Origin of the sequence: Viridibacillus sp. NPDC096237, assembly GCF_050278625.1 — a bacterium.
In the GTDB taxonomy this organism is placed as follows: Bacteria; Bacillota; Bacilli; order Bacillales_A; family Planococcaceae; genus Viridibacillus.
In genome coordinates this window covers 1-97,232 of the sequence record NZ_JBNNTI010000011.1, presented here as the reverse complement: position 1 = coordinate 97,232, position 97,232 = coordinate 1, and the positions used below count along the sequence as shown (strand labels likewise).

Here is a 97,232-nt window from a genome sequence, read left to right as displayed (position 1 = left end):
TTGTTTCGGCTTTCTTTAAAAATACGTTCAATATCTAAAGCGAGTTCAGCCTCTTCAGCTTGAGCTTTCAAATTCTCACGTACCTTGGCGTGATAATAATACGTGCTTTTCGGGAGATTTAGGACGTCACACATTGCTGATACCGAATATTTGTGAACGTTATTTCGAATCACATCTATTTTCGTCCCATGATCAGCGCTGCTTGCTTTAAAATATCATTTTCCATCAATAAACGTTGATTTTCTTTGCGTAAACGAGCTAGCTCATTTTCTTCTTCTGTTCGATTATCTTTCGCAGCGAATGAACCGGTTTCTTGATGATTTTTAATCCAACGATCTAAAGCCGAAGGCGTTATATCATATTCTCGGGCAATATCTGCACGAGATTTTCCATTTTCATAAAGCTTCACTAATTGTAATTTGAATTCAGATGAAAAAGTTCGACGTTGACGTGACATAGTAGCACGCTCCTTTAAGTTGGTAGTCTAAGTGTACAAGCCCTTATTTTTTATGTCCAACTTAGTGTAGCCGATTCAGAGAAATAAGCCGTTGTGAGCGTGAATCTCTGCTGAACACTCGTAAACTTTCCTCGAACGAGCGTAAAACTCTAAAAGTTGAGCGTAAATTGACAATCTATTATAAATACCTAATATTCCCACTGACCATCTCGCATGTCTCGATTTAAAATAAGAACAAATATTCTCTAGTGGAGGATGAGTTTATGTATGAGAACGCGTCACGGCGATCCATCATGTGTATCGATATGCGTTGCTTCTATGCGAGTTGCATTGCGTCGCTTGAGAATTTAGATGTTATGAAGACACCGATTGCGGTAGTCGGTAATTTCAATCAAAAGGGGAGCATCGTACTTGCAGCGTCCTCGATGATGAAAACTCGTTTCCAAGTAAAAATGGGCAAAAGAAATTATGTTCATGATTTTTCGGAAGATTAATTTAACTAGCTTTATTTATCAATGCTTATCTTAATTTTTCTCTAGGAGAGAAAATATTTAGTTCTCATGAGTTTTATGTGGAGAATGATGGACTTTATAAAACGAAGAAACTTAGTTTTAATGTTGAAAATGATGATCCAATAAGTTTCTATTTCAAAGTTCGACAAACTTTCGGTATTAAACTATGGAAAACCGAAACTCCATTATGAGTTCTACCAAAAATGCTTTCCGGATTTTTTAGCTAGAAGGCTATTTATTTGTATACGTATGAGAGGGGGTGTAGATTCTCCTTAAAAACCAACATCTAATTATTTCAATATAATACCAATTTAGTTGAAAGAGTGATGTAAGTAAAAAGAAAACACCTCCACGTTGGTTTTTAAAGGTAGGATACCCATTTTTCAACGAAAGGTGTTTTTATTTGTCTCATATTTCTAGGTCAGTGCATCCTTTTTAAAAGGAATCTAAGGTTTACTTTTTATTTATTGTTGCCTCAAATCAATCCACCATCTGTCGTTACCTTCCACATTTTCCATGATAGTTCTATTATTAAAGATATCTAAAAAGGCAGTTTTCAATTGATCCGCATCTACAAAATAACCAATATGTACAACACGTTTTTCATTTGGTTCCAAATCAGGTAGCTTGTAATATGAATTGCCTTCTCCATTCCCATCTAGATAAGCGACTTCACTACTAGTTTCATCAGAAGTATAGGTCTCTAATTCAAATCTCCAATTCTCACCATTGTCTTTGAGAGAAATAAAGTGTGGTGAAAAATAAAAATCAGATATTTTTTTGTCTTCTTTATTTTCTATAGTTACGGTCAAATATAAGAATTTTTTCTGAATCATAGATGTATCAATTAATTCATCTATAGTATTTTTTCCGTCACCCGATTTATAAGTTTCTCTTTCATAAAAAGGTAATTTTCCAGAATTATTTTGGCTCTCTTCCAACAAATCTGAATGAAAATCATTAAAATCTTTAGAATCAAATTGCGAAATAGAATCCATTACTTTCGCGTTATTTACAACAAAATCTAATTTATGTTTTTCTCCTCTATTACTAATTTCTACTGGAGCTGTAGAACCAATTGAGAAAATTCGTTTACTGTCTTTTGACAATTTTTCCGATTTCAAAGCTTCTACTGCTTCTTCTTTATAAACAGAACTTGGTGTTGCCTGATCTTTGTCAGATTTTACTAAGAAAATCGATGCCAATACTTTTTCCATAACTTGATTGTTAACATCATCACCTACAAATGTTTCTAAAACATAACCTTCTTCTTCAAATAATAAAAATACTTGTCTGTTAAATTCGCCTTCTTTTTTTATTAATACTCCTTTATGATTTCCGATTTCTATTTTGTCAGCTTCAAGCGAATTTAAAATTGAAAAATCTGCATCACCATCTAGCTTCCATAGAATAAATGAAAGGCCTCCTTCATTTATTCTATTTTTATATGAGTATTTCATGCTACCTGAATCCTTATCCTCCACCATATTATCAGGTAAATAACCAATTTCCATTTTTACGTATTCGTATGCGATCTTAGTTTTATCCTCTTTTTTAATCAAATAATTTGTTTCATAATTTTCTTTATTAATGATTGTAGAGTAAATGCTTACTCCTGCATATGTTGTTGTCGGAACAACAATAAATAATACTGCTGCCGCCATTATAAGGCGCATACGCTTTTTATATTGTTTACGTTTCATATTGCCTTGCATTTTAAGTTCATTAAGAAAAATTTTCTTTTTTAGATTATATTCCTTAGAAAATTCATGGTGTTCTTCGACATTTTCAAATTCTTCCATAGCAATTTTTTCACTTATTTTTTTCCATTGCTTTTGCTTACTCTTCCAATGTCTCATATGTTTTTCCTCCTGTATTTTTAATGATTACTTTTTTTGCTCTTTCATATCTCTTCCGGACTGTTCCTTCGCTTATCCCTAATATTTCGGCAGTTTCTTTTGTCGTTAATTCATAAAATAAAAGATACTTTATTATTTCTTTGTGAATCATTGATAATGTTTCTAATAGTTGATATTGTTGTTCCTTCGTAATTAATCGTTGAATTTTTTGCGTCACGTTATCACATGTATCTTCTTGTGGAACTTCTTTAAATTTATTAAACATCTCTATGGATCGTTTATTTGAACGATAATAATCAATGGCTTTATTTTTCGTGCTTTTTAATACAAAGCTCTTAGTTTTATGATCTTCAATATCGTTGATTTTATGGATATTTTCCAATAATAAAATAAAAGTTTCTTGAACAACATCTTCTGCTTGTTGAACATTATGTAAAATAGAATAAGCTACTTGATACATTTTTTGCTCGTATAAATTGTAAAGTTCCTCCATAATTTCATAATCATTTGCGGTTGCTTTCAACTTCTCACATCCTTAATAGTCTTCTCCATTATTCGTTCTAAACTATATAACGAATCTCACATCTATTTTGTGACATTTTTTATCATTTTTTTTCGCTCCTCATTTAGCATTTCAACATCATTCATTTTACTTTAAAAGATAATATTCTTTGATCTTTCTCAATTTTTACATGCACCTCAATACAGTGGATCTTAACTAACACTTGAATGACAAAGATCAATACTCAAATCTTACAAATAATAGTTTAGTAGAGTGTTCTATGAGAAGGGCAGATTTGAGTCGAAAAGAACTTCAATTATTGAAGCGAGGATGCCAGATAGATGAATCAATAGTGGGTATACTTATAAATTTGGAAGTACCACACCCCCCCCGACACCACTAGGTTTGAAACCATATGCATGAATCCATTTCTTTGCATGGTACACGGATAGAAGCTTGAGTGTTGGAGTTTATGGAAGCGGGTTCGACTCCCGCCATCTCCATAAAGAAGAAATGAGAAATCAGCGGTTTTTTGTTTTCGGGAAAATTAGGAGTACAGAGGGGGATTACTTTAGTACAATATCCCATTATGATTCGTAGAAACTTTTTAAGTTAATGTGATTTTTCATAAAGTTTGAGAATTTATAATAAAGTCCAATTGTTTATTTAAAAAATTGGACAAACTTATAAAAAAACTGTTCTTTCTTTAAAAATAAAAAATCCATTTTGAAAAAAACTATTTCAAAATGGATTCCTTTTTATTAGTCTGTAATCAGAGAAAGAGTTAGGTTATTGAAAAAGCATTACTCAATTAAATAGCGGAATTAAGGAGAATTCCACTATTTGATTGAGTTTCTCTTAATAAAATTTCACAACATCTTCAAAAGGTAAGAATGTTCTTTCTCCTGGTTGTTCGTTTGGCTCACCAAATGGCATTTGTGCTACTAGGCTCCATTCTGTTGGGATATCCCACGTTTGTTTTACTTCCTCATCTATAATTGGGTTATAGTGCTGTAGTGATGCGCCGATTCCTTCAGCAGTTAAAGACATCCATGTTGCGTATTGCAACATTGCACTGCCTTGATGAGACCAAAATGGGAATTGTTCTTTATAAGATGGTGCATTTTCTTGCATTGTTTGTATTGTTTTTTGGTTTTCGAAGAATAGTACTGTTCCTACTCCATCGCGGAAACCTTGTAATCTTTCTGCAGTTGCTTCAAAATTCTCTGCTGGTACACGAGAGCGTAGTGTTTCTTTTACGATATCCCAAAACTTGTCGTGTTCATTTTCCATTACTACGACGATACGTCCACTTTGCATATTAAATGATGACGGAGCATATAAAGCTGTTTTTAATAGTTCACTGATTCTTTCTTTTGTAATGTTTTCATTTTTTTTCACCTTACGAATAGAACGACGGTTAATAATTGCTTCTTTTAAGTTTGTTGTTACTGACATTTTTAATTCCTCCAAATAAGTTTAATTTTAAAATAATTTATAAACACATAGATTTTTTTGACAGAGTAATCTGTTATTTAAAGTAAGGAAATACCTACAAAACTCCACTGCAGTTTAAATCTAGTATTAACAATACCCATTTATATCGCATTGCATGCCATCAAAGTCATTTGTTTTCTTTTTTTTTAATTCCTTATCAATGACTTGAGCTAATCTTTCTTTGCTGGCTAATCCTTGAATCACTTCATCACCAATAATGAATGTTGGAACAGCCATAATTTGCGCTTCTTCATAAGCGTGATTTAGAGCTTTTTGATGAACCTCGCGATATTTACGTGATACTAAAGCGTCCTTAAAATCATCCATAGACAAACCAACTTCACCTGCTAAATTTGTTAATACTTCTACGTCCTCTATATTTTGTTCCTCTTGGAAAAACGCAGTAAATACTCTATGGTGAAATTCATTTCCTTTTCCATGTTCTTTTGCGAAATGACACCCTTCAAATGCCAAGTTGGTATATGGGTGTGGAGAAACACGTGGTAAACGCATGTCAACTCCTAGTTTTTTGGCAGTAGGTAGGATAAAGGAATCCCATGAACTTAATTTATCAGGTTCTTTCCATGGATCAATTTTAGAATGTGGACTAGGACGTAATTCAAATGGCATCCATTCTACTTCAACGTCTTTTTCCTTTACAATCTCATCTAAAGGACCTTTACCTAAAAAACAAAATGGACATATAAAATCCGAATAAGCTTTAATTTTTAAAGTCATTTTAAAGTCACCTTCCTTTTTTAGTAGTAGCACAATCTTGTAACTAAATGAGTTACAACAACGTTAAAAAATATGATTAATTCATAAAAATTCTTACACTTTTACAGAGTATAAAGTATTTTATTTTGTAGTGATGTTTCTATTTAAGAGAAATAAAATATGAACTGCGATTGAAAATCGACTACTAATTTAAAATTTAACCTCCCGTTGTAACTATTATAGTTACAGCTCCAGCAAATGTCAATTATTTATTTTTGTGTCTATATAGTTGTTTGTGATAACACCCTTTTGTAGGTTTTAAGAAAAATGATTCGATATGGAGAAAATAAAAAAGTCTCCATTAGCGAGATTAAATAGAGCACAAATAGAGAAAGCTGTAGCCACAATTAAAACCGATGAAAAAGAAAGGTTAGGTGGCTATTGATGGAATTGGAGAAAAAATTGTATTGCTACAATTGCAAGGAAGAGACGGTGTATCAAAAAAGACGAAGTAATAACACGTATATGGAAAGTCATTGCAGGGAATGTGGCTGTTTTGAATGGCAGAATAGAGCGATAGAAAGTGAAGTAAAGAAATGGGCAGAGTATAATTTAGAAAAAGGAATACCGAACATTGAAGAAGTACAGAGAATTATTTAATAGAAGTGTCGACAAAAGGCATCGAGAAGTGAACTCTCGCCTTTTGTCATTTTTACATTCTTTTTTTAGGTTTAAACAATAGGATAATTCATTTAATTAAGCGTACTTTTCAATCAACTTCCCACTATTAAGGTGCTCGCCATGTCTAAGTGATGAGCTTTATTTTTTTCCGTCACCTCAAAAATATCGTTTATAGTATGCTGTAATAGTTACATATTCCAGTTGATTGGAGTGGAGAGCGGCGACTCCAGCGGGAAAAGCGGGATAGTCGAGACCCTGGACTGAGTGTAGCAAAGGAAGCGGCTCGGCCCCGCCCGCGGAAAGCGTCCGCACGTAGCGGAAATCAACGTTCTTATTCTATTGTATAAAGGCTTAAAGTCCTTGAGTAATTGGAAGCGCTCTTATTAAAATACTTATTGTCATTGACAGAAAAAATACATACAATTAGACAGAACGGAGGTATTTCTACATGAAAAAAGCTTATTTAGCCAACGGTCTGTTCAGTTTAGGGAATCTATTTGTCAATGGACTTATTATACAGAATGGTGTAATTTCCACTACCGAGCAAGATGTAATCGAAGCTTTCACAATGCACTACTCTCCATAATTTTAATGGTTATTTTCCTTACTATTCATTCGAAATTACTAGGTTACCATTAAAAAGGAGTTTATTTAGATTATGTGGTTTTTATTTGCAATATTAACATGGCTTGCATGGGGAGCAGCGAACTTATTTTACAAAAAGGGCTCGGACACAAACGACAAAAATAGCCATACGAAAATTACCATTATGGTTGGTCTTGTTATGGGGGTTCACGCAACGATCTATATGTTCGTAAAAGGTTTAGAATTCCATCCGCAAGATATGTTAACGTATTTGCCCGTTTCAACATTGTACATTGTTTCAATGGTTTTCGGTTATGTAGGTTTACGTTATTTAGAGTTATCAATTGCAGCACCAGTGCAAAATGCTTCAGGTGCGGTTACAACGATTTTATTATATATGTTCTTTCCACAAGAAGTTACTTGGATACACTTTGCAGGTATCATTGCTATCACAGCCGGCGTTATTTGGATTGCTGTTATTGAAAAGCAACAAGACGATGCGTTATTACGTTCTCAAAAAGTTAAAATTGAACGTAAATATCAATTTGGATTTTTCGCCTTGTTATTCCCGATTTTATACGCATTAATAGATGGTGTAGGAACGTTTGCTGATGGTATCTACTTAGACGAGTTAACAATTATGACTGAAGATGCAGCGCTACTTGCATATGAATATACATTCTTTATCGTGGCAGTTGTATGTTTTATCTATCTTCGCTTTTATAAAAAAGTGAAATTCAATATATTTAAAGAGCGTGATCGTACTTACGCAGCAGTTTTAGAAACAATTGGTCAGTTCTTCTATGTGTATGCAATTTCAGCATATGCGTTTATTTCCGCACCAATTATTTCGTCATACTGTATTTTCTCAATTATACTATCTCGTATTTTCTTAAAAGAAAAACTAACAAAGAAACAATACTTAGTCATTGCAATTATTATGATTGGTATTATCATCCTCGGTCTTGCCGACGAATTATAAATGTAAAACGTCAATCGAAAAAATCGATTGGCGTTTTTTTGTTATATTTAAAAATACAATGAACTTTTTACTTACTACCAGGTCTAATACATACAAAGTCCGAAACGAGGTGAGAGGATGGAATCACTAGAGCTAGCGAAACAAGCAATTAAAGGTGATGACGCCGCCTTTTTAGCTACCATGCGCTTGTATAAGAATGATTTATATCGTACTGCTTTTGCCTTTCTAAAGAACGAACATGATGCGGTAGAAGCTGTTCAGGAAGTAACAGTCCGTGCCTATCAAAAAATACATACACTAAAGGAACCTGCATATACAAAAACGTGGCTCATCCGTATTATGATGAATTATTGTCAGGATCAAAAAGAAAAGAGCAAGCGCTTTACTACAAATGATAAGCTACGAGAAATTGCGATAATGGATGACACACGTTTTTTAGAATTGAATGAAGCAATGGCATCCTTATCTAAAAAAGACCAACAACTCATTACATTGAAATACTTACAAAACACGAAAATAAAAGAAATTGCAGTACTTGAAAATATACCAGAAGGCACAGTTAAATCGAGATTACATAAAGCATTACAATCATTGCGGACGTTTTGGTCAAAGGGAGGAGAGGACGCAGATGTATGAAAAGGAAGAAGTTAAATTACATGACATGCAAAAGGGCTTAGAAAAATTACCGATTCCTGAAGAAGCACTTGATCAAGCTATCCAACAAGGAATGCAAATTGCACAATCTTCGAAACGTAGAAAGAAGCGTTCCTTCAAACGTATTGCTTGGACCATTTCTATTGCAGCCCTTCTTTTTATCACACTCGTTACATCCATTCGAGTGTCACCGGCCTTTGCGAAAACCGTTGCGAGCATTCCAGGGCTAGAACATTTAGTTGATTTAATCCAGTATGATAAAGGTATTCAAGGAATTGTTGAAAATGAATATTATGAAACTGTAGGAGTATCGCAAACAATAGATAATATTACTGTCACTATAGATGGGGTCATTGTAGATGAATCGGGTATGGTCATATTTTATACAACTGAATCACCTACAAAACTAAGTTCAGGAGATTATGGGGAGATTGAAATTTTCCATAATGGTAAAAGTCTTTTAGGTTCAACAGAGTATGGAAATCCAGATCAACAGGATAAAAAATATCGAAGTGATGAGATTACATTTACATTTGGTGAACAGCAAAAGTATATTTCCAAAGACTTTGAACTGAAATTAAATTTAAAGAACGAGCAAAAGACAAGCTTTAATATTCCGTTTACAGTGAAAAAGGACATTCAAAAAGGTAAAGTATTTACAATAAATAAAGAAATAATAATGGATGGTCAAAAAATGACTATAGAAGATATTACGCTATATCCATTGCGTGTTGCTGTTAATATCGCTTTTGATCGGCGCAATACGATGAGAATATTAAATTTTGAGGATATCCGAATTGAAGATGAGCATGGGGAAGTCTGGAGTAGTATTAGGAATGGAATTACAAGTTTCGGAGGAAATGACGATCATCAAAGAACACTGTTCTTACAAAGTAATTTCTTTGAACAGCCTAAAAACTTGTATTTAAAATTTGATAAAGTGCAGGCATTACCTAAAAAAGAGTCCTTTATAGTCATGGACTTGAACAGAGGAACAGTATTAAAAGAATCCTATCAGGATAAAGTTAAAATTACTGATGTTTCGAAGCTTTCAATTGAGGCGGAAATGAAAGGAGAACATGGAAAATTACCCTATCAATTATTCTCTGGATTAGAAGATGCATCTGGCAGAGAACTAGACACAGATTCATGGTCTAGATGGTCGGATAATGATTCTACCCATTGGCAAGTAGGGCTTGAAACGCAGAAAATAGTTAATCCAGTAAAAGTGTACTTCAATGCATATCTAAATTATTTAAAAGGAAACACATCCATCCAAATCAAATAAACAAAAAGCCTAGCTCACTCTTACAGAGAAAGCTAGGCTTTTTGCTATTAGGGAGCGATGGCAAGGCACGCATCTAATAAAATATCAGCTATTATTCTTTCAATTAAATTCATTACTTATTATTGGAGTAATAAACTGCATAACTAGATAGATAAAAAAGAGTATAGCTAAGATAATTTTATATATTTTATTGGATTTATCATTTATAAATCTAATTCCTATTTTGCATGATAGTGCTAGTAACATTGCATTCAATCCAATATTAATAATCAGGAGAGAAGGATTAACTATTATACATAGGAAGTTTAGAATACAAAGAGTTGTCATAATTTTTTCATTTTTAATTAAATTGTTTTCTTCGAAATATTTACTAGTTCTTAATTTGTACAATAAAAGTATTATCACGAAAAGTGAATAGAAGCTTATACTTATAATAATAATTCTTTGTCCTAAAAGCATAGTTATAAATCCTTTCTATTTTCGCTTACCAAAATCAATAACGATTGCACCAATGCATCGCCATGAATTTAACTTCTTTCAGCAAAAGTCTCCCACCTCTATAGGTGGTGAGATGAATGCGGATTTAAGCTGCTTTTCAGCGGGTGTCCAAACACCCGCTGAAAGAAGTTAAAGCCTCCGGCGGATGTCACTGAATCGGAAAGGAGTTCTTTGTGCAAGCACAAAGCCGATTCCGGACGCAATTATGCCGAGGCATAATTGATCATTACGTTTACATGTTCTGACCTGTCTTTGGGAACAATGATATTAAGGTAACCGTCTTTATACTTATAATCATAATCGATAGTATTCAAGCTCTTTGTCTTTTTCTCGATGGTATTATATTTTCCAGGCTAAACTGCAAAGCCACCATCAAACATCTTTTTCACTAGATAGGCTATTGGTTTAGGCGAAAAGAGTACATAGAGTGTAAATAAGGATCGTTGTGAAAACGAAAATGCTTGTCCGATGTTTCTTCAATAGAGTGACCGGTTTTCCTTCTATCAATCTGCATTCTATTATGGCATAATTTGTCGTGGGCTTCGAATGCTTTTCTATTGAAAATAGGATTTATAAATTTTTTGAGGTGAAACATAAATGTATAAGAGAAAACGACTTTTACAAGGAATACTTGTAATTTCAACATTACAGATGCTGTATTATTATTTTATAGGGAAAAAATATCTATTTATTAATGGTCTAGGAGATATACCAGTTTATATTATTGGCGGTAATGTATTATTGTTCGTCGCTTACTTTTTATTGGTTGAAAAAAGTAATATAAGAAAAAAGAATGTACTTATCATAATTGCATATGTACTTTTAATAATTGCTCCATTTTATTTCCAAAAGCATGTACCGAGTTTTAATGTAGAAGATGCAACGCAAATTATTTCGCGTACCGAGGGCGGAAAAGCTGTGAAAGATCGCAAGTTTAGCGGGACAATTGTCGACTATTCGGGGCTAGAAATGTATATTATTACGCTTGAAAAGAATAAAGTAGTTTCGCGTTATGCATTCGATCCATATACAGAAAAATACTATTCATTTGCGGATTAGAAATGAGGTTTAATCATGGCAGAACACAGTTTTCATTTGACTGCGAATTGGCCAGGAGGTCGTAATGAGGTAGGTACAATCGCATCTGGTCAACTACAATCAAAAGTATCAATTCCATCTGAAATGGATGGGCCTGGTATTGGTACAAATCCAGATGAGATGTTGTTAGGAGCTGCTGCGACTTGTTATATTATTACGTTAGCCGCTATGCTTGAGCGCTCAAGTATCAATGTAGTGAGTTTATCGATGCAATCTGAAGGAATCGTTGATGTAACGAATGGAGTCTTTACGTATAAGAAAATCATCCATAAACCAGAAATCATTTTATCAAACGGTTCAACGGCACGAGATGCTAGTCTAACGCAAAAACTTGCAGAAAAAGCTGAAAAAACATGCATGATCAGTAAGGCAATACAAGGGAATGTTGCACTTGAATTAAAAGTGCATATAAAAATAGAAGAGTAAGATGAGCTGCTAAGTATTCGTTAAAATCGATTACTTAGCAGTTTTTTTATGAATTGAAAATACATTAGCTTAATTTACTTTTATTTAGGCAAATCCCATAAGGTCTTTCACATGATGTGTATTTTCTTTTGTCGTTAGCATTTCAAGTAATAGGAATGCGACATCAAAAGCAGTACCGGGATTTGATGATGTAATAATGTTGCCGTCTTGAACAATTCTCTCATTTTGTACGTTTACGCCAAAATTCTTTAACTGTTCTTTTCTTATACTTGTTGGGTGAGCGTAAGTCGTTGCTTTTCTATTTGTCAGAATGCCACTTTTACCAAGTGCTAATGATGCAACACAAATGCTAGCAATAGGTTTTTGTTTTGCATCAAAATGCCGGATTACTTTCAAAAATGATTCACTAAATGCGTCTTCATAAAAGCCTGCCTCTTCAAATCCTCCGGGAATAGCCAATGCATCAAATTCATCTAATTGGATGTCATCAACTGTTTTTTCAGGTACAACGTTAAAATTCCAAGTGCAAGTTAATTTATCTCGGAGACCAACTGTCACAACCTCAGTCGACCCATCTCCTTCCCATTTGTTCCAACCAAGCACATCTGTAAAAACGCTAGCTTCTACGGCCTCAAAGCCGTCAGCTAATAACAGTAATATTTTTTTCATTTCTTAATCCCTCCTCCGATATCTTTTATTTTAATTGACTAAAAAGGTATATTACATGAGTTAAAAAAGGATATTTCTTCAATTGAATTTAAATTATAAAGATTTTAGGTTATTCTATTTAATAAAAAAAGGTGCGTGGAAATATGGACCAAGTAGATAAGAAAATAGTAAGGGAACTACAGTTAAATGCCAAAATTACTATGAAGGAATTAGCAGAAATCGTTCATTTATCGTCTCCTGCAGTTACAGAGCGTGTTCGAAAGCTTGAAGAACAGCAAATTATTGAAGGTTATCATGCACAAGTTGCATTGAAGAAGATGAATCGTTCTATGCGTGCGATTATTCTGTTTGAATCAAAGGACTGTAAAGCATTAACGAATTTTTGTCATAATCATCCGGATGTACTTGAGTGTTACCGAGTGGCAGGCGAGATTAGTTATATTGTTAAGATAGCAACGCATTCTGTAGAAAGTCTAGAACGATTTATTGATGACTCGATGCAATATGGCACGCCTTCAACAAATATTGTGTTATCGTCCCATGAAAAAAGAGTAATAGAACCTTTTACGATGGAAGAAGAATAATTTGAGTAATAAATCGTGTTTGGAGTTTTCAAAACAATGTCAACAACTTTATCATGCTAAAATACTGCACTGATAGCACGTGAGAAATTTTTACTTTTTTACAAAAAGTACTTAATTTCAATTGGATTTTATGTAGAATGAAAGTAGTGTTTTAGGAGAATTTCTCATTCAAATCGCCTTTTGGATTCGTTCATATTCGGCGAATTGCTATAGAGTATTTTCAAAATGATAATAAGGATGTGACTGTTAAATGATTATATTAGACGGAAAGAACCTATCATTGGCGGATCTAAATATTATTCTAAATGATGACGTCAAAGTTAAATTAGACGAAAATGCGATAGAACTTGTTAAGAAAAGCCGTTTAGCTGTTGAGAAAATTGTCCGTGAAGATCAAACTGTTTATGGTATCAATACGGGTTTTGGGAAATTTAGTGATGTGAAAATTGCAGAAGAAGATACGCGACAATTACAACTTCATTTAATTCGTTCACATGCTTGTGGTATAGGTGCTCCTTTTGCTGAAGTCGTTTCTAGAGCAATGATTGTCCTACGTTTAAATGCTTTATTAAAAGGTTTTTCTGGCATTCGGATAGAAGTGTTAGAACGCCTTGCATATATGGTAAATAATCGAATTCATCCAGTCATTCCTCAGCAAGGATCACTCGGTGCATCAGGTGATTTAGCACCATTATCACATTTAGCTTTAGTATTAATTGGTGAAGGTTTTGTCTGGCAAAAGAATGAACAAGTGCCAGCAGCTGAAGTATGGCAAGCGCATAATTTGAAAGCGATTACATTAGAGGCGAAAGAGGGCTTAGCGCTAATAAATGGAACCCAAGCAATGACAGCTCAAGGTGTTATAAATTATTTAGAAGCTGAAAAACTAGCTTATGACAGCGAATGGATTGCAGCAATGACGATGGAGTCCTTATTCGGAATTGTTGATGCTTTCCATCCAGCAGTTCATGAAGCACGTGGCTATAAAGAGCAAATGGACGTAGCGGAACGTATGCGTAATTGGTTAGCTGGAAGTCAATTAGCAACTAAACAAGGGGAGAAACGAGTGCAAGACGCTTATTCTCTTCGCTGTATTCCCCAAATTCATGGAGCTAGCTGGCAAGTACTCAATTATGTGAAAGAGAAACTTGAAATTGAGATAAATGCTGCTACTGATAATCCACTTATTTTTGATGATGGTGGTGCGGTTATTTCAGGTGGGAATTTCCATGGTCAACCAATCGCTTTTGCTATGGATTTCTTGAAGATTGGTACGGCTGAATTAGCAAACGTTTCGGAGCGTCGAATTGAACGTCTCGTAAATCCTCAATTAAGTGAAGGGTTACCGGCATTTTTAAGCGCACAACCAGGTCTGCAATCTGGAGCCATGATATTACAATATGCAGCAGCTAGTCTTGTATCCGAAAATAAAACGTTGGCTCATCCGGCATCAATCGATTCTATTCCATCTTCAGCCAATCAAGAAGACCATGTTAGTATGGGAACAATAGGTTCGAGACACGCATATCAAATAATTGAAAATGCTAGAAGGGTATTAGCAATAGAAGCCATTTGTGCAACACAAGCAGTTGAATATAGGGGCGTAGAGAAAATGTCTAAAGAACTTTATACTAAATGGCAAGAAGTACGCGCAGTTGTACCTACAATCAATGAAGATCGAATTTTTAGCGAAGATGTAGAAAAGCTGGCTCAGTGGTTGTCACCAACTAGTCATTAAAGAAATATAAAAACGCGTCTATTTAGTAGGGATTACCTGCTAATAATAGACGCGTAGATAGATAAATTAAATAACAGCATCATGTCGATCTAAAGTGACGAGATCGGCATTTTTGTTTTGACGACCTTTATTATATCTTTAAAAATTTTAGAGCAGAGTATGCTATACACCGTGGCGTTTCCTCCTTATCCTAGTAAATAGCAATGATTCGAGGAACAATGGCCAGCTAAGCACCTACCTGAAATTATTATTGCAAACCGTGGAGAGTTTGAAGGATATTCAGTTCCGAAGAGGGAGAAATGGTGTTTTAGCATAATGCCCAAACAAAAAACGAACCACCCAAGAGAAAGAGACCAACCTTTACACAGGCTGGTCAGAATAAGTTTGTTGAACTATATATTTGGATTAAAATTTTTTTGACTAGCGTCGATTTATTTCAAACCATTGTAGGGATCAGAATCATAACTTATCAAGAGCTTCGTTAAATGTTCAACATGGTATTTCTCATCACGGCTAATCACTGTGAAAACATGTTTGACATCGGTGTAAGGAATTTCATATGCATATTGGTCATAAAGTACGGCTGTTTCCAACTCACCTTTAATATCATTTCTGATAAGATTTAGTATCAATTGTTTATCATAATCAGGTTTATAATTTTGCATTGGTTCCTTTACATCAAATTGAGTGTTTTTATAATAGTTATAGGTTTGATATTGTACGGGATCGTATTTACGTAGCAGCGTTAGAAACATTCCGTAATGTTTTTTTTCATCCAACATAATCATTCTCCAAACCTTATTGACCTCTTCCATATTTGAGTTTGCAATATGGTATGAATAATCATTAATTGCGGTTAACTCTGCAATCATCGCTTCCCTTATTTTGCTGGTGACAAAGATCGGTCTTCCTTGCGGTTGACCTCCCGGAACTGTATAGCTCACCATATACCCCCTTGGTTAGGTAGACTGATAATTAATTTTATGTACTTTTTTAGGAAATATGATGGTTGACGAGGAAGTTAGGGAAATATTGAATTGTTTTTATTCTTTGAAAATGGAATCGGGACTTTGTTACTCATCTAAACCAGCTAATAGAAGCTAAATTGTTATTCTATATATCAGAAATCGTGGCACAGAAGAAATATTATTGTTCATTTCAGATGGTTTAAAAGGCACTACGGATAGTATTTTCTCCGTCTTTCCCGAGTCAAAATATCAATCGTGTTGTGTGCATCTTGCACGTAATATTGCACATAAAGTTACGTGTTACAGATCGAGCTGAAATTTGCGAAGATTTTAAGACTGTTTATCGTGCAGACAACCTCGAAATGGGGCATAAAGCACTGCAAGAATTTGTGGAGAAATGGAAATCAATTTACCCGAAAGTAACGAAGGCATTGCTTGAAAATCCGTATATTTTCACGTTCTACAGCTTTCCAAAAGGCATCTGGATTGCGTCATTTAGCCGAAAAGGATGCCCTTATGATAATGCCTGCATTGAATCTTTTCACGCTACATTGAAAAAAGAAGAGGTTTATAGAAACCGATATTTAAATTTTGAAACTGCAAAATTGTCACGCTTTTAATACATTGAAAGCTGGTATAATCGCAAAAGAGTACACGGAGCAATCAACTATTTAACTCCCGTGATGAAGTAGAAAAATAATGTCGAGCAACAGCCTGACTTAACTCTTTTGTGTCCAAGATATTGACTTAGATTCAAGATACATTGAGTTCTTACCTATTCACATACCTTACTAGTATCAATTCATTTTATTAATAAAAAACAACAGATATACGCTTTATTTTATATTAATTGCATTTAAGGGTGTATGTAAGATATCATCTCTTTTAAATAAAATAACTTAAAAATTTAATATAAAAAGCCAAACGAACTTAAAAAAATCATACTTAAAATAGAGGAGAGTACGATATGAATACAATCATGATTGTAGAAGATGATGTAAAAATCGCTGAATTACTGGGAACTCATATTAAAAAATACGGATATAAAAGTGTTATTATAGAGGATTTTGAAAATATCTTAGATATATTTCAAAAGATTAAACCAGATTTAGTGCTATTAGATGTAAATTTGCCTAATTTTGATGGCTATTATTGGTGCCGCCAAATACGAGCTATTTCTACTTGTCCAATTATATTTCTATCTGCAAGGAGTGGAGAGATGGATCAGGTTTTGGCTTTAGAAAATGGTGGTGATGACTACATTACGAAACCTTTTTATTATGAGGTTGTAATGTCTAAAATCCGTAGTCAACTCAGAAGAGCATACGGTGAATATGCTCCAAAAGTAAAAGAACGAATAGTTGAGCAATCAGGGTTATTCCTGTTCCCAGAAAGAATGGAACTTCAACTAGATGATAAGACAGTTTTACTTACCAATAAAGAAACAGCTTTATTAGAAATATTGATAACAAAATCTCCACTTCTTGTAAAACGTGAAGTAATTTTAGAACAATTGTGGGATAGTACGTATATAGATGAGAATACATTAAGTGTGAATATAGGTAGAATTAGAAAGAAATTAAAAGAATTGGGTATCGAGAATACGCTTGAAACAGTTCGTGGCGCTGGATATCGTTTGCATGCTACTTGGGAGAAGGAAGGAAAGTAATAATGAAATTATTTTTACAAGAACATATTCCGCTTATTTGTTATACAATTGGCCAATTGCTTATCATCCTTTTTATTTATTGGTTTGATGGTTATCCACATATTTTGACTGCATTATATTCTGTGTTTTTGGGTATTTTTTTATTAATAGGTTATCTAATATATCGTTATTATAGTCATCGTTCATTCTACAAGCGTTTATCAACACCAATAGAAACGTTAAATGAGTCAATACAAGATAGTGATTTGACTCCATTATCAATGGCCCTAGATAAATTACTACAAACCCAATATCAATATTATCAAAACCAGTTAAAAAAATGGGAACGAAAACAACAAGAACAAATGACTTTTATGAATCAATGGGTTCATCAAATGAAAACACCTCTTTCTGTTATCGAATTAATTATACAAGATGCAGATGACTTTCGATTTGATAGTATTAATGAAGAAACGGAACGAATCCAAAAAGGATTAGAGATGGTGTTATATGCTGCTCGATTAGAAACATTTGAACAGGATTTTCATGTAGACAGAGTGCAATTATTAGAAATGATTGATTCCGTTATTCATGAAAATAAACGTCTGTTTATACGTAATTATGTGTATCCAGAAGTAAAAGTAGATCCTAACCTTACTGTAGAAACAGATAAGAAATGGTTTCGATTTATACTCAATCAAGTGCTGACGAACGCAATTAAATATTCATCAAGTAAGAAAGAGAAAGTAATAATATCAGCGTATTCAAAGGGACGTGCAGTTATTTTAGAAGTAAGAGATTATGGGGTTGGTATCCCTCCTGCTGATTTACCACGTGTTTTTCATCCATTTTATACTGGAGAAAACGGTAGGAAATTTAAAGAGTCTACGGGAATGGGATTATATCTTGTTAAAGAAGTATGTGGAAAATTAAATCATAAGATTGAGCTAGAATCTGAGCTAAGCAAGGGAACAAAAATTAGAATAGTATTCCCGTATGCATCTCGTTAACCGATGAAAGGAAGATTATTCATCGGTTTTTTCTTTTGAATCTTACAAACTTAATGGATAAATGTTAGGGAAATCGATATGAGACAAAATATATATTGTTTATACTTTTTGTATCAAATAGAGAAATGGAAGGTGGAATATTTGTGGAGATACTAAATGTTTCAAATTTAGGGAAAGTTTATAACGGAGAAATTTCGTATACCGCACTATCTCATATTGATTTAAAAATAAACAAAGGTGAATTTGTAGGAATTATGGGACCATCCGGGAGTGGTAAAACAACGTTATTAAATATGGTGTCCACCATTGATGCTCCAACTTCAGGAGAAGTATTAATTCATGGAGAAAACCCATATCTGTTGTCTCCAAATCAGTTGTCTTTATTTCGAAGACGTGAATTAGGGTTTGTTTTTCAATCGTTTAATCTCCTTAATACATTAACAGTGAAAGAAAATATTGTTCTTCCACTTACGCTTGATGGTTTAAGCCCTAGTGAAATGAAAGGGAAAGTAGAAGCTATTGCTGAAAAACTGGGGATAACTGAAATATTAGATAAACGTACGTATGAAATTTCTGGTGGACAAGCACAAAGAACAGCAATCGCACGTGCTACTATTCATAATCCGAAATTATTACTTGCGGATGAGCCCACAGGAAATCTGGATTCAAAATCTGCTTGTGATGTGATGGAACTATTGACAAGGCTTAACAAAGAAAATGACACAACGATGATGTTAGTGACACATGACGCAATGGCTGCGAGTTATTGTGATCGAATCGTGTTTATCAAAGATGGACAGTTATACAATGAGATTTATTACGGAGATAATCGCAAAGTATTCTATCAAAAAATTCTAGAGGTATTAGCATTATTAGGAGGAAATGCATATGACTTTTAGACAGTTCGCGATTAATAACATCATTCGAAGTAAACGAACATATTTGGCCCATTTTTTAAGTAGTACGTTTGCTATTATGATTTTCTTTACTTATGCATTACTTGCATTTCATCCTAATTTACAAGGTGATCTTGCTACCAGTGTAACAATCAATACATTTGCAAAATCAGGATTACAGATATCGCAGGGATTAATATTTTTCTTTTCATTCTTCTTCATCCTATATTCTGTAAGTGCATTTTTAAAGACAAGAAAAAGAGATTTTGGAATTTTAATGCTACATGGGATGTCACGTTCACAATTGAATAAATTAGTATTTATTGAAAATATAATAATTGGCATCGTTTCTATTTTAACAGGAATTACAATTGGGCTGGCGTTCTCTAAGTTTATCTTAATTATGAGTAACAGTCTGTTACTTATTGATAAAGGACTCCCATTTTACGTACCCTTTAAAGCAATTGGAATAACATTTGGAGCTTTCTTCTTTCTATTTTTGTTAATTTCACTTTTCACCTCCCGAATGGTAAAAGTGAATCAACTTGTAGAACTTATAAAATCAGAAGAAAAACCAAAGCCTGAACCAAAAGCATCGCTTTGGTTATCTCTATTCGCACTTAGTTGCATCGGATTAGGATATACAGCCGTGTTCCATAGTGTTAAAGCTATTCATTACAAGGATATTAATTATGTATTAGTCATGATGGCGACAGGGGTGAGCTTTGTTGTACTTGGAACATACTTCTTATTTACGCAGCTCAGTGTGTATGTGCTACGTGCATTAAAGAAAAGAGAAAATATTTTCTTTAAGAAAACAAATATACTCACCATCTCAGATTTAGTGTATCAATTAAAAGATAATGCAAAAATGTTTTTTATGGTAACTATTATTTCTGCCGTTGCCTTCACTGCAGTGGGAACTTGTATGGGGTTAGGCAATTCATCCATGGCTGAATCGGATAGTCCTTTTGCATTTTCTTATAAGTCTTATAATAATAACCGTTTAGAAAAAGAACATCTAAAAAAAATAGAAAGCGAGCTCAATGATGGCGAGTTTCATTTCAAACGGGTTACTTATTCAATAAAACAAATTCAGGATACCCTCTATAACAGTATGTTCTTATCAAACGTTATAAAATTAAGTGATTATAATAAACTAGCTGAGGCATTTGGTTTTGAAGAAGAAAATTTAAAGGGTGAAAATAGTAGTTTTGTCATACCTTCGGGGAAAATTGCTAATACAAAATCAACCCCAACTAAGTTTCAATTTTTGCATGGAAATATAAAAAAAGATATGCATGTAAATAAAATACTAAAACCCGAAGAACTACAAGATACAACCCAAACAATAATTATTGTACCGGACGCTGTATATAATCAAATGATTGTAGATCCAGAGAGTCACTATGGTCAATCCACTATCAATGGTTTTATTGTGAAAGATTGGGAGAAAACAAAAAAAGTTGCTGAAAAAATTGTGGCTACTTTTCAGAAAGATAATGAAGGTATAAATGAGCCTACAGTATACAACGAACAATATACATTTTCGTCTTTAATTTTTAAATGGATAGCGATGAAGCAAGGGTTTGGACTTGCATCTATCATGAGTGTATTAATAGGCATTGTTTTCTTTACGTTTGCTGCAAGCTTTTTATATTTCCGATTATACACAGACTTAGAACGAAATCAGCAGCAATATAAAATGATAGCAAAAGTTGGTTTAAGCAAACCGGAATTAAAGAAAATTGTGTCACGTCAACTTGCATTGTTATTCTTTTTACCAATTGCAATAGCGATTACACATAGTACGGTTGCTTTTATGGCCTTACAAAAGTTAGCTAATTTTTCAGTCTTGGGTAGTTCCGTAATGGTATTGATTTGTTTCTTAGTTATGCAAATTATATACTTTTACTTTGTTCGTGCTCAGTACTTGAAAAAAATGTATAAAACAATATTTTAATTCAAAGATGAGAAATAGAAAGAGAATATAGGTGTGAAAATCTCAATATTAAACAAAAAATACTCAGGTTTATTCTAATAAAAAATGCTATCGATGTCTTTTAAAGCTCATATCAATAAAAAATAAGAGAAGGGAGAAAAATTTTATTGAAAATGGAACGTATTGAAATAGTGGATTACCTGCGTGGATTTGCGTTACTAGGTATTACCTTTGTAAATGTATTTCAAAATGTCACACCGATTAGCACAGATTTATACCATTACATTCATGACTTCATCAGGAATGTAATGGAAACAAAATTTATTTATATGTTTCTGTTTTTATTTGGTTTATCTTCCACACTGTTTATGTCAGGTTTGAAGATAAAAGGCGAAAAAGTAAATTTAATTTATATCCGTCGTTTGGTTGTACTTTTTTTACTCGGAGGTCTATTAACATGTATTGGGGTAACTTCAGGTGGACTATTTATGATGTACGCCGTTTTAGGATTGATAGGATTTTTATTCCAGTACATGCCACCGATTATTAATATCTTAGTTTTTAGTAGCATTTCAATATTGACCTGGTTCACACGTGGAATATATATGATTGCAGAAGATCCAATCACTATTCATATTGTATCTCTAGTGAATTTATTGAGCATGTTTTCAATGGTTATTTTAGGGATGTTTTTAGGACAAATATCCTTTTTTTACAATATTAAACGATTTAAGGGAATGCTTTTTACATGTTTAATGATTTTTGGTTTTTTAACATATCAGTACTATGAATCTAGAAATAATTTAGAAAGCTTAGTAATGAGTCTATTTTTCATAATTTGTTTCATAATTTTAAGTATGAGTAGCACTATAAGAAATACTCTTTCATTTTTAACCGCTTATGGTCGAATGTCCATGTCAAACTTTGTTTTACACACATCGTTTATTTATTTCTATTTGAATGGCTATAAAAACGAACAACTTTCATCCCTAACCTTATTGTTTATTAGTTTTATCATTATTGTTATACAAATTATTTATAGCAATATATGGTTGAAATATTTTAAAATGGGACCTCTAGAGTGGATATGGCGCTTAGGAACATACGGCAAGAAGATGAAGAATATTCAGGAATAAATATTAAATTTGGGATTATGTTGGTGTACAAGAAGCATATTTCAATTCAAAAATAATGAAAAGAAAGAGAATATAGGATGAAAAAAAGACTTGGATTATTAATAGTAGCTGGTATTTCGATTACCATGTTAGGAGCATGTTCATTATTTGGTACAAAAAACTCCCCAGCAAATGGACTTGCAATAGAGGTAGGGGAGATAAACGAACAAACAAGAAATTCTATAATAGACATATACAAAGATATAACAATATCACAAGACCTATTTAAAATGAAAGAAGGGACCATAGATAATAACAAGCTCAACATAAAGCTCCCGACAGAGTTTGGGGATGCTAGGGCGGATACTCCTAGTAATTTACTATTTATAAGCAGAACAACTGCTGAAAAAATGGACAAAAAGGGACTTATACGTGAAAGAGATAATAATGGGGGGCTCACATCTTCAGTCCCTATTGATTCGTTACCAAAAATAAAAAAAGATGAAACTATCTTATTTGCAAATAAAGAATATAAAGATTTGAAAGAAATAACATTTGATGAGAAAAAAATGAATGTTCAATATAAAGGGGATGTATGGCTATCTCCATATCGTGGTGGATCCAATGTAATCTTATTAATTGTAGATGATACATTATTTGAAGAAATAAATGGGAAAGAAAAAACAAGACAATTTCTATCCTTTAATAAATCTTTTGGGAATCTTAATTTAGCCTCTCAGGGGAAAGCACCAGAATTAACAAAGGAAGTAGATAAAGTGCTAGCGATTTTGGACAGTGAGGAAAAGAGATCCGTCGATTTTGTAAATATTACTGAATAGTAAACAAATACTTCTATATAGAGTAGAAAAAGGTAAGGGTATATTAAACGATGAATGGAAGTTCATTTATTGGTTCTTTCAAAGATGATTATTTTTAAGGACACAAATAAGGGGATCTAATTTTTTTTAGTAATATAGAAAATGAGTTGTTGCTACTAGCAAGAGAACTACACAAATGTTTTAGGTGGCATTATTATATACAATTAGAGTCTTTCTCCTCGTTAGTTATCTCTTCCCTTTTACCTATTGAATGCACAACATAATCATTCTCTCAAGATATTTGTTATAATGAATGCTTAATAGATAACAGTTAATAGATTGAGAGGATATATATAATGAATGAACAACCACATATTTTAGTAGTAGATGGAATGGCCCTGTTATTCCGTTCTTTTTTTGCAACAGCTCCAATGAACCAGTTTTTTAGAAAAGAAGACGGTACTCCGACAAATGGAGTACAAGGTTTTGCTCGTCATATTTTGACTGCGCAATCGATGATGAAACCAACACATATAGCCGTATGCTGGGATATGGGGATGCATACATTCCGTAACGATTTGTTTGATGGCTATAAAGCAAATCGTCCGAGTCCACCAGATGAATTGAAACCACAATTTGATATGGCGAAGGACGTTTCGGAAATGATTGGTTGGAAAAACTTTGGTGAAGTAGGAATGGAAGCAGACGATACAATTGGATCAATGGTTGAAAAATGGAAGAACGATGCGAAGATAACAGTTGTAAGTGGAGATAAGGATTTACTACAGTTATTAAATCCTTCAACCACAATTGCCTTAACGAAAAAAGGCTATACAGAATATAATGTCTATGATATACAACGCTTCGAAGAAGAATACGCGATTGCACCTGCATTATTTGCTGATGTCAAAGCATTTATGGGTGATTCAAGTGATGGCTATCCTGGTGTTAAAGGTATAGGTCCGAAAACCGCGTTGAACCTCATTCAAACATATGGTTCAGTTGATGGTGTATTAGCTGCTATTGATGAACTTAAACCAGCTCAACGTACTAAAATCACAGAATATGAAGAGATGTTAAAGCTTTCACATCAACTAGCAAAAATTCATACAGAAGTGCCAATTCATGCGACAATTGATGACTTATCTTTGCCATTACTAACGCAAGAAAAGCTTGATCAATTAACGTTGGATGGTTATTCACTTATTTCACGCCATGCAAAATCATTATTCCCAATCGGCTAAAGGTGTCATTTTTACAAAGCTAAGTACTTTTTGATTGGCTTTGTATGAAATTTCGCGTATTTGACTACTGCGATTTTGTCCACCATTATCATGAACAATAAGAATGACATCATTCTCAACCTCTTCAAAACCGATGAGTGGTACCCAGTGATAGGCATATGTGGGATTTAAGCAAAAATGAAATGAAAAATATTTATCAAACTTCATTGCAACGGGTCTTCCCTCGCGCAATTCAAACAAAGCATCATGTAAGCTACAGCTTTGAATAGACCAATCTGGCCCAACTAATTTTCGCATATTACGAATGAAGCGATATTTAAAAAGGCCCATTGGTGTCGTTCCAAGCTGTTTATATAGCTGATTGATGCTTTTTGTTGTTTCATGAGGTAAGAGGTAGTTCAACATGACCGCAGCGGTTGTTGGTCCACATGCAGAATTCCGAAATTTTTTAAGCACGTTATCTGCATGTTGGGATTGCCCATTTACAGGTAACTGAATGCGCATATAATTCGCCTCCATAAAAAGAATGTATGAATATAAATGAGTCTATTAGAAAAAAATATTGTTTTTTTATATTATTATTGCACGTCGTAAGCATGTGATTGTTAGAACTTTTCATGAATAGAATACATAGTATATTACAATAAGAACAAGAAAAAGCGGATAGACACTAACTTGCTTTCCATTTTTGAACTTGCCAAGTACAATTGACGAGTTTCTTTAAATTCACAGTAGCAAAGGCAAGCATCTCCTGCATGGATACTTTTTAAGACATTTTAAGGTTGGTCACCGCATCCTCAATTTTTCCCCTAAGATGTTCTTGGGTACTAGTTGATACAAAGCAATATTTTCAATTTGATTTCTTTCAAGATTTTTTTATTGTCACTATTTTTTATCGTTTTAAAAGATTTGTTTATATTATATCTGCAGTTGCAGTCCAAGACCCTGCAGGAGCTTAGCGACAAAGCGACTTGGCGCCCGCCCGAGGAAAGCGTCCATTGTAGCGGAAATCAACGGCCTTATCTATTTTTTTTAAAAAGACCGTAGATAAATTCGAATTTCTTCGACTTGATCTCGTCATCATTTTTTCATCGCCTCAAGAGATTTGTTTATATTACATGTGTAGTTGAATGGAGCGAAGGTGGCGACTCCTGCGAGAAAAGCGGGACAGTCCAAGACCCTGCAGGAGCGTAGCGACGAAGCGACTTGGCGCCCGCCCGAGGAAAGCGTCCACCGTAGCGGAAATCAACGGTTTTATCTATTTATTTTTTAAAAGAAAAAGACTGTAGACAAACTCGAAATTCTTCGAGTTGTCTACAGTCTATCCGTTAAACAATGTTACGCTTTTTCCTTTTGAGCTTCTAAAAACTCAGTTACTTGAGCTGGTGATTTAGCATTTGCACTGTGAAGGTGAGCTAATTTTACGCCCTCTTTGAAGATCAGTAAGCTAGGAATTCCCATAACATCATACTTTTCAGCAAGTTCTGGAAGCTCATCGCGATTTAATTCATACCAATCATATTGATTGTATTCTTCGATAATAGGATCGATGAACATATCCATGCGTGTGCAGTCAGGGCACCATCCAGCGTGGAATTTTACGATCACAGGTTTTGTTGTTGCAGTAGTTTCATTAAATTGTTCGATAGTTGTAATTGGTTTCATAAGTAAATCCCTCCTATTGAAATAGTGTACACGTTTTTTGTGAGCCCTGAAAGAAACTTGTTTTAAAAAATGTGAGTATCGCATGCTAAAAGGAATTTATATAAAATTTAATCCATATTTTTGTATTTTTGTGAATTTGATTATTGCGAAAACATAGAAAATAGTCTACACTTATAAGCAGATAAGGAAGTTTTATTTTTTTTACTCATAAAATGAATGAACATTCATTCAAAAATGGGGAAAGGGAGGATTTGCTCATGGCTTATCAAATTAAGAAGGCAGCTGTATTAGGTTCGGGGGTAATGGGTTCGGGAATCGCAGCCCATTTAGCAAATATCGGTATTCCAACAATTTTGCTTGATATCGTGCCAAAGGAATTAACGAAAGATGAAGAAGTGAAGGGGCTTACTTTAGACAGTCCGGTCGTTCGTAATAGATTTGCAGCAACTGCATTACAAAAGCTTTTAAAACAAAAACCTGCACCGTTAACTACTAAGAAAAACTTAGAGTTATTATCAGTAGGGAATTTTGAAGATGATCTTGAGAAGCTAAAAGAAGTGGATTGGATCATAGAAGTTGTCGTTGAAAATTTGGCAATTAAAAAGAATTTATATGAAAAAATTGATACAGTACGGAAGCCGGGTACAATTATTAGTTCAAACACATCTGGTATTAGTATTGATGCAATGGCTGAAGGTCGTTCTGAGGACTTCCAAAAGCATTTCCTAGGCACTCATTTCTTCAATCCACCACGTTATTTGAAACTGCTTGAAGTAATTCCGGCGAAGAATACTTGCCCTAATGTAGTGTCATTTATGAAGGAGTTTGGAGAAGATAAACTAGGAAAGGGTGTCGTTCTAGCTAAAGACACACCAAATTTCATAGCTAATCGAATTGGTACATATGGCTTGCTCGTAACTCTTCGCGAAATGCAAGAGCGTGGTTACTCGGTTGGCGAAGTAGATTCTGTGACAGGTCCTTTAATCGGTCGTCCAAAATCAGCAACACTTCGTACATTAGATGTTGTTGGCTTAGATACTTTCGTCCACGTAGCCAAAAATGTCTATGACCAAACAACAGGTGAAGAACAACAAGTATTTGAAGTACCAGCTTATGTTCAGAAAATGGTTGATAGTGGATGGATTGGAGCAAAGTCGGGTCAAGGATTCTTCCTTAAAAAAGGAAAAGAAATATTAGAGTTAAATACAGATACATTTGAATATGAACCAGTGAAGAAACTCCGCACACCTTCAACTGAAATGGCAAAGCAGCAAAAAGGATTAGCAGCGAAAGTAAAATTGTTAACCTATGCTGATGACCGTACAGGCGAATTATTGTGGAATGTGCTAGCACCAACGTTACTTTACTCAGCGCAACTTCACGGTGAAATTGCCGATGATATTGTTTCAATTGATAATGCCATGAAATGGGGCTTCGGTTGGGCACAAGGACCATTCGAAATTTGGGATGCAATAGGTGTCAAGAAATCAGTTGAGAAGATGACTGCTGAAGGTAAAGAGATTCCTAGTTTTGTAGAAGGATTACTAGCAAAAGGCTATGAAACTTTTTATAAAGAACTAGAAGATGGGTTAGCTTACTTCGACGGGGAAGATTACAAGCTTGTACCAGTCAATGAAAAAGCAATCGATTTAAAGCGTTATAAGAAAAAACACGGTGTTATTAAATCGAATTCAGGTGCGAGTTTAATCGATATGGGTGATGGTATTGCATTACTTGAATTCCATTCGCAAGCAAACGCCATTGGATTAGATGTTATACAAATGATTAACTACGCTATTGATGAGGTAGAAGCAAATTACAAGGGGCTTGTTATTGGTAACCAAGGGAAGAACTTCTGCGTGGGTGCTAATTTAGGGATGATTCTTATGGAAGCCCAAGATGACAATATTTTCGAACTAGATTTCACGATACGTGGTTTCCAAGATGCGATGACTAAAATTAAGTATAGTTCAAAGCCAGTAGTAGCAGCACCATTTGCGATGACGCTTGGTGGCGGTTCGGAAGTATGTTTACCAGTAGCTCATATTCAAGCAACTATGGAAACATATATGGGGCTTGTGGAAGTAGGCGTAGGTCTAATTCCTGGCGGTGGCGGTAATAAAGAGTTGTACATGAAGCATTTAAAAGGGTTACCAAATGGAGTACAAATCGATTATCAAAATATTGCAAACAAAGTATTCGAATCTATCGCAATGGCGAAAGTTTCAACATCTGCTGAGGAAGCAAGAGAAAATAACTTCTTAAACTTTGCAGATGGTATTAGTGTTAACCCTGATCACCAACTGTATGATGCAAAACTAGCAGCATTGGCACTATATGAAGGTGGCTATACTGCACCAATTAGAACGAAGGTGCCAGTTGTAGGTGAAACAGGCTATGCAACATTATTATTGGGTGCCCAAGGGATGTACCAATCAGGTTTCATTAGTGAACATGATTTGAAAATCGCGAAAAAGCTTGCCTATGTTATTGCAGGTGGCAAAGTTCCATACGGCACATTGGTGGATGAACAATACTTACTAGATTTAGAGCGTGAAGCGTTCTTAAGCCTTGTTGCAGAGCCGAAATCTCAAGCTAGAATGCAACATATGTTAGTGAAAGGAAAACCACTTCGCAACTAATTTTAGAGAAGTGATTAAGGGGGAATCTACTATGCGTGAAGCTGTTATTGTAGCAGGTGCAAGAACACCTATTGGAAAAGCGAAAAAAGGATCTTTAGCAACTATACGTCCTGATGATCTTGGAGCATTAGTTGTGAAAGAGACATTGCAAAGAGCTGGATATGAAGGGGACATAGATGATTTAATTCTTGGATGCGCTATGCCTGAAGCAGAACAAGGGATGAATATCGCGCGTAATATCGGAGCACTTGCTGGATTACCAGATACTACTCCAGCTGTAACAGTAAATCGCTTCTGTTCATCTGGTTTACAATCAATTGCTTATGCCGCGGAACGTATTATGCTTGGTCATTCAAAAGCTATTATTGCAGGTGGTATTGAGTCGATGAGTTTAGTGCCTATGATGGGTAACGTGATTAGACCTAATGCGACTTTGGCAGAAACTGCCCCACAATACTATATGGGGATGGGACACACAGCTGAAGAAGTAGCGAAGAAATATGATGTAAGTCGTGAAGATCAAGATGCCTTCGCTGTACGTTCTCATGAACTAGCTGCAAAAGCAATTCAAGAAGGTAAATTCGTCGATGAAATCGTGCCGGTGGAAGTCGTGCAACGATACGTAGACGCAGGGAACAATTTACAAGAGAGAAAATTCACTTTTGATATGGATGAGGGTGTACGTGTTGGTACATCTCAAGAAACACTTGCGAAATTACGCCCAGCGTTTTCAGTAACTGGAAGTGTGACAGCAGGAAATGCTTCGCAAACTTCAGACGGTGCAGCTGCAGTGCTTGTTATGGATCGTGCAGAGGCTGAAGAACAAGGCTTAAAGCCGATGGCGAAATTTTTATCCTTTGCTGTAGGTGGAGTGCCTCCTGAAATTATGGGTATTGGACCAACGGTTGCTGTACCAAAGGCGCTGGAAATTGCAGGACTATCTATTGAAGATATCGATCTTTGGGAAATTAACGAAGCATTTGCTTCACAATCAATTCAAGTGGTGCGCGAACTTGGGATAGACCTTGAAAAAGTAAATGTCAATGGTGGTGCTATTGCATTAGGGCATCCGCTTGGCGCTACAGGTTCCATCTTAACGCTAAAGTTAATCCATGAGTTAAAACGACAAGGTAAAAAGTACGGTGTAGTAACAATGTGTATTGGTGGCGGTATGGGAGCTGCTGGCGTATTTGAAATTTTATAAATAACACACAAAAGGGGATGTATTAGTATGACAGAAAAAACAATGAATATCATTAAAGGTGGTAGCTTTTTAACTGAAGATGTGGAACTAGATCGAGTATTTACACCAGAAGATTTCACTGAAGAGCATAAAATGATTGCTAAAACGGCAGAAGACTATGTGCAAAACGAGGTATTGCCAGTCGTTGAGAATTTAGAAAACCATGAGTTTGAGCATTCAGTTCGATTATTGAAAAAAGCTGGTGAACTTGGTCTTTTAGCTGCAGATGTACCTGAAGAATATGAAGGGCTCGGTTTAGATAAAGTAACATCTGCATTAATCGCTGAGAAAATGTCAGTTGCGGGCGGTTTCTCTATTACACATGGTGCACATGTTGGGATTGGTTCATTACCAATCGTATTATTCGGTAATGAAGAGCAAAAACAACAGTACTTACCTAAGCTTGCATCAGGTGAGTTAATCGCTGCTTATGCATTAACAGAACCGGGTTCAGGTTCAGATGCGTTAGGTGCCAAAACAGTTGCAAAATTAAACGCAGAAGGCACACATTATGTATTAAATGGCGAAAAGCAATGGATTACAAACGCTGGTTTTGCGGATGTATTCGTCGTATATGCGAAAATAGATGGCGATAAATTTTCAGCATTCATAGTAGAACGCGAATACCCAGGTGTATCTGTCGGTGCTGAAGAGAAGAAAATGGGAATTAAATCTTCTTCAACTCGCACGCTAATTTTAGAAGACGCACAAGTGCCAGTCGAAAACTTACTTGGAGAAGTAGGTCGTGGTCACATCATTGCATTCAACATATTGAACATCGGTCGTTACAAGTTAGGTGTTGGTTCAATTGGTGCATCGAAACGTGCACTAGAATTAGCAATTTCGTATACAAACCAACGTCAACAATTTAAAACACCGATTTCATCTTTCAATTTAACAAAAGAGAAATTATCAACAATGGCTTCTAAGCTTTACGCTACTGAAAGTTTAATCTACCGTACAGTAGGATATTTTGAAGATCGTATGGGTCAATTAAGTGAAGAAGAACAAAAAGATGGTAAAGCAATTGCAGCTTCAATTGCAGAATATGCAATTGAATGTTCTATCAATAAGGTTTTTGGTTCAGAAACACTTGACTACATCGCCGATGAAGCGGTGCAATTACATGGTGGATATGGTTTCATGCAGGAGTATGAAGTAGAGCGCATTTATCGTGACTCACGTATTAACCGAATTTTCGAAGGAACAAACGAAATTAACCGCTTCATCATTCCAGGTACATTTTTGAAGAGAGCAATGAAAGGTGAGCTACCATTATTGCAACAAGCAACGAGCCTACAACAAGAATTATTAATGCTAATGCCTGAAGAAATCAGCGATGAACCATTAGCACAAGAAAAATATCTTGTAAAAAATGCGAAGAAAATTGCCTTATTAGCTGCCGGTCTTGCTGCACAAAAATATGGTCCAAAATTAGATGCTGAGCAAGAATTGCTAGTGAACATTGCGAATATCGCTAACCAATTATTTGCAATGGAGTCTACTGTATTACGTACAGAAAAAGCTATTGCTCGTGATGGATTAGATAAAGCAAGCCAAAAACTACTATACACTCAAATCTTCTGTCAGGAAGCATTTGAAGAAATCGAAAAAGAAGCAAAAGAAACAATCATTACAGCTGTAGACGGCGACAACGCTCGAATGATGCTTTCTGCTCTTCGTAAACTAACTCGTAATAACCCGTACAATGTTATTGCGAAAAAACGTGAAGCTTCAGTTAAACTTATTGAAGCAGAAAAATTTGTTGTCTAAAATAAGCTAGATGAAAATCCGAACACAAAATTGTGTTCGGATTTCTTGCTTGTAGGCTATACTCCCACTACAATAGAATTAAATAGTTTGGAAAAAGGAGCATGTATATGTCTATTTTATTGATTCAATATCCAAAATGTACAACTTGTCGTAAAGCAAAAGCATGGTTAGAAGAAAATGGGGTAAACTATACAGCGAAGCATATCGTTGAAGAAACACCTTCTAAAGAGGAATTAAAACAGTATTTAGATGCAAGTGGTTTACCGCTGAAGAAATTTTTTAATACTTCAGGAATAAAATATAGAGAGTTACAATTGAAAGATCGTCTTGCTGATATGTCGGAAGATGAGCAATTAGAATTGCTTGCTTCAGATGGTATGTTAATTAAGCGTCCGATTGTTACAGACGGTAAAAAAGTAACGTTAGGTTTTAAAGAATCAGACTTTGAAGAGACGTGGAAATAACACAGACATATGCTTGTTTTTACACTGGAAATATGTCAAACTTAAAGTGAATGTAATTACATATTTGGAGGGGTATTCATGAGCACACCAAAAGACTTACGCTATTCTGAAGAACATGAATGGGTAAAAACTGAAGACGGAAAAGTACGTATCGGTATTACACATTTCGCACAATCAGAACTAGGCGATATCGTTTTCGTTGAACTTCCACAAGTTGGAGATGAATTAGTAGCAGACGAGCCATTCGGCAGTGTAGAATCTGTAAAAACTGTATCTGAACTTTACGCACCGATTTCCGGTAAAGTAGTTGAAATTAACGAAGACCTAGAAGAGAGCCCAGAGTTCGTTAACGAATCTCCATATGAAAAAGCATGGATGGTTGTTGTTGAACCAGCAGATAACGCTCAAATTGATGCATTATTAACTGCTGAACAATACGAAGCAATTATCGAAGAATAAGATTCAAAAACGCCGTGCATTTGCTCGGCGTTTTTTTAAACTTAGTAAGCGGCAAAAAGTATTTGTTAGGAGGGTATATATGACTTTTAACAAGCTGATTATCGTAGAAGGGCGCCAAGATAAGTTGAAAATTGCGCCAATACTAGCAGAGGATATTCCGATAATATGTACGAATGGAACAGTTAGTGCAAGTCGATTAGAAGAGATCTTGGCACTCTATGATGATTACGAGATGTATGCATTTTTTGATGCTGACTCATCGGGTGATAAACTCCGTGCTCTTTTTAAGAGAGAGTTCCCAAATGCTCGTTATTTATACACCTCCTCTACTTATAAACAAGTAGAAGCTACTCCAAGAAGACATTTAGCTAGAATATTATTAGCTGCAAATTTTAAAGTTCATAAAGAATATCTTATAGTATAGGAATGACAAACATGGAAGAATGGTCACGTGAACAATGGGAAGAGATGATGAAAACCTCCTCTCTTGCGGCTTTTTATTTGTATACACCATTATGTGGTACATGTGCAGTTGCGTCGAAAATGATGGATGTTGTAAAGCATGTCGTAAGTGATATCCCGATTGGTAAAGCGAACTTAAATTATATACAAGATGTAGCATTTGATTATGAAATAGAAAGTGTCCCTTGCTTAATTATTTCAGAAAATGGTAAAATCCGCGATAAAATCTACGCATTTCAATCAGTACCTTATTTATTTGAGAAATTACAATTAAATGATTGACGTTAAAGTAATAGCGTGATAAAGTAGCAATCATAACTAATTAAATATTGTCGTTACTCTTATTTAGAGAGGTGGAGGGAAGTGCCCGATGAAGCCCGGCAACCGTCATATTTATATGGCACGGTGCCAAATCACACAAAGTATTTACTTTGGAAGATGAGAGAACGGTTTTACGTATATAGTATTGCGTTGAACCCTTCTGTTAATCTGCAGAAGGGTTTTTTAAATTTCAAAAAGATGCCATTAGAAAGTGCATACTTTTTAGTTTTAAAATAAAGGTGGTATGACAGTGATTAAGTTAGAAAATGTAATGAAAAAATATAAAACCGCTAACGGAGAGTTAACTGCTGTCAAAGATGTGAATTTATCTGTTGAAAACGGAGAAATATTCGGCATTATTGGATACAGTGGAGCGGGCAAGAGTACGCTCATTCGTTTATTAAATGGTTTGGAGCAACCGACATCCGGTAAAGTTGTTGTAAATGGCCAGGAAGTTTCATCGATTAAAGGAATTGCGTTACGTAATGCACGTCAAAAAATCAGTATGATCTTCCAACATTTCAATTTACTTTGGTCACGCACTGTAGAAGAAAATATAGCATTTCCATTAGAAATTGCAGGTTTATCTAAAGCTGAGAGTCAAAAGAAGGTATTAGAGCTTATTGAATTAGTTGGTTTAAAAGGAAGAGAGAAAGCATATCCTTCTCAACTATCAGGTGGTCAAAAGCAACGTGTTGGTATTGCAAGAGCATTAGCTAATAATCCAGAAGTATTGCTTTGTGATGAAGCGACTTCAGCGCTTGATCCTGAAACAACGGATTCAATTTTAGATTTACTAGTAGATATCAATGAAAAATTGGGTTTAACAATTGTGCTTATCACACATGAGATGCATGTAATTCGTAAAATTTGTCATCGTGTGGCTGTGATGGAAGCAGGACAAGTCGTAGAAAACGGTGATGTTCTAGAAGTATTCCAATCACCACAAGCAGATGTTACAAAACGCTTTGTATCTCAAATTACTGACACAAACGAGCGTAAAGAATCAATTGGACAAATTATTGAAAACTACCCATCAGGAACACTTGTGAAATTAACTTTTGTAGGCTCTTCAACTGGCCAGCCAGTTATTTCACATTTAAGTCGTGAACTTAATCTGGACTTGAATATTGTCCATGGGAATATTTCGCAAACGAAGAGTGGTCCATATGGTACGCTCATCGTACAGCTAGATGGTAATAAGGATAATGTACAAAAAGCAGTGACATATATGAATGAACATGGAGTAAAAACGGAGGTGATCGAAAATGCTTAATGATCTCTTTCCGAATGTAGATTGGGTGAAAATGTGGGAAGCAACAATAGAAACACTATATATGACAAGTGTTGCTACAGTTTTCACATTCGTAATTGGTTTAGCTTTAGGTATTTTGCTGTTTTTGACAAGCCCTCAACAATTATGGGCAAATAAATTAGTCAGTTGGTTAACAGGTTCGCTTGTGAATATTTTCCGCTCGATTCCTTTCATTATTTTAGTAATTTTATTAATTCCATTTACGAAGCTTTTACTAGGCTCAATTCGTGGTCCAAATGCAGCTTTACCGGCATTAATCATTGGAGCAGCTCCATTTTATGCGCGTATGGTTTTAATAGCGTTGAAAGAAATTGATAAAGGTGTCATTGAAGCGGCACGTTCAATGGGTGCAAAGACGTCTACAATTATCGGTAAGGTACTAATACCAGAATCTTTACCAGCTTTAGTTTCGGGTATTACTGTAACTGCTATTGCGCTTGTTGGTTACACAGCAATGGCAGGTGTTATTGGGGCAGGTGGTCTTGGGACCTTAGCGTTCTTGGACGGTTTCCAAAGAAGTCAAAGTGATGTAACGTTTGTTGCAACAATCCTCATACTAGTTGTCGTATTTGTTATTCAATTTATCGGCGACCTTATGACAACGAAAATAGATAAAAGATAATTGGGTTTAACGGTATAACCGATCATATATAACTAATCAGTTAAAAAGGAGAGTTAAGAACATGAAGAAACTTGTAGCAGGAATCCTAACGGGAGTACTGGCACTAAGCCTAGCAGCTTGTGGTAGTAAATCAGATGAGAAATTAAGAATTGGTGCAGCTAATGTACCGCATGCTAAAATTTTAGAAAAAGCAGCACCACTTCTTGAAAAAGAAGGTATTGATTTAGATATTCAAACATATCAAGACTTTGTTTTGCCGAACCAAGATCTAGAAAATGGCGATTTAGATGCGAATTATTTCCAACATATACCTTATTTAGACCTTGAAAATAAGAAGAAAAACTATGATTTCGTTAATGTTGGTGGAGTGCACATCGAACCAATTGGTATCTATTCTAAAAAATATAAAAAACTCGAAGATCTTCCGGAAGGAGCAACAATTCTTCTAAGTAACTCTGTAGCTGACCATGGACGTATGTTATCTTTACTTGAAGCGAAAGGCCTTATCACATTAAAAGAAGGCATAGATAAAACTGCAGCTGAAATTAAAGACGTTGCAAAGAACCCGAAAAACTTAAAATTTGATGCAAACACTGCACCTGAAATGCTTGTACAAATGTACAAAAATAACGAAGGTGACGCAGTATTAATTAACTCTAACTTCGCTATTGATGCAGGTATTAGCCCAGGAAAAGATGCAATTGCATTAGAAGATAAAAAATCTCAATACATTAATATAATTGCTGTTCGTAAAGAAGATGAGAACAACGAAAAGATTAAAAAACTAGTTAAAGTTCTTCATTCAAAAGAAATGCAAGACTATATATTAAAAGAATGGAATGGGGATATCGTTCCTGTTTCTGAATAAGAACTAACTGAAACACCCAAGCTGAATCTGCTTGGGTGTTTTTTATATACTTAAGGGATTCTATAGAATAAATAGTGTAAACCTCGTTATTACTTAATTATTACGTTTTAATTATAATTATCAGAAAATACTAAATCTTTTGGATTATTAATATACTATTCACTTTAATAAGTGGGTGTGATAAAGTGTGCTTATGCTTTTAGAAGAGACATATGTATTTATGAGGAGGACAATTTATGAAGATTAAGTTTGGTTTACTCCCGCAAATTATTGTAGCGATAATATTGGCGGCTTTACTTGGGACTATCATGCCGAAAGATGGCGTTAGAATATTTGCAACATTCAATGGCTTATTCGGGAATTTTTTAAACTTCGTCGTACCGTTATTAATCGTCGCGTTTATTGCACCTGGAATTGCACAATTAGGTAAAGGTTCAGGAAAGTTATTAGGATTAGCAACTTTCTTTGCGTACTTCTCTACTTTAATCGCTGGATTCTTTGCATTCTTCATAGCTTCAAATATTCTACCTAAGTTAATTTCAACTTCGGGTAGTGAGCAATTTGCTAACCCAGAGGAATCTTTGGCGAAAACATTCGTAGTAATTGATATGCCTCCATTGATGGGGGTTATGACGGCTTTATTACTAGCTTTCATCCTTGGTATCGGTATGGCAGCTATTAATAGTGAAGTTATGAAAAAATTCTTTGATGAATTTAATTTAATAATTGATAAAGTGATTTCGAAAATTATTATACCACTATTACCATTCCATATTTTTGGTATTTTCTTAAATATGACTTTTGCTGGTCAAGTAGCAAAAATCCTTTCAGTATTTGCACTAGTATTTTTATTAATCATTTTAATGCATATATGTATTTTAGTTTTACAATATGTAGTGGCAGGTGCCGTTAATAAAAAAAATCCGTTCTATCTATTAAAAACAATGGCACCTGCATACTTCACAGCTCTTGGAACACAGTCATCAGCTGCTACGATTCCGGTAACATTAAAGCAAGCACGTAAAGCAGGTGCTTCAGAACGAGTGACAGGATTTACAGTTCCGTTATTTGCAACAATTCACTTATCGGGTAGTACAATTACGCTAACAACATGTTCAATTGCCGTAATGATGTTAAATAATCATGCCTATACTTTAACTGAAATGATACCTTTCATCTTCATGTTAGGTGTAGTAATGGTTGCAGCACCTGGTGTACCGGGAGGGGCAGTAATGGCAGCTACAGGAATTCTTCAATCAATGTTAGGTTTTGATGAGACTATGGTTGCGTTAATGATTGCTTTATATCTTGCGCAAGATAGTTTTGGTACTGCAACAAACGTAACAGGTGACGGTGCACTTTCAATGATCGTTGACCGCTTTAGTATAAAGAGCAAGCATAGTTAGAAAATAAATAAGTTCTATAAAAAGGCCTTCGGAATAATGAGGGCACTGAAAAACTTATGTTTTTAAAATGTAATGTTCTTCAATAGTAAACACCGGCACTTTTCGTTCGATTTTGAACAGAAAGTGCTGGTGTTTTTTGTATTTCCCTTATTCTTCATTTAATAGCTTCAAGATACGTTTCAAATTCACCGCAAATAATGTTGTAGCTCCTTGGGGAACTCGAACATCTTGAGACCCCGCAGGAGTGTTAGCGACGAGGAGGCTCAAGGTTCGTCCCCAGGAAAGCGTCCGCCGGAACGGAAATTAACGGCATCGAAGAGAAAGCCATGGCTAAAATTTATTTTATGGACTTTTTCAGTGCCCTAGGAATAATTCTGAGGCCTTTTTGTTATTTAAATTGAGTTAACAATGAGAAGAAGTTATTAACAAAGCTTAAGAAAACTTGTTCAGAAGGAGCTAGATCACGATTAGTAGGTGCAATAATACCGACTGTTCTGGTGAATTCTGGTGATACTAGCGGTAACTTTACAGTTCGCCTAGGAGTGGAATCATAAAAGGCACTTTCAGGTAATAAGCTTATACCGATTCCTGCAGCTACTAAACCTTTTAAAGCATCCATATCTTCGCCTTCTGAAGTAATTTTTGGTGTGAAACCAACAGATTTACAAGCTTCAACAGCTACTTTATTAAGAATATAATCTTCGGGGAAAAGAACAAAATCTTCATTCCGTAGATCAGATAAATGAATGGATTCCTTTTGGGCTAAAGAATGAGTAGCGGGTAATAAGGCTGCAATATTCTCTGTAAATAAGATGGTCGTATCGATGGCATCGTCTTTTTGAGGAAGTGGGCCAAGGAACGCTAGGTTTAGTTCTCTGTTTTTCACTGCATTTATTAAATATCGGTAAGAGCCTTGGCGCAGATTGAATGATACATTCGGGTGCTCCTTTTTAAATGCTGAAATGACAGTTGGCAACAAGAAACTTGCTAAACTCGTAGGAAAGCCAATTTTAATCGTCCCTTTTTCAGGATCTAAGTATTCATCGATTTGTTTTTTTGCAAAATCGATTGCTTGTAAGGCAGCAATACTATGTTCAAGAAATGTTTTACCGATTGGTGTCAGTTTTACATTTCGTCCAACTCGTTCAAACAGTTTTGTACCGAGTTCTTCTTCTAAATTGGCTATTTGGCGACTTATAGCAGATTGGGCAATATGTAAATTTTCTGCAGCTTCCGAAATATGTTCGAGCTCCGCAACTGCAACGAAATAGCGTAATTGGCGTAGTTCCATCGTATGTCATCTCCCATTCATCTGTTTTTTAGATTAATAATATATAAATTATATATTGTTTATATCTATTTGAGAATCTAAAATAAATTTAAGTCACTTTTTAAGTGAAGAGGGAGGGATTACATGACTTTTCATCAACTACCAGCAGCACAGGGATTATACTCCCCACAATTCGAGCATGATGCCTGTGGTATTGGTTTATATGCTCATTTAAAAGGAAAAGCCACGCACGACATCGTTATGAAAGGTTTAGAAATGCTATGTCGTCTGGATCATCGCGCAGGGCGAGGCAGTGACGGCAAAACGGGTGATGGCGCTGGGTTAATGGTTCAAATTCCGGATGCATTTTTCAGAGCGATTTGTACAGAGTGGATTTTACCCGAACAGGGACGCTACGGTGTCGGTATGTTATTTTTCACTCAAGACGATACAGAACGACAAGATATAGAGAATAAGATGAATGAATTGATTGCTGAGGAAGGTCAAGAATTATTAGGCTGGAGGACAGTACCAATCAACATAGACCCTTTAAGTGACACTGCTAAGGAAACAGCGCCAGTTGTTCGCCAAGTGTTTATTAAAGCGACTAATGTCAGTGATTCCCTCGCCTTCGAGCGTAAGTTGTATCTAGTTCGTAAGCAAACAGAGCACTGGGCAACAAAAAATGACAAGAAGTTTTATTGTGCTAGTTTTTCGAGTCAAACAATGGTTTTCAAAGGATTGCTGACACCTCAAGAAGTGGATGAATTTTACGTGGATTTGCAAGATGAGCGATTTGCATCAGCATTTTCATTAGTTCACTCACGTTACAGTACGAACACATTCCCGAGCTGGGAGCGTGCACATCCGAATCGCTACATTATTCACAACGGGGAAATTAATACATTACGTGGCAATATTAACTGGATGAAAGCACGTGAACAGCAATTTGTTTCAGAAGCATTTGGGGATGATTTAGAGAAGCTTCTACCAATTGTTGAACAGAGCGGTAGTGATTCGTCAATGCTTGATAACGCTTTTGAGTTTTTCGTTTTAGCAGGGCGCACGCCGGCACATACGGCAATGATGATGATACCGGAACCATGGACTGAGAATCCACATATTTCAGAAGAGAAAAAAGCGTTTTATGCGTACCATAGCTGTTTAATGGAACCTTGGGATGGGCCAACAGCGATTTGCTTTACTGATGGTAAGCAAATAGGTGCGATTTTGGATCGTAACGGTTTACGACCAGCACGCTACTATGTCACAAAGGACGACTACATCATTTTCTCATCAGAAGTTGGTGTAGTTGATATAGAGGAAGAAAATATTGCTTACAAAGAACGTTTAAGCCCGGGGAAAATGTTGCTTGTTGATTTAGAACAAGGACGGATTATTTCAGATGAAGAGTTAAAATCAGATATGGCAGAGGAAAAGCCATACACACAATGGTTAGAAGAAAACCTTGTGACGGTGAAGACGACAGAAGATCAACCTGAGGACATGATGGATTTACTATTCCGTCAAAAGGTCAATGGTTACACTTACGAAGATATTCACAAATATATCGTACCAATGGTAGCTGAGGGGAAAGACCCCCTTGGCTCAATGGGGAACGATACACCGCTCGCGGTATTATCAGATCGCCCACAATCATTATTCAATTATTTTAAACAGCTTTTTGCACAAGTGACAAATCCACCGATAGATTCGATTCGTGAGCATATTGTGACGTCTACAATGACGGTTTTAGGGGCAGAAGGTGACTTGCTACATCCAACAGCAGAAAATAGCCGTCGTATTTTATTAGAAACACCGGTTCTTACGAACAGTCAACTGCAGCAATTAATAGTAAATGATGATGAAAATTTCAAAAGTGCATTATTACACCTTTATTTTTCAGAAGAATTAGAAAATGAATTGGCTAGATTGACAAAAGATGCGGATGCAGCGATTGCTAAAGGTGCTCAACTACTCGTGTTATCAGACCGGCTTTTACATGCTGAGACACCGACTATGCCAGTGCTACTAGCTGCTAGCTGTTTACATCAGTATTTAGTGAAAACGGGAAATCGTACAAAGGTGAGTATTATTGTAGAATCTGCTGAAGTACGTGAAGTGCATCACTTTGCAACTTTAATCGGCTACGGTGTAGATGCGATTAACCCCTATTTAGCATTTGCTTCAATTTATCAAGCAATAAAAGATGGTCATTTGACACAAACATATGATGAGGCTGTGAACAAATATACAAAAGCTATCGCAGATGGTGTTGTTAAAGTTATGTCTAAAATGGGGATTTCAACAGTACAAAGTTATCGTGGTGCACAAGTTTTTGAAGCTGTGGGTATTAGTAAAGATGTGATTGCAAAATATTTTACAGGAACAGCTTCTCAATTAAGCGGCATTGATTTAGAAACAATCGGTAAAGAGGCGCTTCGTAAGCATGCTGAAGCAGTACACTCTACTGAGCAATTGTTGCAATCGGGTAGTGATTTCCAATGGAGAAGCACAGGTGAGCACCACGCCTTTAATCCAAAAACAATTCATACATTGCAATGGGCTGCGCGTAAAGGGGATATCGGTCTGTACAGACAATATGCTGAAATGGCAAATGAAGAGCGAATTGGCTTCTTACGAAATTTATTTGCATTCAAAAAAGCACAGCGTCGTATTCCCCTAGAAGAAGTAGAATCTGTTGCATCAATCGTCAAACGTTTTAAAACAGGTGCCATGTCATTTGGGTCATTAAGTCAGGAAGCGCATGAAACGTTAGCAATCGCTATGAACAGACTAGGCGGTAGAAGTAATAGTGGTGAAGGTGGGGAACACCCGAGCCGTTATGAAATCGATGCAAATGGAGATAATCGTCGAAGCGCAATTAAGCAAATTGCTTCAGGTCGTTTCGGTGTAAAGAGCCATTACTTGGTGAATGCAGATGAGCTGCAAATAAAAATGGCACAAGGGGCAAAGCCTGGTGAGGGTGGTCAGTTACCTGGCAACAAAGTATATCCATGGGTAGCGGATGTTCGTGGTTCAACTACTGGTGTAGGATTAATCTCACCTCCACCGCATCATGATATCTACTCTATTGAAGATATGGCTGAATTGATTCATGATTTGAAAAACGCTAATCGTCATGCACGTATTAGTGTGAAACTTGTTTCAAAAGCAGGGGTTGGTACAATTGCCGCTGGTGTTGCGAAAGGTGCGGCAGACGTAATAGTTGTTAGTGGATATGACGGTGGTACAGGAGCCTCACCAAAAACGAGCATTAAGCATACCGGATTACCATGGGAGCTTGGTCTTGCGGAGGCGCATCAAACACTCATGTTGAATGGTCTACGTAATCGTGTCATTTTAGAAACGGATGGTAAATTGATGACAGGAAGAGACGTCGTGATGGCGGCTCTACTCGGAGCAGAAGAGTATGGTTTTGCAACAGCGCCATTAATCGTCCTTGGTTGTGTAATGATGAGAGCGTGTCATTTAGATACATGTCCAGTTGGGGTAGCTACTCAAAATCCAGAGCTAAGAGCGAAATTTATGGGGAATGCCGATCATGTTGTTAATTTCATGCAATTTGTTGCTGAAGAAGTACGAGAGCATATGTCTATACTTGGATTCCGTTCAATGGATGAAATGATTGGCCGTACAGATGTTTTAGAAATTAGCGACCGGGCTATGAACCATTGGAAAGCTGGTCAATTAGATCTTTCGGCTTTATTGTATCAACCTAAAGGACCTCGTACTCAGCAAGTGATGCAAGATCATAAAATTGAAGAATCTCTTGATATGCGTGAAATTCTTGGCGCGGTTGAGAAAGCAATAATAGATGAAAGTCCTATTAAACTGTACTATCCGATTAAAAACACAGACCGAGTTGTTGGCACTATTATCGGGAGTGAAATATCAAAACGTTATGGTGAAAGAGGTTTAGTTGACGATACAATTTCACTTCAATTCACAGGTTCAGCTGGGCAAAGTTTCGGTGCGTTTATTCCTAGAGGAATGTCTATGTATGTAAATGGCGATGCGAATGATTACTTCGGTAAAGGGTTATCAGGAGGGAAGGTTGTCGTTTCCGCGCCAATAAAAGGCGATGTTGAGAAAAACGTCATTGCCGGAAACGTTTGTTTATACGGTGCTACGAGTGGTAAAGCATTTATCAATGGCCGTGCAGGAGAACGTTTTGCAGTCCGTAATAGTGGTGCGGATATCGTTGTTGAAGGAATAGGAGATCATGGTTGTGAGTACATGACTGGAGGCCATGTTGTTATTTTAGGTGATGTAGGTAAGAACTTTGGTGCTGGTATGTCCGGTGGTATTGCATACGTATTAGTAGAAGATGAAAAATCTTTCAAAGAAAAGTGCAACATGGAAATGATAGGATTTGAAGATTTAGAAAATGAGGAAGAAACTAAATTTGTCCGCGCATTAATTGAAGAACATATTTTGAACACAGATAGTTCAAAAGCTAAAACGCTCTTAACTGATTGGACGCAGTCTGTTGTTAAATTCTTAAAAGTTGTTCCTGCAGACTACAAGAAAATGATTGATAGTATTAGTGATTTCAAGGCTGAAGGTTTATCTGCTGCTGATGCAGCGATGAAAGCATTTTTAACTACTTCTAAAAAAAGGGAAGTAGTGCTTTCCAATAAATAATGGAGGAGGGGTTCTAGATGGGGAAACCAACTGGATTTATGGAATATAGTCGAGAAAAGGCAAAAGAACAACAACCACTAGAGCGCATTAAGAATTGGAAAGAATATGCTTCAAGATTAACCGATGAAGCTCTTCAAATCCAAGGTGCTAGATGTATGGATTGTGGGACACCTTTTTGTCATATGGGAATTGAGATTCGCGGTACAGCTGCAGGTTGTCCGATTAATAATGTTATCCCCGAGTGGAATGACTTAGTGTATAAAGGTAAATGGAAGGAAGCGTTAGAACGTTTATTGCTTACAAATAACTTTCCGGAATTCACAGGACGCGTTTGCCCCGCGCCTTGTGAAGGTTCTTGTACATTAGCAATTACAGACCCTGCAGTTGCAATTAAAAGCATTGAACGAACTATTATAGATAAAGGGTTCGAAAATGGCTGGATTCAACCACGTATGCCTAAATTACGTACAGGTAAAAAAATTGCTGTCATCGGTTCAGGACCAGCAGGACTTGCTGCAGCGGATCAATTAAACCAATCGGGGCACTCTGTTACTATTTACGAGCGAGCTGACCGAGCTGGAGGCTTACTTATGTATGGAATTCCGAATATGAAGCTCGAAAAAGATATTGTGGAACGTCGTATTCAATTATTAATGGAAGAAGGCATAGAGTTTGTCTTAAATACCGAAGTAGGTAAGGATATTACGGCTGAACAGTTAAAAGCTGAGCATGACGCTATCATTTTGTGTACTGGTGCAACAAAGCAACGCACGCTTCATATGAAAGGAAGCGACTCAGAAGGGGTCCATTTAGCAATGGACTATTTAACTTCAACATCTAAGAGTTTGCTAGATTCTAATTTTGAAGATGGTAAGTATATTAATACAAAAGGTAAGGATGTCATTGTTATTGGTGGTGGTGATACCGGGGCTGACTGTGTAGCTACGGCAATTCGTCAAAATTGTAAAAGCATTGTACAATTCGGTAAACATCCTCAGTTACCAGTCAATCGAGCTGACGATAATTTATGGCCAACTGATCCTCATATATATAAATTAGATTATGCCTATGCTGAAGCGGACGAAAAGTATGGTAAAGACCCTCGAGAGTATTGCATCCAAACAAAGAAAATTGTAGCGGATAAAAAAGGTCATGTTAAAGAATTACACACAATTCAAATGAATAAAGTTATCAATGATGAAGGTTACGCCTATTTTGAAGAAGTACCTGGAACTGAGAAAATATGGCCTGTACAACACGTGTTCGTTGCAATCGGCTTTGAAGGTGTAGAACATGATTTGCCTGAACAATTTGGTGTTCAAGTAACGAATAACAAAATTACGTCACTAGAAAAAACATATTTTACTAATGTAGATGGTGTTTTTACAGCAGGTGATGCACGTAAAGGTCAAAGTTTAATCGTATGGGCGATTAAAGAAGGTCGTGATGTAGCGGTGAGTGTTGATACATATTTATCAAAATGCACTGCTATACAATAGTGGGATGTCTAAAAAAAGCCTATTTAAAGGCTTTTTTTTGCGGAAAATAGCGATATATAGTAATTTAGTAGTCTGTAAACGATAATATTTGTCGAAAAAAGTTATATAAAATACATAAATTCACAGAGAAATAAGGTTATCACTACACTGGGAGTGAAATCGATTCTCAATTAGAGTGTCTGGAATGAAAATGAATATAATTTTAATAAATAGCAAAGAATTGCTAGTATACTTGATGTAAAGCTAGTGAATACCTACTGTTTACAGTGGAAGTGAGAATAATTTTCAAAAGATTTGCAAGCCACTTCTTTTTAAGTTAAGATTAGAATGATATTAAATTAGAAATGGGAAACCATTCATTGAACTCAAATGGAGGTAATCGAATGTCAACATTAGTAATCAAAGATCTTCACGTTGAAATTGACGGGAAAGAAATTTTAAAGGGTGTAAATCTATCACTCAATACAAACGAAATCCATGCAATCATGGGACCAAATGGTACGGGTAAATCTACTTTAGCTTCTGCTATTATGGGTCATCCAAAATATGAAGTAACTTCAGGGACAATCACTTTAGATGGTGAAGATGTTCTTGAAATGGAAGTAGACGAACGCGCTAAAGCTGGTCTTTTCCTTGCTATGCAATACCCATCAGAAATTTCTGGTGTAACAAACGCTGACTTCTTACGTTCTGCTATTAACGCTCGTCGTGAAGAAGGTAACGAAATTTCATTGATGAAATTCATCCGTGAATTAGATAGCAAAATGGATTTCCTTGAAATGGACCAAGATATGGCTCAACGCTACTTAAACGAAGGTTTCTCTGGCGGTGAGAAAAAGCGTAACGAAATTCTACAATTGATGATGATTAAACCAAAATTCGCTATTTTAGATGAAATTGACTCGGGTCTTGATATCGATGCATTAAAAGTTGTTTCTAAAGGTATCAACGAAATGCGCGGCGAAGGCTTTGGATGCTTAATGATCACTCACTACCAACGTCTACTTAACTACATTACTCCAGACCAAGTGCATGTTATGATGCAAGGTAAAGTTGTGAAATCTGGTGGCGCTGAATTAGCTCAAAAACTTGAAGCTGAAGGTTATGACTGGATTAAACAAGAGTTAGGTATTGAAGACGAAGAAACTGCTGAACAAGAAGCATAAGAAGGAGGACGAGCAGAATGACGGTTGAAACAAAATTGGCGGTAACCGCTCAAGACGTACGCTCCTTCTCTGAAGCGAACAATGAACCAAGCTGGTTAACTGAGCTTCGTGAAAGTGCACTAGCGAACGTAGAAACGCTACCATTGCCAAAACCAGATAAAACTAATATTACAAAATGGAATTTCACAGAATTTCCAACACATGTTGTGGAGAGTACAACATATGCATCACTAAATGAACTTCCAGAAGAAGTGAAATCAATCGTAGATGTTGAAAACCAACATAACATCTATATCCAACATAATAATACACCTGCATATTTAGAACTTTCTGAAGAGCTAAAAGCACAAGGTGTTATTATGACCGACATTATCACTGCAAGTCGCGAACACAGTGACTTAGTCAAGAAATATTATATGACTGAAGGCGTAAAAGCTGATGCTCACAAACTAGCTGCATTACATGCTGCATTAGTTAACGGTGGCGTCTTCGTTTATGTTCCTAAAAACGTCGTCATTGAAGAACCTCTACAAGTTGTGTTCTTACATGACAACGCAGAAGCATCGTTATTCAACCATGTATTAGTTGTCGCTGAAGCAAACAGTTCAGTTACTTATGTAGAAAACTATCTTTCTACTGTAGAAGAAGCAACTGGACAAGCGAATATTATTGCTGAAGTTATCGTAAATGATAATGCAAAAGTAATTTTCGGTGCTGTAGATGTACTTGCAAAAGGTTTAACAACATATGTTAACCGTCGTGGTATTCTACATCGTGACGCAACGATTGAATGGGCTACTGGTCTAATGAATGACTGCGATACTATTTCTGAAAACATTTCACATTTAATCGGAGACGGTTCAAATGCTGATAGTAAATCAGTTGTTGTTGGTCGCGGAGAGCAAAGTCAAAACTTCACAACTGAAGTTCGCCATTGGGGTAAAGCATCTACTGGTTACATCCTTACACACGGCGTAATGAAAGATTCTTCTCGAGCTATTTTCAATGGCATTGGTAAAATCGAACATGGTGCTACGAAAGCAGACGCTGTACAAGAATCACGCGTGTTAATGTTTAGCGAAAATGCTCGTGGAGATGCTAACCCGATTTTATTAATCGAAGAAGATGATGTAACTGCTGGACACGCAGCTTCTGTTGGACGCGTTGACCCAATTCAATTGTATTACTTAATGAGTCGTGGTATTGCGAAAGAAGAAGCTGAACGTTTAGTTATTCACGGATTCCTTGCGCCAGTTGTAAACAAATTGCCTATCGAGGGCGTTAAAAAGCAACTGACGGAGGTTATCGAAAGGAAAGTTCGCTAATGATCAAAGATGACATTCGAAGCTATTTCCCGATATTAAATCAAGAAATTAACGGGCATCCGCTTGTTTATCTTGATAGTGCTGCAACTTCTCAAAAGCCAATTCAAGTAATTGAAGCAATCAAAAATTATTACGAATTCGAAAATTCAAATGTTCACCGTGGTGTTCATACACTTGGGAACAGAGCAACAGATTCTTATGAAGGTGCTCGTGAAAAAGTTCGTAAATTTATCAATGCAAACTCGACTGAAGAAATTATTTTCACAAGAGGGACTACTACTGGATTAAATATAGTTGCACAAAGTTATGGGCGTACACATGTAGGTGAAGGCGATGAAATCATCATTACTTATATGGAACACCATTCTAACTTAATACCTTGGCAACAACTTGCGAAGGAAAAAGGTGCAATATTAAAATATATCGATTTAGAGTCAGATGGTACTTTATCATTAGATAAAGTGCGTGCAACAATTACTGACAAAACAAAGATCGTCTCAATGGCGTATGCTTCCAATGTTTTAGGGACGATCAATCCGATCAAAGAAATCGCAGCGATAGCTCATGAGCATGGAGCTGTTATGGTTGTTGATGGAGCGCAAGGTGTACCTCATTTTAAAACAGATGTGCAAGATTTAGATTGTGATTTCTTAGCATTCTCTGGACACAAAATGTGCGGACCAACTGGTATTGGTGTATTATATGGTAAAAAAGCGCTTCTCGAAAACATGGAGCCGGTTGAATTTGGTGGCGAAATGATTGATTTTGTAGGACTTCATGAATCTACATGGAAGGAGCTACCTTGGAAATTTGAAGGTGGTACTCCAATCATTGCTGGAGCTATTGGATTAGGTGCAGCTGTTGATTTCCTTCAAGAAATCGGTCTAGACACGATTGAAAAACACGAACATGGTATATCGCGTTATGCTATAGACCAAATGCAAACAATTAATGGTTTATCAATTTATGGACCACTTGACCCTGCAAAACGTTCAGGTCTTGTAACATTTAATTTAGATGATGTTCATCCACATGATGTAGCAACAGTTCTAGATATGAACGGCATTGCTGTACGTGCTGGACATCATTGTGCACAGCCACTGATGAAATGGTTACAATGTACTGCAACTGCACGAGCTAGCTTCTATGTTTATAACAATGAGGAAGATATTGACCGTCTTGTTGCAGGGTTGCGCACTGCGAAGGAGTATTTTGCTGATGTCTTTGAATAATTTAGATCAACTTTATCGCTCAGTTATTATGGATCACTATAAAAAGCCAAGAAACAAAGGGGCTCTTGAAGGTAGTAATGTCACTATCGATATGAACAACCCTACGTGTGGCGACCGTATCCGTTTAACTTTACAAGTAAATAATGGCATCGTTGAAGATGCTAAATTTGATGGAGAAGGTTGTTCCATCTCAATGTCCTCTGCTTCCATGATGACGCAAACAGTCAAAGGGAAAACAGTAGAGGAAGCTCAAAACCTAGCACATATTTTCTCTGATATGATGCTTGGAAAAGACTATGACGATTCGATCGATTTAGGTGATGTAGAAGCACTTTCAGGTGTTTCTAAATTCCCAGCTCGTATTAAATGTGCAACTTTGGCTTGGAAAGCAATGGAAAAAGGTGTGCAAAACGAATCTGAAAATAAATAAATTATTGAACTCTGAACGGAGGAGAAACGATGGCTAAAAAAATGCCTGAAATTGGCGATTACAAGTATGGATTCCATGACAAGGACGTATCTATTTTCCGTTCAAAACGTGGACTAACTGCTGATATCGTTAAAGAAATTTCTAAAATGAAAAACGAGCCTCAATGGATGTTAGATTTTCGTCTAAAATCACTTGAGATTTTCTATGAAAAACCAATGCCTCAATGGGGTGGCGATCTTTCTGAGTTAAACTTTGATGAGATTACGTATTATGTAAAACCTTCAGAAGCAACTCAAAAATCTTGGGATGAAGTACCAGCTGAAATCAAAGAAACATTTGATAAGCTTGGTATCCCTGAAGCAGAACAAAAATACCTAGCTGGTGTTTCTGCACAATATGAATCTGAAGTTGTTTACCATAATATGAAGGAAGAACTTGAAGATATGGGTGTTGTGTTCAAAGACACAGACTCAGCACTTCGTGAAAACGAAGAACTTTTCAAAGAGTACTTCGGTAAAACAATTCCACCACAAGACAACAAATTCTCTGCATTAAACTCTGCAGTATGGTCTGGTGGTTCGTTCATTTACGTACCAAAAGGTGTGAAACTAGAAACACCTCTACAAGCGTACTTCCGTATTAACTCTGAAAATATGGGTCAATTCGAACGTACATTAATTATTGTTGATGAAGGTGCAAGTGTACACTACGTAGAAGGATGTACTGCTCCTGTTTATACAACAAGCTCTCTTCATAGTGCTGTTGTAGAAATTATCATCAAAAAAGATGCATATTGCCGTTATACAACAATTCAAAACTGGGCTAACAACGTTTATAACCTAGTAACGAAACGTGCAGTATGTGATGCTAACGCTACAATGGAATGGATTGATGGTAACATCGGTTCTAAATTAACAATGAAATATCCAGCTTGTGTCCTTAAAGGTGAAGGCGCTCGTGGTATGACATTATCAATTGCTATTGCAGGGCGTGGGCAAAACCAAGATACTGGTGCGAAAATGATCCACTTAGCACCAAACACATCTTCTACAATCGTATCAAAATCGATTTCTAAACATGGTGGTAACGTAACATATCGCGGTATTGTTCGCTTTGGTAAAAAAGCAATCAACGCTCGTGCAAATATCGAATGTGATACATTAATCATGGATAACGAATCGACGTCTGATACAATTCCATACAACGAAGTTATGAATGATCAAATCTCTTTAGAGCATGAAGCAAAAGTTTCAAAAGTATCTGAAGAGCAATTGTTCTACTTAATGAGCCGTGGTGTTTCTGAGCAAGAAGCTACAGAAATGATCGTAATGGGCTTCATCGAGCCATTCACAAAAGAACTTCCAATGGAATATGCAGTAGAGATGAACCGTCTTATCAAATTCGAAATGGAAGGCTCTATTGGTTAATCAGAGCTAACTTTTAAGCTTCGGCAACTCAATTTGGATTCCAAATTGATGCCGAAGCTTTTTTCGTATAACCAGAATGTCTTTCAGTTTGAAAAAGTGCTAGGGTAATTCTGTTCTAACACAGAAGAGGGTTATGCTATCATAAACTATAAGCCTGAAAATGGGGGATATGAGATGATATATATTGGTTTAACTGGATGGGGAGATCATCCTGATCTTTATAGTCCGTTGTCTACAGCACGGGATAAATTATTTGATTATAGTGGGCATTTTCCGGTTGTTGAAGTGGATACTTCATTCTATTCCATTCCCTCTGAATCGAATGTCCGGAAGTGGATTGCAGAAGTACCCGATCATTTTCAGTTTGTAGTGAAAGCATATCAAGGTATGACAGGTCATTTGAGGCAGGATAATCCGTATGAAACAAGAGAAGAAATGTTTGAAGCTTTTAAAAATGCGATGACACTTTTTCAACAAGCGGGAAAGCTTGCAATGATTTTAGTACAGTTCCCACCATGGTTTGACTGCCAAACAAAAAATGTTACGTATATTCGCTATGTGAAGCAACAATTAAAGAATTTCCCTGTAGCGATTGAGTTTCGGAATCGAACTTGGTATAGCGAAAAATTCATGGATGGTACATTGAATTTTTTACGTCAAGAGGGTTTAATACATACAGTTTGTGATGAGCCGCAGGCAGGGGAAGGTTCAGTACCACTTGTACCAAAAGCGACAAGTGAACGTGTCCTTGTACGGATTCATGGTCGTAATGTACATGGTTGGCGAAATCCTGGCAATAATGAAGAATGGCGTAAAATTCGTTTTCTTTACAATTATAATGATGAAGAATTAAAAGGATTACAACAACATATTGTAGCGTTACAACAGCAAGTAAACGATGTGTTTGTGTTATTTAATAATAACTCTGGAAATGATGCAGCAAAAAATGCAAAACAGTTGCAAAAAATGCTGGGAGTACAATATGAAGGATTATCTCCAAAACAATTAGATTTTTTTGAAGGAGAATCATAATGGAATATGTTTTAATTGCTGTAATTGGGTTATGTTCAGGCCTAATTGGCGCTTTAGTAGGTCTAGGTGGGGGCGTAATATTAGTACCAGCTACATTGTTTGTTGGGCTCACACTTGGCTTAATCCCGGATATAACACCACAAAAGGTAGTAGGTATATCTGTAGTTATGATGATATTTACTGGATTAGCATCCACATTGTCTTATATGAAATCGAAGACAGTCGACTATAAGAGTGGCGTGATTTTCTTTGCTGGGAGCGTACCTGGAACAATTTTTGGTGCGTGGGTGAATAAAGGACTAGATTTGCCATCATTTAATTTATATTTCGGTATTTTATTAATTATTTTAGCAACGATCTTAATTGTTCGAGACAAATTAAAGCCAGTTAAATGGTTTGTAGATCATGGAACAAAAAGAACATTTATCGGTGAAGATGGTCAAACATTTGTTTATGGCTATCCGGTATGGTTTGCACTATTACTGACATTTGCAATTGGCTTTGCTTCGGGTTTATTTGGAATTGGTGGGGGGTCAATGATTGTTCCTGCGATGATTTTATTATTCTTGTTTCCACCTCATGTGGCAGTTGCTACATCCATGTTCATGGTATTTCTATCATCTATCGTTAACTCAGCAAGCCATATTTATTTAGGGAATGTACCTTGGATGTATACAATTCCTGTCATTCCAGGGGCTTATATCGGGGCGAAAATTGGAGCAGCGCTAAATAAACGTATTAGATCAGATACATTAGTGCTTGTTTTACGAATTATATTATTACTTCTCGGAATTCGTTCAATCATTGATGCGCTAATTTGAAAGTAAGGAGGGGATATTATGATTGAAACAATCCATTTCTATCATACAAATGATGTCCATAGTCATTTTGAGCATTGGCCACGTACTCACGAATTTCTTGTAACACGAAAGAAGTGGCATATAGAAGTGGGCGATAGTTGCTTTGTTCTTGATATAGGAGACTATATGGATCGTTCAAATGTGTTTACTGAGGCAACGCTTGGAAAAGGAAATGTAGAATTATTAAATGAGGCAAATTACGATGCTGTAACGATTGGAAATAATGAAGGTATTACTTTATCTAATAATGAATTGAATACATTATATAATGACGCAAATTTCGATATTATAGTAGCTAATTTGCAAAATAATGATGGTGACATTCCTCAGTGGGCCAAACCATATAAGGTTTATAATACAGCAACTGGTATAAAGATTGGAGTTATTGCTGCTACGGCTCCTTTTTATCTATTTTATGAGCAACTTGATTGGCAAGTACTAGAACCACTAGAAGTATTGCAAAGACAAGTAATTGAACTACGTAACCAAGTGGATATAATCGTTTGTATGTCACATCTAGGTTTGCCAGATGATACGTTGTTAGCAGAGCAGTGTCCTGAAATTGATGTTATTTTCGGAGCACATACGCATCATATTTTGCATGAAGGTAAAATAGTAAATGATGTGCTGTTAACAGGTGGAGGGAAATTTGGCTTATTTGTAGGGCATACTGAAATATCATTTGATACCGATACAAAAAAAGTTGTGACGAAAAAAACGATGCTTCACAGAGCGATTGACCTTGCATCTGTAGAAAAAGAAAAAGAGCAAGTAGTTGGTCTTGAACAATTAGGACGTGAACTACTCGACGTACCCGTATTTTATACAGATCGCTATTACAATAAGGAATGGTACCATCATTCAAATCTTTCACGACTCTTTGCTAAAGCATTATTGCAATTTTCAGATGCTGATTGTGCTTTATTCAATGCAGGGATTTTTTTAACTGGACTTCCAAAAGGTAGAGTGACAGCTAACGATATTCACTGTATGCTCCCACACCCAATCAATGCTTGTGTAATCGAACTTACAGGCGAGCGTTTGAAAGAAGTTTATATGGAAGCACAAAATGTAGATTGGCCAAGAAGAGAAGTGAAGGGCTTAGGGTTCAGAGGTGTCGTAATGGGTAAGATGCTAAACTATCAATTTGAAGTCAATGATATGGGGCAGTTAGTAGTAGGAGGACGTATAGCGAACCTGAAGAAAAATTACAGACTTGTGACTTTAGATATGTATACTTTTGGTTATTTCTTTCCTGATTTCAAAAATACACCAAAAACATACTTGTTACCTCAATTTTTACGTGATATTCTAATTCAGTATGGACTTGGATTTTTCAAAGGGGAAAGTTCAGAAAGACCTGATTAAAGTTCTGTAGGAGTCAAAATATAGAGAATAGATTATGTTTATGAATGGGGAAATAGTATGAGGCTGATTTCAACTAAAGTGTTGCAACCTGGAATGGTGATCGGCAGGACAATTTGGAATGAGGCTGGAAGACCTTTACTGCATGAAGGGGTTGTAGCATCAAATCAAATAGCCGACCGACTTTTACAATTAAATGTTCAATATGTATATATTAACGATGAAATTTCTCATGATATTAATATAGTTGAAGCTGTGCCAATGCTTGTAAGAAGAAAAGCTGTAGATAAAATTACAGATTCCTTCAGAATGTTAAAAAATCAAAAAAATGCTGATTTAACTTATTGTTTAGATCAAGAGTCAAAGCATTTTGGATGTATTATAGAACAGTTACTTGAAAGTATTGTAAATAGCGAAGAAATGATCACAGTTTTGAGTGATGCATTTATATATGACGAATATATCTATCAACACTCATTACAAGTGGCCATCTATTCTATTGCGATTGCAAGAGAGATGAAATATACATCTGATGAAATACGCCAGATTGGAATTGGTGCCATGTTACATGACGTTGGTAAAATGCTAATTCCACAAGACATATTAAATAAACCGGGGCTCTTAACAAATGAAGAATACGATACAATGAAACTTCATGCAAAGTATGGCTTTGATTTATTAAGAAACTTACATACTATTTCTTTATTATCTGCACATTGTGCGTTCCAACATCACGAAAGACTTAATGGCAGCGGATATCCACGTGGCTTGGTTGATTTTGAAATTCACCCATATGCTAAAATTATTGCTGTTGCTGACGTATTTGATGCAGTGACATCTAATCGAGTGTACCGTAAGAAAATGTTACCTTCTCATGGAATGGAAATTATTAAGCAAGGAATCGGTACGTTATACGAAGAAAAAGTAGTGAAGGCATTTCAAAAATGTATAGCAATATATCCTAATGGGACAGTTGTTTTACTATCTGATGATCGACGAGGAATTGTCTCAAAACAAAATCATAGTGCTACAGATAAACCTTGGATTCGTATTTTTGAGGAGAACGGTGAAATATTGCCAGCAACCTACGAATGTTGTTTGGAAAATGAACCAGCTGTTCATATCCATCAGGTTGAGGTGGAATACCTCGTACATAGTGAATAAATAACACCCCTTAGTCATAGCATATGATTAGGGGGAATTTTTTTGCGTTTACCAAAAAGAAGAGGTAGGTTATTAATACAAAAACGACAAAAACGCTCTCGATTATTGCCAATTATTATCGTATGCTTCTTTGGTTCGATTGCTCTCTTATTTTATATAGTGAATGTAAGACTGATGCCAGTATATTTGGATTATGCGGAAGTTCAAACGAATAGAATAGCGTCTGAAGTTATTAGTAAGGCTATTAACGCAAGAACTTCAAATGTACTCGATGTGAATGATATAATAGAAGAAGTACCAGGCGAAGATACTAAAATGACGAAATTTAATGCTGAAATTATTAATCGTGTCATGACAGAAACGTATACACTTGTACAAAGTCACCTTGAAGAAGCAGAAGCGGGAAATTTAAGCGGTTTGCCAAAATACGACAATATCGAATATGATGCCAATGCAATGCAAGAAGATGGCGGCATTGTGTTTTTTGTTCCATTAGGGCAGGCAACAAATTTACCGTTACTAGGGAATTTAGGACCTAAAATTCCTATACGTTTTCATGTCATAGGTAAAATAAATACAAATGTAGAGACGGAAATTAAAGAATTTGGTATTAATAATGCACTCGTAAAAGTACAAATTCTTTTATCTGTAAATGTTCAAGTTATTGTTCCATTTGCAACCAAATCTACAACTGTGGAACAACGTATTCCTGTTGCCTATGGAATGCTAAAAGGGACAGTACCTAAAATTTATACTAATGGTGGAGGTACGACACCTTCAGTAGAAGTGCCAATTAAATTGGAATAAAAGGAGTGTAATTTCCCTTTTTTATTTCATTTAATTTAATTATTTATAATAATGTGTGGTATAGCAAAGTATTTTAACAATATCAGTAATCGAAGGTTGTTTGAAACTATTTATTATGTTACATTGACAAAAGTAATACAATAAATTAATCAGCCTTATGATGGGAGACGAATCTTCAATGACATCATGTAAACCAACTAAAGAAGAACATATAAGAAAACCAGATTGGCTAAAAATTAAGCTAAATACGAACGACGACTATAAAGGCCTAAAGAAACTGATGCGAGAAAAGAATTTACATACAGTTTGTGAGGAAGCCAGATGCCCGAATATTCATGAATGCTGGGGAGAAAGACGTACAGCTACGTTTATGATATTAGGGGCTGTATGTACACGTGCATGTCGCTTCTGTGCAGTTAAAACAGGCCTTCCAAATGAATTAGATACAGCAGAACCAGAACGTGTAGCAGATTCAGTTGAAATTATGAACTTAAAGCATGTTGTTGTAACTGCAGTAGCACGTGATGATTTAAAAGATGGAGGAGCAGAGGTTTTTGCAGAAACGGTTCGTGCAATTCGTCGCAAAAACCCGTTCACATCAATTGAAGTATTGCCTTCAGATATGGGTGGAATTGAAGAAAATTTACGTTTATTAATGGATTCAAAACCAGATATTTTAAATCATAATATCGAAACTGTAAAACGCTTAACACCAAGAGTTCGCGCTCGTGCAAAATACGATCGCTCATTAGAGTTTTTACGTCGTGCAAAAGAAATGCAACCTGACATTCCAACAAAGTCATCATTAATGGTTGGCCTTGGAGAAACAGAAGAGGAAATAATTGAAGTAATGGACGATTTACGCGCAAATAATGTAGATATAATGACGATAGGTCAATATTTACAACCGTCGAAAAAACATTTACCGGTGAAAAAATACTATTCACCATTAGAATTCGGTAAACTGCGCAAAATCGCTATGAGTAAAGGCTTCTCTCACTGTGAAGCTGGTCCACTTGTGCGTAGTAGTTATCATGCCGATGAACAAGTAAATGCCGCAGCGAAACAAAAACAACTGCTAGGCGAAGAAAAAGGCGCTATCACGAATAACTAACGGATGGTGGTAACATGGTCATTGCAGAAAGAATCGCGTATGATATATTAACAGATTATCGTGAAGGCTTCCAAGAAGAAGCATTTCTTGGACGCTTTAGCGATATTTTAACGAAATATGATTATATTGTTGGTGATTGGGGTTACGGCCAATTACGTTTGAAAGGCTTTTTTGATGACAAAAATCAAAAGGCTTCTTTCGATACGAAAATTAGCACATTACAAGATTATCTATACGAATATTGTAATTTTGGATGTTCTTATTTCGTACTGAAGAAAACAGGAAAGGCACCTATTCCTGTAAAAGAAGAAGTTTCGGAAGAGGTAGTATCTGAGGCTTTAGATGAGCCTGAAATCATTATCAATGAAATACAACAAGAAGAACAAAAAAACATCGATTCAGAGCTGTAGAAGCTTGGATCGATGTTTTTTTGGGGCCAACAGGATGTTGGTCAGATAGCCGTTGCGACAGGACGTCGCGAACTTAGGCTATCTTCCTTTATACGGGCCGCTTTAGCATTAAGGATATCCAGCTTCAGCGGCCAGACTCTCGAGGTCACTTCCACTTTCTCGGTCGAAAACTAAAAGATGTTTTCGATTCGAAAGTTCCAGTGCTTGTTGAGTCTTGACGGGCCGCTTCAGCATTAAGGTTTATCCAGCTTCAGGCGCTAGCTGCTTGGATCGTTTCAGTCGGGCGCTCAAAGTCAAAGAGTGACTTTGGCTTCCGCCTTCCAACGACCTCACAGCTAAACGAGCGCCTTGGGCCAACAGGATGTTGGTCAGATAGCCGTTGCGACAGGACGTCGCGAACTTAGGCTATCATCCTTTTAGTGGGCGTGTTCAGCATTAAGAGAGATATCCGGCTTCAGCGGCCAGCCCCTCGAGGTCACTTCAGTCTCTCGGTCAAAAGCTGAAGTGATGCTTTTGATTCGAGCCTTCCAGTGCTTGTCGGAGGCCCACAGGAAGTGGGTCAGATAGCCGTTGCGACAGGACGTCGCGAACTTAGGCTATCTTCCTTTAAACGGGCGCCTTGGGCCAACAGGATGTTGGTCATGCAACCGTTGCGACACGATGTCGCGAACTTAGGTTGCCTACCTAAAGAGAGATATCCGGCTTCAGCGGCCAGCCCCTCGAGGTCACTTCAGTCTCTCGGTCAAAAGCTGAAGTGATGCTTTTGATTCGAGCCTTCCAGGGCTTGTCGGGGCCCACAGGAAGTGGGTCAGATAGCCGTTGCGACAGGACGTCGCGAACTTAGGCTATCTTCCTTTATACGGGCCGCTTCAGCATTTAGGTTATCCAGCTTCAGCGGCCAGACTCTCGAGGTCACTTCCACTTTCTCGGTCGAAAACTAAAAGATGTTTTCGATTCGAAAGTTCCAGTGCTTGTCGAGTCTTGACGGGCCGCTTCAGCATTCAGGTTTATCCAGCTTCAGGCGCTAGCTGCTCGGATCGTTTCAGTCGGGCGCTCAAAGTCAAAGAGCGACTTTGGCTTCCGCCTTCCAACGACCTCACAGCTAAACGGGCCACTTCAGCACTCAATATTACCCAATTAATTCATGGAGGTATTCTCGTAGTTCTTGTGCTTCGTCTGCGGGACGATTGTATACTTGTTCTAAGTATCCTGGCTCTTCTAGGTCGTCTGAGCCGAGAATAGCGAAGCGACCGAGTTGCATATCTAAAACGAGCACTTTTCCGAAAAAGCGTCCGCTTTGTAAAATAGCTAAATCATAGCGTTGCGATTCGCCTGTGAAGCTAACAAAACGAGTCTTTGTATCTTCGACATCGTCGTATAAAAAAAATCTTTCCATAAAGTGTGCAACTCCTTCCAATCCTAAAGATATGGTACTATAGAAAGGAGTAGGCTATCAACTTTTATAATTTGAATGGAGGAAGTACTGTGTATTTCGTTGACCGTAAAAAAATAATAAGAAATCTTGAATATATGAATTCATTAGTAGTGGTTTTTGAAGGACAAAAAGATTGGTTATCAGATGATATCAGTAAACTGGCTGTGGAACGTATTGCGAATACATTAATCGAAGCGATAATTGATGTGGGTAACTCCATGATTGATGGTTTTATTATGCGTGATCCTGGAAGTTATGAAGATATAATCGATATTTTAGTCGATGAAAAAGTCATTACACCTGAAATGGATCAGCCATTAAAAGAGTTAATTGGCTTACGACGTGCACTTGTGCGTGATATTTTAGAAGTAAATGATGAAGAGCTAGTAGCTGTATTAAATAATAATTTAGGTGCTATTAAAGCATTTGCACCGAAAGTAGAGCATTATTTAGTGAATGAACTAGGTCCAGTATCTGCGTTTATTCCAGAGGTACACTAATGAAAGCTTACAAAGCCTATTGTTTAGATTTAGATGGCACTGTATACAAAGGGACTGAGCCGATTCCGTCTGCTGTTGCTTTTATACATGCATTGCAAAAAAGTGGTATAGAACCTTTCTATATCACGAATAATGCACGTATGACGCAACAACAAGTTCAGCAGAAACTACTGAAAATGGGGATTTGTGCTCCAGAAGCTCACATTTTAACTTCAGCAATAGCAACTGCAAAATATATCGGCAATCACCATCCAAATGCAACAGTACAAATGATAGGTGGAGAAGGCTTGAGAGAAGCTCTACTTGCTGAAAATATAACGTTCACTTCCGACCAACCGGATGTATTAGTGCAAGGTATTGATTTAGAAATTAATTATTCTAAAATAGAAAATGCTTGCTATGTTATACAAAATGGAGCTGAGTTTGTAGCTACAAATGGTGATATTAAATTTCCAAACGAAAAAGGGTTTGCACCAGGAAATGGGGCGATTGCGGAGTTAATTCATAATGTGACAGGTGTGAAACCTACGTATATCGGAAAACCACAGCCTCATATGCTAGCAATTTTACAGCAATTGAATGGGTTTGAAAAAGAAGATATGCTTATGATTGGTGATAATTATGATACGGATATATTAGCAGGTATCCACTTCGGTATCGATACGTTACATGTGAATACTGGAGTAACATCTACGGAATCTGTTTTGAAAAAGGATATCCAACCAACGTATAGTATGAATAGCTTACTCGATTGGCAATTATAAAATAAAAGTCGCAAACTATGTAGTTTATTCACATAGTTTGCGACTTTTTTGGTTAAAATAAAGGATTCTCTTCTATAAATTGATAGATTTTTTTTGTTAAATCTTCCGGCGTTTCAGCTACAACCATTTCGCCATTTACTAATGCATATAAAGAATTAGAGCATTTCGTACAATAGCTCAAACAGCCATATTCTAAAACATCTATATTCGGATCCATTTCTAGCACTTCAAATGTATCTTGGGAGCCATTTGCTAAATTACTAACACAAAACTCAACAAGCGGATTCATGTGCGCCTCACCTCACTACTCGAAATGCTACTATTTTTTTTTTCATTCGTCAATTTTCGAGTCTATATTGTGAAACTTCTCACAATCGTTTATACTCTTAGTGGACAGTTTTGAAATGAAACGGCATGTAATATTGTAAGAAGAAGGAGATTACTATGAGAAAATTAGTCTTATTAGGCGGCGGCTACGGTAATATGCGTATTCTTTTGCGTTTATTACCAAATAATTTACCAGAAGATGTACAAATCACACTAGTAGACCGTGCACCATTCCATAGCTTGAAAACTGATTTTTATGCTTTAGCTGCAGGTACAACACCTGAGAAACATATTCGTGTAAGTTTCCCTGATAATGAGCGGTTATCGATCGTTTATGGCGAAATTGAAAATATTGATCCAGTTAACAAGGCTGTACTATTAGAAGGTGGCAATAGCATAGCGTATGACGATTTAGTCATTGGTCTAGGTTGTGAAGATAAGTATCACGGTGTACCTGGTGCGGATGAATACTCGTACAGCATCCAAACAATGGCTAAATCACGTGAAGCTTATAACGCTCTTTGTGGCCTTCCATCTGGTTCTGTCGTAGGAATCGTGGGTGCAGGTTTAAGTGGCATTGAATTAGCAAGTGAATTACGAGAAAGTCGCTCTGATCTTAAAATTAAATTATTTGATCGTGGCTCTCGTATTTTAAAAGATTTCCCAGAACGTTTAAGTAATTATGTCAAAAAGTGGTTCGATAATAATGATGTTGAAGTTATTGCAAACTCGAATATTACGAAAGTAGAACAACATATGCTGCATAATCATGAAGAGCAAATTCCGGTAGATGCAGTTGTTTGGACAGCAGGTATTCAACCAGTAAAAGTGGTCCGTGATTTAGGCCTAGAGTCTGATCACACTGGGCGAGTAGTTATAACTCAATATATGAATATACCAAATGATGAACATGTCTATGTGGTTGGGGACTGTGCATCCTCACAGTTTGGTCCAAGTGCTCAATTAGCTGAAGAGCAAGCTGAACATATTGTTCGTATATTAAAATTGCGTTGGAAAAAAGAAGCCCTTCCGGAGAAAATGCCTGAAATTAAGCTGAAAGGCTTTATGGGTTCTTTAGGAAAGAAACAAGGATTCGTCTACTTAGCAGATAAGACTGTAACAGGTAGAATTGCTCGCTTGATGAAATCAGGCCTACTATGGATGTACAAACGTCAAAATGGTTGAAAAAAGCTGTCTCATGTACAATGATAAAAATTGTGCGGTGAGACAGCTTTTTATTATATTTATTTATCGATTGGTTCAAATCCTAATTTCTCAAGCTCTTTGAAAACAGGCTTTAACTGAATATAGCCTTCTCCTATAATTTCATTATTAATTAATACTAATGGATAGAAAAATTCATCATCTCTTACTCGTTCTGCCCATTGGTTATGGCGTTCATCTTCAATAGGGTGTTCTATATCGATATATGTGATTTGATAAGGTTGTTCCGGATATTTGCGATCAATAGCAGCTTGTAGCCACTCATAAGTATCCTTTGAAGAAGGCGCATTTACACAGCTTGCACACATAACACTAGCTCCGAATATTTCGATTGCAATTGTCGTTTCTGCCACTTACAATTCATCCTCTCGTTTACAATACTGAAATTTTTCCATATGTACTCACATATAAATATAAAGTTAAACGGTAAGATTGTCACTGACAATTTTAAACTATTAAAAAATATCTGTTAATTAAAGAATGCTAAAAATCGCTCATTAATTTAGTCGAAAAAAGTTAAATAGATTATATAAGTTACAACCTTATTAAACGCGGGGGAGAGTAGTGTTTTTTGAATGGATTTTAATTAAAATATTGTTATACTGTTAATTGAGCGTTTTAAATACTTTCCTTTGCGTTCGTCTGATATTATAATAATTATAAGGAAAGGAGTCGATTGTAAATGCAAGAACAAGTACAAGAACAAGTACAAGAAGTTTTAGATAAATTACGCCCATTCCTTCTTCGTGATGGAGGAGACTGTGAATTAGTTGATATAGAAGATGGTATCGTAAAATTACGTTTACTAGGCGCATGCGGAAGCTGCCCAAGTTCTACAATCACTTTAAAAGCAGGGATTGAACGTGCGTTGTTAGAAGAAGTACCAGGTATTATTGAGGTAGAACAAGTATTCTAAGCAACAACTGTATAGAGCTGAAAAAGAGCCCTCTTTTAAAGGAGGGCACTGAATAACTAACGTTTTTAAAATGTAATGTTCTTCAATAGTAAACACCGGCACTTATTGTTCGATTTTGAACAGAAAGTACCGGTGTTTTTTTGTATTTCCCTTATTCTTCATTTAATAGCTTCAAGATACGTTTCAAATTCACCGCAAAAATTGTTGTAGCTCCTTGGATTTCAGCCAAATAACCCCGCCGATTTTGAGGTATTGTAGCCATACGGTTTTTCAACTCGCTTCAATTTTATAGCGCTTTTATCGCTAAGTCTTTGAATCTTACCATTTTTTGAAAAGCTGCTTGGTCTTCATGTTCGGTTGATTTTGTGGAAACTGAATACGTTTTTCTTTTGGCACCATCTTTATAACGGCCATCTTGAATGGACAAACCTCGCCATATAGGGGCTTAGAGTGAATATTTCTTGTTTGGAAATCATGAACAGCACCACCTTGAATTAGTTCTTTCAATATAAAGGGCTAGGTGTGAATCGGAAAAACTCAGAAAAACGATAAAACTAGTTGATTTTGAGTGCAGGCGGCGACTCCTTGGAGAATTAGCGAACATCTTGAGACCCCGCAGGAGCGTTAGAGACGAGGAGGCTCAAGGTTCGTCCCCAGGAAAGCGTTCACCGGAACGGAAATTACCGGCATCGAAGAAAAAGCCATGGCAAAAACGATTAATCGTTTCCGCCATGGCTCAAATTCATTTTATGGACTTTTTCAGTGCCCTCTTTAAAGAAGGCTCTTTTTTTCTCCTTATAGATAAGTGTAAATCACAAAAGGAATCATTAAACTTCGGTACGTTCAGCGATTTCCTTTTCATGTCGCATTATTTGCCATTGTTCTTTAGCCATTTCAATGATTTTAGTTTCATTTGAAGTACGTTGTTTTTCTATAACACGAGAAAAATAGCGAATGGCTTCTTCACGTTCCCCTAATCTTCTTGATAACTCGGCTATTAAGTAGATTACACGTACTTCTGACATTGCTGTACCGTTATGATCGCCATTAGAGAAAGCATCTATATATTGATCACGAGCAATGTGCATAAATCGGTTTTCTTGTTCTTTGTTCTCAAGTGTACGGTATAACCAAGCGGTTCTTAGTGCGAGTCCAGCTAGTGTAATATGCTTTTCTTTTTTCATTTCTCCACAAACAAGTGCTAATTGATAAACTTGAAGTGCATCATTAATTGTTCGTTCTTTATCAAATGAATGTTTTTTCCAATGAGAGCTGATTTTCTGATCAATCTCTTCTGATATGCCTGGTCCAAAATATTTTGTAAAGTCTTCCGTGAAAGAAAACCCACAGTGCTCACAAACAAATGCATTATATAATAGAGGGTTAACATCATTTTCGTATAGTGGATGAAAATCACTTTCATTATTACTAACCTTGATGAATTTTGAACGCACTTTTGTAGTTTTAAATTTCTTTTTACAATGAATGCAGTCTATTTGCTTCTCGTAATAAGGTGAAATTTCCATAATATAGCCCTCATTTCCTATTCTAATATATGAATCAATTATACCAGATAAAAGGTCTGTAAAAGTGTCTATTTTTCGAGTATGAGATGTTTTACTACAACATAAATTATTGTTATGATAGAAATATGAAAGAAGGTGACACAGATGACGCAAGTAATTGAAATTACTGAAGCTGCTGCTATCCATGTAAAAGAAATGATGCAGCACAATGAAGAAGAAGGCTCTTTTTTACGCATTGCTGTAAAAGGTGGCGGCTGTAGTGGTCTGTCATACGGTATGGGTTTTGAAAAAGAAAAAACAGAAGTTGATTTTATACAAGAAGAACATGGTTTACAAATTCTTGTTTCCCGTGAAGATGCATCAATCTTAAAAGGGACTAAAATCGATTACAAAGAATCACTTATGGGTGGCGGATTTACCATTGATAATCCAAATGCTATTGCATCATGTGGTTGTGGAACTTCGTTTAGAACAGCCAAAACAGAAGGTACTCCTGAAAGCTGTTAAATTAAGAAAACTATATAAAAAAACCTTCTCATTTCGTTAATTTGAGAAGGTTTTTATTTTTTCGTGGATACTTTAATTTTTTAGGGGAATAAATAAACTAAGATTTAGCAACAAAGTAGTTGCTTATGAACACATAATATGCTTATCTAAATCATAATGATTAATTGACATAAATCATTAAATAATACTAATAGAGATAAAAATAAATAAAAAAACCCCTAAAATAGTAACTCAATCCGCTTGTATCCTCAACATTATTCTATTGAAATCAGTTAACAAAAGGGCTAATATAGTATGTAGGTATTTTGTCGAAAAATAGACAAACTGATGGTGGAGACGAAGTATGTTAAATACTTCTTTTTTATTGGTCAGAAGAATAAAATAACTAAAGGTGGTTTCGATTCTAGTGAATAGACCGAAAATATTAATATTGGGTGCTGGATATGGTGGTTTAACAACTGCTGTTAACTTGCAAAAGAAAATTGGTGTTAACGTAGCCGATATTACAATTGTAAACAAAAACTCATACCACTATGAGTCAACTTGGTTACACGAAGCTTCAGCAGGTACTCTATCTCCAGAGAAAGTACGTTATGACATCCAAAGTGTGCTAAATAACAAAGTTAACTTTGTTCAAGCAGCTGTTGAATCTATTGACGCTACTAATAAAAAAGTAATTACTGATGCTGGTGAAATGTCTTACGATTACCTAGTAGTAGGTCTTGGTTTCGAAGGTGAAACTTTCGGTATCGAAGGTTTAGATAAATTTGCATTCGGTATTTCAGATGTAAACGAAGCTCGTAAACTACGTGATCATATTAACTCTCAATTTGCTGAATGGGCTTCACAAGCTCCTGCAGAAAAAGATGATACATTATTAACAATCGTAGTTGGTGGCGCAGGATTTACTGGTATCGAATTCCTTGGTGAATTAGCTAACCGTATTCCAGAACTTTGCAAAGAATACGATGCACCACAAGAAAAAGTACGCGTTATCTGTGTAGAAGCAGCTCCAACTGTATTACCTATGTTCTCTCGTGAATTAGTAGAATATGCTGTTGGTTACTTAACTAAAAAAGGTATCGAATTCTCAATTGGTACTCCAGTAGTTCAAGCTACTCCAGAAGGCGTTAAAATTAAAAAAGGTGAAGACGAATTCGAATTCATCAAAGCTGCTACTGTAGTATGGGCAGCTGGTGTTCGTGGTTCTCGCATTGTTGAAGAATCAGATATCCCATCAAAACGTGCTCGCGTTGCAGTTGAAAAAGACTTACGCGTTCCTGGATTCCCTGAAGTATTCATCGTTGGTGACTGCGCATTCTTAATGAATGAAGAAGCTGGTCGTCCTTACCCAACAACAGCTCAAATCGCAATGCAACAAGCAATTACAGTTGCTGAAAACCTTATTGCTTTAATCGAAGAAAAAGACACTAAAGAATTCGTTCCAGAACTAAAAGGTACTGTATGTTCTCTTGGTGATTCTGATGCAATCGGTGAAGTATTCGGTAAAGAAATCACTGGTAAATCAGCTTCATTCATGAAAAAAGTAATCGATAACCGTGCACTTTACATGGTTGGTGGCGCTGGCTTAGTGCTTAAAAAAGGCAAATTCAACGTACTATAATTGTACCTTTCACACTCCCTTCAGTTATTATAACTGTAGGGAGTTTTTTATTGGGAGGTAATGTCATTGAATAAACAGGACCATATGAAAGTTTGGTTAGGCGTATCAGGTTTAGTAGAGAATAATAATGGTGAATGGCTTGTAGTCATGAAACGCTATGGTGGTCTTGATGGTAAATGGTCATTACCGGCTGGATTTGTTCAGCCTGCAGAAACGGCAGATCAAGCTGTCGTTAGAGAAATAAAAGAAGAAACAGGAATTGACGCTACCATTTTAGGTTTAATAGGTCTGCGGACAGGTGTGTTAAAAAATGATATAAGTGATAACATGGCAGTTTTCCATTTAATCGTGAACGATCCTTTACAGCCTGTAATTGCGCAGTTAGATGAATTATATAAAGCATGTTGGATGACTCCATTAGCGTTAAAAGAGGACGAGCGTACTTCGTTATTGATTTTAGAATTATTAGAAACAGAAATAAATGCACGTAAAAGTGCGTTAGAAAATCTAGAACCAGATAATGTTTTTGGCTACACCTCATATAAATTATTTTTCTAGTAGTTTTTGAATTATGACAAAGCATTGAAATTAGTCACTAGTCGTTGAAAGCATTGGTCCAATCATGTACACTTATGAGAGGAAAAATGGAGGTTTCGAATATATGGCTGGTTCATTTTCAATTGTACAATTGGTATTATCAATGATATTATTCCTCGTTATGTTCTTTGGTATCGGATTCTTACTTAATATGTTACTCCGTGCTACTTGGTTCATGGCGATTGTCTATCCGATAGTTGTCATCTTCATTGTTGATGATGTAGGTTTTTTCGATTATTTCTTTAAGCCAGGAACAGCATTCCCTGCATTAGGAGATAAACTAGTATCATTACAATTAGTTGATATTCTCATTCTAGCAAGTGGACTTGCAGGTGCTATTATTGCAGGTTTAGTAATGAAAGCACTAAGAAGAAATGGCTATCGTATGTTCTAACTCGAAGAATCAATCTATAAAAAAGCAGTGTCACGATTTTAATCGAACACTGCTTTTTTACATTTTAAAAGGTTGAATAGACGATAACAGAAATAAGTATACCAGTTAAGCAACCGAAGAATACCTCGCTCGGTCTATGACCTAATAACGTTTTAAGTTCTTGCATTTTTTCTTCTTCTTTTTTATTGTTCCATCCTTTTGCCTCATTGACGAAAACTTGGAAATCTTTGCGTAGTTGATTAATAATGACGGCTTGTTGTCCGGCTTGATAACGTATACCTGTTGCATCAAACATAACGATAATAGCAAATACTGTAGAGGCGGCAAACAAAGGAGAATCCAAACCATTTTCAAAGCCAATAGCTGTTGTTAGAGCTGATACAGCTGCAGAATGCGAACTCGGCATTCCTCCTGTAGACGTGAAAAGTGACCAATCAATCTTTTTAGTTGCAATGAAATGTATAGGGATTTTAACAAATTGTGCAAAAATGATTGCAAAAAGTGATGAGAGTAGGGGAATATTGTGAAGAAGCTCCATTAAACCAGCACCTTTCTAGACTAGAATAAGTTAGTAATACTATAACATAGGACAGAACATTGAAAAAACTCTAAGGAAATTCGTATTACGAATATTTCGTGTGATGTAATATTTTTGATATAATAGAATTGTTAATATAGAAATGGAGGATTCCAATGAACATAATTAAAGAAGGTCAAACATTTCAATCGGCACAAGCAGATGTATTAGTTGTTGGTGTATCTAAGCATCAAGAGCAGCTAGAAGGTTGGTTAGATTTCGTAGAAGTCTTTGGCAATCCAATTACAGAATGGATCAAAGAGGGTGACATTGCTACAGGTTTAAAGAAACTAACGAAAATCCCAACATTTGTACCATCAACACAAGTGAAACGTATTTTATTTGTTGGACTTGGAGACCGTAAAACTCTAAGCATAGATGAATTACGTGAAGCATTCGGTTTAGTTGGAAAAGAACTACAAAAAATAAATGCTACAGCTGTTACATTATGGGCAGATTCATTTGTGACGTCTGATATTGAACCGACAGAAGTAGCAATTATTGCTGCTGAAGGTGCGGGATTAGGTTACTATAATGTACAAAATTATAAAACAACATCTAATGCTATTGACGTGACAATAGAAGAAGTTAGCTTCATTACTACAACAGATGTGCAAGAAATAGTTGCTGGTTTTGAAGTAGGGCAAGTATATGCTGAGTCTGTGAACGAAGCACGTACTTTAGTGAATTTACCAAGTAATGTATTAACGTCTACAAAATTAGCAGATTATGCTGAAGAGCTTGCTAAGCAATATGATTTTGAAATTGAAATTTTAAACAAAGCCGAATTAGAAGAGCTAGGAATGGGTGCTATTTTAGCGGTCAATAAAGGCTCGGTAGAAGAACCACGCGTTATTACGATTAAATACCAAGCAACTGATAAATGGGAAGATGTTATTGGTCTAGTTGGTAAAGGTGTTACATATGATACAGGTGGCTATTCGATTAAACCTAAAACAGGATTAGTTGGTATGAAAGGCGATATGGGTGGAGCCGCGGCTGTACTTGGGGCAATGAGAATAATAGGCGAATTACGTCCAAACAAAAATGTTATCGCAGTCATAGGTTCAACAGATAATATGATCTCGGGTGAAGCTTTCAAACCAGATGATGTAATTACGACCTATAGTGGTAAAACAGTTGAAATATTAAATACTGATGCCGAAGGTCGTCTTGTATTAGCTGATGCTGTAACTTATGCTAAACAACAAGGTGCAAACTTTATCATCGATGTGGCAACGTTAACAGGAGGCGTCATTACAGCTCTTGGTTACGATAAAACAGGTGCTTTAACAAATGATGAGTCATTCTTTGGGTCTTTCTTAGAAGCGTCTGAAGAAGCAGGAGAATTCGTATGGCAATTACCATTAACAGAAAATGATAAAAAACGAATCCGTAAAAGCGATGTAGCAGATTTAAATAACTCGCCAGGTTCGGATGGACATATGATTTTCGGTGGTGGCTTTGTAGGTGAATTCGTTGGTGATATACCTTGGATTCATCTAGATATTGCTGGAACATCTGACGCTCACGGTGCATATGATTTAGGTCCTAAAGGTGGTACAGGCGTAATGGTGCGTACCATTGCAACATTCATCGAACGTTTAGCAGAGGAAGAAAAGTAGTGTAATAGGCCAAGACCTAGTTGTTCCTTACCATGACACATAGTATAGAGCAGAGAGGAGGAGGCTTATGTTTCCATTTCGCGGCGGATTTTTCGGCGGACCATTTTTTGGTGGCTTTCTTGGTGGCTTAGTTGGGTCATCCATTAGACCACGTCAATTTTACAATCAATTTTATGGACCAAACTTTGGACCAAGCTTCGGGCCAAACTTCGGACCAAGCTTTGGACCAAACTTCGGATCAAATTTTGGACCAATTTACGGACCACAGTGCGGACCACCGTTTGGACCTCCATGTGGTAGACCTTATTGGTAAAATAAAAAGCTTTTGTCCCACTTATTGTGGAGACAAAAGCCTTTTTTCATTCCTTTATTTTTAAAGAAGCTTCTTTTACTTTGCGTTCATATTCTGGTTTTAATTCATCTTTGACAGTACCTTTCCAGGCTTTTACACCTGAAAAGTATGCTGCGCGCGCTATGACATGACCACCAACAGGTCCTGTGATGAATAAAAATAAGATACCGAGTAAAATACGAGGGTTAAAATGATCTTCTTTTAACCAAAAGTGTAAGAAAACTCCGATTAAAATACTCATTACTCCTAATGTAGCGCTCTTAGAAGCCGCGTGAGAGCGAGAATATACATCGGGTAGTCTAATTAGGCCAATTGCTGTAACCAAGATGAAAATAGCCCCAAAAGAGATTGTTAAAACGATTAATATATTAGCGAGAATTGTCACGTTCTATGATCTCTCCTTTCTCTATAAACTTAGAGAAAGCTACAGTTCCGATAAAGGATAAAATCGCTAACAGTAAAATAATATCTAAATAGAAACTTGTTTTGATGAAAATGGAAAACAAGCCGACAAGTGAAATGATAGATACACCTATTGAATCTAGTGCTATTACACGATCCGGAACAGAAGGACCTTTTACAAGCCGATAGACTAAGCCAATCATCGATAGTGTCACAATGACAATAATAGCCCAAATAAAGTACGTCATGAGCGGCTCACCTCCATGATGGCCTTTTCAAAGGAGTTTTTGATAGAGTCAACTGCTGAATCGACATCTTCAATATCAATTGCATGAATATAAAGTGTTTTTGAATCATCTGACACATGGACAACAATCGTACCAGGAGTCAATGTTATCAAACTGGATAACAATGTGATTTCCCAGTCTTGTTCCAGTTCAGTTTGCAAAGCGAAAAATGCTGGACTCATATCAAGCTTAGGCTTAATGATGACCATAAAAACTTGAACATTAGCGAGAATAAGCTCCTTCATAAACAATACAGATAGTTTAATCACTGCCCAGAATCGGCTAATATAAAGGCGGCTTGAGAAGAAATTCCGCATGATATAAATCATAATCATACCTAAGATGAAGCCCACGACAAAGTTACTTGATGCGAAGTTAGTAGACAAAAACATCCATATAAATGCGATAAAGAAGTTTAACAAGATTTGAAATGCCATCGTCATCTACTCCTTTAACACAGCATCTGTATACACAGATGGATTATTTAAAATATTTGCTGCATCTTGCATAAAAGGTGTAATCCATTCCGATCCAACACCATAAAATACTGTCAGCACTACTAGAATAACAGTAGGGATAAACATCATACGATAGTAACCTTTATCCACGGGTTGTAGTGGATGTTTCTCTTTGCCCCAAAACGCATAGATGAAAATACGAATTACAGAAAGTAAGACGACCAAGCTGGATAACAAAATCCATAAGCTTCCCCATAGATTCCCTGTTTCAAAGCCTCCGCGAACGATTAGAAGTTTACCGATAAAACCGCTTAATGGCGGGATACCAGCAAGTCCAAATGCTGCGATTAAGTAAAACCAACCTAAAGCAGGGTGAGTTTTCATAAGACCGCCCATCTTCCGTAAATCTGAAGTACCTGTAACAGCAATGATGATACCGACTAAGAAAAATAGTGCTGCTTTTATCAGCATATCATGGATTAAATAGAACATTGCCCCCATTAACGAATTGTCATTCATTTGAGATACTCCAAATAAAATGACACCAACAGCAATAATAATGTTATAGATAATGATTTTCTTCACATCGAAGTATGCTAAAGCACCGATACAGCCGGCTAGAATCGTTAGTACGGATAAAATCATTAGTAGCTCATGTGTAAAGCCCATATCATGTACGAAGAATAACGTATATGTACGAGTAATAGCATAAACTCCAACCTTTGTTAGTAACGCTCCAAACAGTGCAAGCACAGGAATTGGTGGAGCGGCATAAGAGGATGGTAACCAGAAAAACATTGGGAAAATGGCTGCTTTTAATCCAAATACAATTAAGAATAAAACAGCAATTACGGTAATAATACCGGGCTGCTGAGTATCCGCAATTTTTACAGCGATATCAGCCATATTAAGTGTTCCTACAACCGAGTATAGATAGGCTACAGTAATAACGAACAGAGCAGAAGAAATAACATTGACTAAAATATACTTAATAGACTCACGTAATTGTGCTTTCTCTCCACCAAGAACGATTAGTAGGTATGAAGACATTAACAACACTTCGAAGAAAACGAATAAGTTGAAAATATCACCTGTAGTAAAGGCGCCATTTACACCAGTCAGCATAAATAAAATACCAGGGTAGTAGAAGAATGATTCACGGTCTTTACCTATGGCCGCAATGCTATACCAGACAGTAAAGAAGGCAAGTATAACAGATGTCAGGACAAGCAACGCTGATACCATATCAGAAACTATTGTAATCCCAAATGGAGCAGGCCAGTCCCCAAATGTTACAACTTGTGGGCCTTCATTTTTTACTTTAAACAACAATACAATAGCAGCAACTACTGCAATTGATAAACCAGTCATCGCTCCAATTCGTTGATAACGAATATTTTTTGGCGCAAACATCAACAACATTCCAAAGAAGAACGGGATGATGATTGGCAATAATAAGAAATTACTCATCATCTTCATCAGTTCCTCTCATTAAATTCATATCATCCGTGCCAAGCTCTTGATAAGCTCTATATGCTAGTACTAAGAAGAAAGCAGTAACACCAAAGCTAATAACAATAGCTGTTAAGATTAATGCTTGTGGGATGGCATCAGCCATATTCGTAACACCCTCTGATAGAACTGGGGGTGCACTACCACTTAACCCCCCCATTGTTAAAATGAGTAAGTGCGCACCGTGGCTGAGAAGACCAGTCCCTATAATAATGCGCAATAAACTTTTTGATAGCATTAAATAGACAGCTGCCATAAATAGAAAACCTATGGCGAAGGCCATTATGACTTCCATTAATCATCCCCTCCAATCGATTGAATGATTGTCATAGTAACTCCAACAACTACAAGGTAAACACCTGTATCAAAAATCATTGCCGTATGCAATTCTGTATCACCAATTAACGGGAGATAGAAATGATCAAAGTAATGCTTGAAGAAAGGTTTACCCAAAAACATACCGATTGAAGCAGTTCCGAGTGCTAACACTAAACCACTTGCGGTCATGATTGTAAAGTTGATTGGTAACAATGTTTGTACTGTTTTTAAATCGTAAACTAAAAGTAAAAGTACGAGAGCACTTGAAGTAAGTAATCCTCCAACAAAACCGCCACCAGGTGCAAAGTGTCCAGCTAAAAAGAGGTGAATTGAAAAGAGAAAGATGATAAAAAATACGACATGAGACGTCGTTTTTAAAATGACATCATTTGTTTTCATGCTCATTCTCCTTTCTGCTTAGGCGGAGTTTAATCATACTTAAGATAGCCATACCAGCAATAGATAACACCGCAATTTCAAATAATGTATCGAATCCACGGTAGTCTACTAAGATTACGTTTACAATGTTACCGCCACCAGCTAACGTATTGACGGTTTCTTTGTAGTACTCCGTAATAGAAGGTACAAGCTTTTGAGATTGTGCCGACAAAGCAACGAGTGTCACCATTACACCAACGCCTAATGAGATGATAAAGTTGTTTAAACGGAATCGAAGTCTCTCTTCATGTCGACTAAGCTTCGGTAAATGATAAAACGCAAGTAAGAATAGTGCTACTGACACTGTTTCAATTACTAGTTGTGTCAAAGCTAGATCAGGTGCATTAAAGATGACGAAGAACAGTGCTACTGTATAACCTACAGCTCCTAATGCAATGATGGCTGTCAAGCGCGATTTTGAGAATAAGACAGTCACGGTGCTTATGATCATTACAAGAATTAAAATAATCTCATACAGATAAATTGGGGCTGTACCCTCCATTGAGAAACTAAAAGCATCTTTAGTAAATAAAGTACTAATCGTAATCACAACGATGAAAGAGAACATATAGACTAAGTAATTACGAATTGAACCCGTCATATATAGTCTTGAAATAAAGTTTAAGTCCTTTTCTAAAAATGTCATAAAGCGATCATATAACCGATTTAGTGACATCCAATCGGGGATAATTTTGTATAACTTTTGCCATTTTGGCATTGTTAAGAAAAGCAAGAAGCCAACAACGAAAATACCAATTGTCATAAATAACTCAGGTGTAAAGCCATGCCACGCAGATACATGAATCGGAATAGTACTAGCAGAGTCATATAAGAACGGTTGAATAGCTAGAACGGCCGGTTTTACAAAGACATCTCCAATTACATTTGGGATAAAGAATATAATCACCACTAGTGAAGCTAATATTATTGGTGAAATAAGCATACCAATTGGTGCTTCATGGGCTTTTTTTGGTAATAATTCAGGTTTATATTTACCGGTAAATGTTTTAAATACAAAATAAAAGCTATAAACGAATGTAAAGACACTTGCTATCCATGCAACGATAGGGAAGATAGTCCCCCATGTATCCATTGCAAAAAGATTGAAATCTTTTATGGCAAGCATAGATGTTAAGAACATCTCTTTACTTAAGAATCCGTTAAATGGAGGTATACCAGCCATTGAGAAACTACCGATGGCTGCGATTGTAAAGCTGATTGGCATAAGACTCATTAGTCCACCGAGTTTGCGAATATCACGCGTACCTGTTTCGTGATCCACGATACCTGCGATCATAAATAGGCTACCTTTAAATGTTGCGTGATTTATTAGGTGGAATATAGCTGCAAAGGCTGCAAATTTAAATACAGTATCCTGCGCTTGGTCAACATGGAATGCAACGGCTCCTGCACCAAGCAAAGACATAATTAGTCCTAATTGACTGACAGTTGAAAAAGCTAATATGCCTTTTAAATCGGTTTGCTTCACAGCAAAGAAAGAACCCCAGAATAATGTAAATAAACCGACTCCCAAAACGAGCCACACCCAAGTTTCAGAGCTAGCATAAATAGGTGTTAAACGTGCTACTAAATAAATGCCTGCTTTGACCATTGTTGCAGAATGAAGATATGCACTAACGGGTGTAGGCGCTTCCATTGCATCAGGTAACCAAATGTAGAATGGAAACTGTGCAGACTTTGTAAATGCCCCTAAAAGAATAAGTACTAGTGATAGGGTGAACCATTCGTGTGAAGCAAGTGTAGAAGCTTGTGCGATGAGTTCGCGAATTGAGTACGTTTCACCCATAATGGATAAAAGAATAAATCCTCCTAGCATCATTAGGCCACCAAATACAGTAATCATCATTGATTTCAATGCACCAAATCTAGAGCGATCGCGGTCATACCAATAGCCAATCAATAAGAAGGAAGAAATAGATGTTAATTCCCAAAATAGATATAAGCTAATTAAATGGTCTGATTGTACAACGCCAAGCATGGCACTCATGAACATTAATAAATATACATAGAAATTATGTAATTGTTCACGATTACGGTCTAAGTAGAAAATAGAATACAGAACGACTAATGCACCTATGCCCGTAATAAGAAGTGAAAATAACAGGCTTAAGCCATCAATATAGGAGATAAATGAGATATCAAGTGATGGAACCCAATTGATCTTTGATACAATTGTTTCCCCATGCATTACTTGCGAAATATATGAGGCATAAGTAGCTGCTAACACAACTGGAACAATTAATACAAACCAACCAGTATGGATCCCTCTTACCTTCTTAAAAAGAACAGGTATAAAGATTGCAGCAATAATTGGTATGAATATAAATAATACTTGTACCAAGTAAATCCTCCTTTCAGAAAAATCTTAAGATGCAGTCAACAAATCATATTATAGCTTATAATACTTACATTTGCATGGCATAATCTTTATTCTTCCCCTTGATAGTATAGGCATTTGTTCGATATTATAAATAGGAAGTAAATAATAAAATAATCGAGGAATTTATATGAAAAACCCTTATGTTTATGGATATTTACCACTGATTACGATCATACTATTTAGTTTAACGTTTGGATTGTATACAGTAACAGAATCCATAGAAGTCTCCAAATCTATAGGTGTATACACTGGTATGCGCGAGTTTTTATCAGAAATACAGTTGCGTGTATTTCTATTAATTGTTTTTGCACTTTGTTTTTTTATGTTGTTTTCTGCGTTAAAGTTGATTGGAGAAACAATTCATGAATTAGCAATGCTTTTCTTTTCAAAAGATATAGATGGTAAAACAGTAGCTGAAGCACGGGGAGGAAATGTTGTTTTCTTCTTTGGAGCCCTGGCCTCTGCTTTTGGCATTCAATCGTTCATGTTGCTAATGGTAGTTTTCCTACTAACAGTCCTTACATACTTTATTTATGTCATTTATAAAATTAGTAGTCACTTGACGTTAGGTGCAACAATAGGTGTTTTAATATTCGATATTACGCTTTGGACCATCTTGATAACATTAATTGTTTATGTCGTTTTTAAATTGTATAACGGAATTTTAGCAAGCTTACCAATTTAAATATCGGAAGCATAAAAAGCTGTCATGGGCAATACTCGCCCATGACAGCTTTTAGTCTTATTGCATAATATTCGAGAATATACGATGATGAATTTTAGTGTTTTCAAGACCGTACATATTTCTTGGTCGGTCAAATCCAATCCATACAGCAGAAGTATAACGATCAGTTAAACCGGCAAGCCAATAATCACGATAATCATTGGTAGTACCTGTTTTCGCTCCTACATAGGGGGCGTTTATATGAATGCCCGCTCCGGTACCATTTTGAACAACATCTGTTAATAAGGTGCGCATATGCTGGATCGTACTAGGTGACCAAACTTGTTTTTGCTTTTGCTCCCATTTATATTGGAGCTTGCCATCTCTACTTTGAACTTGACGAATAGCATGAACAGGCTCGTGATCCCCGTTGATAAAGCTAGTATAAGCATCCGCTAATTCTAATGTAGTAACGCCATGTGTTAATCCGCCAATAGCAGCAGGGTATACGTGATCAGCATTTGAAAGTGAATCAAATTGGAATGGCTTCAAGAAGGAAAATGCTTTTTTAGCACCAATTTGATGAAACAGTCGCATAGCAACAGTATTGTAACTATTTCGAAAACCTTGTTGAAGAGTTACATTACCAACCACTTGGCCTCCATAGTTTTGAGGGCAGTAAGAGCCAATACAGAAAGGATGACCGCTCACAATTGTATTAGGTGTTGCCGATGTTAGTTCAAAATAAGGTGCATAATCAATTAATGGCTTAAATGCAGAGCCTGGCTGACGTACTCCCTGGAATGCACGATTGTAATCAAATTTCTTATACCCCTTACCGCCATAAATACTAACAATTTCACGGCTATTATTATCAATAACGACGGCGGCTGCTTGTAAATCTTGAGTATAGGAAATGGCTTGATCTATGGCATTTTGATCTGCTGTTTGCTTAGCAGGGGAAAGAGCAGTATCGATAATCAGACCATCATTGAGCAAAGTATTAACCCTTTTTGTAAGTTTTTTATTAATGCTTCTTTCCTCAGTAATTGTTTTAGCTGCGTTAAGTTGTTTAGTAAATCCTTCTTTGTCAGCGATTAATAATCGCAATTCATGTAATACATACGTACTATAGGCAGGGTAAAGTTGTTTTTTCTGCTTGATAGTAAGTGTTATTTTTTCTTTTTTAATTTTCCTTCCTTGTTTAGCAGTTAGAATTTCCTTGTCCACTAGTTTGTTAATAAGGCGTTCCTGTCTTTTTTTCGTATTTTCGAAATGTTTGACAGGGTCATATAAAGAAGGATTATTTGGAATGGCAGCTAGAAAAGCCATTTCAGCTTTTGTTAATTTACTTGCAGGGCGCTGAAAGTAGTAAGTTGATGCGCCACCAATACCGTAAACGCCATTGCTAAAGTACATTTCATTTAAATACATATTTAAAATTTCATCTTTAGAAACTTTTCTTTCTAACTCGTATGAATAGAAAATTTCGAGTATTTTTCGCTCGTATGACTTTTCTTCTGATAAATAGCGCATACGAACAAGTTGTTGCGTGATGGTACTGCCACCTTGCGAAGAGGCGCCACTTGATGAGTTTGCAACAATTGCACGTGCAATGGCACTTAAATCAAAGCCAACATGTTCATAAAAATGTTCATCTTCACTATATAAGAATAGTTCTTGAACAAACACTGGAATGTCGGCAAGCTTCATCGGTTTGCGCCATTCCGTATATTCCTCTGAAAAGGTATCTTTATTTTGATCTCTTAAGACAGTTGGAATGAGTGTGTTTATCGCATTTAATTGAATGGAAGATGTGAATTTTTTATCCAAAGTATTTGCTGTATTTTTCTCTAAAGAAATTAAATTGAATAGAAAAAATAACAGAGGAACACAGAGGATGATAATAAGACTACCAACTAATTTTCTCAATGATACCCCCCTCAATTCAAGGTTTCTGTATGTATAGTAAGGTTAAAGAAATGAAAACTTCCATAAAAAAGAATAGCACATTTTACAAGAAGGCTGTCAAAAAATATATGAATTCCCAGCCGTTTTCTGATAAAAATATGCTATCCGAATTTACGATTCCAAAATGTCTTCTAAATGTTGTTTTGGATATTTACGTGTCCATTTTAAAATAATGAAGGCTATTAAAAATAATGCGCCTGTGACGTAAAAAACGGAAGAAATTCCAATAAATCCACTGACGATTCCCCCAAATGTTGGACCGATAATATTCCCTAGGAAACGAAAGCTAGTATTATAACCCATGACTTCACCCTGAATGTCTATAGGTGCTTCGCGACGTATTAGAGCAGTAGTAGTAGGAATTAAACCGCCTACTGCAATACCAAATAACAATCTCAGCCCCATCAATTGCCAAAGAGATGTAACAAAAGCTTGTGGAATGATGAAAATAACAGCTATTGCTAATAGAATTGTTAACACTTTTTCATAACCAATTTGATCTCCAAGCCTCCCCCAGAATCTCGCGAATAATAAATTCCCTACACCAGCAGCACTAAAGGTCAATCCTGCTAAAAAGGCCACTTGTCCACTAGTTGTTAAATCGGATACATAAAGTGAAAGTAAAGGCTGGATGCTAAAATTTCCGATTTGAATAAGGCTAGTAATCATCATGACGTTGAATAATAAGCGATGATGGAGTATTCCTTTTAATACTGCGATTCGAGAGTATGTAATCGCATTTTTCTTTTTCACTCTTTTTATTTCATGGACGCCGAATAGGATAAGTAAGGCTGCAACTGAAATGGTGATAGCGGTAATAATAAACGTATATTGAAACCCGAAGTTATCCGCTAACAAACCACCGACTATAGGTCCGAAAAGTGTACCCGTAACACTGCCCATTTGCAGCGTTCCAAGTGTTTTCCCTGCGATTTCCTTTGGTGTTTGTCTACTGATAAAAGCAAGGGATGTCGGGATGAATCCTGTTACAATGCCCATGAATAAGCGTAATAAGAAAAACTGTTCTACACTTTGTACATGCCCCATGAAGAAAATACTTAGAGATATACCAAAGCCATTAATAATCAAAATTGGTTTATAGCCATATTTATCTGCTACTCGTCCCCAAATAGGTGACATTAAAAAAGCAGAGACAAATGTAGCACCGAAGATTAAACCTGCCCATTTTTGGACATAACTTTCGGTGAAATTGCCCATCGTTTCGATGTATAATGAAAGAAAGGGCATAATCATAGTAGTTGTTCCTGCAACTAATAAGTTTGCAAACCAGATAATGATAAAATTGCGTTTTTGCTGTGGGTTCATATGAGCACTTTCTTTCGCTGTATTATTTGGTCTATTCGTAGTATAAAGCATTATGAATGTTGAATGAAGCTCTTCAATTCCAATAGGTAGAGTTTTCAACTGAAAAATAGTGTAAATTATGATAGACTATGACGAGGTATTTAAGTAATATACGCAACCTCAACATGTTGAAACTACTAAGGTTGCGTTGGTGGGGTAAACCTACTTTGCAAATTACTATCATTTTCCCCATAACACGGGTAACTAAACATTCACGATTTTAAAGGAGAGTATATTATGTATCCACAATTAACAACTGAAGTACAAGCTAACGAAGCATTAGTAGAAATGAAAACTACTCTAGGATCAATCAAGATTAAATTATTCCCAGAGCATGCACCTAAAACGGTTCAAAACTTTCTAACTCACGCTGAAAATGGTTATTATGACGGCATCATTTTCCACCGTATTATTAAAGATTTCATGATTCAAGGTGGAGACCCAACTGGTACAGGTATGGGCGGAGAAAGCATTTATGGTTCAACTTTTGAAGATGAATTCTCAAATGACTTATTCAATATTCGTGGTGCTTTATCAATGGCTAATGCTGGTCCGGGTACAAACGGAAGCCAATTCTTCATCGTTCAAATGCCATCAGTTCCTGCTAACATGATCGGACAAATGAAAGATGCTGGATATCCAGAAGAAATTATCGCTGCGTATACAGAAAATGGCGGTACACCTTGGTTAGATCACAAACATACTGTATTTGGTCAAGTTGTAGAAGGTATGGACATCGTTGACAAAATGGCTGATGTAGAAAAAGATATGCGTGACAAACCACTTGAAGATATTTCAATTCAATCAATTGAAGTTCTTCAAAAATAATAATTGGAGTGTTCTCAGATGAAAACTTGGGTATTAAATGAGTTTCTCTATTTTCCTGAAGACAAATCGGAGTATCTTCCAGCAGCAATCGAATTTGCAATTATTTTAGTTCTATGTATAGCTGTTTTTTACGCAGTAAAGAAAATGGCAAAAAAACAAGAGCTTAAAACAAAAATGCTAGAAGAAGAAATTCTTCAACATCGTCAAAAAGAAGCAAAACAAAACCAGTCGAATTAGTTTCGACTGGTTTTTCTTTATCTACTTAAATGATTTTATAAATCTTTTAATACCATCTTGTAGTGTAGCTCTTGAACAAGCTACATTCATACGAAGGAATCCTCGACCTGAATCTCCGTATTTAGAGCCTGGATCCAAAGCAAGTTTACCTGTATGTAATAATCGTTCCATTACCTCTTCTTCTTCTAACCCCGTTTCACGATAATCAATCCATAACAAGTATGTACCTTGAGGTTTTGCGATTTTAATGCCAGGAACAGCAACTGGAATCTGCTCAAGAACAAGGTCCATATTACCTGAAATATAATCCAATAAGTCAGTTAACCATTCTTCACCTTCAGTATATACGGCTTTCATAGCATCAATGGCAAAGATATTAGGTCCCATTTGACCATGAGAAAAAGCGTTTTGAGCAAGTTTATTACGCATAGCATCGTCAGAAACAATCATCATAGCAACTTGTACACCAGCTAAGTTGAATGTTTTCGTTGGTGCCATACAAGTAATGACACGAGCAGCTTCTTCACCAGCAATTTTTGCGAGAGGAATATGCTTATGTCCATCCAGTATTAAATCAGCGTGAATTTCGTCTGACAAAATGAGTACATCGTATTTAGCGCATATTCTAAGCATTTCTCTTAGGTCATTTTCACTCCAGACGATCCCTCCCGGATTATGTGGGTTACATAAAATGAATAACTTTACATTGTCTTTTGCTGCACTTTTTTCGAAGGCTTCAAAATCTAATGAATAATGACCATCTTTCTCTATCATTAAACACTCTTCCATTTCACGTTTTAACGCAATAGGGACATTAGTAAATGGAGGATAAACAGGAGGTGTGATTAAAATCTTGTCTTTGGGTTTTGTATAAGTTTCAATAATTGATCCAATAGCAGGGACAACACCACTATGATAGAGCACCCAATCTTTTTCAATTGTCCAATTATGTCGTTTTGCAACCCAATTGACGAACGTCGCTGTTGTAGAATCATCTGCGACTGCATAACCTAGTACGGGGTTTTCCAAACGCTCACGAATTGCTTTAATTACAACTTCAGGAGCAGCGAAATCCATATCTGCAACCCACATTGGTAGAATAGTTGAAGCATCTTCAATTTGGTAAATTGTCTCCATCATATCCCATTTTAATGAGTTTGTATTTCGCCTATTAATCTTTTGATCAAATCTATTCAAGCATATCCCTCTTTCCTTTTTTTATTTCTATGTTATCATAACCTTTAAAGATGAAAAGTAATTAGGTGAAAAAATATGGAGAATATTGCAATGAATAAAAAGGCTGTCCACATCCTTGAAGAGTGGGACCCGTTTAAAATGGGTGATTTCACTTATGATACGGAAGCAGCCGATGTCGTAGCGGAATTACAGCATATCGATGATCCAACTGTACTAGGTAAGAAAATTCAAGAAATTTATGAGCAATCATTCGAAAGATGGATTCCTATCGAAAAATGTATCGAAATTTCTTATAAGTTATTGGCCGTAAAATTCGAAGCAAAATGCATCGTATAAAACCAAAAAGCCTTATTGATCGATGAAAATCGAGCAATAAGGCTTTTTTACTTAATGAAATTGTAAACCGTCCGTTAAGTTAGATAACGGTACTTCCAATGCATTTGAAAGTTTGAAAATTGTCTCAATTGAAGGGACATCTTCTCCAGATTCATAGCGCCCTAGTTTCTCTGCACTAACACGAACTTGTAAAGATAATTCCTCGAGTGAAATATTACGTTCACCACGAAGTTGGCGAAGTTGAGTATGAAAATCTTGATTCATCATAATAAATAAAGCACTCCTTTCAAATCGTCTACAATAATTGTAATAAAATTATAACACGGCTTGAGCGAAGGAATTCTATCGTAAGTGACAAAAAAATGACGTTTATCTAAAGAATACGCTTTGGATAAAGACAATAATAATAGCAATTGGAGCGACGAAGCGAACGAGTATACGCCAAGTTTTGAATATCCAATCTTTTGTATTCAATTCAGCAGCAGCGTCTGCTTTCGAAATTTTATAACCTGCGAAAATTGCAACAAGTAACGCTCCAATTGGCATACCAATATTATTCGTAAGGAAATCAGCTGAATCGAAAATCGATAGACCGAAAATTTTAATATCGGACAATACACCAAAAGATAACGCACTAGGAATGCCCACGATGAAAATCCCCAAGCCGCATAACCATGAATATTGCTTACGTTTATCATATTTTGAACCCATCGCAGTTGCTACAACAATTTCTAACATAGCAATTGCAGATGTCACTGTGGCGAATAATAGTAAGATAAAGAAAATAATCATAAACACTGATCCAAAAGGAATTTGCTGAAATACAGCAGGAATAATGATAAAGACAAGGCCTGGTCCTTGATCAGGTGAGTAACCTAATGCAAACACGGCAGGGAAGATTACTAAGCCTGCTAATAGTGAAATACCAATATTCATCCAAGCAACATTCATTGCAGAGCTACCTATTTTAGTTCCTTTTGATAAGTAAGAAGCATAGGTAAGCATAGCCGCAACCCCAACACTTAATGAGAAGAATGCTTGTCCTAAAGCCATCAATAATGTTTTACCAGTGAAATAGGACCAGTCAGGTACGAACATAAATTTAATGCCCTCAATAGCACCGTCCAATGTTAAAGAACGGACAACTAATACGATAAAGAAGATGAATAGTAATGGCATCATCCATTTGCTTGCTTTTTCAATCCCGTTTTTCACGCCACCTTGAACAATCCAGACTGTTAGGAATAAGAATACGCCTTGGGCAATGACAACTTCCCAGGGATTAGATGTAATAGAGCCAAATAGCTCAGCATAATAATCTTCTCCACCACCAGATAATTCAAAAGAAATTGCACGGATAATATAACTTAATATCCATCCTCCAACAACACTGTAGAAGGATAAGATGATAGCAGAAAATATAAAACCTGCCCAACCCGTTAAAAACCAACGTGTACCTGGAGCTTGTTTTTTAAATGAGGAAACAGCATCCGTTTGACCACGTCGTCCAATCATAAACTCAGCCACTAATATAGGCAGGCCAATAATCAATGTACATAATATAAATAGCAATATAAAGACACTACCGCCATTAGTACCAGCCATATACGGAAACTTCCAAATAGCTCCTAAACCGATAGCGCTACCAGCTGCCGCTAAAATAAATCCTATCTTTGACGCAAATTGATCCCTGTTTGACACTTTTTATGTCCTCCTTTTAGTAAGGATTGTTCTATTCTACATCAGTCAATTAGAAAAAGTATAGAATTTTTGTGAAACAAAATTGAAAATTCGGTCGTATCACATACAGAACAACAGAGAGTGAGGGGGAATAATGACAGAAAAGGAACTAATCACCAAAGCTCAAAGTGGTGATTTGGTGTCATATAGCATACTTATACAATTACATCATCGAACTGTTGAAAAGTTTGCTTTTCAGTGTGGTGTTCATACACACGACATACCAGATGTCACCCAAGAAGTATTTATAAAGCTATATCGCTTTTTACACCAATTTAATCATGAGAAATTCACAACTTGGCTATATAAAATCACCTTAAATGCGACACGAGACTATTATCGTAAGGAATCACGAGAAGTGGCGAAGGAACAGAAATTTACACTAAATAGTTCGAACCATACATACACACCTTCAGCTGAAGAACAAATTTTAGTCTTTGAAGAGGACCAGGAACTACATCAAGCTATCTTACAACTTGCTGAGAAATATCGCCATCCCATTGTGCTCTATTATTTTCATGAACTAACATACGAACAAATTGCAGAAGTATTAAATACACCGTTATCAACAGTCAAAACACGGCTTCTACGTGCTAAAGAGCAACTTAAAAAAGTGCTATCAAAGAACGGGGGTGTCAAAAGTGGACGATAAAAAATTCGAAGACCGAATGAAGTTACTGAAAAAATCGTATGACAAGGTGCCATCAAAATTTCAACAACAAGAAGTTTTGGAACAAATCAAGATAGAGCAACAAAACGTGATAATAGAAAAACCTGCATATAGTAAGTCAAGAAACTTACCAATTTGGCTTGTTGGAGTAGCAAGTCTTTTTGTCATCGGGATAATCAGTCTAATTATGCTCTACGGTAATGATTATCAATTAAAACAAGGACAAATACCAACACCAACACCACAAACAGACCCAGTTGAGGACAGTTATAAGGAGTTAATAAAGGAGTTAATAAAGGAGTATCCAAAGTATAGGGAGCAATCACGTGAATCGTTGCATATGACAGAAAAGAGTTTTAAAGAATTGGGATTCGTACAATTAGCTGATGCCCAATTTAGATTTTATAAAGCGGAGAATAAATACTCAGAGATAACTATAGGTAATACGTATTCACAGTTTGCATACGAGCAACTAATTAGAGAGATAATGCCTCCAACTTATCTTATCTCAACGCTAATTAAACAATCTAAAGAAGAATCCTCAGATATTGTTGCGGAAAGCCTGCAAAATTATCGCTCGAAAATGATTGTATTAAAAGAGCATTTAAATAGCTTACTAGTCGAATATAATGATGAGTTAAAAGCTTTGCAAAAAGGTGGAGCAATAGATGTTCAAGGTATATTAGCAAAAAAAGAGCAATTACCTGAAGATTTTCAGAAAGCCTTACAAATGGCAGAGGAACAAAATATAGTCCTGAAATCAGTTGAATCGGACTTGACATTTGGCTTCGATACTAAGCCAGTAATTTATCAATTAGAGAATGTAATACCAAAAAGAATGCTTGGCTATTTAGAGATGATGAATGGAGAACCTTATACTGTAGGTGGATCATTAGCGTTTCCTCCAGAAGAAACAGCAAAAATATTAGTCAAATTTGAAAACACAATGAATTACAAGGATGAAGAAACAGGATTATTAGATGTATATAAAGGTTACTACACCAATATGGCTTACTATTTAATAAAAGGCTCAGACCAATTGCCGGTATTTGACGCTAACGGGAAAGTAAAAGATGTGTATCGTAAAGCTTGGGATATATTATTGAAGAATGGACCGTACACTACGCCATCGAAATCTTATCTATACCCCATCGTTAAGGAATTTGAAGCATCGAATTGGACCTCTTCTACAAGATGGGAGTATCTCGATTTTTCTGATGTTGAATCAGCTTTAAATAACGCGCTTTATTTAGATCAAATTAATCTAGAAACTGATAGCCCAGAATTTGACGGTTCATATTTTGAAATGCCGACAGATATCACAGTAGAATTTGAAAATCGTGTTCAAGATTTGTATCGTCTTTTTACCAAGAAACACGAGCAAGCCATCTTAAAAAATGCAAAGGCAATTGAAATTGCAGGATTATACTTTTATACAATCCAAATGGATGATTTTGAATCGTTTTACGAATTACTAGCAAAAAATGAGGCGTATGGGCAACTAAATAAACAGTTAGTCAAAGACCAAATCTGGCAGAGTAAAAATCTAATGGAATCTACTATAACTAAAAAGAAACTAAGTGAAGAATTTAAAAGCGTATTATTTATACAAGATACAGAAACAGATTATGAAGATGGAAAAGTAGGTTTAGTAACTTGGACTTTCCAGTCAGGAAAAGAGAGACATGGAGAAAAGACACTGGACCTTCAATTGGTGAAGGAAGAAAATGGATGGCGTATACCATTAAATCCAACAAAGTGATTTTTTGCCCGTACTATACCACTATGTTATAATTTAACATGAATATAGTGTATATATAGCTACAGAAGGTAGGAAGGGCTTATGGCAGACAAATATGTAGTAGGAGATGTGTTAACAGGTAAGGTAACAGGAATACAGCCCTATGGTGCATTCGTCGCTTTAGATGAAAATACCCAAGGACTTGTGCATATTTCTGAAATTACGTACGGCTTCGTAAAAAACATTGCAGATCTTTTATCGGTTGGACAGGAAGTACAAGTAAAGGTACTTGAAATCGATGAACATGCAAGTAAAATCAGCTTATCTATTCGTGCACTGCAGGAACGCCCACCAATGAAACGCAAAGAAAATGCACCAAGAAAATCTTTACAAGCGCGTGTTGACGAAAAAGATGCAGTTGGTTTCAATTCATTAAAAGAAAAGTTACAAGATTGGATAGACCAATCAGGTATAAAAGGTTAATTGAAAAGAGAGTTCACTTAAATGTGAACTCTCTTTAGTTTGTCGACAAAAGGCATACATAATGGTCATATCCTGAGTTTGCTAAGTCTAATTGGCTAGTTTCTTTAAATTTATAGAGTAAAAAGTAAGCAACGCCTGCATGGACAACTTTTTAAGACCACCTCTTAAAGTTATCCAGCGCACCCTCAATTTTTCTCTCAAGATGTTCTTGAGGTACTAGTTGATTTAAAGCATCATTTCAATTTGAATTTTTCAGGATAATTTTTCCTCGCCATCATTTTCCGTTACCTCAGAAGATTTGTTTTTATTATATGTGTAGTTGATTGGAGCGGAGGTGGCGACTCCTGCGGGAAAAGCGGGACAGTCCAAGACCCTGCAGGAGCGTAGCGACGAAGCGATTTAGCGCCCGCCGTAGCGGAAATCAACGGAATTATCTATTTTAAAATCAAAAAGACCGTAGACAAACTCGAATTTTCTCTAGTTTGTCTACAGTCTGAAGAGTTCACATGAATGTGAACTCTTTTTTTATTTCTTCATTTTTCTAATACGGTATTGTAAATTTTGTCTACTCATTCCGAGGGCATTAGCTGTTTTTGTAATATTTCCCTCATACATATTCAATGCTTTTTGCAAATAATATTCTTCCGCCTCACGTAAATACTCATCAAGTGGTAGTAGTTCCTTCGTATTTTGTACGACAAAATACGAGGCATCGTGAGAAGAGTCACGCAATGCTTGCACTTTCCATTTAAAGTGAAGCGGTAGCATTTCAAATGTAATCAATTCTTCTGTCGTTACCATTGAGACAATTTCCTCAAGCAAAATCTCTAATTCCTTTAAATTCCCCGGCCAATCATAGAGGTGGAAAAGTTCATTTACCTCATTAGACAAGCCTTGAATATTAGAGCCGAAACGTTGGCGATGACGTTTCAGGGAATTCTCTATAAATGGCTTAATATCTTCCCTTCTTGAATGTAATGGTGGCACATTAATCGTGACGGCTGCGAAAAAATAATAGAGTTCTTTTAACAGTTGTCCTGAGGCAATTAAATCTATAGGATCACCACCGATACTAGCGATAAACATATGATTTTTCATATGGTTTTCTTCTAATAACTGTAATAACTTTTCCTGTAATGCTAAAGATAAAAATTCAATACGTTCACAGAATATCGTGCAATTTTGAAGTGAATTTGTACTTTCATATAGTTTTTCTAAAATGGCTGAATCTGAACGCTGACAAAAAATAGTGATGAAGTGTTGATTAATAGGATCCAGGTTATGATGAATGCCTTCTGCGATTAAATCCTTACCAGTTCCAGATTCACCGATTAATAGTACTGGGAGTCTTGCTGTTGCAGCTTTTTCAGCTGTTTGAATAACTGATTTCATAGGCGGAGAAACAGCGGTAATAGTCGCAAACGTAATGGGTTCTCCGTAACGTCTTAATGGTTGGTAAACGAGCTTTTCAAGTGTAGTAATATCACGAGCAAACTCGATAGCACCAATCAATGCATCATTTTCAAAGACAGGAAATGTATCATTAATAGTCGTTATTTCTTGACCATTATGGTTCCAATAAGTTTGTTTGACATTAAGTACTTTTTCGCCAGTTTGAAGTACATGAAGTAATGTACTTTCTTCTTGCTCAAATTGAAAGAGCTCTAAAATAGACCGATCTTGAACCTCTTTTAAGTTCAGGCCCTCAATGTCTTTCATTTTTTCGTTATAAATAATCGTTTGCCCTTGGGCATTAACTGCATGAATGCCAACAGAAGCGTGTTCTGTTGCATGGCGGTAAAAGGGCGTTAAATCGTTGTCAATTGGTTTCATATGTTATCACCTTGAAATTTTTTTATAATTTAAAATATTTTTTGCTTGAAAAACGCAACAATCTTTTGCATTATTATAAGTGTAAACAAAAACTAAATGCAAATATTTTTTGCGCCTACATCACAAAGGAGGATTACAAATGATTCCGTACAAACATGAACCATTTACAGATTTCTCTAAAGAAGAGAACAACATAGCGTATTCAGAGGCTTTGAAAAAAGTGGAAGGATATCTTGGGGAAGAATATCCGTTAATCATCGGTGGAGAACGTACTACAACGAATGATCAAATCGTTTCATATAATCCAGCAAATAAAGAAGAAGTCATCGGCGCAGTTTCAAAGGCTAACAAAGAATTAGCTGAAAAAGCAATGCAAGTAGCAGATGAAGCTTTTCATACATGGAAGAAAGTAAAACCTGAAATCCGTGCTGATGTTTTATTCAAAGCAGCAGCAATTATTCGCCGTCGAAAGCATGAGATTTCAGCACTATTAACGAAAGAAGCAGGTAAGCCTTGGAATGAGGCAGATGCAGATACAGCAGAAGCAATTGACTTCTTAGAATATTATGGTCGACAAATGTTACGACTAAAAGACGGTCAGCCAGTTGAAAGTCGACCAGGTGAATTTAACCGTTATGATTATATTCCGTTAGGGGTAGGAGTAGTCATTTCACCTTGGAACTTCCCATTTGCAATTATGGCAGGTACAACAGTGGCTGCCGTAGTAACAGGGAACACAGTACTATTAAAACCAGCTTCTACGACTCCAGTAGTTGCTTATAAATTCGTAGAAATTCTTGAAGAAGCTGGATTACCTGCAGGTGTTGTTAACTACATTCCAGGATCAGGGGCAGAAGTAGGAGACTATTTAGTAGATCATCCGAAAACACGCTTCATTAGCTTCACTGGTTCTCGTGATGTGGGTTTACGCATTAACGAACGTGCTTCAAAATTAAATGAAGGTCAAATTTGGCTAAAACGTGTAATCGCTGAAATGGGCGGTAAAGATACTATAGTAGTTGATAAAGAAGCAGATTTAGAACTAGCTGCACAATCAATCGTAAAATCAGCATTTGGCTTTAGTGGTCAAAAATGTTCAGCATGCTCAAGAGCAGTAATCGTAGAAGATGTATACGACGAAGTGTTAGTTCGTGTTGAAGAATTGACAAAACGATTATCAGTTGGAGACCCAACAGATTTATCAAACTACACTGGGCCAGTAATCGATGCTGCTGCATTCAAAAAAATTACTGGCTACATTGAAATTGGTAAAGAAGAAGGTCGTATTGTTGCTGGAGGCACAGCAGATGACTCAAAAGGCTACTTCGTTAATCCAACAGTAATCGCTGATGTGACACCAGAAGCGCGTGTGATGAAGGAAGAAATCTTTGGACCAGTAGTAGCTATTGCAAAAGCAAAAGACTTCGATGAAGCATTAGCGATTGCAAATAATACTGAATATGGCTTAACAGGTGCAGTCATTACAAAGAATCGTATGCATCAAGAAAAAGCACGTGAAGATTTCCATGTAGGAAATTTATACTTTAACCGTGGTTGTACAGGAGCAATCGTAGGTTACCAACCGTTCGGAGGTTTCAATATGTCTGGGACAGATTCTAAAGCAGGCGGACCGGATTACTTACAATTGCATATGCAAGCAAAAACAACTTCTGAGACTCTTTAATCAATCTGTACCGAATTGATTTAGATAGAAAGATAAAAAAGGCGGACTATATTATAAAATGTCTGCCTTATAGAAAGAGGATAATGGACGTTAGAAAGCCTAGGTTACATTAAAGGGGGAAATATAATGACAAAGACACATGAGATTATTAAGCAAACAGAAACATTTGGTGCACCAAACTATTTGCCACTACCAATCGTTATTTCAGAAGCAGAAGGCGTATGGGTAAAGGATCCAGAAGGAAATAAATTTATGGATATGCTGTCAGCTTATTCAGCTGTAAACCAAGGACATCGCCATCCGAAAATTATTCAAGCTTTAAAAGATCAAGCTGATCGTGTGACATTAACGTCTCGTGCTTTCCATAGTGATCAGCTTGGACCATGGTATGAGTTAGTTTGTGAAGTAACGGGAAAAGAAATGGCATTGCCAATGAATACTGGTGCAGAAGCGGTAGAGACTGCATTTAAAGCAGCAAGACGTTGGGCTTATGATGTAAAAGGAGTAGCAGAGGGTCAAGCAGAAATCATCGCATGCAATGGGAACTTCCATGGCCGTACAATGACGGCAGTATCTCTATCTTCAGAAGCAGAGTATAAAAGAGGCTTCGGACCAATGCTTCCTGGTATTAAATTAGTAGATTACGGCGATTTAGAAGCTTTAAAGGCTGCGATTACTCCAAATACTGCTGCATTTTTAGTTGAACCGATTCAAGGAGAAGCGGGTATTGTTATTCCGCCAGCAGGTTACTTAAAAGCTGCACGTGAGTTGTGTCGTGAAAATAACGTATTATTTATTGCAGATGAAATTCAAGCTGGCTTAGCGCGTACAGGGAAAATGTTCGCATGTGAATGGGAAGATGTAAATCCAGATATGTACATTTTAGGTAAAGCACTAGGTGGGGGAGTTTTCCCGATTTCATGTGTTGTCGCAAGTAAAGAGATTTTAGGTGTCTATAACCCAGGCTCACACGGCTCTACTTTTGGTGGTAATCCAATTGCTTGTGCTGTTTCGATTGCAGCATTAAACGTATTAAAAGAAGAAAAGCTTGCTGATCGTTCTTTAGAGCTAGGAAATTATTTCATGGATGAGCTGGAGAAAATTGATAATGATGCGATAAAAGAAGTGAGAGGTCGTGGTTTATTCATTGGAATGGAGTTAAATGAATTAGCACGTCCATACTGTGAGAAGTTGATGACACTAGGTTTATTATGCAAAGAGACACATGATACAGTGATTCGTTTTGCACCACCTCTAATTATTTCTAAAGCAGAATTAGATTGGGCAATTGAGAAAATAAAAAAAGTCTTTACAAAATAGCTGAAATATATCCCACAATCACTTGAACTGTGTTACAATGTTTGCGATATACAGTATAAAAAACATTATGAATAAAGAGGCGAGAAAATCAAATGGCAGAAAATCTTAACCTGTTTACATCAACACAGGCGGTTATTCACGAAGCTCTTCACAAGCTAGGCTACGATGAAGGAATGTATGAACTTTTAAAAGAACCATTACGCATGTTAGAAGTACGTATACCTATTAAAATGGATGATGGCAAAGTGAAAGTATTCACAGGCTACCGTGCACAACATAACGATGCAGTAGGTCCTACAAAAGGTGGAGTGCGCTTCCATCCACAAGTTTCTGAAGATGAAGTTAAAGCGCTTTCAATGTGGATGACTTTAAAAGCAGGTATTGTTGATTTACCTTATGGCGGTGGTAAAGGTGGTATCATCTGTGACCCACGTCAAATGTCTATGGGGGAAATTGAAAGACTAAGCCGTGGCTATGTTCGTGCTATTAGTCAATTCGTTGGACCGACAAAAGATATTCCTGCTCCAGACGTTTTCACAAACTCGCAAATCATGGCATGGATGATGGATGAATACAGTCGTATTGATGAATTCAACTCTCCAGGTTTCATCACAGGTAAACCTATTGTTTTAGGTGGTTCACAAGGTCGTGACCGCGCAACTGCGCAAGGTGTTACAATTGTGATTGAAGAAGCAGCTAAACGTCGTAACATTGATATTAAAGGTGCACGTGTTGTTATCCAAGGTTTTGGTAACGCAGGTAGTTTCCTAGCTAAATTTATGAGTGATTTAGGTGCTAAAGTTATTGGTATTTCTGATGCTCAAGGAGCTTTGCATGACCCTGAAGGTCTGGATATTGATTATTTATTAGATCGTCGTGACAGTTTTGGTACTGTTACAACTCTTTTTGAAAATACAATTTCAAATAAAGAACTACTTGAACTAGATTGTGATATTTTAGTCCCTGCTGCGATTGAAAATCAAATCACTTCGGACAATGCACATGATATACGTGCAAGTATTGTAGTAGAAGCAGCAAATGGCCCGACAACTTCGGAAGCAACTAAAATTTTAAATGACCGTGGCATTTTACTAGTACCAGACGTACTTGCAAGTGCTGGCGGTGTTACAGTTTCTTACTTTGAATGGGTTCAAAACAACCAAGGCTACTACTGGTCAGAAGAAGAAGTGAATGAAAAACTTCTTAAAAAAATGGTTGAGGCATTTGATAATGTCTATACAGTTGCAACAACGCGTGGTATCGATATGCGTTTAGCAGCTTATATGGTAGGTGTACGTAAAACAGCTGAGGCTTCTCGTTTCAGAGGTTGGGTATAATAGTTGACTTAAGAAGTAAACCCCAAGAGCATGTTAATGTTCTTGGGGTTTTTTGTGTATACTAATCATCACATAGTACGAGCAACTTGAGGTTCAGAACGCTCTATTTCTACTGATGGTTTGAAGATTAATCCTAAATTCACAAGTCCTGCAATTCCAACGATAGTATAGACGATTCTAGAGACAATACTAGCTTGTCCACCAAAAAGACTTGCGACAACATCAAATTGAAATAAGCCCATTACACCCCAATTTAAAGCACCGATAATAGTGAAAAATAAGGCCGTTCTTTGTAAAACGCTCATCATAACACCTCCTCCTACAGCTAGAGTGTGTTGTGATGTTGAAAATCATACGAGTTTTTATTTAATAAAGCAAATGCTCTTACTAGGTAATTCTAGGCAATTTAATTGACCGCCATAAACTGCGCCTCCATCAATTCCGATGATATTATTTTGACCAAAATAAACATTATGATTATTTTCATTTTGATGTAAATTAGAGGTAGGTGTATGTCCAAATACTATTGTTTTTTTGCCAGTATATCCGTTATGAAATTCTTCGCGAATCCAAATAAGTGTTTCTTTTTCAGTTTCATTTACAGGGATATTAGGGTCAATACCTGCATGTACAAATATATAATCTTCATCTTCTATATAAGTATGTAAATTTTTTATGAATGCCAAATGCTCATCAAGCTTGGCAGATTGTAATTGTGGAACAATGAAATGTTCACCTTCACTGATGCCTTTTATCTCTTCTTCAAAAAAGCCATAACTAAGTAAGGTTTCTTTCCCTCCACATCGTTCTGTCCAATGCTTCCATGCGTATTCTGTTTGTTCAGTAAATGCTTTTTCCATTAAACTTTCGTGATTGCCAATTAAAACAATCGCACCATTTCGCTGTAATTTCATGACTAAATCTAATACACCAGCAGAATCAGGTCCTCGATCAATATAGTCGCCAAGTAAAACTAATCGATCTTCATCTGACGAATAATTCGCAAGAGTTAAAAGGTCTTGGAACTTCTTAAGTTCACCGTGTATATCGCTAATTAGAATTGTATTTTGCATTTTTAACACTCTTTTCGATGGGTTAAGTATAAAAGAGAAGCAAAGGGAAGTATGTTATTGACGTGCAGGCAACAATACGTCCCAATCTTTTCGTTTACTTCAGTATATCAGGGTGATTATCAATGTGGTTCCAATTTGTAATACCATCATCTTCATCAAAGGCAATTGTTACTTTTGAAACTTTGCTTTGAGATAATAAAATCTTCATCAAATAATCACGAATATCATCCACCTCAGCAAAAGTGAGAGTAGGGTCAATCTCAGCAAGACATTCTACGTGTAAAAACTCGCCTTCCTTTACTACTTCTAACTTTTGGATATCTCGAACATTTTTATCATCCCATAATAAATGGGCGATGTGGTTTAACATTTCTTCATCCGTTTCGCCAATAACCCCACGCGCATTTTCTAAGAATACAACACCGACAACGTAGAACATCATAAGACCAATTAGAATTGAAGCAATACCTTCTACTTGTAAGAATCCAGTGAAATGTGCGAATACTACAGCTATAAAAGCTAAAATGCCACCTAATGTTGCAACTAAATCTTCCATAAAGACAAGTTTTGTTGCAGGTTTCGCTCTTTTTAAATTGGCGAAGGCTTTCGGCAGGGCTGAAAAAATAGTAGCTGTCTCATTTGAATCATGGAGGATTTCCTTTGCAGCTTTCATTAATACAATACCTTCTAATACAATACCGATTGCCAAAACGCTTAAACTGATCCACATCCCGTTTGAAGTAGTTGGATGTGTAATTTGATGCCAACCTTCTTTTATCGTTTCATAAGATAATATTCCTACTATAATAACGGCTCCTAAACACACTAAGTTAACAACGCGACCAAAGCCTGTTGGGAATTGTCGAGTGGGTGCTTTTTTAGATAAAGCAGAGCCGATAAATACAAAGAATTGGTTGGCGGAGTCACCTAACGAATGCATCATTTCTGCGAACATTGCAACGTTTCCGGTAAAGAAGAAAGCTACTCCTTTTAATACGCCTAAAAACAAATTGACTATTGCCGCTAATAGCGAAGGTTTATTTCCTTTCTTTAATAAACTCCAAGTATTACCCATAAAATTCCTCCTCTAAGACAGGATTTCTATTTCTATTTCTTCTATATAAGGTTGTTCGTGAATGCTGTTATATAATGAAATAGTATCTTTTTTTGGAAGAGATGAAAAACGTAAATCAACTTCATGCCTAAATTCATTATTCTCTAGACGAATATCTTTAATACGCATATTATCTACGTCCATATCATTCTTCTGTAAAAATAGTAATATATCATTGATATCTTGTATATTTTTTACGCATATTTTCAATGATACTTCACGCATACGAAGACGCTTTGGCCCGAACTTCATAAAAATAGGAGCAAGGATTTCTACGCCAATCATAATAATAACTACTGCGATAATAGCTTGCCCATAAAATCCAGCTCCAACAGCGATACCAATTCCTGCTGCCCCCCAAATCATAGCTGCAGTTGTTAAGCCGCTAATATTGTCATTACCTCTACGCAAAATGACTCCAGCACCCAAAAAACCAATTCCACTAACTATTTGTGCGGCTAAGCGAAGTGGATCCATTGTGACATTTATGCCCGGTACGGGTTTAGCGTTATAAACAGATTCCATCGAAATGATTGTTAGTAAACAACTAAATGTAGCAATTACTAAGCTCGTTTTAAGTCCAACGGGTTTTCTCTTCAACTCTCTTTCAATCCCGATCACTAAACTTAACGTTGCAGCAACAATCAACTTGATAAACATTTCATGGGTTACATTATTCTCCAATAAAAAATCCATTTAAGAATCCTCCTCTAATTTAGTCTCTAATTTAGTTTTTATATTACCCGTAGCAACCACTCGTATCAAAATGAGGCACATCTAGTATTCGTATTGTACACTATGTAGGTGGAAAAATTTACTTTTTATAGGAGTGGACTTATTGGAAAAACCAATTATCCATCCGTACATCCCGATTATCATAGGTGTCATTTCTGTTTCGCCTTCTTCTATTTTAGTTAAGCATGTAGCTGATGCGAATTCTGGTTCATAGCTTTTTAGCGAATGCTTTTCTTTGTTTTATTTATGTCTCCATTATTCTTTATGAAATATGCCAATTAAAAAGAAGAGATTGGCTATATTCAATTATTGCGGTATTTTTTTTACGTTTCATTTTATTCTATGGTTTGAATTATTACGTTACATCTCGGTAGCAAGTTCGACAGTTCTTGTTGCCTTACAACCTATCTTTGCTTTTGCCGAAACGCACTTCTTCTTTAAAGAAAAAAATGCTTTAAAAAAACGCTGTTATTTGGTTTTATTGTAATAATGGGTTGCGTACTAATTAGTTGGGGGATTTAAAGGTAAGTGGTTCAGCTTTTTTTGGTGATATGCTTGCGCTTGTTGCTTGTGCGTTAGTGACCGGGTATTTATTATTCGGACAAGATATCCGACAAAGACTATCTTTAATGACTTATACAATGATTGTCTATTCGGCTAGTACGATTACTTTATTTTCATCTTTCTTATAAAAGGGAATCTTTTGGTCCGTATCCGGCAATTGATTGGTTTTGGTTTGTATTATTAGCTGTGGTACCTAATTTGTTAGGACATAATCTTTTCAACTGGTCCTTAAAATGGGTGAGCACAAATAGACTTTCAATAGCGATTCTATTTGAACCTATCGGAGCGGTATTCTAGCCTGCATTATATTTGATGAAAAACTAATGCTTACTCAAGTAATAGGGGGAGTGATTATAATAGCTCGTATTATGCTGTTTGTAATAGATGAAAAAAGATAATAAAGTTATTTCGAAAAAACTATTGATTTTTAAAATATGATGTTGTATAGTATTAAATGTCGTTAAGACGTGCTACAAAATATGAATACAACATCTCGAAAAACTTTTTCAAAAAAGTATTTGACAAAGAAAACAGATGATGATAAGATATTGAAGTCGCCTAAGAAACGACGATAAAATGAACCTTGAAAACTGAACATGCAAGACGTTAATCAATAAATGTTTTAAACATCAACTTTGTTGGTGGGTTAAAACGAAAAATAGACATCATCTTCGGATGATACGCTAGCAAAGCTAATGAGCTTTCAAACTACTTTTATGGAGAGTTTGATCCTGGCTCAGGACGAACGCTGGCGGCGTG

Annotated in this window: 92 protein-coding genes, 4 pseudogenes and 1 riboswitch; of the genes and pseudogenes, 63 read left to right on the top strand and 33 right to left on the bottom strand. The window is 36.3% G+C overall.

The window, feature by feature from the left end:
- Nucleotides 1-71: 71 nt before the first annotated feature.
- Nucleotides 72-457: pseudogene (locus ACQKMD_RS08975) on the bottom strand (transposase); the annotation flags it as partial.
- A gap of 263 nt (nt 458-720) precedes the next feature.
- On the opposite strand from ACQKMD_RS08975, the gene ACQKMD_RS08970 reads away from it, so the two are divergent.
- Nucleotides 721-951 (top strand): hypothetical protein, encoded by a 231-nt coding sequence (locus tag ACQKMD_RS08970; protein WP_427751290.1) that lies wholly within the window; start codon nt 721-723, stop codon nt 949-951.
- A gap of 482 nt (nt 952-1,433) precedes the next feature.
- Here the strand turns inward: ACQKMD_RS08970 and ACQKMD_RS08965 are convergent, their stop codons facing one another.
- The 4 genes from ACQKMD_RS08965 to ACQKMD_RS08950 all read right to left on the bottom strand — a co-directional run bounded on the left by ACQKMD_RS08965 (nt 1,434) and on the right by ACQKMD_RS08950 (nt 5,565).
- The gene (locus ACQKMD_RS08965) at nt 1,434-2,828 is read right to left on the bottom strand and encodes a hypothetical protein (protein WP_427751288.1); all 1,395 of its coding nucleotides are present in this window, start codon (nt 2,826-2,828) and stop codon (nt 1,434-1,436) included.
- Entirely contained in the window at nt 2,809-3,351 is a 543-nt protein-coding gene (locus tag ACQKMD_RS08960) for a sigma-70 family RNA polymerase sigma factor (RefSeq protein WP_200749652.1), read from the bottom strand. The genes ACQKMD_RS08965 and ACQKMD_RS08960 overlap by 20 nt, the downstream gene beginning before the upstream one ends.
- Nucleotides 3,352-4,188: 837 nt before the next feature.
- A complete protein-coding gene (locus ACQKMD_RS08955; RefSeq protein WP_427751286.1) occupies nt 4,189-4,788 on the bottom strand; it encodes a nitroreductase family protein in 600 nt (199 codons plus the stop codon).
- A gap of 126 nt (nt 4,789-4,914) precedes the next feature.
- Nucleotides 4,915-5,565 carry a DsbA family oxidoreductase gene (locus tag ACQKMD_RS08950; protein ID WP_427751284.1) on the bottom strand — a complete coding sequence of 217 codons (651 nt, stop codon included), beginning with the start codon at nt 5,563-5,565 and terminating at the stop codon, nt 4,915-4,917.
- Nucleotides 5,566-5,988: 423 nt separating this feature from the next.
- On the opposite strand from ACQKMD_RS08950, the gene ACQKMD_RS08945 reads away from it, so the two are divergent.
- The 6 genes from ACQKMD_RS08945 (at nt 5,989) to ACQKMD_RS08920 (ending at nt 11,756) form a co-directional block, all read left to right on the top strand.
- The gene (locus ACQKMD_RS08945) at nt 5,989-6,204 is read left to right on the top strand and encodes a hypothetical protein (RefSeq protein WP_427751282.1); all 216 of its coding nucleotides are present in this window, start codon (nt 5,989-5,991) and stop codon (nt 6,202-6,204) included.
- A 679-nt stretch (nt 6,205-6,883) separates the two neighbouring features.
- Nucleotides 6,884-7,792, top strand: a complete 909-nt coding sequence (locus tag ACQKMD_RS08940; RefSeq protein ID WP_427751280.1) for an EamA family transporter — start codon at nt 6,884-6,886, stop codon at nt 7,790-7,792.
- A gap of 117 nt (nt 7,793-7,909) precedes the next feature.
- Entirely contained in the window at nt 7,910-8,428 is a 519-nt protein-coding gene (locus tag ACQKMD_RS08935; protein WP_427751279.1) for a sigma-70 family RNA polymerase sigma factor, read from the top strand.
- On the top strand, nt 8,421-9,734 hold the full coding sequence (locus ACQKMD_RS08930) for a DUF4179 domain-containing protein (protein WP_427751277.1): 1,314 nt from the start codon (nt 8,421-8,423) through the stop codon (nt 9,732-9,734). Before ACQKMD_RS08935 ends, ACQKMD_RS08930 begins: the two co-directional genes overlap by 8 nt.
- A 1,095-nt stretch (nt 9,735-10,829) precedes the next feature.
- The gene (locus tag ACQKMD_RS08925; protein ID WP_427751275.1) at nt 10,830-11,291 is read left to right on the top strand and encodes a hypothetical protein; all 462 of its coding nucleotides are present in this window, start codon (nt 10,830-10,832) and stop codon (nt 11,289-11,291) included.
- A gap of 15 nt (nt 11,292-11,306) precedes the next feature.
- A complete protein-coding gene (locus ACQKMD_RS08920) occupies nt 11,307-11,756 on the top strand; it encodes an OsmC family protein (protein ID WP_427751273.1) in 450 nt (149 codons plus the stop codon).
- A gap of 84 nt (nt 11,757-11,840) precedes the next feature.
- Here ACQKMD_RS08920 and ACQKMD_RS08915 read toward each other — a convergent pair whose 3' ends face one another.
- Complete coding sequence (locus tag ACQKMD_RS08915; protein ID WP_427751271.1) at nt 11,841-12,425, bottom strand: DJ-1/PfpI family protein; 585 nt, start codon at nt 12,423-12,425, stop codon at nt 11,841-11,843.
- A gap of 143 nt (nt 12,426-12,568) precedes the next feature.
- On the opposite strand from ACQKMD_RS08915, the gene ACQKMD_RS08910 reads away from it, so the two are divergent.
- Both ACQKMD_RS08910 and hutH read left to right on the top strand, forming a co-directional pair.
- Nucleotides 12,569-13,009 (top strand): Lrp/AsnC family transcriptional regulator, encoded by a 441-nt coding sequence (locus tag ACQKMD_RS08910; protein ID WP_427751270.1) that lies wholly within the window; start codon nt 12,569-12,571, stop codon nt 13,007-13,009.
- A 250-nt stretch (nt 13,010-13,259) separates the two neighbouring features.
- Nucleotides 13,260-14,747 carry a histidine ammonia-lyase gene (gene hutH / locus ACQKMD_RS08905; protein WP_427751268.1) on the top strand — a complete coding sequence of 496 codons (1,488 nt, stop codon included), beginning with the start codon at nt 13,260-13,262 and terminating at the stop codon, nt 14,745-14,747.
- A gap of 431 nt (nt 14,748-15,178) precedes the next feature.
- Here hutH and ACQKMD_RS08900 read toward each other — a convergent pair whose 3' ends face one another.
- Complete coding sequence (locus ACQKMD_RS08900; RefSeq protein ID WP_427751266.1) at nt 15,179-15,694, bottom strand: ferritin-like domain-containing protein; 516 nt, start codon at nt 15,692-15,694, stop codon at nt 15,179-15,181.
- A 172-nt stretch (nt 15,695-15,866) separates the two neighbouring features.
- Between ACQKMD_RS08900 and ACQKMD_RS08895 the strand changes: the two are divergent.
- From ACQKMD_RS08895 to ACQKMD_RS08860, 8 genes and pseudogenes are all read left to right on the top strand, one after another.
- Nucleotides 15,867-16,407 (top strand): annotated as a pseudogene (locus ACQKMD_RS08895) (transposase); the annotation flags it as partial.
- A 275-nt stretch (nt 16,408-16,682) separates the two neighbouring features.
- Complete coding sequence (locus ACQKMD_RS08890) at nt 16,683-17,384, top strand: response regulator transcription factor (protein WP_427751264.1); 702 nt, start codon at nt 16,683-16,685, stop codon at nt 17,382-17,384.
- A gap of 2 nt (nt 17,385-17,386) precedes the next feature.
- Nucleotides 17,387-18,373 carry a sensor histidine kinase gene (locus ACQKMD_RS08885; protein WP_427751262.1) on the top strand — a complete coding sequence of 329 codons (987 nt, stop codon included), beginning with the start codon at nt 17,387-17,389 and terminating at the stop codon, nt 18,371-18,373.
- A gap of 143 nt (nt 18,374-18,516) precedes the next feature.
- Nucleotides 18,517-19,272 carry an ABC transporter ATP-binding protein gene (locus ACQKMD_RS08880; RefSeq protein ID WP_427751260.1) on the top strand — a complete coding sequence of 252 codons (756 nt, stop codon included), beginning with the start codon at nt 18,517-18,519 and terminating at the stop codon, nt 19,270-19,272.
- On the top strand, nt 19,262-21,232 hold the full coding sequence (locus ACQKMD_RS08875; RefSeq protein WP_427751259.1) for an FtsX-like permease family protein: 1,971 nt from the start codon (nt 19,262-19,264) through the stop codon (nt 21,230-21,232). The genes ACQKMD_RS08880 and ACQKMD_RS08875 overlap by 11 nt, the downstream gene beginning before the upstream one ends.
- 152 nt (nt 21,233-21,384) lie before the next feature.
- Nucleotides 21,385-22,347 (top strand): DUF418 domain-containing protein, encoded by a 963-nt coding sequence (locus ACQKMD_RS08870; RefSeq protein WP_427751296.1) that lies wholly within the window; start codon nt 21,385-21,387, stop codon nt 22,345-22,347.
- A 77-nt stretch (nt 22,348-22,424) separates the two neighbouring features.
- Nucleotides 22,425-23,165 carry a lipoprotein BA_5634 family protein gene (locus ACQKMD_RS08865; RefSeq protein WP_427751257.1) on the top strand — a complete coding sequence of 247 codons (741 nt, stop codon included), beginning with the start codon at nt 22,425-22,427 and terminating at the stop codon, nt 23,163-23,165.
- A 335-nt stretch (nt 23,166-23,500) separates the two neighbouring features.
- A complete protein-coding gene (locus ACQKMD_RS08860; RefSeq protein WP_427751255.1) occupies nt 23,501-24,388 on the top strand; it encodes a 5'-3' exonuclease in 888 nt (295 codons plus the stop codon).
- Here ACQKMD_RS08860 and ACQKMD_RS08855 read toward each other — a convergent pair.
- Together ACQKMD_RS08855 and ACQKMD_RS08850 are read right to left on the bottom strand one after the other, a co-directional pair.
- Nucleotides 24,371-24,892 (bottom strand): C39 family peptidase, encoded by a 522-nt coding sequence (locus ACQKMD_RS08855; RefSeq protein WP_427751253.1) that lies wholly within the window; start codon nt 24,890-24,892, stop codon nt 24,371-24,373. The genes ACQKMD_RS08860 and ACQKMD_RS08855 overlap by 18 nt on opposite strands.
- Before the next feature lie 834 nt (nt 24,893-25,726).
- Nucleotides 25,727-26,053 carry a thioredoxin family protein gene (locus ACQKMD_RS08850; RefSeq protein ID WP_427751251.1) on the bottom strand — a complete coding sequence of 109 codons (327 nt, stop codon included), beginning with the start codon at nt 26,051-26,053 and terminating at the stop codon, nt 25,727-25,729.
- 257 nt (nt 26,054-26,310) lie between these two features.
- Here ACQKMD_RS08850 and ACQKMD_RS08845 point away from each other — a divergent pair, with 257 nt between their 5' ends.
- The 11 genes from ACQKMD_RS08845 (at nt 26,311) to ACQKMD_RS08795 (ending at nt 37,628) form a co-directional block, all read left to right on the top strand.
- Nucleotides 26,311-28,695 carry a 3-hydroxyacyl-CoA dehydrogenase NAD-binding domain-containing protein gene (locus ACQKMD_RS08845; RefSeq protein WP_427751249.1) on the top strand — a complete coding sequence of 795 codons (2,385 nt, stop codon included), beginning with the start codon at nt 26,311-26,313 and terminating at the stop codon, nt 28,693-28,695.
- Nucleotides 28,696-28,726: 31 nt separating this feature from the next.
- Nucleotides 28,727-29,899: an acetyl-CoA C-acetyltransferase gene (locus tag ACQKMD_RS08840; RefSeq protein ID WP_427751247.1), complete on the top strand. Its 1,173-nt coding sequence runs from the start codon at nt 28,727-28,729 to the stop codon at nt 29,897-29,899.
- 27 nt (nt 29,900-29,926) lie between these two features.
- The gene (locus ACQKMD_RS08835) at nt 29,927-31,711 is read left to right on the top strand and encodes an acyl-CoA dehydrogenase family protein (RefSeq protein WP_427751245.1); all 1,785 of its coding nucleotides are present in this window, start codon (nt 29,927-29,929) and stop codon (nt 31,709-31,711) included.
- 107 nt (nt 31,712-31,818) lie between these two features.
- Nucleotides 31,819-32,175: an arsenate reductase family protein gene (locus tag ACQKMD_RS08830; protein WP_427751243.1), complete on the top strand. Its 357-nt coding sequence runs from the start codon at nt 31,819-31,821 to the stop codon at nt 32,173-32,175.
- 78 nt (nt 32,176-32,253) lie between these two features.
- Nucleotides 32,254-32,634: a glycine cleavage system protein GcvH gene (gene gcvH / locus ACQKMD_RS08825; protein ID WP_427751241.1), complete on the top strand. Its 381-nt coding sequence runs from the start codon at nt 32,254-32,256 to the stop codon at nt 32,632-32,634.
- Nucleotides 32,635-32,713: 79 nt separating this feature from the next.
- Nucleotides 32,714-33,058 carry a hypothetical protein gene (locus ACQKMD_RS08820; protein ID WP_427751239.1) on the top strand — a complete coding sequence of 115 codons (345 nt, stop codon included), beginning with the start codon at nt 32,714-32,716 and terminating at the stop codon, nt 33,056-33,058.
- Nucleotides 33,059-33,069: 11 nt separating this feature from the next.
- The gene (locus ACQKMD_RS08815) at nt 33,070-33,378 is read left to right on the top strand and encodes a thioredoxin family protein (RefSeq protein WP_427751237.1); all 309 of its coding nucleotides are present in this window, start codon (nt 33,070-33,072) and stop codon (nt 33,376-33,378) included.
- Nucleotides 33,379-33,434: 56 nt separating this feature from the next.
- Nucleotides 33,435-33,541, top strand: a riboswitch (SAM riboswitch).
- A 126-nt stretch (nt 33,542-33,667) separates the two neighbouring features.
- Entirely contained in the window at nt 33,668-34,693 is a 1,026-nt protein-coding gene (locus tag ACQKMD_RS08810) for a methionine ABC transporter ATP-binding protein (RefSeq protein ID WP_427751235.1), read from the top strand.
- Nucleotides 34,686-35,354: a methionine ABC transporter permease gene (locus ACQKMD_RS08805; RefSeq protein WP_427751233.1), complete on the top strand. Its 669-nt coding sequence runs from the start codon at nt 34,686-34,688 to the stop codon at nt 35,352-35,354. The genes ACQKMD_RS08810 and ACQKMD_RS08805 overlap by 8 nt, the downstream gene beginning before the upstream one ends.
- 61 nt (nt 35,355-35,415) lie before the next feature.
- Nucleotides 35,416-36,222, top strand: a complete 807-nt coding sequence (locus ACQKMD_RS08800; protein WP_427751232.1) for a MetQ/NlpA family ABC transporter substrate-binding protein — start codon at nt 35,416-35,418, stop codon at nt 36,220-36,222.
- A 236-nt stretch (nt 36,223-36,458) separates the two neighbouring features.
- The gene (locus tag ACQKMD_RS08795; protein ID WP_427751230.1) at nt 36,459-37,628 is read left to right on the top strand and encodes a dicarboxylate/amino acid:cation symporter; all 1,170 of its coding nucleotides are present in this window, start codon (nt 36,459-36,461) and stop codon (nt 37,626-37,628) included.
- A gap of 388 nt (nt 37,629-38,016) precedes the next feature.
- Here ACQKMD_RS08795 and ACQKMD_RS08790 read toward each other — a convergent pair whose 3' ends face one another.
- The gene (locus ACQKMD_RS08790) at nt 38,017-38,919 is read right to left on the bottom strand and encodes a LysR family transcriptional regulator (RefSeq protein ID WP_427751228.1); all 903 of its coding nucleotides are present in this window, start codon (nt 38,917-38,919) and stop codon (nt 38,017-38,019) included.
- 123 nt (nt 38,920-39,042) lie between these two features.
- Here ACQKMD_RS08790 and gltB point away from each other — a divergent pair, with 123 nt between their 5' ends.
- From gltB to ACQKMD_RS08720, 14 genes are all read left to right on the top strand, one after another.
- Nucleotides 39,043-43,566 carry a glutamate synthase large subunit gene (gltB, locus tag ACQKMD_RS08785; RefSeq protein ID WP_427751227.1) on the top strand — a complete coding sequence of 1,508 codons (4,524 nt, stop codon included), beginning with the start codon at nt 39,043-39,045 and terminating at the stop codon, nt 43,564-43,566.
- Nucleotides 43,567-43,583: 17 nt separating this feature from the next.
- Nucleotides 43,584-45,065, top strand: a complete 1,482-nt coding sequence (locus tag ACQKMD_RS08780) for a glutamate synthase subunit beta (protein ID WP_427751225.1) — start codon at nt 43,584-43,586, stop codon at nt 45,063-45,065.
- A 383-nt stretch (nt 45,066-45,448) separates the two neighbouring features.
- The gene (sufC, locus tag ACQKMD_RS08775) at nt 45,449-46,231 is read left to right on the top strand and encodes a Fe-S cluster assembly ATPase SufC (RefSeq protein WP_427751223.1); all 783 of its coding nucleotides are present in this window, start codon (nt 45,449-45,451) and stop codon (nt 46,229-46,231) included.
- A gap of 17 nt (nt 46,232-46,248) precedes the next feature.
- Nucleotides 46,249-47,556: a Fe-S cluster assembly protein SufD gene (gene sufD / locus ACQKMD_RS08770; protein ID WP_427751221.1), complete on the top strand. Its 1,308-nt coding sequence runs from the start codon at nt 46,249-46,251 to the stop codon at nt 47,554-47,556.
- Entirely contained in the window at nt 47,556-48,788 is a 1,233-nt protein-coding gene (locus ACQKMD_RS08765; protein WP_427751219.1) for a cysteine desulfurase, read from the top strand. The genes sufD and ACQKMD_RS08765 overlap by 1 nt, the downstream gene beginning before the upstream one ends.
- On the top strand, nt 48,775-49,218 hold the full coding sequence (gene sufU, locus ACQKMD_RS08760) for a Fe-S cluster assembly sulfur transfer protein SufU (RefSeq protein WP_427735246.1): 444 nt from the start codon (nt 48,775-48,777) through the stop codon (nt 49,216-49,218). The genes ACQKMD_RS08765 and sufU overlap by 14 nt, the downstream gene beginning before the upstream one ends.
- Before the next feature lie 29 nt (nt 49,219-49,247).
- Nucleotides 49,248-50,645, top strand: coding sequence for a Fe-S cluster assembly protein SufB (gene sufB / locus ACQKMD_RS08755; protein ID WP_427735245.1), 1,398 nt, complete (start codon nt 49,248-49,250; stop codon nt 50,643-50,645).
- Between the two features lie 174 nt (nt 50,646-50,819).
- Nucleotides 50,820-51,677 carry a DUF72 domain-containing protein gene (locus ACQKMD_RS08750; protein WP_427751217.1) on the top strand — a complete coding sequence of 286 codons (858 nt, stop codon included), beginning with the start codon at nt 50,820-50,822 and terminating at the stop codon, nt 51,675-51,677.
- Nucleotides 51,677-52,498 (top strand): sulfite exporter TauE/SafE family protein, encoded by an 822-nt coding sequence (locus ACQKMD_RS08745; protein ID WP_427751215.1) that lies wholly within the window; start codon nt 51,677-51,679, stop codon nt 52,496-52,498. Before ACQKMD_RS08750 ends, ACQKMD_RS08745 begins: the two co-directional genes overlap by 1 nt.
- A gap of 18 nt (nt 52,499-52,516) precedes the next feature.
- Nucleotides 52,517-53,905 (top strand): bifunctional metallophosphatase/5'-nucleotidase, encoded by a 1,389-nt coding sequence (locus ACQKMD_RS08740; RefSeq protein WP_427751213.1) that lies wholly within the window; start codon nt 52,517-52,519, stop codon nt 53,903-53,905.
- Nucleotides 53,906-53,962: 57 nt separating this feature from the next.
- Entirely contained in the window at nt 53,963-55,066 is a 1,104-nt protein-coding gene (locus ACQKMD_RS08735) for an HD-GYP domain-containing protein (RefSeq protein ID WP_427751211.1), read from the top strand.
- Between the two features lie 42 nt (nt 55,067-55,108).
- Complete coding sequence (gene yunB, locus ACQKMD_RS08730) at nt 55,109-55,873, top strand: sporulation protein YunB (RefSeq protein ID WP_427751209.1); 765 nt, start codon at nt 55,109-55,111, stop codon at nt 55,871-55,873.
- 178 nt (nt 55,874-56,051) lie between these two features.
- A complete protein-coding gene (lipA, locus tag ACQKMD_RS08725) occupies nt 56,052-56,987 on the top strand; it encodes a lipoyl synthase (RefSeq protein WP_427751207.1) in 936 nt (311 codons plus the stop codon).
- A gap of 14 nt (nt 56,988-57,001) precedes the next feature.
- Nucleotides 57,002-57,397: a YutD family protein gene (locus tag ACQKMD_RS08720; protein WP_427751205.1), complete on the top strand. Its 396-nt coding sequence runs from the start codon at nt 57,002-57,004 to the stop codon at nt 57,395-57,397.
- Nucleotides 57,398-58,526: 1,129 nt separating this feature from the next.
- Here the strand turns inward: ACQKMD_RS08720 and ACQKMD_RS08715 are convergent.
- Nucleotides 58,527-58,793, bottom strand: a complete 267-nt coding sequence (locus ACQKMD_RS08715; RefSeq protein ID WP_427751204.1) for a DUF3055 domain-containing protein — start codon at nt 58,791-58,793, stop codon at nt 58,527-58,529.
- Nucleotides 58,794-58,882: 89 nt separating this feature from the next.
- Here ACQKMD_RS08715 and ACQKMD_RS08710 point away from each other — a divergent pair, with 89 nt between their 5' ends.
- Both ACQKMD_RS08710 and ACQKMD_RS08705 read left to right on the top strand, forming a co-directional pair.
- Complete coding sequence (locus ACQKMD_RS08710) at nt 58,883-59,332, top strand: DUF86 domain-containing protein (protein ID WP_427751203.1); 450 nt, start codon at nt 58,883-58,885, stop codon at nt 59,330-59,332.
- On the top strand, nt 59,332-60,096 hold the full coding sequence (locus tag ACQKMD_RS08705; RefSeq protein ID WP_427751202.1) for a TIGR01457 family HAD-type hydrolase: 765 nt from the start codon (nt 59,332-59,334) through the stop codon (nt 60,094-60,096). The genes ACQKMD_RS08710 and ACQKMD_RS08705 overlap by 1 nt, the downstream gene beginning before the upstream one ends.
- Nucleotides 60,097-60,148: 52 nt before the next feature.
- On the opposite strand, the gene ACQKMD_RS08700 is transcribed toward ACQKMD_RS08705, so the two are convergent.
- Complete coding sequence (locus ACQKMD_RS08700; RefSeq protein WP_427751200.1) at nt 60,149-60,385, bottom strand: YuzB family protein; 237 nt, start codon at nt 60,383-60,385, stop codon at nt 60,149-60,151.
- A 155-nt stretch (nt 60,386-60,540) separates the two neighbouring features.
- On the opposite strand from ACQKMD_RS08700, the gene ACQKMD_RS08695 reads away from it, so the two are divergent.
- Nucleotides 60,541-61,608: an NAD(P)/FAD-dependent oxidoreductase gene (locus tag ACQKMD_RS08695; protein ID WP_427751198.1), complete on the top strand. Its 1,068-nt coding sequence runs from the start codon at nt 60,541-60,543 to the stop codon at nt 61,606-61,608.
- Between the two features lie 59 nt (nt 61,609-61,667).
- Here ACQKMD_RS08695 and ACQKMD_RS08690 read toward each other — a convergent pair whose 3' ends face one another.
- Nucleotides 61,668-62,000 (bottom strand): YuzD family protein, encoded by a 333-nt coding sequence (locus ACQKMD_RS08690; protein ID WP_427751196.1) that lies wholly within the window; start codon nt 61,998-62,000, stop codon nt 61,668-61,670.
- A 329-nt stretch (nt 62,001-62,329) separates the two neighbouring features.
- Here ACQKMD_RS08690 and ACQKMD_RS08685 point away from each other — a divergent pair, with 329 nt between their 5' ends.
- Nucleotides 62,330-62,563: a NifU family protein gene (locus ACQKMD_RS08685; protein WP_427751194.1), complete on the top strand. Its 234-nt coding sequence runs from the start codon at nt 62,330-62,332 to the stop codon at nt 62,561-62,563.
- A 151-nt stretch (nt 62,564-62,714) separates the two neighbouring features.
- Here ACQKMD_RS08685 and ACQKMD_RS08680 read toward each other — a convergent pair.
- Nucleotides 62,715-62,995 (bottom strand): annotated as a pseudogene (locus ACQKMD_RS08680) (IS5/IS1182 family transposase); the annotation flags it as partial.
- A gap of 395 nt (nt 62,996-63,390) precedes the next feature.
- On the bottom strand, nt 63,391-64,089 hold the full coding sequence (locus tag ACQKMD_RS08675) for a DUF2225 domain-containing protein (RefSeq protein ID WP_427751192.1): 699 nt from the start codon (nt 64,087-64,089) through the stop codon (nt 63,391-63,393).
- Between the two features lie 144 nt (nt 64,090-64,233).
- On the opposite strand from ACQKMD_RS08675, the gene ACQKMD_RS08670 reads away from it, so the two are divergent.
- From ACQKMD_RS08670 to ACQKMD_RS08655, 4 genes are all read left to right on the top strand, one after another.
- Nucleotides 64,234-64,596, top strand: coding sequence for a HesB/IscA family protein (locus tag ACQKMD_RS08670; protein ID WP_427751190.1), 363 nt, complete (start codon nt 64,234-64,236; stop codon nt 64,594-64,596).
- A 406-nt stretch (nt 64,597-65,002) separates the two neighbouring features.
- Complete coding sequence (locus tag ACQKMD_RS08665) at nt 65,003-66,220, top strand: NAD(P)/FAD-dependent oxidoreductase (protein WP_427751188.1); 1,218 nt, start codon at nt 65,003-65,005, stop codon at nt 66,218-66,220.
- Nucleotides 66,221-66,280: 60 nt separating this feature from the next.
- Nucleotides 66,281-66,778, top strand: a complete 498-nt coding sequence (locus ACQKMD_RS08660) for an NUDIX domain-containing protein (protein WP_427751187.1) — start codon at nt 66,281-66,283, stop codon at nt 66,776-66,778.
- A gap of 103 nt (nt 66,779-66,881) precedes the next feature.
- Entirely contained in the window at nt 66,882-67,211 is a 330-nt protein-coding gene (locus ACQKMD_RS08655) for a YuiB family protein (RefSeq protein WP_427751185.1), read from the top strand.
- Nucleotides 67,212-67,275: 64 nt separating this feature from the next.
- Here the strand turns inward: ACQKMD_RS08655 and ACQKMD_RS08650 are convergent, their stop codons facing one another.
- Nucleotides 67,276-67,749 carry a divergent PAP2 family protein gene (locus ACQKMD_RS08650; protein WP_427751183.1) on the bottom strand — a complete coding sequence of 158 codons (474 nt, stop codon included), beginning with the start codon at nt 67,747-67,749 and terminating at the stop codon, nt 67,276-67,278.
- A 155-nt stretch (nt 67,750-67,904) separates the two neighbouring features.
- Here ACQKMD_RS08650 and ACQKMD_RS08645 point away from each other — a divergent pair, with 155 nt between their 5' ends.
- The gene (locus ACQKMD_RS08645; protein WP_427751181.1) at nt 67,905-69,413 is read left to right on the top strand and encodes a leucyl aminopeptidase; all 1,509 of its coding nucleotides are present in this window, start codon (nt 67,905-67,907) and stop codon (nt 69,411-69,413) included.
- Nucleotides 69,414-69,480: 67 nt separating this feature from the next.
- Nucleotides 69,481-69,726 (top strand): penicillin-binding protein, encoded by a 246-nt coding sequence (locus ACQKMD_RS08640; RefSeq protein ID WP_427751179.1) that lies wholly within the window; start codon nt 69,481-69,483, stop codon nt 69,724-69,726.
- A gap of 46 nt (nt 69,727-69,772) precedes the next feature.
- On the opposite strand, the gene mnhG is transcribed toward ACQKMD_RS08640, so the two are convergent.
- Genes mnhG through ACQKMD_RS08605 form a run of 7 tightly spaced genes read right to left on the bottom strand, consistent with a single transcriptional unit; the run spans nt 69,773 to nt 75,542 of the window.
- On the bottom strand, nt 69,773-70,150 hold the full coding sequence (mnhG, locus tag ACQKMD_RS08635; protein WP_427751178.1) for a monovalent cation/H(+) antiporter subunit G: 378 nt from the start codon (nt 70,148-70,150) through the stop codon (nt 69,773-69,775).
- A complete protein-coding gene (locus ACQKMD_RS08630) occupies nt 70,134-70,415 on the bottom strand; it encodes a Na(+)/H(+) antiporter subunit F1 (protein ID WP_427751176.1) in 282 nt (93 codons plus the stop codon). Before ACQKMD_RS08630 ends, mnhG begins: the two co-directional genes overlap by 17 nt.
- Nucleotides 70,412-70,891 (bottom strand): Na+/H+ antiporter subunit E, encoded by a 480-nt coding sequence (locus ACQKMD_RS08625; protein ID WP_427751174.1) that lies wholly within the window; start codon nt 70,889-70,891, stop codon nt 70,412-70,414. Before ACQKMD_RS08625 ends, ACQKMD_RS08630 begins: the two co-directional genes overlap by 4 nt.
- A 6-nt stretch (nt 70,892-70,897) precedes the next feature.
- Complete coding sequence (locus ACQKMD_RS08620; protein WP_427751294.1) at nt 70,898-72,382, bottom strand: Na+/H+ antiporter subunit D; 1,485 nt, start codon at nt 72,380-72,382, stop codon at nt 70,898-70,900.
- The gene (locus ACQKMD_RS08615) at nt 72,375-72,719 is read right to left on the bottom strand and encodes a Na(+)/H(+) antiporter subunit C (RefSeq protein WP_427751173.1); all 345 of its coding nucleotides are present in this window, start codon (nt 72,717-72,719) and stop codon (nt 72,375-72,377) included. Before ACQKMD_RS08615 ends, ACQKMD_RS08620 begins: the two co-directional genes overlap by 8 nt.
- The gene (locus ACQKMD_RS08610; RefSeq protein ID WP_427751171.1) at nt 72,719-73,141 is read right to left on the bottom strand and encodes a Na(+)/H(+) antiporter subunit B; all 423 of its coding nucleotides are present in this window, start codon (nt 73,139-73,141) and stop codon (nt 72,719-72,721) included. The genes ACQKMD_RS08615 and ACQKMD_RS08610 overlap by 1 nt, the downstream gene beginning before the upstream one ends.
- Nucleotides 73,128-75,542, bottom strand: coding sequence for a Na+/H+ antiporter subunit A (locus ACQKMD_RS08605; RefSeq protein ID WP_427751169.1), 2,415 nt, complete (start codon nt 75,540-75,542; stop codon nt 73,128-73,130). Before ACQKMD_RS08605 ends, ACQKMD_RS08610 begins: the two co-directional genes overlap by 14 nt.
- Before the next feature lie 166 nt (nt 75,543-75,708).
- On the opposite strand from ACQKMD_RS08605, the gene ACQKMD_RS08600 reads away from it, so the two are divergent.
- A complete protein-coding gene (locus ACQKMD_RS08600) occupies nt 75,709-76,266 on the top strand; it encodes a DUF5366 family protein (protein WP_427751167.1) in 558 nt (185 codons plus the stop codon).
- A gap of 57 nt (nt 76,267-76,323) precedes the next feature.
- Here the strand turns inward: ACQKMD_RS08600 and ACQKMD_RS08595 are convergent, their stop codons facing one another.
- Together ACQKMD_RS08595 and ACQKMD_RS08590 are read right to left on the bottom strand one after the other, a co-directional pair.
- On the bottom strand, nt 76,324-78,177 hold the full coding sequence (locus ACQKMD_RS08595) for a transglycosylase domain-containing protein (RefSeq protein WP_427751166.1): 1,854 nt from the start codon (nt 78,175-78,177) through the stop codon (nt 76,324-76,326).
- A 150-nt stretch (nt 78,178-78,327) separates the two neighbouring features.
- A complete protein-coding gene (locus ACQKMD_RS08590; RefSeq protein WP_427751164.1) occupies nt 78,328-79,542 on the bottom strand; it encodes an MFS transporter in 1,215 nt (404 codons plus the stop codon).
- Nucleotides 79,543-79,818: 276 nt separating this feature from the next.
- Between ACQKMD_RS08590 and ACQKMD_RS08585 the strand changes: the two genes are divergently transcribed.
- The gene (locus ACQKMD_RS08585) at nt 79,819-80,409 is read left to right on the top strand and encodes a peptidylprolyl isomerase (RefSeq protein WP_193740827.1); all 591 of its coding nucleotides are present in this window, start codon (nt 79,819-79,821) and stop codon (nt 80,407-80,409) included.
- An 18-nt stretch (nt 80,410-80,427) separates the two neighbouring features.
- The gene (locus tag ACQKMD_RS08580) at nt 80,428-80,646 is read left to right on the top strand and encodes a hypothetical protein (RefSeq protein ID WP_427751162.1); all 219 of its coding nucleotides are present in this window, start codon (nt 80,428-80,430) and stop codon (nt 80,644-80,646) included.
- Between the two features lie 21 nt (nt 80,647-80,667).
- Here ACQKMD_RS08580 and ACQKMD_RS08575 read toward each other — a convergent pair whose 3' ends face one another.
- The gene (locus ACQKMD_RS08575) at nt 80,668-81,843 is read right to left on the bottom strand and encodes a MalY/PatB family protein (protein ID WP_427751160.1); all 1,176 of its coding nucleotides are present in this window, start codon (nt 81,841-81,843) and stop codon (nt 80,668-80,670) included.
- Nucleotides 81,844-81,918: 75 nt separating this feature from the next.
- Between ACQKMD_RS08575 and ACQKMD_RS08570 the strand changes: the two genes are divergently transcribed.
- Complete coding sequence (locus tag ACQKMD_RS08570) at nt 81,919-82,179, top strand: DUF1871 family protein (protein ID WP_427751158.1); 261 nt, start codon at nt 81,919-81,921, stop codon at nt 82,177-82,179.
- A 51-nt stretch (nt 82,180-82,230) separates the two neighbouring features.
- On the opposite strand, the gene ACQKMD_RS08565 is transcribed toward ACQKMD_RS08570, so the two are convergent.
- Together ACQKMD_RS08565 and ACQKMD_RS08560 are read right to left on the bottom strand one after the other, a co-directional pair.
- Nucleotides 82,231-82,446 (bottom strand): helix-turn-helix domain-containing protein, encoded by a 216-nt coding sequence (locus tag ACQKMD_RS08565; protein ID WP_427751157.1) that lies wholly within the window; start codon nt 82,444-82,446, stop codon nt 82,231-82,233.
- 102 nt (nt 82,447-82,548) lie between these two features.
- Entirely contained in the window at nt 82,549-83,880 is a 1,332-nt protein-coding gene (locus tag ACQKMD_RS08560) for a sodium-dependent transporter (RefSeq protein ID WP_427751155.1), read from the bottom strand.
- Nucleotides 83,881-84,013: 133 nt separating this feature from the next.
- Here ACQKMD_RS08560 and ACQKMD_RS08555 point away from each other — a divergent pair, with 133 nt between their 5' ends.
- The 3 genes from ACQKMD_RS08555 to yugI all read left to right on the top strand — a co-directional run bounded on the left by ACQKMD_RS08555 (nt 84,014) and on the right by yugI (nt 86,813).
- A complete protein-coding gene (locus ACQKMD_RS08555; RefSeq protein ID WP_427751153.1) occupies nt 84,014-84,571 on the top strand; it encodes an RNA polymerase sigma factor in 558 nt (185 codons plus the stop codon).
- Entirely contained in the window at nt 84,561-86,351 is a 1,791-nt protein-coding gene (locus ACQKMD_RS08550; RefSeq protein WP_427751152.1) for a hypothetical protein, read from the top strand. Before ACQKMD_RS08555 ends, ACQKMD_RS08550 begins: the two co-directional genes overlap by 11 nt.
- An 81-nt stretch (nt 86,352-86,432) precedes the next feature.
- The gene (yugI, locus tag ACQKMD_RS08545; protein WP_427751150.1) at nt 86,433-86,813 is read left to right on the top strand and encodes a S1 domain-containing post-transcriptional regulator GSP13; all 381 of its coding nucleotides are present in this window, start codon (nt 86,433-86,435) and stop codon (nt 86,811-86,813) included.
- A 525-nt stretch (nt 86,814-87,338) separates the two neighbouring features.
- Here the strand turns inward: yugI and ACQKMD_RS08540 are convergent.
- Nucleotides 87,339-88,646: a sigma 54-interacting transcriptional regulator gene (locus ACQKMD_RS08540; RefSeq protein WP_427751148.1), complete on the bottom strand. Its 1,308-nt coding sequence runs from the start codon at nt 88,644-88,646 to the stop codon at nt 87,339-87,341.
- A 139-nt stretch (nt 88,647-88,785) separates the two neighbouring features.
- Here ACQKMD_RS08540 and pruA point away from each other — a divergent pair, with 139 nt between their 5' ends.
- From pruA to ACQKMD_RS08525, 3 genes are all read left to right on the top strand, one after another.
- A complete protein-coding gene (pruA, locus tag ACQKMD_RS08535; RefSeq protein WP_427751146.1) occupies nt 88,786-90,330 on the top strand; it encodes an L-glutamate gamma-semialdehyde dehydrogenase in 1,545 nt (514 codons plus the stop codon).
- A gap of 126 nt (nt 90,331-90,456) precedes the next feature.
- Nucleotides 90,457-91,650, top strand: a complete 1,194-nt coding sequence (locus tag ACQKMD_RS08530; RefSeq protein ID WP_427751144.1) for an ornithine--oxo-acid transaminase — start codon at nt 90,457-90,459, stop codon at nt 91,648-91,650.
- 92 nt (nt 91,651-91,742) lie between these two features.
- Nucleotides 91,743-92,987, top strand: a complete 1,245-nt coding sequence (locus ACQKMD_RS08525) for a Glu/Leu/Phe/Val family dehydrogenase (protein ID WP_427751143.1) — start codon at nt 91,743-91,745, stop codon at nt 92,985-92,987.
- Nucleotides 92,988-93,055: 68 nt separating this feature from the next.
- On the opposite strand, the gene ACQKMD_RS08520 is transcribed toward ACQKMD_RS08525, so the two are convergent.
- From ACQKMD_RS08520 to ACQKMD_RS08505, 4 genes are all read right to left on the bottom strand, one after another.
- A complete protein-coding gene (locus tag ACQKMD_RS08520) occupies nt 93,056-93,292 on the bottom strand; it encodes a DUF378 domain-containing protein (protein ID WP_427751292.1) in 237 nt (78 codons plus the stop codon).
- 57 nt (nt 93,293-93,349) lie between these two features.
- Nucleotides 93,350-94,060: a metallophosphoesterase family protein gene (locus ACQKMD_RS08515; RefSeq protein ID WP_427751141.1), complete on the bottom strand. Its 711-nt coding sequence runs from the start codon at nt 94,058-94,060 to the stop codon at nt 93,350-93,352.
- Nucleotides 94,061-94,154: 94 nt separating this feature from the next.
- A complete protein-coding gene (locus ACQKMD_RS08510; protein ID WP_427751140.1) occupies nt 94,155-95,135 on the bottom strand; it encodes a cation diffusion facilitator family transporter in 981 nt (326 codons plus the stop codon).
- A 12-nt stretch (nt 95,136-95,147) separates the two neighbouring features.
- The gene (locus tag ACQKMD_RS08505) at nt 95,148-95,870 is read right to left on the bottom strand and encodes an MgtC/SapB family protein (protein WP_427751138.1); all 723 of its coding nucleotides are present in this window, start codon (nt 95,868-95,870) and stop codon (nt 95,148-95,150) included.
- A 142-nt stretch (nt 95,871-96,012) separates the two neighbouring features.
- Here ACQKMD_RS08505 and ACQKMD_RS08500 point away from each other — a divergent pair.
- Nucleotides 96,013-96,897 (top strand): annotated as a pseudogene (locus tag ACQKMD_RS08500) (DMT family transporter).
- Nucleotides 96,898-97,232: the final 335 nt, after the last annotated feature.

Excerpts from the sequence above, each read along its gene's own strand:
- ACQKMD_RS08970 (WP_427751290.1), top strand. The coding sequence starts at position 721 with ATGTATGAGAACGCGTCACGGCGATCCATCATGTGTATCGATATGCGT.
- ACQKMD_RS08965 (WP_427751288.1), bottom strand. The coding sequence starts at position 2,828 with ATGAGACATTGGAAGAGTAAGCAAAAGCAATGGAAAAAAATAAGTGAA.
- ACQKMD_RS08955 (WP_427751286.1), bottom strand. The coding sequence starts at position 4,788 with ATGTCAGTAACAACAAACTTAAAAGAAGCAATTATTAACCGTCGTTCT.
- ACQKMD_RS08950 (WP_427751284.1), bottom strand. The coding sequence starts at position 5,565 with ATGACTTTAAAAATTAAAGCTTATTCGGATTTTATATGTCCATTTTGT.
- ACQKMD_RS08945 (WP_427751282.1), top strand. The coding sequence starts at position 5,989 with ATGGAATTGGAGAAAAAATTGTATTGCTACAATTGCAAGGAAGAGACG.
- ACQKMD_RS08940 (WP_427751280.1), top strand. The coding sequence starts at position 6,884 with ATGTGGTTTTTATTTGCAATATTAACATGGCTTGCATGGGGAGCAGCG.
- ACQKMD_RS08935 (WP_427751279.1), top strand. The coding sequence starts at position 7,910 with ATGGAATCACTAGAGCTAGCGAAACAAGCAATTAAAGGTGATGACGCC.
- ACQKMD_RS08930 (WP_427751277.1), top strand. The coding sequence starts at position 8,421 with ATGTATGAAAAGGAAGAAGTTAAATTACATGACATGCAAAAGGGCTTA.
- ACQKMD_RS08925 (WP_427751275.1), top strand. The coding sequence starts at position 10,830 with ATGTATAAGAGAAAACGACTTTTACAAGGAATACTTGTAATTTCAACA.
- ACQKMD_RS08920 (WP_427751273.1), top strand. The coding sequence starts at position 11,307 with ATGGCAGAACACAGTTTTCATTTGACTGCGAATTGGCCAGGAGGTCGT.
- ACQKMD_RS08915 (WP_427751271.1), bottom strand. The coding sequence starts at position 12,425 with ATGAAAAAAATATTACTGTTATTAGCTGACGGCTTTGAGGCCGTAGAA.
- ACQKMD_RS08910 (WP_427751270.1), top strand. The coding sequence starts at position 12,569 with ATGGACCAAGTAGATAAGAAAATAGTAAGGGAACTACAGTTAAATGCC.
- hutH (WP_427751268.1), top strand. The coding sequence starts at position 13,260 with ATGATTATATTAGACGGAAAGAACCTATCATTGGCGGATCTAAATATT.
- ACQKMD_RS08900 (WP_427751266.1), bottom strand. The coding sequence starts at position 15,694 with ATGGTGAGCTATACAGTTCCGGGAGGTCAACCGCAAGGAAGACCGATC.
- ACQKMD_RS08890 (WP_427751264.1), top strand. The coding sequence starts at position 16,683 with ATGAATACAATCATGATTGTAGAAGATGATGTAAAAATCGCTGAATTA.
- ACQKMD_RS08885 (WP_427751262.1), top strand. The coding sequence starts at position 17,387 with ATGAAATTATTTTTACAAGAACATATTCCGCTTATTTGTTATACAATT.
- ACQKMD_RS08875 (WP_427751259.1), top strand. The coding sequence starts at position 19,262 with ATGACTTTTAGACAGTTCGCGATTAATAACATCATTCGAAGTAAACGA.
- ACQKMD_RS08870 (WP_427751296.1), top strand. The coding sequence starts at position 21,385 with ATGGAACGTATTGAAATAGTGGATTACCTGCGTGGATTTGCGTTACTA.
- ACQKMD_RS08865 (WP_427751257.1), top strand. The coding sequence starts at position 22,425 with ATGAAAAAAAGACTTGGATTATTAATAGTAGCTGGTATTTCGATTACC.
- ACQKMD_RS08860 (WP_427751255.1), top strand. The coding sequence starts at position 23,501 with ATGAATGAACAACCACATATTTTAGTAGTAGATGGAATGGCCCTGTTA.
- ACQKMD_RS08855 (WP_427751253.1), bottom strand. The coding sequence starts at position 24,892 with ATGCGCATTCAGTTACCTGTAAATGGGCAATCCCAACATGCAGATAAC.
- ACQKMD_RS08850 (WP_427751251.1), bottom strand. The coding sequence starts at position 26,053 with ATGAAACCAATTACAACTATCGAACAATTTAATGAAACTACTGCAACA.
- ACQKMD_RS08845 (WP_427751249.1), top strand. The coding sequence starts at position 26,311 with ATGGCTTATCAAATTAAGAAGGCAGCTGTATTAGGTTCGGGGGTAATG.
- ACQKMD_RS08840 (WP_427751247.1), top strand. The coding sequence starts at position 28,727 with ATGCGTGAAGCTGTTATTGTAGCAGGTGCAAGAACACCTATTGGAAAA.
- ACQKMD_RS08835 (WP_427751245.1), top strand. The coding sequence starts at position 29,927 with ATGACAGAAAAAACAATGAATATCATTAAAGGTGGTAGCTTTTTAACT.
- ACQKMD_RS08830 (WP_427751243.1), top strand. The coding sequence starts at position 31,819 with ATGTCTATTTTATTGATTCAATATCCAAAATGTACAACTTGTCGTAAA.
- gcvH (WP_427751241.1), top strand. The coding sequence starts at position 32,254 with ATGAGCACACCAAAAGACTTACGCTATTCTGAAGAACATGAATGGGTA.
- ACQKMD_RS08820 (WP_427751239.1), top strand. The coding sequence starts at position 32,714 with ATGACTTTTAACAAGCTGATTATCGTAGAAGGGCGCCAAGATAAGTTG.
- ACQKMD_RS08815 (WP_427751237.1), top strand. The coding sequence starts at position 33,070 with ATGGAAGAATGGTCACGTGAACAATGGGAAGAGATGATGAAAACCTCC.
- ACQKMD_RS08805 (WP_427751233.1), top strand. The coding sequence starts at position 34,686 with ATGCTTAATGATCTCTTTCCGAATGTAGATTGGGTGAAAATGTGGGAA.
- ACQKMD_RS08800 (WP_427751232.1), top strand. The coding sequence starts at position 35,416 with ATGAAGAAACTTGTAGCAGGAATCCTAACGGGAGTACTGGCACTAAGC.
- ACQKMD_RS08795 (WP_427751230.1), top strand. The coding sequence starts at position 36,459 with ATGAAGATTAAGTTTGGTTTACTCCCGCAAATTATTGTAGCGATAATA.
- ACQKMD_RS08790 (WP_427751228.1), bottom strand. The coding sequence starts at position 38,919 with ATGGAACTACGCCAATTACGCTATTTCGTTGCAGTTGCGGAGCTCGAA.
- gltB (WP_427751227.1), top strand. The coding sequence starts at position 39,043 with ATGACTTTTCATCAACTACCAGCAGCACAGGGATTATACTCCCCACAA.
- ACQKMD_RS08780 (WP_427751225.1), top strand. The coding sequence starts at position 43,584 with ATGGGGAAACCAACTGGATTTATGGAATATAGTCGAGAAAAGGCAAAA.
- sufC (WP_427751223.1), top strand. The coding sequence starts at position 45,449 with ATGTCAACATTAGTAATCAAAGATCTTCACGTTGAAATTGACGGGAAA.
- sufD (WP_427751221.1), top strand. The coding sequence starts at position 46,249 with ATGACGGTTGAAACAAAATTGGCGGTAACCGCTCAAGACGTACGCTCC.
- ACQKMD_RS08765 (WP_427751219.1), top strand. The coding sequence starts at position 47,556 with ATGATCAAAGATGACATTCGAAGCTATTTCCCGATATTAAATCAAGAA.
- sufU (WP_427735246.1), top strand. The coding sequence starts at position 48,775 with ATGTCTTTGAATAATTTAGATCAACTTTATCGCTCAGTTATTATGGAT.
- sufB (WP_427735245.1), top strand. The coding sequence starts at position 49,248 with ATGGCTAAAAAAATGCCTGAAATTGGCGATTACAAGTATGGATTCCAT.
- ACQKMD_RS08750 (WP_427751217.1), top strand. The coding sequence starts at position 50,820 with ATGATATATATTGGTTTAACTGGATGGGGAGATCATCCTGATCTTTAT.
- ACQKMD_RS08745 (WP_427751215.1), top strand. The coding sequence starts at position 51,677 with ATGGAATATGTTTTAATTGCTGTAATTGGGTTATGTTCAGGCCTAATT.
- ACQKMD_RS08740 (WP_427751213.1), top strand. The coding sequence starts at position 52,517 with ATGATTGAAACAATCCATTTCTATCATACAAATGATGTCCATAGTCAT.
- ACQKMD_RS08735 (WP_427751211.1), top strand. The coding sequence starts at position 53,963 with ATGAGGCTGATTTCAACTAAAGTGTTGCAACCTGGAATGGTGATCGGC.
- lipA (WP_427751207.1), top strand. The coding sequence starts at position 56,052 with ATGACATCATGTAAACCAACTAAAGAAGAACATATAAGAAAACCAGAT.
- ACQKMD_RS08720 (WP_427751205.1), top strand. The coding sequence starts at position 57,002 with ATGGTCATTGCAGAAAGAATCGCGTATGATATATTAACAGATTATCGT.
- ACQKMD_RS08715 (WP_427751204.1), bottom strand. The coding sequence starts at position 58,793 with ATGGAAAGATTTTTTTTATACGACGATGTCGAAGATACAAAGACTCGT.
- ACQKMD_RS08705 (WP_427751202.1), top strand. The coding sequence starts at position 59,332 with ATGAAAGCTTACAAAGCCTATTGTTTAGATTTAGATGGCACTGTATAC.
- ACQKMD_RS08700 (WP_427751200.1), bottom strand. The coding sequence starts at position 60,385 with ATGAATCCGCTTGTTGAGTTTTGTGTTAGTAATTTAGCAAATGGCTCC.
- ACQKMD_RS08695 (WP_427751198.1), top strand. The coding sequence starts at position 60,541 with ATGAGAAAATTAGTCTTATTAGGCGGCGGCTACGGTAATATGCGTATT.
- ACQKMD_RS08685 (WP_427751194.1), top strand. The coding sequence starts at position 62,330 with ATGCAAGAACAAGTACAAGAACAAGTACAAGAAGTTTTAGATAAATTA.
- ACQKMD_RS08675 (WP_427751192.1), bottom strand. The coding sequence starts at position 64,089 with ATGGAAATTTCACCTTATTACGAGAAGCAAATAGACTGCATTCATTGT.
- ACQKMD_RS08670 (WP_427751190.1), top strand. The coding sequence starts at position 64,234 with ATGACGCAAGTAATTGAAATTACTGAAGCTGCTGCTATCCATGTAAAA.
- ACQKMD_RS08660 (WP_427751187.1), top strand. The coding sequence starts at position 66,281 with ATGTCATTGAATAAACAGGACCATATGAAAGTTTGGTTAGGCGTATCA.
- ACQKMD_RS08655 (WP_427751185.1), top strand. The coding sequence starts at position 66,882 with ATGGCTGGTTCATTTTCAATTGTACAATTGGTATTATCAATGATATTA.
- ACQKMD_RS08650 (WP_427751183.1), bottom strand. The coding sequence starts at position 67,749 with ATGGAGCTTCTTCACAATATTCCCCTACTCTCATCACTTTTTGCAATC.
- ACQKMD_RS08645 (WP_427751181.1), top strand. The coding sequence starts at position 67,905 with ATGAACATAATTAAAGAAGGTCAAACATTTCAATCGGCACAAGCAGAT.
- ACQKMD_RS08640 (WP_427751179.1), top strand. The coding sequence starts at position 69,481 with ATGTTTCCATTTCGCGGCGGATTTTTCGGCGGACCATTTTTTGGTGGC.
- ACQKMD_RS08630 (WP_427751176.1), bottom strand. The coding sequence starts at position 70,415 with ATGACGTACTTTATTTGGGCTATTATTGTCATTGTGACACTATCGATG.
- ACQKMD_RS08625 (WP_427751174.1), bottom strand. The coding sequence starts at position 70,891 with ATGGCATTTCAAATCTTGTTAAACTTCTTTATCGCATTTATATGGATG.
- ACQKMD_RS08620 (WP_427751294.1), bottom strand. The coding sequence starts at position 72,382 with ATGAGTAATTTCTTATTATTGCCAATCATCATCCCGTTCTTCTTTGGA.
- ACQKMD_RS08615 (WP_427751173.1), bottom strand. The coding sequence starts at position 72,719 with ATGGAAGTCATAATGGCCTTCGCCATAGGTTTTCTATTTATGGCAGCT.
- ACQKMD_RS08610 (WP_427751171.1), bottom strand. The coding sequence starts at position 73,141 with ATGAAAACAAATGATGTCATTTTAAAAACGACGTCTCATGTCGTATTT.
- ACQKMD_RS08600 (WP_427751167.1), top strand. The coding sequence starts at position 75,709 with ATGAAAAACCCTTATGTTTATGGATATTTACCACTGATTACGATCATA.
- ACQKMD_RS08590 (WP_427751164.1), bottom strand. The coding sequence starts at position 79,542 with ATGAACCCACAGCAAAAACGCAATTTTATCATTATCTGGTTTGCAAAC.
- ACQKMD_RS08585 (WP_193740827.1), top strand. The coding sequence starts at position 79,819 with ATGTATCCACAATTAACAACTGAAGTACAAGCTAACGAAGCATTAGTA.
- ACQKMD_RS08580 (WP_427751162.1), top strand. The coding sequence starts at position 80,428 with ATGAAAACTTGGGTATTAAATGAGTTTCTCTATTTTCCTGAAGACAAA.
- ACQKMD_RS08570 (WP_427751158.1), top strand. The coding sequence starts at position 81,919 with ATGGAGAATATTGCAATGAATAAAAAGGCTGTCCACATCCTTGAAGAG.
- ACQKMD_RS08565 (WP_427751157.1), bottom strand. The coding sequence starts at position 82,446 with ATGATGAATCAAGATTTTCATACTCAACTTCGCCAACTTCGTGGTGAA.
- ACQKMD_RS08555 (WP_427751153.1), top strand. The coding sequence starts at position 84,014 with ATGACAGAAAAGGAACTAATCACCAAAGCTCAAAGTGGTGATTTGGTG.
- yugI (WP_427751150.1), top strand. The coding sequence starts at position 86,433 with ATGGCAGACAAATATGTAGTAGGAGATGTGTTAACAGGTAAGGTAACA.
- ACQKMD_RS08540 (WP_427751148.1), bottom strand. The coding sequence starts at position 88,646 with ATGAAACCAATTGACAACGATTTAACGCCCTTTTACCGCCATGCAACA.
- pruA (WP_427751146.1), top strand. The coding sequence starts at position 88,786 with ATGATTCCGTACAAACATGAACCATTTACAGATTTCTCTAAAGAAGAG.
- ACQKMD_RS08530 (WP_427751144.1), top strand. The coding sequence starts at position 90,457 with ATGACAAAGACACATGAGATTATTAAGCAAACAGAAACATTTGGTGCA.
- ACQKMD_RS08525 (WP_427751143.1), top strand. The coding sequence starts at position 91,743 with ATGGCAGAAAATCTTAACCTGTTTACATCAACACAGGCGGTTATTCAC.
- ACQKMD_RS08520 (WP_427751292.1), bottom strand. The coding sequence starts at position 93,292 with ATGAGCGTTTTACAAAGAACGGCCTTATTTTTCACTATTATCGGTGCT.
- ACQKMD_RS08515 (WP_427751141.1), bottom strand. The coding sequence starts at position 94,060 with ATGCAAAATACAATTCTAATTAGCGATATACACGGTGAACTTAAGAAG.
- ACQKMD_RS08510 (WP_427751140.1), bottom strand. The coding sequence starts at position 95,135 with ATGGGTAATACTTGGAGTTTATTAAAGAAAGGAAATAAACCTTCGCTA.
- ACQKMD_RS08505 (WP_427751138.1), bottom strand. The coding sequence starts at position 95,870 with ATGGATTTTTTATTGGAGAATAATGTAACCCATGAAATGTTTATCAAG.